The sequence below is a fragment of the Saccharibacter floricola DSM 15669 genome (assembly GCF_000378165.1).
GTDB lineage: Bacteria > Pseudomonadota > Alphaproteobacteria > Acetobacterales > Acetobacteraceae > Saccharibacter > Saccharibacter floricola.
Genome location: NZ_KB899340.1, coordinates 4,335 through 112,913, shown reverse-complemented (window position 1 = coordinate 112,913; position 108,579 = coordinate 4,335). Strand labels below are relative to the sequence as shown.

Sequence of the window (108,579 nt, the reverse complement as noted above, 5' to 3'; positions counted from 1 at the left end):
TTCTGGTTCTGGTTCTGGTTCTGGTTCTGGTTCTGGTTCTGGTTCTGGTTCTGGTTCTGGTTCTGGTTCTGGTTCTGGTTCTGGTTCTGGTTCTGCGTTCCGGTTACGGAACCCGCAGCGCTACTGTCGGTTGAGCGTATATCTTTAACGATGATTTGCGCCTGTTTATCGGTATAGTTCAGCGTTGGGACCAGATAGGGCTGCTCACCTTGGAGGTTTTTAGCGCTTTGGAGGAAGGTTGCTGTGTTTGCGAAAGGAGAGAGAAGCCCACCTTGTGCATTAACGAGTGTAAAGCTGTCGTTTGAGCGCATCGGCAACTTATCAAGCACCGTGACGTGCAGAGAGGCCCCGCTGAGGTTTACCGTGCCCGTTGCGTTCAGCAGGTCGGATTGGCGATTTTGAGCGAGCACATCAAAGGTAGATCCTTTCTGCATGGTAACATTCCCATTGACATTTAACGTGCCAATAGGCTGTCCGCCTGCCAGGCCGATCGCTGGATTAGCGCCGTTACGGCCGGGCGCTAAGGTTCCCGAGACGGTCAGGTTCCCCACAGTGCCTGTGCCAGACAGCATGGCGCCGGATTGTACGGTGGTAGAAGCGTTGCCGAAGTTGCTATTCACACCGAGATTGCCAGCACGGACATTGATAGAACCCGTAAATTGATGGCCGTCTCCGGTAAGATAGACAGAGCCGGTATCGTCTTTTGCCAATGTTCCGGTGCCGGAAATGGTGTTGGGAACCTCTGTTTCATAAAGGTCTTCGTTAGGAGGATTTGTAATGGAATTGACATTGCCATCATTGATGACCCCATCAGAGACCGTTCCTATATTGGTTAAGCTGAGGGTGCTCTTGGGGGCAATGCTCACAGCACTGGCACCTAAGCTGCCTGGAAGAGCGGCTAGGGTGCCGGCTTCGATGATGGTGTTCCCTTCATAGGCGCTGTCGTCATCTCCGGTGAGGGTGACGGTGCCTGTCCCGCGCTTAATCAGGGTTCCGGTTCCATTAATGTATGCATCAATAGAACCATTATCATCTTGATCAATGATGAGTGTACCGTGTGTCTTTAGAAGAGCCGGGTTGAGAGGAGCGGTGAAGGTGGCATCACCGACATAAGAGAGAGCAATATAATCTAAATTTGTAACATTTTGTGCTGTTGCGACCACATTTCCCTGAATAAGGTTATTTACACTCTGCCCATGTTGAGAAATGGATTGAGAGCCGAGGAAATGCTGTGTTCCATTGCTGTCAATACTTGATGGCTTGCTGAGATAGAGAGTTCCTTCACCTATTTTATTAATTCCATCCACGGCAGTGCCCAAGAACATTACGTTATGGCCATTTGTATCTATGAAACCCGAATCACGGTTTGTAGGAGAGAGGTTATCATTCTCCATAAGGATGGAAGTATTGGAAATGGTGAGGTCGCCACCAATGACACGGAGCCTCCCTCCTGGCTCAATATAAATAGAGGCTGAATTGCCCATGGCTTGGTTGCTAGTATTGACTTGCTTGCTAGTATCAACAATACCAGATTGAGATGAGTTTAAGCCAGAACCATAGACATTTAATGTTCCATCAATGGTGAGAGAGCCTGCTGGGTAGGCGGGCTGTGTTGTGGTGGGGCTATCAATTTTTGGCCCTAAAATGACTTTATAAGCGTTAAGTGTCTGCCCTGAGTCAACCTCAACAGAATGATAGCGATTGACCCAAAAGCTATCGGGTGTGCTTGAGGGGCGGAAGCCATCTGTTGCGCTACTATCGGGCGTTAAACCAACCGTCAGAGAGGAAGGGCCCCCCGTGATGGTGGAGATATCGTCGGCGTGAGCAGGAAGCGCCATGACGATACAAGAAAGAGAAACGCCACAGAGAGCAGTGAAACGCATGATGTGAGGCCTAGTTATTTCATAATGGTTGTGCAAACTTTACGATTTAGAAATCACCTATTCTTAGAGAGGTATAAAGAGCAATAGAATTTAAGAGTGCTTCTATAAAAATTTAACTATTGATCGAGGGTTGTTGCGAATACGCTATAATAGAACTCATGAGGTTCTATTTAAATCGTAAAAATAAATTTACTTAACTGTAGCTGCATTCCATAAAAAAAGCCGAGAGGGGGTACCCTCCCGGCCTTCTTCCGCGATCGCATCGACGGATCAGAAAGGCTTATTTGCCTTTACCCTGATTAGCCACAGCGGCTGCGCGTGCTGCGATTTCTTCAGCATTGCCCAGATAGTAGTGCTTCACCGGTTTGAAGTTCTCGTCGAATTCATAAACCAGCGGCGCACCCGTTGGGATGTTCAGGCCGATGATGTCATCATCGCTGATGCCGTCAATATGCTTCACCAAAGCGCGTAGGGAGTTCCCGTGAGCGGCGATGATGACCTTCTCGCCTTTTTTGAGGCGTGGCAGAATGGTCTCTTCCCAGTAAGGGACGACGCGCTTAATGGTCAGAGCCAAGCTTTCTGTTGTAGGAAGCTGCTCAGCTGTCAGGTTCGCATAACGTGGGTCATGCCCTGGGAAGCGTGGGTCATCACGATCCAATGCAGGAGGGGTGACCTCAAAGCCACGGCGCCATTGCTTAACCTGATCTTCACCGTATTTTGCAGCGGTTTCAGATTTGTTCAGGCCTTGCAGCGCCCCATAATGACGCTCATTCAGACGCCATGATTTCTCAACGGGCAGCCATGGACGATCAACTTGATCAAGAATGTTCCAAAGCGTATGGATCGCCCGTTTCAGGACTGATGTGTAAGCGAAGTCGAAGGTGTAGCCCTCTTTCTTCAGCAACTCACCGGCAGCTTTCGCTTCACCGCGGCCTTTTTCAGACAGCTCGGCATCATACCAACCGGTAAAGCGGTTTTCGTTGTTCCATTCACTTTCGCCGTGGCGAACTAGAACCAGCTTAGTGACAGCCATGGGCTACCTCCTTACTACCGTTATAGGCCCCATCGCGTGATAGGTACCTGCGTGCGCCCTTCAACGGATGAAGCAGCGCGTTGACGCTGGCCATCGTAATCCAAAAATCGACAATGTGTAAGACATGTCTGTTATGCGCTAAATCGTAACAATAAGAAGAGATTTCTTTGCTCGTTGGGAGTTTTCTCCCATTGATGGGTCTCTCCTTTTATACAGGATAAAGGAGGTCTTTTTTAAAAATTATACCGGATATTCCCCCCGATCCACCGTGGGGTCTGGATATATTGCACGCGGCTATTATCGTTCCCGGTGTAAGAGTAGCTATTGCCGTGGCGGTTGAGGAGGTTATCAACATATACCGCGGCCACCCATTTCCCACTTTTGGGGCCGACTTCCATCCGAAGACCCATGGAGCTGATCTTGCTGCTTTTCCCGTTCGGGTCGCCAAGTTCTAGCAGCATATTATCTTTCCAGCTGTAGCTGGCCTGTAAGGTCATCCGATAATCGCTGGGGAGGTTGATGGCGTAGCGCGCAACAGCGCTCCAAGAAAAGCGCGGGGCGAAGGGCAGGGCAGAATTCCGGCCAACATTACTCAGAAGAGGTAGGCCGTTAATACTGCTTGTTCCTCGAGTGGCTTTAGCGTCCAAATACGCAAAGGAGCTGTTGAGGTCGAGATTAGGGATCAGGTTATGGAACGTGCCCGAGAGTTCCCCACCACGGGTGCGGGCACGCGGCAGAGAGCCGAGCGTGAGAGACGTGGTCTTGGGCATTTCAGCGACAAAAAGCGTTTGCCGATTATGGTATTCATAATCAAACAAGGAGCCTTCTAGCTGGAGCTTGTTGTTCAGCAGGCTTGTTTTCGCACCGATTTCATACGCCACCATATTTTCAGGGCGCACATAGCTTTGGGCTGAAGCCGCAGAGACCGCCCCTGCAAAGTAAGAGCCCGCCTTATAGCCGTTGGAGATGGTGCCATAGATGAGGGTGCCGGGGGCAATGGTATAGCGGAGCCCAACACGCCCGGTCAGGCGGCTATAGCGATGATGGTCGTCGAGGGAGGAAATCGCTCCACCTGCATGGGTGAAAGCGCCCCCTTGGTCAATCGTGCCGCCATGATAGCCGCGATCATCGTAGGAATAGCGACCAGAAGCGATGAAATCGAGCCCACGGACAATCTTCGTAACGGTGTTAAGATACACACCCGTGGAGATGTTTTGTTGCACAAAATGGTTGGTTAGATTCCCGTTAGGGATCCCCAGAAGGTCTGAGCGCAGACCGGTATAGGCGCCATTGATTTTGTCGTAAGATTCATACACCCCAACGCTTAAACGCACGCGCTTGGCAAAGGTCGTGCGGAAATGCATGTCGTGGGACTGTGCAAGTGAGGTATCATTCCAGTGATAATCCCCAATGCTGAGTGATTCACCATCGTAATTATCGTAATCATTGCGGCGGAACGCATCAAAACCTGTTGTGGAGGTGAACGTCCCAACATCAAAACGATGCGTATAGTTGATGGACACACCCCCGCCATTTTCATCACGGCTGGCACGGTCTCCACCCACATTCACGTCATGATACCGGGCGTTAGACCCCACACTGATCGTGCGGTTAGGACGATTATTGAGCGCGTCACCGTCTGTATCTTGAGGAGATTGCGGTGTGCCACGGTCACGCGTGTAATGGATGTTCAGCAGGAGGGATGAGCGATCATCAATGAGGAATTGTGTGAGGTTCCGCAAACCGAGCTGGTCTTGAGAGCCATAATGGCGACCAGTGTGAATATCACGCTGCCACCCACCACCATTGATGTAGCTAAAGGCGGTGCGGTTAAAGATCGTCTTGCTAATGGGCACATCAACAGCAGCGCGGGCGGTATTGGTGCCGTAGCTGCTATAGCCCCAATCAAGATACCCACCGAAATGATGGCCCGGGCGTGTGGATTCAACGCTGATATTGCCCCCCGTGCTGCTGCGGCCATAATCAAAGCCTTGGGGGCCTTTTTCCACACTGACGGTTTGGGTATCGAACATTTGGCCTGTGTAAAAAACAGGATAGGGCGCAAAGACACCATCTTGGTAAATGCCAATACCGCCCATATTGTTCCCGGTAAAATCATCCAGCCCAATCCCACGAATGGAGAAGAGCGGTGTGCTGCCAGATGTAGCGTTTACAGCGGTGAGGCCGGGGGTATAGGCGGCAATATCTTTGGGGCTGGTGATGTTGAGCTCACGCAGCTTCTTGGCGCTCATGACATTGACGGTGCCTGCGGTGGCACGAAGGCGTTGTAGGTGAGACCCACCGACACGAATTGTTTCAGGCTTCGCAGTGATGACGGGGCGATGATGATGGGCGGGGTGATGCGTCCCGGTGCGGTGCTGTGGAGGTGACGCGAGGGCTGTGGAGGTGAAGAGATAGGTTGCTCCAGAAATGGTCATAGCCCATTTTGTTGCAGAACACCGACCTGTGATCACACCATCTCTCATAGTGAGCGCTTTCTCCCTCGTTAAGGCTGTCTATCGGACAGACCGCTATCGTTAATGAGCCCAATGAAGAGGAAGGAAGTGGCTGATTACTGACGTAAAATAAATATGTTTCTTTTTAGGAAAGGCCTGAGCTGTGCTGCAGAGGTCATTTCGGAAAGGCACTGTGGTGGAAAAAGCACAGTCTCTCAATAGTGGTTGATAAAATAGGAAATTTACAAATTAACTAATTTACATTGTAAATTGAACAATTTAACAATTTATTTTGTCATATTGGCGTTAAAGGAGGCTGCGTGGCAGGAAAGCACCGTTACCCCACCCTGCGTCAGCTAGGATTGATGGTGCTTCTTGGTCTGGGGAGCTTCCATAATGCGTCTGCTGATGCTCCTCATGCCCCACCAGCGGTTGAAACATATCCGCTGGCGGGTGTGATCGGCCAGCCACGTCGGGTTGGGGCGCCTCATGGCAAGGAGACACGGCGCCATCAAGGGGATTGGGGGCGTTTTAATTACGGCAATGGTGAATTCGCAGGGTTTGGCCCTGTTGGAATGTATGGTGTTGCGCCTTGGGCTGAAGATTGGAGTGCGTTGCGGAACCCGGCGCGGCGACGTGACTTTTTGGATCCTCTTAAATTTATCGCCCTCAATGAGGCGCGCACGATCTGGCTTTCTTTGTCGGGTGAATCACGCGCGCGCTATTGGTATGAGGCTCAACCACGGCTTGGTACGGTCGGTCATCAAGGGGCGAGCCGTTTCACAACGCGGAATTTTTTGGGCGCTGACCTGCATCTGGGCCAGCATGTGCGTGTTTTTGGTCAACTCAATAACGGTACAGCAGCGGGCTCACGGTACTATGGCTATAGCGCGACATGGCGCCGTCGGTTGGGGGTGCAGCAGCTTTTTGCTGAGGTGAAAGGGACGGTCATCGGGGCGCATATGGGGTTGATGGTTGGGCGGCAACAGTTTTTGGATGCTCCCTCATGGCTGCTCTATCAAGGGGAAACGCCTAACGTGCCTCTCACATGGAATGGGGTGCGGGGCTATGCGCTCTGGAAGTCTATTCGTGTGGATGCGTACGATTTTGTGCAAACACAAGTCACGCATGACACGATTATGGGCGGTGGGTTTGATCGTTCCACCCGTTTGTATGGGGTGGATGTTACATCTGCTTTGCCACTTTTTAACATTGGTCATCAGCAGGTGCATTCTTTTCTGGATCTGTTTTGGATGGGGTTTCGTTTTCAAGGCGCACAGGCCCGTCTGATGCAGCGCACGGGGGATGCGTCTGGCACGCAAACACGGCAAAATATCGGTTTCCGTTGGTATGGGTCTGCACCCGCTTTTGAGTATAACCTGAGTGCGGTGTATCAGACAGGTCGTTTTTATGCGGCAAAAGCGGGGGGGAACCGGCCTATTAGCGCGTATGCAGGGCGTGCGGTGGTGGGGTGGCGTCATTCCTCTTCTTTTTTTCATCCCTTTATTGGGATGCAGGCGGAAATTTACTCCGGCGGTCGTGCTTTGCAGCAACATGGTGAAGTAACGGGGTTTGTTGCGCCTTTTTCCCCGCGTAATGGCACGTTTGATACGTCTCGCACGTTGGTGCGGGCGAACCTCATGAGCATTGGGCCGTTGTTGAGCGCGACGCCGCTGCCACGGTTAAACTTCCAGTTCAAACTTCCCTTTATGTGGCGGCAACGTCTGGGCGATGGGCTCTATGGCAATGGCAGTCGTTATACGTTCTTCAACAGTTCATCTCTCCACAAAGCAGGGCGCTATGTTGGTTTTATTCCGCAACTGAGTATGCGGTACCAAATCACTCAGCATCTAACCTATCAGGTTAATGGCGGAGCTGTGGTGATGAGTAAGGGCGTGCGTCGTGCAGGGGCGAAGAACGGTACGTTTATGATTTCAGACCTTGTGTTCCGTTTTTAACGCAGCGGCCAGCTCCTAATCACTTTCTTTCCCGGTGAGAGAGCCATCATCATGGCGAACGAAACGGAAACTCTCTGTCATGGGGTCATCATGGATCAGGGCGTGGACGGTGCAGTCATAGACCGCTTTAAAGCCCTGCACAGGAGAGCAGGACACGCTGTCAACATGAAGGCTTTTATTGACCTCATCGGTAATGTCTTGGCGCTTTTTATCAATCGCATTTTTATCGCCAAAAATGTCGGTTAGGAGGCCTTGGACTTTCAAGGAATTATGGGAGGTGCGCTCTTTCAGGAATTGCTCAACCTCATGTTTGTTGGGTGCATTATCCCCACAGGATACAAGGAGGAAGCAGGCCGATAAAAAAGCAGGGAAAGCGTAACGTACGGTCATGAGAGAGGTTCCATCACAAAAAGGTCACGGCATGTGGTGTTATTGGGCATGATAGAGGAAAAAGATTAATTTAATAAGCGCACTTAGAATAGTGAAAGCCATGCACCAATATCTTTTCACATAATAGATGAGAGTATGGGATGAGGAAGATATCGTTTGTGCGTGTTCGGAGGCGAGGAATTGAAGCCGTTTTAGACGGCTAAAGTGCATTAGGAATGAGGTGAGCTTGACCATCTGCCCAATAAGAAACCAGAGAGTTGGTGGTGCCTAGGTCAATACTAATGATCATAGAGAGGCTCTCATTCAGAAATAAATTAATGCATGATGAGCGTTCATAGCATGATTTAGACAATCCCATATCGGAAAAGAAATAAAATCAGCGCTTCCAATTTGTTATATTATAACATAATGTTCCGTCTGTATCTTATGAGGACGTCGTGGCGTGAGCCTGACAAAGACAGGGCAGATAAGGGTATGAAAGTCGGGAGAATAGGGCATTGGTCGCTTATCGGGGTGTGTCTTTTAGGAGGGGTTAGCAGCGCCTGGGCCGATGATGTTGAAAATATCCGCGTGACCGCGAAACGGTTGGATCAAGCACGAGAAGCGCTTCAGCCTTTTATTGGTGCGACACAAACGCATTTTAGCCGCCAAGCGATTGAGGCGAACCCGGGTGGTGACAATGCGGGGATGAATAGCCTTCTTCTCCAAGCACCCGGTGTGGCACAAGATAGCTATGGGCAGCTCCATATCCGCGGTGATCATGATAATGTGCAATATCGCCTTGATGGGGTCGCGTTGCCGGAAGGTATGAGCGTTTTTTCCCAAGTTCTGTTGAACCGTTTTGCTCATGACCTCAGTCTCACCACAGGCGTGCTCCCTGCCCAATATGGATTTCGTCAAGCGGGGGTGATCGACATCACCACCAAGAATGGCTTTACCGATAAAGGTGGGATCTTATCGGTCTATGGTGGGTCTCGCGATTATGGGCAGCCTTCCGTGCAATATGGCGGCCATTGGGGGAAATGGGACGGCTTTATAACCGCCGATGCTGTGCATAATCGGGTGGGGATTGAAAACCCCACACCGAGCTATAATGCGTTGCATGATTTGAGCACACAATATCATATGATGGCGCATCTGCGTTATACGGTTAGGCCGCAAACACGTCTTAGTCTTACAGCAGGTGTGGCTAATGGGTGGTATCAATTACCGAACAATCCCGGCCAACAACGCCAATTCGCGACACCGCTTTTTAAAAACCAAGGGCCCTCGGCTCAGGCCGCGAACGTGGATAGTAGTCGCCTTGATGAGCGGCAGCAGGAATTGACGGATTTTGCCATGCTGTCTTGGCAGGAAAATCATGACAATTTCAGCATGCAAACCTCGGCGATTTTACGGTACAGCTCATTGCGTTATTCGCCTGATGAGGTGGGAGACCTTGTCTATAATGGCATTGCGCAGCGCGCCGCGCGGTCGGTTTTTTCATCGGGTATGCAAAATGACACGACGTGGAAAATTGCCAAGAACCACACGTTACGTGCTGGCTTTCAGGCCTATGGGGAACGCGTTATTAACAAAACGGATTCCCTTGTTTATCCCGTTACAGAGGGGCAGGTTGGCTCTACGCCCGAGCGTATCCATGATGGGTCAGGCAAAAGTGGAGCACTTTATGGGGCCTATCTTCAGGATGAATGGCGGATAACCCCCAGCCTGACGCTCAATGGCGGGCTTCGCTTTGATGGGGTGGAGCAATACACCCATGCGCACCAGCTTAGCCCACGGATCACGTTAGTGTGGACACCGTGGAAGGGTGGACGCTTCCATATCGGGTATGCACGTTATCTCACACCCCCTCCTTTTGAAAATTTAGGGAGTTCGTCGCTGTATAAATTTGCCAATACATCAGCCGCACCGGCTAATTTTGGCAATAGTGCCGTGAAGGCTGAGCGAGATAATTATTACGATGTAGGCTTTATGCAAAAGCTCTTGCCCGGTTGGCATGTTGGTGTTGATGCCTATTTAAAGCGGGCGAAGAATTTACTTGATGAAGGGCAGTTTGGGGCCCCGGTGATGTTGGCTTCCTATAATTACCGGAAAGGGAAGGTGCATGGCTATGAGTTCACCACCGATTATACAAATGGCCCGCTAACACTTTACGGGAATTTCGCCTGGTCACGCGCTATGGGTAAAGACGTCAATTCCGCGCAATGGAACTTTGACCCTGACGACCTCGCAACGATGCGGAAACAATGGGTGCATCTGGATCATGACCAGCGCTGGACGGCTTCGGCAGGGGCGGCCTATCGTTTCTTCCATCGCACAACGCATCCGCTCCAGCTTTCAGGGAGTATGGTTTATGGCAGCGGTTTGCGTAAGGACAGCGCCACAACGCCTAATGGGGCGACGGTTCCGCAATATGTCACCTTTAACCTCAGCGCGGTACAGTCGGTTAAAACGCCGCTTTGGATGGGCGGTGGGGTGATGCGTTTTCGCCTTGATGTGGTCAATCTTTTTGACCGCCATTACGAGTTGCGTGATGGCACGGGCATTGGCGTAGGGGCGCCCCAATATGGGTTGCGTCGTACAGTGATGGGAGGGGTCTCTTATCAATTCTGATATGCACGTCTTTATGATTGACCGGGGTGCAAAAAAGATGTCTTAAGTACGGCCGAAAATTGAGGGGGAGATCCATCCTCCTCATAAGACAATAAAGACATGATGCCTCTCCCTCAAACTTCTCCAACCCTCCCACGCAGACATCGGCTTATGCGCGCGCTTCATTCCGGTATTGTGCTGGCATTAGCAGGTTATGCGTTCTTCTCTATCAGTGATGCATGCTCTAAAGGCCTCGCCGGGCGGGTAGACCCGTTTGAGGTGGCTTTTTTTGGCGGTGTTTTTGGTATTTTGATTTTGCCCTTTATCCGCCAAAAAGGTGAATCCTATAGTGTGATGTTTCGCACGTCTCATCCGTGGATGTGGCTTTTGCGGGCTGTGTCGGTTTTTGCAGCTACGGCGTCCTCTGTCATGGCCTTTATGCTCTTGCCGATGCCAGAAGCGCTTTCACTGATGTTCTTGATGCCTTTCTTTGTAACGATCATCTCTGTCGTTGCTCTTAAAGAGGCTGTGAGTGTGATCACATGGGTATCAGTCGGTTTGGGGTTCTTGGGGGTGCTTATTGTGCTGCGTCCTGGGGCTCATGCGCTGCATCTGGGGCATTTATGTGCTGTTATTTCAGCTTTGACGAGTGCCATTAGCGTCATTGCCTATCGTTTTGCGGGTACACAGACATCGCGTTTGGCATTGTTTGCGCCAAGTTTGATTGGCCCTCTAGTCGGCGATAGTATTTTGATGGCCGTGCATGCCCATTTCCCTCATGGGTGGGCGGTATGGTCGCTGCTTTTTGGGTATGGCTTTCTGGCTGCTTTGGGCCAGCTTTTCATGATGTTGGCAACGGCAGTGACACCAGCAAACCGCGTGGCTTTGCCTCAATATAGCCAGATGATCTGGGTAGTGGCTTTTAGTTATCTCATCTTCCATCAACCGTTAGATGGATGGGATATTGTCGGTATTATTGTTGTAACATCCTCTGGGCTAGTGAACTGGGTCTGTCAAAAGATCCGTTATGAACATATGCTGTTGAGAGAATGGTGGCGACGTTACCGGTTTGGTCCGCCCCCACCGATGAAAAATCCTTAATGGATGCCTCCCCCTTCATAAGTATATCTTATGGAGGGTTTTGTTATTATGACATATAGTATACTCTATTATTTTGATGTATCAATGTAATGAGGGGATGTGTTTAATGAAGCAGAAAATTTACTTACTAGAGCTCCAAAGTATTATTCACTCTGTATCAGAAAACGACAGAGAGCGATATGTGAACCTTCTTGTCGAACGTATCAGAAACCCTGTTGTAACGTTTGGTTTAAGCGCCTTTTTAGGGTCTTGGGGAGTTGATCGTTTTTATATGGGGGATGTGGGCCTCGGTATTGTTAAGCTCCTGACTCTTGGCGGTTTTGGTATTTGGACATTGATTGATCTCTTCTTTGTTGCTGGCACAACGAGAGAAAAGAATATTCAGCTCGCACGGGAGCTTAAAGCATCCCTCATGTGATGTTGTGGTGTCGTTTTGTTGAAAGTGATGCGTGACGTGTAAAAAACCCTCCATGAACAGGGCTCATGGAGGGGTTTTCATAGGCGTATCAATGGAGCTTCTTTTTTAGAAGGACGTTGACACTGTTCCCGTAACGGTAAAGCGTGGCACAGCGTAGAAGAGTGCGCCAGAGCCAGCAGCAGGGCCTGCATGACCGTTTGTGAGGGCGACTGCATGGCGGTTGAGCTGAATACCATTGGCACCGCTACGCACTTTAGCCCCTGTTAAGTTGGTAAAGTTCAACTTGAAGGTAGGGCTTTTGGCAAAGAGGAAAGCCGGGAAATGGTACCCAATGGAGAGGTTGTTGGTGATGTACCCTGGCATCCGTTGGTCGCCAACCAGCGTAACGGACTGTGGGCCTGCATAATGGAGGCCAAAATTACCGAAGAAATGGCTATCATCATAGGTGAGGCCAACATTAGCCATCACATGAGGGGCCAGCGGTGCCTGTTTCCCTTTCGTGGGGAGGTAGCCTGCGGACTGGTACGCCACGTTTGTGTCAATTGTGGAGTGTAGATACTCAACTGACGCATAGGGGCTGAAATGATGGTAGGACTTACCGGCAATGAGGAAGTCAAACCCGCGTGAAGTTTGGTTCCCTGCATTGATGGTATTGCTTACCCCACCCCCGAGATAGGTGGTCACTAAGCGGTTGGTGATGTTGTAGTTGAAGAACGACGCATCAATCATGAAGTAGCGGTTATTGTAGCGGTAACCGAGCTCTTCTTTGATGGAATATTGGTTTTTGGGCAGTTGTGGGCCACTAGCAACGAGGTCAGACGGGGTAGGCTGGCGGAAGTCTCCCTCGGCATTCACATAGATCTGATTATGCTCGTCAATTTTGTACCCGATGGAGAGTTGAGGCATCGGTGACGTGTCATTTTTGCCTAAATGATGCGCTGTTCCCGGGGCCGTGGTATTATACCAATAATTGGTCATAATAAATTTCAGACCCGTGATGACCGTTAGGCGATTATGCAGATAATGGGAGCTATTCTGCACAAACAACCCATGAATCTCATACCCTGCATCTACCGTGCTGGTATTGCGGAGCAGTTGGCCGTTTTGCTTCACAAAGGTTTGGTTGTCCCCACGGTTGGGGCTGACGGCACCGCCGGAGCTGTCCGTCGTACTGGTGGGGAAGCCAACTTCAGAAATGTTGTTTTCATACCAATAACCTGCGGTGAAGCGGTTATGGCGGTCCCAATCCACATTGAACTTGGCAATGGCCCCGGCTACGCGGTTCTGATTTTGCTGAAAATAGCTGGTCAGCTGCTGCCCTTCTGCCACTTGGGTGCCATTGCTATAATACACCGCTTGATCGCCCGTTCCAGCCAGAGAGCTGCTGGGGCCATTGGCTGTCCATCCTTGGCCGAAGCTGAGATAAGGGGTGAGGTCAAAGGAGATTTTCGGTGTGATAACGGCATGAAGGGGGGCGGTAACAAAAAGCTGGTTCCATGAGTTAGTGCTGGCCCGCCAGTAATTGTTGCTTCCACCAAGGTTGGTGTAGCGATCCGAATGGTTCCAGCCGATGCCCGTATGTTTGTTGAGCTTGAACTGCTCTTCTGTTGGATAATTATCAATGGGCATCACTTCATTGTTCCACGAGGTGTGGATGCTGAAGGTTGAACCATTATTCCAGTCTTTGCGCAGGCCGAAATCAATATGTTTACGGTCGCTTGTGCCGGCGCCCATCCAGCTCCGTGCATGAGCGTGCGAGAAGGACGCGAAGGTACGAATGCCGGAATGACCAATCTCACCGCTATCAAAACGAATAAATTCGCGTGAGAGATTGTTTGTTCCGTAGGAGAAATCGACCATCCCACCGCGTTTTTTAGACGGGTCACGCTGGGTAACATTCATCACCCCAGCGGCTGCGGAGGAGGTGGGAATATCAAGCGCAGAGCTGCCAGGGGTGACGGAGACATTCTCAATATTTTCGGGGTCTGTTTCCTCATTGAGGTAATTAACGTTGGTCGTTGGGGCCCCGTTGAGCATCAGGCCCATATCCGCATCGGTAAGGCCGCGAATAGCAATCGCCCCGCCTTTCATTCCCGAGGTATCAGAGGGTGTGACATTCATGCTGGGGAGCATCTGCACAAGGTCGAGCGGCGTGGAGGTCGGGCTCCGTGTGGCGATATATTCTTTTGTCACTGTTTGGACAGAGTGCGGGGCTGTCTCTTGGCGGATCATTCCACCGCCACCATTACGGGAACGACGCGAAAATTGTACCGTAATATGTTCGGCAGAATGGCTCACCATGGCATGTGGTTTTTTATGCGGATGGTGGACGGCACTGCTATGGGGGCTGCTATTCCCGTGAGCGTGAGAAGGGGCAGCTGAGGCGTGCGACACCATCATACCACCCAGTAGGCTTATTCCGAGCTGTGACAAGCGCGTCGTTTCTGAACCCATTGGCTCGTGTGTTCCCCTTATTTTGCATATCAGATGCGCGGCCTGCCTATAGCGGCTCTGTTGTAAAAGGGGAACATTTCATTGAACGATCAGGATGCTGCTGTTGCCATAAAGTCACCATAGTGTGTGGAGGTGGAGCGTGTGAGAAGGGGCGCTCATAGGGAGCACATGATAGGGTATTGCACGAAAAATAGCCCAATGGAGCGGTGAGCATGTGTGCTGCGAGAGGTACGCGCGTGAGGCGTAAAGGGGTTTGGCGTTGTCAACGCATTTTCTAATGATTGGGGCGATCTGATGCTGCTGAACATAGAGCACGCCCCGATTCTCTTGCTGCTGTCAGTGTGTGAGCAGATATGGCTGGCGAGGTCGTTTTTCTGGGGTGATCGTTATGACATCCTAAGAATATGTGAGCGCGTGATGTCGTCTGTTGTGGCCGTGATGCTCCAAGCTCGACTGGCGAGAGGGAATATGGGTCATATCGTGGTGTGACGGTTTTCTCTCTTATTGGAGAGGTGCTGTTGGTACGCCCATGTGGGGTCTCAGGGATTGGATACTTGATCGTAGATTATGTAGCGCAGGATAGGGTGGTACTTGTTGAATGACGGGTAGGGTTGAAAGAGTCATTGAGGGGCCCTGACGGGGGCAGGGGAAACGATACGGCGTGATGGTGATCGTCTGAGGTGCCCGCTGCCATGTTCGGTGTTTGATTATATATGCCGTTAGGGGGAAAGGGGCTCTCTCCAGAGGTAAAGAGGGCCCGACCATGAGTGATGGCCGGGCTGTCTGCTGTTATTCGTGATCGAGGTCGAGGTTCCCAAAGCGTGTGAATTCGCCTTCAAAGTAAAGCGGGATGGTGCCGGTTGGGCCGTGACGTTGTTTTTCCAAAATGAGTTCTGCCTGATTATGAACGAGCGCCATTTTACGGTGCCAGTCTTCAAGAGCAGCCTGATATTTATCCGTGGATTCAAAGGCGCTGTCTTTTGGTTGGCGTTGCTGAAGGTAATATTCATCACGATAGACAAACATGACCGCATCAGCGTCCTGCTCAATAGAGCCAGATTCACGCAAGTCAGACAGCATGGGGCGTTTATCATCCCGGGATTCTACTTGGCGAGAGAGCTGAGACAGCGCGATGACAGGTACAGCAAGCTCTTTGGCGATCGCCTTGAGCCCTTGGGTAATCATGGAAATTTCCAACACACGACTATCCGGGCGGGTGCCGATAGCGGGGCGCATGAGCTGGAGATAGTCCACCACAACCAAGCTTAGTCCTTTGGTGCGGGCAAGGCGGCGGCAGCGTGTGCGCATGGCTGATAGTGAGATCGCTGGTGTATCGTCAATATGGAGCGGCATACGCTGCAATTCACGTGAGACACGGACGAAACGGTCAAAGTCTTTTTGGTTAATGTCCCCACGACGGATGCGCTCCCCCGGGACTTCAGATTGCTCGGACAGAATACGCGTAGCAAGCTGCTCAGACGACATTTCCAGTGAGAAAATCGCGACACTGCCGCGGGGCTTTTCGCCTTTATCCTCGGCTTCACGCAAGAGCGCCTGCGCTGCGGAAAAAGCGATTTTGGTCGCCAGTGCTGTTTTCCCCATCGCTGGACGACCAGCAAGAATGAGCAAGTCAGAAGGGTGAAGGCCACCCGTTTTCTTATCAAAATCACGCAAGCCCGAGGTGAGGCCGACAATATCACCGGTGCGGTTAAAGGCTTGGGCGGCGGTATTGAGCGCTTCAGCCATGGCGTGTTCAAACGTGACAAAGCCGCCATCTTGGCCTTTATCGGTCGCTAAACGGAAGAGCGCTTCCTCCGAGGCGGAAATCTGATCCGCCCCATCAAGGTCAACGCGGGCGCCATAGGCATTATTAACGACCTCGCTGCCAATATCGATTAATTGGCGGCGAATCCAGCAATCATGAATAACGCGGCCATAATCACCCGCATTCACAATGCCGACCATCGCGTTCATGAGTTTGGCAAGATATATTGGCCCACCTGCTTCATCCAGCACGCCCGTATGCTCAAACTCGGCCCGCATGGTGACGGGGTCGGCAAGCTGGCCACGTTCAATCCGGCGGGAAATCGCTTCGTAAATCCGCCCATTAATCTGGTCTGAAAAATGCGATGGCTGAAGGAAGTCGGAGACCCGCTCATAGGCTTTATTATTGGTGAGAATAGCCCCCAATAAGGCTTGTTCAGCGGCCACATTGGCCGGAGGGGTGCGCTGTAGGAGGGACTCTAACGTATGAGGCGTATCCGTATTATCGGTCGGAGAGGCAATATTCATGAGATGGTTCAGTGTATCAGGAGGATCAGACAATTAAGGCCGTCTGTAAGTCTAGCGTAGAGAGGTGCCATCCTGGGCTAACACACAGCCTGCCAGATAGAGGCTTCCACAAATGAGCACACGGGCAGGGCCAGCGTCGGGCTGGGCATTGCGGGCTAAGTGGGAAAGGGCGTCACGCACTGTTGGGCCTCTTTGAGCGCTAACCCCTAGAGACTGTGCTGCCTCTATGATGGTGTCCACCGGCATGGCGAGATGTTGCTCGGGCTCGGCGACGGCGTGAACAGTATGGGCTAGTGGCAGAAGAGGGCGGAGGAACCCGCTGACATCCTTACTATCTTTAAGGCCGATAATAAGGTGCAGTGGTCGGTCATTTTGGGTTTTCAGAAAAGCCGCAAGTGCTTGTCCCGCTCCCGGATTATGGCCGCCATCGAGGGTGAGTGTCCAATGGGCGGGCAGAAGGGCCGCGAGTGTGCCATGCAAAGGCTGAAGGCGCGCCGGCCAATGCGCTTGGGCAATGCCCTCATAGGCGCTATCGGGCAGTGAAAGGCCAGAACGGCGTAGGGCAGCAATGGCTAAACCAGCATTCTCCGCCTGATGCGGGCCGGTAAGAGCCGGTGCTGGAAGGGAGAGTGCCCCTTGCTCATCACGATAAGCGAGCCCGTTTTTGCTGAGCTGAACTGTGATGTCATCACCCAAAAGAGAGAGTGGTGCATCGTTGTTCTGAGCGCAGAGTGAGATCGCTTCCAGCGCATCTGGCTCTTGAGGGGCGACAATGACGGGAACCTCTGGCTTGATAATTCCCGCTTTTTCAAGGGCAATCTGGGCGATGTCATCTCCAAGAAATGCCTGATGGTCAAGGCTTACGGAGGTGATGATGCAGGCTCGTGCTGTTGGAATGACATTGGTGGCATCATAGCGCCCACCGAGCCCAACTTCTAAAATGGTGAGGTCAGCAGGATGGCGTGAGAAGAGCAGAAAGCCAGCGGCTGTGAGCACCTCAAAGACCGTGATAGGCGCGCCGTCATTGATGCGCTCAATCTCTTCAAGCGTTTCAATGAGAGCGTCTTCACTTACCAGCGTTCCGGCAATACGGAAACGCTCTGTGACATCCAGCAAATGCGGGCTGGTCATGACATGCACGCGCAAGCCGGCATGTTCGGCAATGGCGCGGAGATTAGCGCAGGTGCTGCCTTTGCCATTTGTCCCTGCGACATGGATCACCGGTGGCAGCTTGCGTTCTGGATGGCCCAGACGTGCCAAAAGCTGCTCCAACCGGCCTAAAGAGAGGTCGATCAGCTTAGGGTGCAGCTCCTGTAGGCGGAGCAGCACGGTGCGAGCGCGACCACGAAATTCGCTTTGGGGTGTGCCGTCATGCCGGGATGTCATGATAAGGATCCGCTTCGTGAATGATTAGCTCTTTTTAGCTGACGCTGCTTGGAGCGTCTGAGCGGCGGCTTCTGCTGTAGCATCAGGCTCACCCTCTTGCGGCTCTGGTGCAAGCATCGTGATGAGACGACCGAGCAACGCAGGAAGCTCTTGGCGTGTGGAGATGGTATCGACCATTCCATGATCACGCAGATATTCTGAGCGTTGGAAGCCTTCGGGGAGTTCTTCACGCACAGTATCACGGATGACACGCGGCCCCGCAAAGGCGATCAGCGCGTTGGGTTCGGCAACATGAACATCCCCCAACATCGCGAACGAGGCGGAAACACCGCCTGTGGTGGGGTTGGTGAAGACCACGATATACGGCAAGCCTGCTTCACGCAGCATCTGCACCCCGATGGTTGTACGGGGCATCTGCATGAGGCTGATCGCTCCTTCTTGCATCCGTGCTCCACCAGAGGCGGTGAAGATGATCAGCGGTGCTTTCTGCAAGATTGCAAGGCGGCAAGCGGCTAGAAAAGCGGAGCCCATGGCGCCACCCATCGTGCCGGCCATAAATTCAAACGCCATCACAGCCACAACAGCGTCACGCCCACCAATTTTCCCATGAGCCACTTGTAAGGTGTCGTCCAAGCCTGATTTGTGACGGCTGGCCTTGAGACGGTCTGTGTAGCGTTTGGAATCACGAAATCCGAGCGGGTCGGTTGGCATATCGGGAAGGTCGATGGTGGTGTAAAGCCCATCATCAAACGTCCATTTAAGCCGCTCATGAGCTAAGGCGCGCGTATGATGGCCGCAATGAGGGCACACTTTCTTATTACGCTCTAGCTCTTTGACCAGAAGCATGCGGGTGCAAGAATCGCAATTAGTCCAGAGATTGTCTGGCACATCCCGTTGCAGCAGACTCCGCAGTTTGGGACGAACGTGATCGGTCAGCCAGCTCATAGGTCTCGTTTACTCTCCGGATGCAATAGATCAGATAGCCCTGACGACCATATGGGTGCTTTATGTAAGGCACACAAGCACAGCCAACAGCCGAAGGGGCGTTACGGTGGAGGCGGACTTTATCCGCACTATGGTAAAGATACCAGACCCCATAGAGTGCCGCCACCTTTTCTCGTGCGCAGCGTGGCGGCTGTACAACCGCTATGAGCGAGGAAATTTTAGCGGCAATGCGCTGTTTTCCTTCACTTGCTTGAGGCCGATATACGATTTCACATGGGAAACTGTCTGAAGGGCGAGCAGTTTGCTGGTGACGAAATCAGACAGCGTTTCCAGTGTTCGGGCGACAATTTTGAGCATATAATCAGCATCCCCACTGACAGCATAGGCTTCTTGGATCATCGGATCAGCGCTAACAAGAGTGCGAAAAGCCCCAAAGGACTCGGTGCTATGGTCTTTAATGCTCACTTGCACAAAGGCGAGGACAGGCAAACCGACAGAAGGGGCATCAATGCGTGCGGCATACCCACGGATGATCTTGTTTTCTTCCAGTAAAAGGCGGCGGCGTGAGCATTGAGAGGGGGAAAGATTAACGAGCTCACTAAGCTCACGGTTGGTTAGGCGGCCATTCTGTTGCAAAGCTGAGAGAATACGCCAATCGAAATGATCCATCATATCCGTAATTATGCACAGATTGTGCATAATACGCTATATTTTGTTTATTTATGCACACAATGTGCGTCTCTTTTCAGATAATGTGCAGAGAAGAGGGAAAAGACTATGGGACGTCGCATGGTCTGATCTACCCTAGGATATTTCTTTAGGATGTCTTGTTTATGCATATGATGATTGGTGATTTTCTCGCTCGCCGTCTGACAGAGATGGGGCTGCGCCATATTTTTGGTGTTCCAGGTGACTTTAATCTTTCCTTTTTAGAACAAATTAACGCGCGGGATGATCTCGCTTTTATTGGCAACACCAATGAGCTGAACGCCTCGTATGCGGCTGATGGGTATGCCCGCACGTCTGGACTTTCTGGGGTGATTACGACCTGGGGTGTGGGGGATATGAGCGCCATTGGCGGGCTGGCAGGGTCTTATGCTGAACGCTTGCCAATTGTGCATATTACAGGCCTCCCACCGCTCTATGCGGTTGAAAGCCGTGCCCTCCTTCATCACACCTTAGCAGATGGTGGGTATGGTAATATTGGCCGGTGCATGGCGGAATTTACCGTGGCTCAAACACGGCTAACCCCCGAAAATGCCGTGACTGAAATTGACCGCGTCCTTCAGGCTTGCTGGCGGGAGCGCCGCCCCGTGCATATTCAGGTGCCCTCTGACATCACGCATTTAGAGATTGAGGTGCCCCAGACACCGCTTACATTGGCCGAGCCTACGGGCGATTCACGTCAGGTGGCGCGTGCCGTGGAGCAGATCGTCATTAAGCTTAATGCGGCAAAAGCACCCGTGCTGCTGATTGATGCCGATGCAGACCGGTATGGGGTGGCCGCTGATTTAGCAGCGTTGTCGGAAAAATGCGGCATCCCGTATGCGTCACTTTTGCCCGGAAAGGCGATTTTGGATGAGACGGGGGCTTTTTACTTAGGCGGTTATGCAGGGGCGGCTAGTCGCCCTGATGTGCGTGAGGCTGTGGAAGGGTCTGATTGTCTGATCGGTATCGGGGCACGCTTTACCGATACAAGCTCGGGCTTCTTTACGCATCAGATCTCAACGGAATCCTATATCGACCTGCGCGCGCATGATGTGAGCATTGGGCGTGAGCCGATTGCAGCGGCCCCGATCAAGGCGGTTGTGCAAGGCGTTCTGTCGCAAGTGCAGGCTGCGTCTCGTCCAGCACCGCAAAAGCCTGCTCAAGCAGCCGTTCCGACAGCGAAGAGTGAGGATGGCCTAACCCATAAGACGTTATGGCCACGTATTGGGCAGTTTTTCCGTCCTGATGATGTGATTATTGGTGAAGCGGGCAGCAGTCATACGGCTCTTTCCGGCATGACGTTGCCAAAGGGAAGCACCTATATTGCTCAACCCGTCTGGGGAGCGATTGGTTATACGTTACCAGCGCTTTTTGGGTCGCAACTTGGGCAGCTCTCACGTCGTCATCTCCTCTTCATTGGGGATGGCTCTATTCAGCTCACGGTTCAGGAGCTTTCCTCCATTCTTCGTCATAAGCTGAAACCGATCATCTTCCTGATTAATAACCAAGGTTATACGGTTGAGCGCATGATTTTGGGGGAGCACTCACCCTATAATGACATTGCTCAATGGCGTTATACGGAGCTTCCGGCGGTCTTTAATGCAGAAGCCCCGGTGATGACGCGTGTGGTAGAGACTGTCGGTCAGCTTGAAGAGACGTTAAGCACGCTGCACAATAACGAGCATGCAGCGTTGATAGAGCTGAAGCTGCCTATGTTGGATGCGCCTGAAGCGTTGAAAAAATTTGGTGCTGTTGTGGCTGATTACGATTATGGCCCTTGGGGCCCGCGCAACGCCTCTCAACGGTCTTAAAAGTTCTCAATATAAGCGTGAAGAGGCCCTCTTTGCTTTTGGACTGAAGGCGAGGAGGGCTGGCTCTTTTGACCCCTGACATAAAAAAGTTCTGCCTACTGTGTTTCAGAAAATTGACGCCGCTCCTGGTGACCCGATCCTTTCTTTGATGGAAGATTTTAAGGCTGACCCACGGTCTGAGAAGGTTAATCTCAGCATTGGTCTTTATTATAATGGTGAAGGCTTCGTGCCACAGCTCGACTGTGTGAAAGAAGCACGGCAGCTGTTGGATAAAGACACTGCGACGCCGGATCTGTACCTTCCTATGGAAGGGCACGCTGCTTATCGCCAGCAGGTGCAGAGGCTGCTCTTTGGGGCTGATAGTACAGGGGTTAATGATGGACGAATTGCGACTGTTCAGACGGTTGGTGGTTCGGGGGCTTTGAAAATCGGGGCGGATTTTCTCAAACATTTCTACCCTCATGCTGAACTTTGGGTGAGCGACCCCACATGGGAAAATCACCTGTCCATCTTTGAAGGAGCAGGCTTCAGGACGCATCGCTACCCGTATTTTAATGCGGAAACAGGGTTGGTTGATCTGCCTGCGATGCTGGCCTGCTTACGGGGCGTTCCAGCACAGAGCGTCGTGTTGTTGCACCCTTGTTGTCATAACCCCACCGGTGCGGATCTCACGAAGACGCAATGGGATGAGGTGATTGCTCTTCTTAAAGAACGTCATCTCATCCCTTTCCTTGATATGGCCTATCAGGGTCTTGGCGCTGGGCTGGAGGAAGATAGCTACGCTATCCGCGCGATGGAGAGAGCGGGGTTAACGTTCTTGGTGAGTAACTCTTTCTCCAAGATTTTCTCTCTTTATGGCGACCGGATTGGGGCTTTGTCCGTTATGTGCGCTCATCGTGATGACGCAGAGCGCGTTCTTAGCCAACTGAAACGCACCGTGCGGCGTAATTATTCCAGCCCCCCTGTGCGTGGTGCGCAGATTGTTGCAACCATTTTGAGTGATGAGCGGTTGGCCCAGAAATGGCGTAACGAGGTCGAGGCCATGCGGGTACGCATTGTCGCTATGCGTCAGAAACTCGTGGCTCAACTGGGGGAGCGTGTGCCCCATTATGATGCACGTTATCTCACAGCTCAACGCGGCATGTTTAGCTATACGGGTCTGTGTGGGGAGCAGGCTGATCGCTTATGCGAAACCTACGGGATTTATATCCTCCGTAGTGGGCGTGTCTGTATGGCAGGGCTAAATGACCACACACTTCCTCGCGTTGTGGAAGCTATAGCGCAGGTTCTTACCGCTTAATCATTAAGGGAAGCCGCTTCTTTTTCAGGAGAAAAAAGGCGGCTTACGATTATTGATAGTGTTTTTTAAAAAAAGTCAGTGTAGGGTTAAGGGGATTCTTTTACTTCTCCTCTAAGGAAATGGTGGCATGAATGTCTCTTTGACCCTGTATAATGTGACGTATCGTGGCGAGTTAAGAGCAACGAAGCAGGAGACCTTGCTGAATAAGCCCATTCAATCATCTGCAACGCAGAAGCAAGTGCTAGATGATGCTGTGACCTATTCATTAAGTGCACAGTCACCATTTGATAAAGTGAAGTCTGTGGACGCAAATAAGGTTAAGTAAACGCGTTCTGCGTTGTTATTATGGCGTATCTAAGAATATACTCGTCCTTGTAGAGTGACGACTCTCTCCTACATGATGTCTAAGCTGTCGCTATCTGCTTCCATATAGGCTTGGAAGTCAGGTATGAGCATGTTTGGATGAAGAGCGCACCGGTAACATTTTTTCTCGTGGGCATTAATGATGGCGTCCCTAAAGGGAATGTATCTCCAAGAGCAGGATTGCCAACGCCCAAAGGCGATGCCTACACGACAAAGAACGTTTTTAGCGTCTTTTGTGGTAGGCTCAGAAAGTCGGAAAAACAGCTTGCCTTCAAATAGCCGACAGGGCGCTTTCTTTCTGTTGGCCTTATATCCTCCCCCAAGTCTATAAGAGCCGTCTGTAGGTTTTCACATTATAGGGCCATATCACGTCTTTAAACGAGCTCTCTAACGCGTACGAGTATGCTGACGTCATAGAGGGGGCAAGGTGGCCAGAATACCCCTATGTCGTGGCAGAAAATAGCAGCTCCGACGGCGGTTCCCTCATCGTCTGGTGCAGAAGTGGGCCCTATGGCTCAGCGAGCACGCCCTGTATCGTCTCTTGATGCGGATACATTGTATGAGCGGCTCCGTAAATTGGCAGAGCTTCGTGATAAAGGCATTTTGACAGAAGAAGAATTTGTCCAACAAAAGACGCGTTTGCTCAATCAATAAAGCGTTTATGAGTGCGGCGGCGTTTGGACATGGTCTAATGCTGAGAGAATAGGGCAGTCTGCTTGCTCTTCACTGGCGCAGTCATCGACGAGTGCTTGCAAGGTTGTCAGCATGCTCTCCAGAGCTGTCATTTGGTCACGTAATTGCGCAATATGCGCGTTAGCAACATGACGCACATGCGCGTTATCACGCCCCTTCCTCTGCCATAGTTCGAGGAGGGAGCGGATATGCGGCACTGAAAAGCCGAGTGCCCGGGCACGGCGGATAAAGCGTAACTGTTGTAGGTCTGTCTCACGGTAAGAGCGGTAGCCGGACTCTGTGCGGTGTGTTGGTGCGATCAAACCAATCTCTTCATAATAACGGATCATCTTGACCGATAATCCTGTTTCACGTGAAGCAGCTCCGATATGCATGGTTATACGCGTCCTTACCGACGTGGAATGGTGAGTGCAGAGCTTGGGGGACGCCTATTTTGAAGGAAAGGAGTCCCTGTGCAGCTTTTATGTGCCGTTTTTACCTGCTGCGAAAGGTGGGGTAAAACGGCGCAGGCGGAGCGTGTTAGTCAGCACACACACGCTGGAGAGGGCCATCGCACCGGCAGCAAACATGGGGGAGAGTAACAGTCCCCAGAATGGATAGAGAACCCCTGCTGCAATGGGGACGAGGACGATGTTATAGGCAAAGGCCCAGAAGAGATTTTCGGTAATAATACGCAGCGTGGCGCGTGAGAGGGCGATGGCCTGCACAATAGTGGTGAGCTGCCCATTGACCAAGACGACATCAGCAGCATCCATTGCGATATCCGTGCCATGCCCGACGGCAACCCCGACATCAGCTTGAGCAAGGGCAGGGGCATCGTTAATCCCATCACCGGCAAAGGTAACGGATTGTCCTTTCTGCTGGAATGTCTTGATGGCGTCCACTTTCCCTCGTGGCAAGACATTGGCGACGATGTCCGTAATCCCGAGCTGCTGACCAATGGCTTCTGCGGTCGTGCGTTGGTCTCCGGTAATCATCACGACCGTGAGACCATGAGCTTGGAGGGCCGCAACCGTCTCTTTGCTGGTACTTTTCAAGGGATCAGACACGGCCAATAGAGCAGCGAATGTGCCATCAAGGGCAACATAAAGGGGTGTTTTCCCTTGTTGGGCGAGGGTTGTGGCGGCCTCATGGATAGGGGCGATATCCACAGAGAGTGTGTCCATAAAATGGGCGGAACCGATCTGTACGCGCGTACCGTCACAGATGCCGTGCACGCCCATACCGGTGATGGCCTCAAACGCGGTCACATCTGGAAGGGTGTGTGTGTCGTCCGGTGAGGCCGCCTTCGTTAAGGCTTTGGCGAGCGGATGTTCGGAGCGTGATTCAACGGCAGCCACGGTACGTAAAACTGTAGAACGGTCAATTCCCGGTGCGAGATGGATGTCCGTCAGTGTCGGCTTGCCTTCCGTTAAGGTGCCGGTTTTATCAAAAGCGACAACATCGCTGTCTCGTAAGCGTTGAAGCGCGTCACCTTTGCGGAAGAGGATGCCAAGTTCAGCCCCTTTGCCCGTGCCGACCATAATGGCGGTTGGTGTGGCCAAGCCCATTGCACATGGGCACGCGGCAATCAGCACGGCAACAGCATTCACCAAAGCGAAGGACAGGGCAGGGGCGGGGCCAAAGGCAAGCCAGCTCAGAAAGGTCAGTGCCGAGAGCACCATAATGGCGGGCACAAACCAACGCGTTATGGCATTGACGCGGGATTGAATGGGAAGTTTGCTGCCCTGAGCATTCTCTACCATTGTGATGATATGTGAGAGCATCGTATCACCACCCGTAGCGGTGGTGCGGAAGCGGAAAGCACCGTTTTGGTTGACCGTCCCCCCGATCACGACATCCCCTGTTTTCTTTGCCACAGCCATAGGTTCGCCGGTGATCATGGCTTCATCAATCCAGCTCTCTCCTTCTGTAATGATTCCATCCACCGGCAAACGCTCACCGGGACGGATGTCGATCACATCGCCAAGGGTAATGCGATCAATGGGGTCATCATGAAGGGTTCCCTCGCGCAGTACACGCGCTGTGCGTGGCTGAAGGGAGGTGAGAGCACGGAGAGCCGCTGACGTTCGTCCCTTAGCGCGTGCTTCAAGAAAGCGACCAAGCAAGACAAGGGTGATGATTCCCGCTGCGGCCTCATAATAAAGTTGAGCCGTCCCCTGTGGGAGGAGGAACGGTGTGAACGTGGCACAGACAGAATAGAGATAAGCAGCCCCGCTCCCAACAGCGACAAGGGAGTTCATCTCAGGAGCACGACGCCATAGGGCGGGGAGACCATGGAGGAAAAAGCGGCGCCCGGGCCCGATAAGAAGAGCCGTCGTCAGGAGAGCTTGCAACACGGCATCAGGGAAGGAGCCGAGCGTTGAGCGCGCCCAGGGAAGCATTTCCAGCAGGGCAATCGCCACCCAGAGGAGAGCCGCGCTGTAAACATCACGCAGTAAGCGGCGGCGTTCTTGGGCCTGCTGGGCGTCACGATCTTCTGGTGATGTCGTAGCCTTACGGAGCGCGTGGGCGGTAAAGCCTGTGGCTGTGATGGCTTTAATGAGGGTTTCTTGTGTGGCAATACCGGTGATGGTCGCACGCTCGGTTGCGAGATTAACGGTGGCTTCCAACACGTCTGGGCGTTTTTGTAAAACGCGTTCAATGCGTGCGCTGCATGACGCACAGCTCATCCCACCGATGGCGAGCTCAATCGTCTGAGAGGGCACGTCAAACCCTGCTTTTTTTACGGCGTCAATGAGAAGTGGGAGGCTGAGTGGTTGGATGCTGTCGAGATAGGCGTTTTCGGTCGTAAGATTGACGGTAACGGCGGTGACGTCTGGTTGTTTGTGCAAGACACGCTCAAGGCGAGCGGCACAAGAGGCGCAGCTCATGCCGGATATGGGAAGCTGAGTATGGATCACAGAGGCCGCCATCACATGTCTCCTAGATGAAGAAAAGAGAGAATGCCCTCTGAGATAAGGCCTCCCATCATGGGAGGGTCAAGGTTTCGGCATTAAGGCATGTTTGTATGTGTGGGCTTTTGTTTGCGTTTAGGGGTGTAATGCGTGCGGAAAAGCGCATCTAACCAAGGCATGGTGATGGAGTAATTATGCTCTTCTGCCATATAGTGATGGAGCAGATGATGCCGCTTCCACCATGACCATGGCGCGCTCTTCATGGGGAAGTTATGCGTGGCAAAATGGAGCGTATCATAGAGAGTATAGCCCAAAAAGAACCCTGCGAAGAAGGCGCTCCCAAGCCCAATGTCTGTACACCAGACAGACACTCCCCAGATGGCCGCTCCAATTGGTAGAGTGACGATGAGGGGCATGAGTGTTCGGTAAGGGTGGCTGGGTTGAATATGGTGGTTGCCATGGAAGATATATACGAGGTGCTGAATCGCTTTAATATTACTGGAAAAATGAAAAACATAGCGGTGTAGCAGATACTCTGTGAGCACCCAGGCCGGAACCCCAATAGCGATACGCCAGAGGATCGCCCATGTGGAAGGAGCGTAGACGATCGCTGTGGTGAGGGCGAGCATTTCGACAATAAGACATGAGATTAAAAAGGTACGGAATGAAATGAACGTAAAAGATTCCATCCAATCATGTTGGAAAATCCGTACGGGTTCAGCCTCGCCCGATACTTTACAATGGGGTGCGTTGGGTTGATTGGGATCGGAGATCCTGATCAGACGGGAGAGGTTTTTTTTCATGCGTGCAAGCTGTTTCTGATCACAAGGTAGCAAGGGGCAGTAAACAAGCGTGACTGTAAAATAGTTTTGAGGACAAGGGAAGCGTTGGAGAGGAAGCGATATTGCATCTGAGCGGTAAGGCGGTATGTAGGGTTTACTTTTTTTCGCGAAACTATGGTCATGTTTCGTTCCTTCAAAGTCCTTTTATAGAGAGGAAAAGACCCTCATGATGCTGACAAATGGGCAAGAAATTGCGCTCATGATTCTAGGGTCTGCTCTATTGGGCGAAGGTCTTGATGCTGCTGTTCAACCGCGTCGTATAGGGCGTGAGTGGCGGGCTTTTCCATTGCGGTTTTTGCCAGTTTTGGTGGCGAGTTCTGTTTTTCTGATGATGAGCGGATCAGTGTTGATCGCTCTTTTAATGAGTGGACTGTGCCTTGGCGTTTTGGCTATCGGGTCAAATCTTAAGCTACGTTTGTTGAATGAGCCGCTCGTATTTACTGACCTAGCCTTACTGTCAGCTTTTGTGAAGCATCCACGTTTTTACCTGCAAGCTGTTCCAGTGCCTTTGCGTTTTGTCGTTGTGGCCGGTTTGCTTCTGCTTCTCGTGGTTCTGGTTTTGTTATCGTCGTTGCGTGGTTACATACGGCTGGAAGCAGCGGTTATTGGGAGTATCGCTGCTCTTTTACTATGGAGAATGTTGGAATGCCAAAGTCGGGTGGGAGGGCCTGCTCCGGCTTTATGGGACGATACACAGCGTTTGGGGCTTCTGCCTGTCTTACTGCTGTATACATGTCGCTGGGCACGATTACCCCCTCTAGAAGAGCAGGCCCTTGTGTCACTGTCTCAGCATGCTCCCGATGGCGTCATTATCATACAATGTGAGTCGTTTGCTGATCCAGCCAAGCTTAATCCGCAGTGGGCACCATTACCAGCGCTTAGGCGTTGTCAACAAGAAGCGCTTCAATGGGGTGAGCTAACGCCAAGTGGGTTGGGGGCTTATACGATGCGCAGCGAGTATAGTGTGCTCTGTGGGGACAGTGATGAAACTTTATCTTATCGGCAGTTTGACCCATTTTTGACAGCACATCGGGCGCCTTCTCATGGCCTTGCTCGTAAGTTGAGGGATGTCTATCCAGAGGCATTATTCCTCCACCCTTATGATATGCGCTTTTATGGCCGGCAAAGCTTAATGCCGCAGCTTGGTTTTACAAAACTTGTGGGGAAAGAGTTTTTCACGAAGGCTGATCAAGAGGGGCCTTATGTGAGTGATGCTGCGCTTGCTGGTTTTCTTGAATCTATTATACGAAATCAATCACGTTTTTTGACCTATTGTGTGACGATTGAAAATCATGGCCCGTGGAAAAAAGGCCGATTAGGTCAAAAAAGTGGTGCGGAGGCATGGCATGTCCATGCCCAACATAGCGATGCAATGCTCGGCAATGTGTATGACGACATAAAAGACAGCGGCAAAGATGTGTTGTTGGTCTTTTTTGGTGACCACCGACCTGCTTTAGAGGCACTTCCCCCCTGTAAAGGGCTCAAGCGAGGCACGCCTTACGTTATAATGCGCCCGAATGCTCCTGCAATGATAACCCGCCAGTGTGAGCCAGTACCATTGACGATGGCTGAGCTACATCAGGCCATTGTGGAGGCTGTCTCAGCTTCTCCTCATACATGAACGGCTACAAAGGGAGATATAGCATCCCTTTGTAGCCGTTTTAATGTTAACGCACAGCGTAAAGGCCTGCGGTCATACCTTCCCCAAGAAGAGTGCCAATCAGCATATTGATCTTAAAGAAGCGCGTTGTTGCGGCATCCGTGATGAGGATTGCGTCATGATCTTTCACAGGAATTCTCTGTGCGAGGAAATATTGTGTCGGATTCATCATATCAATTTCATACACAACGGGTGCGGTATGATGGCCCGGTTTGACAGGAACCCCGAGACGCTTGCAAACAGTCTCATCTTCATAACGAATGAGATAAACACCATTAGGATCGGCGCGGCTATCAGCCGGCCCACCGATACGTGCCAAAGCCCCAGCCAATGTTAGAGTTGCCGTGCCAAACTGCACTTCGTTGCGTTGTTGATTTTGCCCAATTGCGCCGAAGGCTGTGAAGGTACGTGGCTGATAAGTAACACGCAGACGGTCACCCGGATTAGCCCGGATATCCTCTTCAGGATGATTTTCAAGTGTGGCGAGGTCTGTCATCCCGATGTGATGACGACGGACCAGCTCGATTTGCGTATCTTGAGGGGCATGTTTAGCACCGCCTGCAATGGCTACGACATCAGAGAGATGCTCATCAGCTAGCGAGAGCACAACACGACCGGGGCGGGTGACTTCTCCCGAGACAATAACTGTGTTGCTAATGTCCGTTTGAATGCGAACCATCACTTGTGGATCTTGTGATTTCCCCTTCAAGCCATTTTGAACCATGGCGGCCACTTGGCTGGGCGTTTTGTCCATCACATTCATACGCCCCACATAGGGAACCATGATGGTCCCATCACCCTCCACCTGTGTGGGAGGAAGATTCTGTGCCGCAATATGGGGAGCAGTGCTCATAGAGCCCCCACCCTCCACGTTAGAGCTACTCACGCTTCTGTCAGGCATGGAAAAAAGACCATTCCCAAGCTCGAAAATGGAGATATTTAGAACATCACCAGCGCCAATATGGTCATTGAGAGAGCGGCGAGGGTCATGTTTATCAAGTGTTGAAATAAGCGGCTGCGTTTCTGATGACAAAATATCAGCGATATCAGGCGTCATCGCAAATAACTTATAGTCTAGGGCTGCTTTATTAGCCGGAGATTTCGTATAGTTCCGCACTTGCTTCTGTGTAGGGCTAGAGCGTGGCACCCAGCTACAACTCGCTAACAGGAGGGCCAGTACACCCGCCGTGCTTCTGTAGAGAAACGATGTAGTTTTTTTATTGCGGAGGCGAGTTTCCTGATAGGAAGAGACGGGCATTAGGCATTCCCATTTTGGATTACAAAACGATGCGACACTGTGATAATATCTTTCCGATAGAGGGTGTTGTCATTGTAGTCAATGGGGCTCTACTTAAGAGAGAGGAAGCAGCTGTGCATTCTGTCGTAGGAAGGCATAAGATTGACTTGTAGGGGAGCTAATTGATAGGAGTGTTTTCATCATGTATGTTGCCTTTAATAAAGATAAGGATGTTCCCTAAATAAAGGCGCTGTACGGGAAAGAACGTTAGGTTAGAAGCGCTTTTTCAATAATGCGGAGAGGAAACCGGAGTGAGCGAGCATTCTTCTGAAAATATGGAAATGGAAGAGGTGGCCGTGTCCGTGCAGCGCGAGGATACACAACAACATTATTCTGTTGTAGAAGGTGCGTTCCACAATAGCGTTATTCGAGTCCCCGTTATGAAAGCGGCTAATGCAGGACGTCGCCATTGGGTGTTTTTATTGGTTGTTGTTTTGCCGACTTTTCTCATGGCTATTTATCTATGGGCTATTGCGGCACCTCAATATATTTCTGAAACGCATTTCTTGGTGAGAGGAAAGTCTCAAGGGCTTTCTGGTATGGGGGGGCTTGCAAGTTTATTGGAATCGACCCATGGGGGAACGCAGGATACCTATGCTGTCCAAGATTATATAATATCGCGTGATGCGATGCAGATGTTGGTTCATAAAGAAGGGTTGTTGAATGTTTTTAACCCTCCTCATGCGGACTTTTGGGCACGTTTTCCATCGCTTTTTACAAGGAAGGACTCAGAGAGTTTTTACCAATATTATCGTAATCATATTAAAGCGCAAATTGATGCAGAAACGGGTATTTCTCATTTAACGGTAAGAGCCTTCTCACCGGAAGACGCTCAGAGAATAGCGCAACGCTTGCTTGTTGCAGGTGAGCAGCTTGTTAATGAGATGAATGAGCGCCAACGTCATAATATGCTTGCTACGGCGCAACAAGAGTTGAATGAGACATTTAGAGAGCTTCACAACGCCGAGCTGCAATTGGCGTCTTACCGTTATACAAATGAGATTATTGATCCGGTTAGGCAGGCTACGCCTATGGTTGGAGCCGCTATCTCTCTAGAGACAACTCTTTCAATGATTGAGGCTGAGAAGGCCCAGCTTGATCGAACTGCTCCTGGTAGCCCTTTGCGCCAAGTTTATGAACAACGTATTAAATCTATCAAATCTCAGCTTGGTCGTGCACAGTCCCATATTACTGGGCATCAGGGCTTGTCTTTAGTACCTAAGCTCTTGGGATATGAAGAGTTAGAGGTACAAAAAAAGTTATTGGAAAAAAGGATAGCAATTGAGACTAGCGCTGTTGAAATTGCTAAAGGCGAGGTCGATCGTCAGATGATGTATATTACTGTTGTCGCGCAGCCGAGTTTGCCAGATTATCCGGAGTATCCACGAAATACGATATTCTTGCTCATTACGTTTTTTACAGCTTTAGGTGTTTATGTGACGGGAGCATTGCTTGTATCTGGAGCACGTGAACATAATCTCCAATAAGAGTGTGAGAGTATTTATCGTGGGTTGATAGGGCTCATGGTGATATTGATGATTTGTTATTTTTGGAGGTGATTGTTAATCACCTATTGTATATATGCACAGAAAGAGAGTTACCATCTACATAATGGCAATTCTCTTTCTGTGCATATAAAATATATCTCTTTAAGAAAGCTTATTTAAAAAACAACAGTATTTTGTGTATTTGAATTTATAATAGTTTTTCTTTCCTTCTTTCTTAATAATTGTTATTTCTCTATCATTGATATTATCGATTGAAACAATATTTTTTGTAATATCAGAAACATCATAGGGATCTACGAGAAGAGCAGCATCTCCTGCAATCTCTTCTGTAACACCTCCTCGGCTGGTGATTACCGGAACATTGAGGGCCATAGCTTCGATAATAGGCAAACCAAATCCTTCAGCAAGACTTGGGAAGAGTAAGGCTTTTGCTTCGCTTAATGTGCGTAGGAGCGAAAGGCGATCACTCCAAGGTAGGCGGATGACTTGGCTAGTGGGACCGCGTGGAGTGCAATCGGGGTGGTCGTCACCGTCTGGGCCGATGATGACGAGTGGTGTTTTAGTCTGACTGCGGGCATGTGCTTCTAAAATGCGTTCGATATTTTTCCGTTTTTCGACACGTCCGTAGACAAGGAATGAGTCAGAAGGAGCGATCTGTGGGGCTTTTTTGATGGCCTGTCTGGTAGCGTCATCAAATGATACAGACTGGTATAATGTTGTCACTCGTTCGGGGGATAATGCGAAATGCGAGAGCATTTGCTGACGTACTGTCTCTGAGACAGTTACGAAGTGTACATTCTTTTCGATAAGTGCCTGAAGGAGAGCAATAAAGCGTTGTGTATTAATCCCAGTTAGATGTGGGTGCGTAATAGGGATGAGGTCATGCACGGTAACGATATTGATGCAACCCTCCATAATAACGGGGAGGGGGAAGGTCCAATGCATGATGGTCGGTGGGTGTGGGGGACGTATAGAGAGTAGACGTCGATGATAGCGGTAATGAACATGAGCAATGCGATAGAGGTCGCGCGCTAGATAAGCATCGCCCCATTTGGGGTGATGGAAAGCTCGGATAGCTGGGCGTTGTGCTGTGATTGCTTTTAAAAAGCGCCAAAAGCCTGGGCGTGGTTGTGTTTTGGGGCCGCTTTCCAGAAGCCAAGAAACAGTGAAATCGTCGTTTCCTTGGAGTGTATTATAGAGTTCGACAGCATAACGGTAAACGCCGGTTCCACCTGAGCGGCCTATATGACGGCCATCGAGCCAAATAGTGGGAGAAGGATGAGGCATAATAGTTAATGACGTTTACTGGTAGTGAGATTTTGACACAGTGTAAGAGCGTATTGGATGCTTTTGTCCCATGGGTAAGGTTTCCAAGAGGATAAGGCGTTTTTCTGGTGCTGCCATAGGGGGCCATGGTGGGCGAAATCATCAATCGCTTTTTGCCAGCTTACACTATCGAGAGGGTCAACATAGAGGGCATAATCTTCGCCAACTTCGCGCAGAACGGGGATATCGGCGCATATGCTTGGTACGGATAAATTCATTGCCTCAGCGATGGGGAGGCCGTACCCTTCTGTAAAACTAGGGAATAGAAGGCCGTTAGAGGTTTTGAGAAGCGTTGTGACATCTTCATCGGATAAAGAGTTTTCCTCAATAACAGTTTCCTGTAAAGCGGGACAGCGGTCTAGAAGATCGAGAATATTCTCATTTTCCCAGCCTCTTCTTCCAATTAAAATAAGAATGGGAGTTTTGTCTTTCCCGCGTTTTTCCACCATTTGCCGCCAAAGGTGAAGGAGTAAAAGGTGGTTTTTGCGGGGTTCAATTGTGCTGAGATAAACGAAAAAAGCTCGCCCATCTTTGGGGGTACAACGAGGGAGCTGCGTTTGGTGGCGTGTGACATTATGGGGAAAGACGCCGTGCGAAACTGTCCATATGGGAAGAGAGGTGCGTCCTTGTTGAGCACTATATGTGGAGAGGGTTCTTTGCACGGTGCGTGTTGGGACGATAACACTTTCAGCTAAAGAGATGACCGTATGCATACGGGCGACATGGCGTTTATATTCACGTGGGCGTGCGTATTCTGGATATTCGATGGGAATAAGATCATGCACCATGGGCACGAACAATGCTTTTGTACGGTTAAGAAAACGACGAATAACGTCTAGGCGCATGAGATGGTGGTGAGAGAGAAGAAGATAGAACGTCGGACCGGGAAAAGGGCGTGGTGGACGGCTGACAAGACATATCGCTTTGAGTTGCCGTGCTAAGGTGCGAGCATGGGGTAAACTGTCTTTTTTCCTGTTATTCCAACCATCAAGAAGTGCTGTAATGAAAGCACGAACCATTTTAAAGGGTAGTTTATTAGTAGAGCCTGATAGGGAAAGAGCGACAAAGCAGCTTTGCGTAGGAAGATGGGTGAGTAAATATTCAGCGTAAGCGAGTTCGACACGATCAATGCCTGTGGGTACGGCATGCCCTGCGCGTGCGAGTAGGCGGGAGAGGTCAAGAATGAAGGTGGAGGATGGAGGGAAAGGTGCTTTCATGATTTTCCCGTCGTAAGGGGCGGAGTGTATTGTTCAAGGCGTGCAATTGTGCTGCGTACAAGCCTATTAAGCCCTTCTTCTGAGAAAAAGCCACCGGGGATGAGGCATTTCTCAATGAGTACACGGCGGAAAGCTGCAAAGGTCACAGCATCTGGCGCTTGGAGGTCGTTCCAAAACTGGTCAAGTGTTCCTTGATAGGTGAGGTCTTCCATATCATAGATCGCATGACCTAACGTGATGGTTGGGACACCGCAAGCGAGGGCCAGTGTCCCTGTTGTGCTGTTAACGGTAACGACGCCCTGAGCATGACGGACGATTTCAGCAATATCGCCAAGTTCCATATAATCAACGCGATTACTAATACCATGGGCATTAGCTAAGCGCGTTACGAGGCTTTTCCAATCTTGTACTCCGTTATCAAGTGGATGTTCTTTGATGACAAGGCGCATCTCTAGAGGAGCATTTTTCGCGAAAGAAACAAGAACTTCCGTGATGACTTCTGCAACTCCAGAATAGGAGGAGTGTAAGCGCAGTTGTGCGTCTGCATCCAGTTGTAATGGAAGGAGAATATATGGTTTAGGGCCTGAAGTGAGCCAGCGTGTAAGGTCTTCACTACGGCGTCGCGCTTGAGGTCTGCGGCGGAGGCGGCGGAGCCAGCCAACACCTTCCACAAGAGGTGGCCAAGGGCGATAGTTTTTCCAATAGGGGAAGCGCCATTTTGTTAAGATGGTTGCTGCATTATACGCGACACCTTCAAGAGCGCGACGCTTAAAGGAGGAGGGAACGACTTGGTGAGGGGCCGTTGGGGGGAGCTGTTGTGCTTCTTGGCGGTACTCTTCTGGGTTTTTAGAAAGTGTAGAATTGCCATTCACACCGCCCAGTTCCAGAGTAACCCAATCTGGACGGATATAGCCCTCCTCAAACACATGAACAGCAATGCCTGTTTCTCGGCAGATCAGGACAGCCTGCCGATGGAGTTCTCGGCAATCGCCAAAAAGAAGGACATCAGTGATCTGATGTTGATGTAAGATACGACCAAAGAAAGCCGGCCAAGCGCCATCGTTACCACGGAAGGCAATGCCCCCAGGAAGGCGCCAAAATGCTTCGTCTCCACCGTTAAAATTAATCTTCCATACGTTATGACCGCGTGCACGAAGGGCTTGCCCGATCCTTTGGAAAAAAGGGCCCATCAATCCTTGTAGCAACAGAAAGCGCCGTTGAGGGCGAGGGGTTTCTGCGTCGTCAGTCCTAAGGAGCTGCGTTTCGTTAAGATGCGGATCTTCAAAAAAAGAAAGTGGATCTTGCGGATGACGGTGGGGTGGGGGAACGGGGGTCGGCATGAAGGGTCCAATATTACGCAAAAAAGCGGGAAAGAGTGCGGCGAATTTGTCCTTGTTTTTCTCTCAGGCGCATGATGATGGTGGGTTTCCAGAGTGTGCGATTATTAAAACAAGATAAGAGTTCTTCTATTTCGCATCGCCGCTCTGTCGCTGGATTGACGTAGAGTGGGTAAAGAATCAGGGTAATAGCGGCAAGTTCTAGCCGGTCTAGCAGGCGTTGGCGCCGTGGTAAGTTGGGGCCGAGATGCGTTGTGAGCCCCCATCCTGCGTAGAAGGGAGCGCCATAGGTTGTGACATTTTTCCCTCGTAAAAGAGCTTCAAACCCAGTGAGAGACGTGAGGGTGTGCACTTCATCAATTTCTTCCAGAAGCTGGCTCATCGTGCCGCCGCGATGTATTTCATTGGCATAGCGTTGTATGACAGCCTCAGAGAGCGCACCGGGCCTGTGTCCTGCTTCAACATCAGGATGAGGGCGGTAAAGAATCCAAGCATCAGGATTGCGACGGCGCACATCTTGGAGAAGGTCTAGGTTGTTTGTAATGGTGCCGCCACCTCGTACGACAGAGAGGTCTCCTGCCACTTGTCCGGGAACGAGCAGGATCGGATGATGGCGACGTTGGGAGGGGCGGCTGCTATGAGGTGTTGGTGACGTCCCTGCGGCATATTTAGAGATATGTAAGCGCCGGAGAGTGGCGACCAGCTTTTGGGTTCGATCACGCAGCTCAGGGGGGACGTGTGCGTGATTAAGGAGTTTTTCTAGGTCAGACGGTTGGGAGGGATCAACATAAGCACCCTGTGTGTCAGCAATAATTGAGCACGGGGGTAGGAAACCACTTCCAAGACCTAGAGAGCGAATAAAACCATCTTCGATATGAAGGAGAGGGATACCCTTTTGTTGGGCTTTTTGTTGAAGGAGTGGAGTGACGCGTGTTGCCCAGACTGCTAAAGCGCCTTTATGGGCTTGTGCATAAGCTAATGCCCGAGAAGCGCGCCAAAAGAAACGGGGCTTGGGCCGATGCGGTTGTTGGAAGAAAACCCGAATGCGTTGACGTTTCCACCAAGCCATTCCCAAACATGCGACGATAGGGGGGCGTGGCATATGCCCCATCTGGTCTGAAGGTATGTATGGATCAGGCGTAGGAGCAGACACCGAGAGCTATCAACTTCAAAAATGTAATACAGAACAGAAGATGAAAAAGTCATCTCACTATTTCTTCTGTATGCCAGAGTTAGGAAGAAAGCGTAAAGGGCTTCTTTTCTTAAAAAAGTATGAAGAGAGAGCGAAAGTGATGCCATTAAAAAGAAGAGACTGAATAATGGCATCGGTCTAGAAGATGTTCTTATATAAACGTGCGGGTAGCAGGTTGTTATGCGTTGCGCACCGCCTTGGATAAGCGGGAAATATGCCCCAAAGCTGTCGGTACACTCGCGTCGGTAGCTTGTCCGTCATCAAAGGTTGCGGCCATGGCTTTAATGATGGCTGAAGCCACAACGGCGCCGTCGGTGATGCGGGAGGCTGTGCGTGCTTGTTCGGGGGTGCGGATCCCAAAACCGGCAACAACGGGAATGTCCGTTGCACGGCGCAGGCGGGTCATGGCTTGGGTGAGTTGGTCTTCTGTTGCCGTATTTGTGCCGGTAATTCCCGTGATACTGACGTAATACACAAAACCAGAGGCGTCAGCGAGGATCGCCTTGAGGCGTTCATCAGGCGTGGTCGGAGCGGTGAGTGTGATGAGATCCAGCGCGTTTGCTTTGGTATGAGGGCGGATAATGCCGGCCTCTTCAGGGGGGAGATCAACGACGATCAGCCCATCGACACCTGAGCGGGCAGCCTCTTGGCAGAAGCGCTCTACACCATAATGATCAATCGGGTTGAGATACCCCATGAGCACAATAGGTGTATGGTCATTTGTGCGACGGAATTGTGCGACCATATCCAGCACACCAGCGAGGGTTGCCCCCGCTTTGAGGCCCCGTTGGGCGGCGAGCTGAATGGTGGGGCCATCGGCTGATGGGTCAGAGAACGGTACGCCGACTTCGATAATATCAGCGCCGGCCTCTGGCATGGCATTTAGAAGCTTTTGGGATGTGTCGCGATCCGGATCAAATGCTTCAAGATACGGGATCAGTGCGCCACGCCCTTCCGCTTTGAGGGCGTCAAAACAGGCTTTGATACGACTCATGGGACGGGCTCCTTACAGCTGTACGCCAAGATGGGCGGCGACGGTGGGGACATCTTTATCGCCACGGCCAGAGAGATTCACGACGAGATTTTTATCAGTGCCCATCGTCGGGGCCAGTGTGCGGGCATAAGCGACCGCGTGGGCACTTTCGAGTGCTGGAATAATGCCCTCAAGGCGCGTTAGCTCTTGGAAAGCCTGCAAAGCCTCTTGATCTGTTGCACTCACATAATTGACGCGGCCAATATCGTTAAGCCATGAATGTTCTGGCCCAATACCGGGATAATCCAGCCCCGCACTGATGGAATGGGCTTCGGTAATTTGGCCGTGCGTGTCTTGAAGCAGGTAGGTACGGTTGCCGTGTAGCACACCGGGCGAACCACGTGCGATGGAGGCGGCTGTTTCCCCGCTATCAAGGCCCAAACCGCCCGCTTCCACGCCGTAGAGGGGAACATCGACATCATCAAGGAAGGGGTGGAAGATCCCCATGGCGTTTGATCCCCCACCAATGGCGGCGATGATGCCATCGGGCAGACGGCCTGTTTGTTCTTGGATCTGCATGCGTGCTTCGTCGCCAATAACGGATTGGAAATCACGCACCATTGCTGGGTAGGGGTGCGGCCCAGCGACGGTGCCGACGAGGAAGTAGGTGCTGTCCACATTGGCGACCCAGTCACGCATGGCTTCATTCATCGCGTCTTTGAGCGTGCCGGCCCCAGCGGTAACGGGGGTAACTTTCGCTCCGAGTAAATGCATGCGGAAAACATTAGGCTTTTGACGTTCAACGTCTTTGGCGCCCATATAAATCACGCATTCAAGCCCAAAAAGTGCGCAGACCGTAGCAGTGGCAACGCCGTGCTGCCCAGCGCCGGTTTCCGCAACAATGCGTTTTTTCCCCATACGACGAGCAAGCAAAATTTGGCCCATCACGTTATTAAGCTTGTGGGAGCCGGTATGGTTGAGTTCTTCACGTTTAAGGTAAATCTGGGCTCCGCCGAGTGCGTTACTCAGGCGTTTAGCGTGCCATAAAGGGCTTGGGCGGCCGACATAATCACGAAGATAGTAAGAAAGTTCTTCATGAAAAGCCGGGTCTGCTTTGGCTTTTTTGTAGGCCTCATCCAGTTCCAGCATGAGCGGCATGAGGGTTTCAGCCACAAAGCGCCCACCAAAAGGGCCGAAATGGCCGGAGAGATCGGGCCCGGAGCGGAGAGAGTTAGGCTTCTGATGGGGTATCGTCATATGGAAGAACTTTCTGCCAAAACCTGATGATAGAATACGTTATGGGCTAGCAGCTTAACCCATGATGGAGGTCTGTTCCAGTAGGGTTTATGGCGCGAAAATGTTTCTTTATAATGGGTTTAAATAATTGATATTCTTTTGCTCGTTGATACAGAAGGCGGTCTAGGCCCTGTTAGGTCTTGAGGTAATCTGCTGTAGCAGCGATGAGGATCACGGAGAGAAAGGACAGAGCGGTCTTTTCATATCGTGTTGCGATGTCGGACGTTCTCAATAAGCGGCTCTTAGAGGGACTAACTCTGACCAGAAAAAACGCTCTCACTCATACTCATGACAGACAGAAAGGAAGTCTATACCGCCTTTCAAGACATAGCAGAGCCTAGGCGGTAATAAGGATTGGAATGGTGTTGGCTCATAGTGGCGTATTAACCCTGTTTGCACTGTAGTGAAAACAAGATCACCCGATATTGCTACACAAGTTGGTGCTTTGGTCAGGCCCCCCTAACAACCTTTTCGTTAATCATTCATAAATTTTTTATTTATCATCAAATGTTGAAAATGTAATGCGATGCGTATCGTTTAAAGTCCAAATCTTTGCATCTCCCTTGAGAACAAGAGGAGAATGAGGGGTCACACTCATATCAAGAAAATGAGCTTCTTGATTCTTTGTTAAATCAAGATCAAGCATATCAAATGATTCGGAAGAAACATCCTTTCCATTTTCTGTATACTTTATAAACTTAACAATTCTTTTTTGGATAAATGTATCATCTGTTTTAGTTTTCCAAGTTTTCATAATATATTCACAGTTTTTCTGTAGTTTATCGCCATGGATGACCATTTTTTTATCCTTAAAATCAAAGTTATGTTGACGCTGAGACAACAAAAAAGAATTACTTTCGTATTGTCTATCGCATAGTGGCCGGGCCTGTATCTAGCAATGCTACCTTCTAATAGCTACGCGCTTACTAGCTTAAAAAGCTACCGTAATTCGGTAGTATATGTTTCCTTTCTTCCGCCGTAAATCTCTTTTTCCTTTTCTTACTCAAGTCCGTGAGATTTGAGATTAAGACCAGCTTACTTTTTTTAGGGGGGTGACACAGACCTGCCGTGAGAGGAGGGCTGTGCTTTCAGAGAGGAGCAGCAGCGCCTCAAGAAGGCGGCGTGCGCTCGGGGATTTCATCCCCCGTTAGGGCAGCGGCAACGAGGGCTTCTTGTTGCTCTTTATGCATGCTGGCGTTTCCTGTCGCTGGTGAGGCGCTGGCATCGCGTCCGACATAGCGGAGGCGCGAGACAGAATGATTGAGATCACGCAAGGTATATTCAATCCGTCGGTCAATAAAGCGCCATGCCCCGCTATTGCGTGGTTCTTCTTGGCACCAGATCACATCGCTTGCGTTGGGATGTTGGGCGAGCACATCCGCGAGCGGTTGGTGTGGGTAGGGGTAGAGCTGCTCTAGTCGGATGAGCGCGATCCCTTCCAGTTTTTGTTCTTCACGCGCGGCGAGCAAGTCGTAATAGACCTTACCTGAGCAGATCACGATACGGCGGGCATTCTTAGGGGTGGCGGGGTCTCCCAATACCGGTTGGAAGCGCGTGTGGGGCCCCATCTCTTCCAAGGTTGAGACGGCCTTTTTGTGGCGTAGAAGGGATTTCGGCGTAAAGACGACCAACGGCTTGCGGCAACGGCGGGCAATTTGGCGGCGTAAGGTGTGGAAGAAGCTCGCAGGCGTTGAAGGCATGCACACACGTAGGTTATTTTCTGCACAAAGCTGCAAGAAACGCTCTGGTCGTGCGGAGGAATGTTCGGGCCCAGCCCCTTCATACCCATGCGGGAGAAGAAGCGTGAGCCCCGACGTGCGCAGCCATTTCGTCTCACCAGCGGCGAGGAACTGGTCGATCATAATCTGTGCGCCATTGGCAAAATCACCAAATTGCGCTTCCCACAATACGAGGGCTTCGGGGTTGCCTTGTGAATAGCCATATTCAAAGCCCAAGACCCCATATTCAGAGAGAGGGGAGTCCCAAATCTCAACGGGGGCTTGGCGGCGTGCAATATGGGCGAGCGGTGTATAATGCGCGCCTGTTTTTTGGTCGCTCAGTACCGCATGGCGCTGGCTGAAGGTGCCGCGTCCGCTATCTTGGCCAGAGAGACGCACCGGATGGCCATCAAGGGCCAACGTACCAAAAGCGAGCGATTCCGCCGTAGCCCAATCAATGGGGCCATGAGCGGTCAGGGCGTCGTTCCGTGTTTTCAGCTGGCGAGCTAAGCGTGGGTGAACGTGAAAGTCGCGTGGTGTCGCGGTGAGGCCTTCACCTACCGTGAGCAGCCGTGGGAGTGGCACGCCGGTCATGGGTTGGATACGTTGGGGCGTATCTTGCAAGCGTGTGGGGTCTTGCGGACTATAATCAAGCCACTCGGTGGGGTCTGGCTGGTAACGATCCGCTTCTTTAAAGGCCCGTTCGAGTGTGGCTTGCACATCATCCCACAAACGTTGGGCGTGATCGTCCTTAATAGCGCCTTTTTCTTGGAGTTTCTGCGCATAGAGACGGCGTAAGGTGGGATGATTTTTGATCGTTTCCACCATGGCGGGTTGAGTAAAACCGGGATCGTCCGTTTCATTATGGCCATGGCGACGATAGGCGATAATATCGACCACAATATCGGTGCCGAATGTTTGTCGCCATTCATGGGCCAGCATCGCACAGCGTGCAACGGCTTCGGGGTCATCGCCATTGACGTGAAGGATCGGCGCTTGCACGGTTTTGGCGACATCACTGTTCCAAATGCCGGAATGGGCGGCCTCTTGGCCTGTGGTAAAGCCGATCTGGTTATTGACGATCAGATGAACCGTGCCGCCCGTGCGATACCCTTCTAAGCGAGAGAGTTGCAGGGTTTCATACACAACACCTTGTCCTGCAAAAGCGGCATCACCGTGGACGAGAACGCCCAGATGTTTTTGGCGTTGTGCATCATGATGGCGGTCTTGGTCAGCGCGGACACGGCCCAAGACGACGGGGTCCACCGCTTCTAGATGTGACGGATTGGGCAGGAGGGCCAAGCGGAGCTGGTGGCGGCCTTGATGGAGCGTGGTTGCCGTGCCGAGATGATATTTAACGTCGCCTGAAACGGGAATGCCTTCAGGGTGGAAAGATTGCCCTGCAAACTCGCTGAAAATAGCGGCATAAGGTTTGCGCAAAATGTTCGCCATGGCGTTTAGGCGCCCGCGATGAGGCATGCCTAAAGAGATGGACGCGCTATTGCTCTGCATCGCGCAGTTAATGAGCGTTTGGAGCGCGACATTGAGGCTTTCACTCCCTTCTAGGCCAAAGCGCCGCATACCGGTGAAGCGTTGCTGACAAAATGTCTCAAACCCTTCAGAGCGTGTGAGAAGGGTGAGGATATGGTCGGGTGAGAGAGGGAGAGGTGCTTGATGGGGTGTTTCAAAGCGTTCAATCCACCATTGGCGCTGTGCATCATCAAGAAGATGCATAAATTCTACACCGATCGTGCCGCAATAAGCCCGTTTTAGGCGCGTGAGGAGGGAGGGGTCTGCATCTGTAGGGGAAAGAGCGTCTTGTTGACGTGGCGGGTGGAGGGCCAGCGGGTCAAGCTGGGCGCTGAGATGGCCAGAGACTCGGAAAGCATGGCGGAGCTGTTCGTCACGCAGGCTGGCAGAAGCCCCCCCTTCAGCGGAGGAAGGCCTTTGAGGCGCGCTGTCATCAAGTGTTTCAAAAAGGGCAGCTGTTTGGGGATTAACAGACTTAGGATCGGCTAACCACTGTGCATGCAGGCTGTCCAAATACGCACTATTGTCGCTTGTGATGGCGTAGCGGAGGTCAGGCGAGTTGGTGGTGGTCATGACTATTCTTTCCCCTAGAGACTAAAGCAGGTTTTAGCTCAATCTGCCCAGTAGAGGAACCATTTCTGACGCATAGAGGATGTGCTGTAAGAAGACGCTTGCTGAGGACGGTTAAAGAGAGGTAGCGTGAGGCCGTTATGACGATGGGTTTATCTTTAAATTACGAGGCTGTGCGGCGTGCTGAAGTTGCGACGCATCCGTGCCCTCACCTTGTAGTGACGGACTTTCTCAGTGCTGAGACGCTGAAGAAAGTTGTCTCGCTTCTGCCAGAGCTTAAGTCTGGGGGGTCTTACCCGCCTAGTGCTTTGTCTCTTCCTCCGGCTTTGGCGGGCCTGTTGGAGGAATTTCAGGGCTCTTGGCTCAAAGAGATTGTCTCTGAAAAATTCAATATTGATGTGCGCACAGCACCGAGCATGATGACCATGCGTGGCCGCACGAGGGAAAAGGATGGTCGCATCCATCGTGATAGCAGCGCCAAGCGTGTGACCATCTTGCTTTACCTTAATGACGGAGAGCGTGATTGGAGTGCCCATGATGGGTGTTTGCGTTTCCTCAACGGGCCGGATGACATTGAGGATTACGCGGTAGAGATTCCACCGGCTGGGGGTACGTTGGTGATCTTCCCTAACGGCCCTAATACATGGCATGGGCACCGAACATATGTGGGGCCGCGCTTTACGGTGCAGCTTAATTACATGGCTGGTGATGAAAAAGCCCAGCACGAAATCAGGCGCCACGGTCTTTCCGCATTGTGGAAGCGTTTGGTGCGTTCAGCGTAAGATGATGGCGTAAAAGGCACGAGTAGGGAGCAATTGGGTGAGCCTGTATGTCATGCCGCTATTGGCGTTCTTTGTCACATTTATGATTATCCTCATCACCCCGGGTTTGGATATGGCTATGATGATCCGAACAACGGTGAATGAGGGACGCCGGGCAGGTTTGGGCGCAGCCTGTGGGATCTGCTTAGGGCTGGGCGTTTGGGGGCTTGCGACTGTGCTGGGGTTGAGCACAGTGTTAGCGGCTTCTGCTGTGCTTTTTACGGCATTAAAATGGGCAGGGGCCTGCTATCTCGTTTGGCAAGGGATTAAGCTGATCTTGTGGCCGCGTGCACAGGCTGTTGACCTTGATGGTGGCGCGGCTGAGGGGCAGAGCTCTTCCTTTGGGAAAGGGGTGAGGCTGGGGTTCTTGTGCAATATTCTTAACCCCAAAGTCGGGATTATTTTCATCAGCTTGCTTCCCCAATTTATTCCCACCGGTGTTAATACGTCACTTTACACACTCTTCCTGACAGGCTTTCAGATCGTGATTGCCTCTCTCTGGTATGTCAGTTTCGTCTTGCTCATTGTGCCGATTAAGTCTCTCATCACAAAGGGGCGTTTCGTAACGGTGATGGATCGCGTGACAGGATGTGTGTTCGTCGGGTTGGGCCTGAAATTGGTGCTGACCAAAGCCCCCACACATTGACCCACCCCCTGGGTTTAAAGATGCAGGGTGCCCGTTAGGGTGCTGTGGGTATGGCCGCCCACCCAGATCGTGCCATCATCATGCTTGTCGATTGAAATCAGACCATCACGCCCCAATGCTGCTCCTTGTGAAACGGTATAATGGGCAGGGGCTCTGTTTTGTCCAATCAGCCATTGGGCCATGCTGGCATTGAGGCTTCCGCAGACGGGGTCTTCATTCGCGCCATGATTCATAGCAAAAGCGCGGAGCTCAAAGTCAGCGCCCGGGCCATCTGTTTCACGATCCCACGGGCCGATGACACCAAAGCAGAGATCCTCCATTGTCGCAAAAGCGGGCTTGAGGGCGAGCACTTCTTGGCGAGAGCGGAGGAGAAGGCCCATCCAACCGGGGCCATTATCCACCCATGACGAGGCCACAATTCCACTGACGGAAAGATTGAGCCCATGGGCAATGCGTTTAAGAAGGTCAGGCGCAATAGGGCCAGAGCGAATAAGGGGAGGGGCTGCAAAGGCGAGCTGGTCATCGGTGCGTTTAACGGGAATAAGGCCCGCTTTGCACTCTTGTATGATGGTGTCACCTCGTGGCGTCCCACCAGCTTCCAGCCAAGCATGACAGGTGCCGAGCGTGGGATGGCCGGCAAAGGGAAGCTCACCAGCGGGCGTAAAGATTCTAACCCGGTAATCAGCCTTGTCTGTCGTGGGAGGGAGGATGAATGTCGTTTCACTCAGGTTCGTCCAACGCGCAAATTGTTGCATTGCGTCATCACTGAGACTTTCTGCTTGGGTAACGACAGCCACAGGGTTCCCCTTGAGCGGGTATGTGGAAAAGACATTAACTTGCGTGAACGGGAGTGTCATAGCGCAGTGCTTTTGTGATCAACGAGGGACGATGACGCGATGTTGAACGAATGCGACAGAGATTGGCAAGAGAAGAGGTTAAAAACAGTTAAGAAAGTACGTGTCTTTTAGGGCTTGTCGCTTGCGTCTGCATTAAGAGCATGTTCCTATCCCACGGGAATAATGTTGGTTATGTTTGGGTGACGGCCCAAAGGAGATGATTATGGGGTATAAAGTTGCGGTTGTCGGGGCCACAGGTGCTGTTGGGCGGGAGATTCTGCGCATTCTGGCAGAGCGCAACTTCCCTATCGACGAGATTGTTGCCCTTGCGTCAGCGCGCTCTGTTGGGCGTGAGGTGTCCTTTGGGGACAAAAAAGTGCTCAAGGTGCAAAATCTTGAGACGTTTGATTTCGGCGGATGGGATCTAGCCCTCTTTTCCCCTGGTGGGGCGGTATCGGCTAAATATGCGCCGCGTGCGGCCGCTAAAGGCTGTATCGTGGTGGATAATACGTCCCATTTCCGGATGGAACCGGGCGTGCCGTTGGTGGTGCCAGAGGTTAATGCCTCTGCCCTGAAAAAAGCCCGTCGCGGGATTATCGCGAACCCGAATTGTTCCACAGCCCAGATGATGGTGGCGTTGAAGCCTCTTCATGACCTGTTTGATATTCAACGTGTGGTGGTGTCCACCTATCAAGCCGTGTCTGGTGCGGGTAAATCGGGGATGGATGAGCTCTATCATCAAACCAAAGGCAGCTTTGTGCATGATGCCCCTGAGGTGTCGCAGTTCACTAAGCAGATTGCCTTTAACGTGATCCCCCATATTGATCGTTTTATGGATGATGGCGCCACGAAGGAAGAGTGGAAGATGACCGTCGAGACACGCAAGATTCTCGACCCGGACATTAAAGTGCTCGCCACCTGTGTACGCGTTCCTGTCTTTATTGGTCATTCTGAAGCGATCAGCATTGAATGTGCAAAGCCGATTGACCTAGACGCGGCATATAAAGCACTGCGTGCAGCGCCGGGCGTTATTGTGCGTGATGAGCGTGAAGATGGCGGCTATGTCACACCGTTGGAATGTGTGGGTGATGATGACACCTACATCTCTCGTTTGCGCATTGATCCAACGGTTGAGAATGGTCTGGCTTTCTGGTGTGTGGCCGACAACCTCCGCAAAGGGGCGGCCCTCAACGCGGTGCAAATTGCGGAAAGTTTGGACAAGCAAAAGCTGCTAGGCCCGGATACGCCACTTGGCAAACCTGTTGAGCGTCCTGAAGAGCCTCCTGAAGACTAAGAGTTTCTCTTTTAATTAACGAGGGGAGTTCTATATTTAGTACATGTCTTACTTCACCTATACCTCCCCTCGTCATCCTGTCCCGCCAGAAGGGCGGGCCGGGGTGTTGCTGATCAATCTTGGGACGCCTGACGATACGGGGTATTTCTCCGTAAGGCGTTATCTGCAAGAATTCCTCTCTGATCGTCGTGTGATTGAGGCGCCTCCTGCCATTTGGCAGCCCATCTTGCATGCTGCTGTGCTCTCACGCCGTCCTTTCCAAAGTGGGGAAAATTACGCTCGTATTTGGGATAGGGTTGAAAACGCGTCGCCTTTATTCGTTTATACAAAGCGACAGGCCGAGCAGCTGGCAGAGCGGCTGGAACCAGAAGGTATCCCGGTGGCGTATGGCATGCGTTATGGCAAGCCATCCATTAAAGCAGCGGTGGAGAACCTGATGGATCGCGGGTGCGACCGCATCGTGAGTATTCCGCTTTATCCGCAATATTCCGCTACCACGACCGCCACAGCGAACGACCAGCTTTTCCGTCGTCTCATGCGGTTGCGGCGCCAGCCTTTTATCACGACGGTGCCGTCTTTCCCTGACCATCCAGCCTTTATTAAAGCCTTAGAGACGTCCGTACGGGAGCGATTTGCTGAGCTTTCCTTTAAGCCACAGCGTCTTATTGCGTCTTATCATGGTTTACCCAAAACCTGTGTGGAGCAGGGCGACCCGTATCAGGAAGAATGCGCTCGTACCACCAAAGCCCTTGCTAAAGCGTTAGATCTACGTGATGAGCAACTCCCCATGACCTTCCAGTCCCGCTTTGGGCCGATGGAATGGCTGCAGCCTTATACGGCACCGTTTGTTGCGTCTTTACCAGCGCAGGGCATTACAAAAATTGCCGTTATTATGCCGGGCTTTATGGCTGATTGTATCGAAACGCTCGATGAAATTGGTCATGAACTTCGCGATGAATTTATGGAAGCCGGTGGTGAGGAATTTGCACTTGTGCCATGCCTCAATGATTCGTCTGGTGCGATTGATCTTCTCGAAGAACTTGCGCGCCCTTATGTAACGAGTTTCCGCTCTTCTTAAAGAAGAGAGGAGATTAGATATAAAAAACCCCGGTGGCTGAGAAGCACACCGGGGTTTCTGTTAAGCAATGTGAATTTCTTTATTGAGCAGCAGCAGGTGTTGCGCTTGCTTGGCCTGAAGCTGGTTTAGCAGGGGTTTGTTCAGCATCATACCACTGACCTTTTTGAGCGAGCGTCGCTTTCTTATTGGCTTGTGGGTCATTTGCATGTTCTTTGTCCCATGCAGCGGCTTTTTGACGCAGGTTTTTGCGGTATTTATGGCGCTGATACATGCCAACAGCGCAGCCCCCAACGGCTCCAAGTACACCGTGGCGTTTAGCAACATGGCCAGCAACGGCTCCTGCAGCTCCATATTTCAGGCAACCACCCGGTTCCGCAAAAGCTAGCGGCGTGGAGGAGCCTACCAAGAAAGTAGCAGCGAGAAGGGAGCAAAATGTACGATTCATGGTCTATCCTTAAACCCAAACGTTACGTGTAACGTAAAATCCCTAACATGAAGAAACGTCAGGATCTCTTTCGTAGGGTTTATTGATAGTAAAGCAAAAGAAGGGCAACGTCTATAAGAGAGTGACGGCCCTACGACCAAGATGGTCGGAGTGAGAGGATTCGAACCTCCGGCCCCTGCGTCCCGAACACAGTGCTCTACCAAGCTGAGCTACACTCCGTTTTCGTGCTTTTCTTCCTACTCTTGGCAGGGGGGAAGTGCAAGGGGGGAGGCTCGGTTTTTGTGTTTTCTAGAGGGGAAGAGGGCATAAAAAACCCCCCTCCAATGGCACTTTATTGGAGGGGGGAAAATGCTGTGCCGTGATAGGCTTAAAGCGCTTTAGCCAGTTCTGGCATGACCTCGAACAAATCGCCCACTAAACCATAATCGGCCACTTTGAAGATGGGGGCATCAGGGTCGATATTAATCGCCACAATGGTGCGGCTATCTTTCATCCCTGCGAGATGTTGCAGAGCGCCTGATAGACCAACAGCAATGTAAAGCTCGGGGGCAACGATCTTACCTGTTTGGCCGACCTGCATCTCATTAGGCGCGAATCCTGCATCCACAGCAGCGCGTGACGCACCAATAGCAGCGTCCAGCTTATCAGCCACCGGAGCGAGGAGCGTCTCAAAATTACGCGCGTCTTTAACGCCCTTACCACCGGAGATAATGACGCGTGCGACCTCAAGCTCTGGTCGGTCAGAGTTCGAGAGTTCAACACGCACAAAGCGGCTTTTCTCGTCTTCAGCCGGAAGATCCAGAACTTCAACAGCAGCAGACCCGCCTGTTGCGTCAACAGGGTCAAAGTTAGAACTACGGATCGTTAGCACTTTGATACGGTCAGCAGATTGAACGGTAACGAGGGCATTACCAGCGTAGATGGGGCGCACGAACGTATCATCGCCCTTGATCTCGATCACATCTGTCAGAGGCTGTACGTCTAGCAACCCTGCAACGCGAGGGAGGACGTTCTTCCCAGTCGCAGAAGCGGGGCTGAGGATATGGCTATAAGCCTCAGCATGCTGGGCGATGAAGGCAGCCGTAGGTTCAGCCAACAAATGCGGCGCTGCTGGTACATGCAGCACTTTACGCACACCAGACAGGGCAGACGCTGCGTCGACACCTTCGCCAAAAAGCAGAACATCAACATCACCAAAGTGTGATGCGGCAGCAATGGCTGAACGTGATGCCTGGCGTACCTGTCCCTGTTCGATTTCGATCAGAACCAGAGCTGTCATGGGAGTACCTTTGCTTCTGTCTTGAGCTTATTGACAAGCTCTTCCACGCTCTTAACGATCACACCGGCTTCGCGTGCAGGTGGCTCAGACACGGAAACAACCTTCAGACGCGGAGCTATATCGACATCAAGCGAGTCGGCCTCAATCGTTTCCAGCGGCTTTTTACGCGCCTTCATGATGTTCGGCAGGGACGCATAGCGTGGCTCATTAAGGCGCAGATCAGCTGTAATGACAGCCGGCAGGGTAAGGGAGACGACCTCCACACCACCATCAATCTCGCGTGAGACGATCGCACTGCCATTATCGACGATGACTTCGCTGGCAAAGGTGCCTTGTGGCCATCCCAGCTTGGCGGCCAAAATTTGGCCCGTTGCGTTCATGTCATCATCAATCGCTTGCTTACCCATGCTGACAAGGCCGGGCTGCTCGCGTTCAACGACCGCCTGTAAAAGCTTGGCAACGGCCAGTGGCTCAAGCTCAGCATCCGTACGGATGAGAATGGCGCGGTCTGCGCCCATGGCCATGGCGGTGCGCAATGTATCTTGGGCCGCTTGTGGACCAATGGAGACCGCAACCACCTCTTGGGCATGGCCTTTCTCACGGAGGCGAAGAGCCTCCTCAAGAGCGATTTCGTCGAAAGGATTCATGGACATTTTCACGCCCTGAGTTTCGACACCGCTACCATCAGCCGCGACACGCGGCTTGATGTTGTAATCAACAACCCGTTTGACGGGGACAAGAACTTTCATGGGCATCTTTCGTTACTGTCGCCGCTGATAATATTCCGCGCAGACTAACCTGTCTGCGCGAAAAAGTCACATCATGGTCTTGTATAGCTGCTTTGCTCTACATACCGGAAGGGTAATTTGGCCCGCTTCCGCCCTCAGGGGGGCACCAGCGGATATTTTGCGTGGGGTCTTTAATATCGCAGCTCTTACAATGAACGCAGTTTTGAGCGTTAATTTGGAGGTATTTTTCCCCATTGTCCCGTGTGTTGGCTTCATACACGCCAGCGGGGCAATAGCGACTTTCTGGAGAGGAAAAGCGTGCTTCGTTAACCTCATTCCACAGAGCTGGATCACGCAATTTGAGATGCACAGGCTGGTTGTCATCGTGGCTCAGATTGCTGAGATAGACAGAACTCGTACGGTCAAATGTGAGGGTTCCATCCGGTTTAGGATAGTCAATCTTCGGCGCTTCTTTTGCGGGAATAAGGGTCTGATTGTCTGCATGAGGGTGGCGCAGCGTCCAAGGGGCTTTCCCACGGAAGACCATGCTATCAATCCCGCTATACAGCGCGCCGAGCTGCATGCCCCATTTAGAGAAGGATGGGCGGATATTACGGGCTTCGTACAGTTCAGACCATAGCCACGAATTTTGCAGTCGTTCTTGGTAGGTTTGCGCTTCAGGATTCGTTGAGCGAAGAGCTTCTGAGACTGCATCAGCGGCAATCATGCCGGACTTGAGGGCGGTATGTGTGCCCTTAATTTTGGGCATGTTAAGGAAGCCAGCACAATCGCCTGTCAGCACCCCGCCGGGGAAGGTGAGTTTTGGGAGGGATTGAAAGCCCCCTTCTGAAAGGGCGCGGGCACCGTAGATAATCCGGCGCCCACCTTCAAAATGCGGGCGGAAGGCCGGGTGCTGTTTGGTGCGCTGCATTTCCTCAAAAGGTGAGAGCCACGGATTGCTGTAATCAAGGGCGGTGACAAAGCCATAGGAGACGAGATTTTCTCCAAAATGGTACAGGAACGCCCCACCATAGGTGTGATTATCAAGCGGCCAGCCAAAACTATGTTGCACAAAACCGGGGCGATGATTTTCTTTGGGAATCTCCCATACTTCCTTAATCCCGAGCCCATAAGTTTGTGGGTCAGCATTTTCGCGAAGTTTGTAATGGTTGATCGCGTCATGGCTGAGAGAACCACGCGCCCCTTCGGCTAAAATGACCTGACGGGCTCTTAAAATCATGCCGGGCATAAATTCCGACTTATGGTTGCCGTCTCGGTCAACACCCATATCGCCTGTGACAACACCGCAGACGCAGCCATCTTCGATATGGAGCTGAGCACCGGTAAAGCCGGGGTAGATCTCAACACCAAAAAGCTCTGCCTGTTGGCCAAGCCAGCGGCAGAGATCACCGAGGGAAACAACATAATTCCCGCGATTATCCATTTGCGGCATCAACAGGTGAAGAGCCGGGACGGGGATAGAGCCTTGCTTGGTGAGATAGAGAAGCTTTTCTTCAGAAACAGGCGTGTTAAGAGGAGCGCCGCGCTCTTTCCAGTCAGGAAGAAGTTCCGTGAGAGCCTTCGGTTCAATCACCGCGCCGGAGACGATATGCGCCCCAATTTCACTGCCTTTTTCAAGGACGCAGACCCCCAATGTTGGGTTTTTCTGCCGAAGTCGGATCGCGGCGGCCAGTCCAGCCGGCCCTCCGCCGACGATGACAACATCGAAGGCCATTTCCTCACGTTCAACAGCGTTTTGTGCGTCGTTTGGTGACTGTGTCATTGGGCGATCTCCTTCCTTTCAAAAGCGGCAAACAGGCTCTCTACATAGCGGGATGTCACCCGCGGCGGGTGAACGTCCAGTAAAAAGGCTGTCGTCCTTCACGAAAAGCTTTGGCCTCATAGCGTGTTGGAGACCAATTATCAGGGCGTTCAAGAAGTGGTGGCGCTGTGTCAAACAGGTCTTGTTGGCTCATCACCTCTTCCACCCATTCCTGATAAACGGGGTGGTCACTGGCAACACGCCACACGGCACCGGGTTTGAGCAAGCGGGCCATCTGGGCGATATTTGCCGGATGGATAAAGCGTCGCTTGGCGTGGCGTGCTTTAGGCCACGGATCAGGGAACATTAGGTACGCACGATCAAGGCACTGATCAGGCAATTTCCGCAGAAGGTCACGCGCATCCTCTGCCCAGAGACGGAGGGTCTCAGGTGGGGTAGAGGTCGCTTCTTCTCCCTCAGGCACGAGGCGAGAGAGCAAAGAGCAAACGCCATTATCAAAGACTTCTGACGCGATATAGCCGACATCAGGATGGCGTTGTGCTTGGTCGTACGCATGTTCGCCATTGCCGAAACCCACTTCCAGGAACAGCTTTTTCACAGGCTTGGAAAATCCCTCTAAGGGAGCATCAAAAGCCTTAAAGCTGAGCCGTGGGAGGGCTTCATCCAACAGGCGCTGTTGGCGTTGGCGCAAAGGATGGCCGCGTTGGCGTCCGTACAAGCGTTCAGGTTGGGGTTTCAGATCGTCAAGCAACGGTGTTGGTCACATGTGTTGAGAGATGGAAAAAGCCCCTGACCAACAGGCAGATGCCCATCAGTCAGGGGAGAGAAAGAGGAGAGAGCTGGCTCCCTCCCATCATCAGGCCAATCAGCGGTTAAGAGCGCTCTTCAGCTTTGCGGCGAGGTCTGTATTCTCCCACGTGAAATTATCCAGCGCTGGGTCAGGAATACGACCAAAATGCCCGTAGGCCGCGGTCTTGCTATAGATCGGACGATTTAAGCGCAGATGCTGACGGATACCGCGTGGGGAGAGATCCATAATCTCATTAAGAAGCGCACCCAAACGTGCTTCGTCCACATCTTTACCTGTGCCGTCCAGATCCACATAGACAGACAGCGGACGGGAAACACCAATCGCGTAGCTGAGCTGAATAGTGCAGCGGTCAGCAAGGTCAGCTGCAACAACATTCTTTGCCAAATAACGCGCGGCATACGCAGCGGAACGATCCACCTTGGTGGGGTCTTTCCCGGAGAAGGCACCGCCACCGTGAGGGGCTGCGCCACCATAGGTATCAACAATGATTTTACGGCCTGTCACGCCCGCATCCCCATCGGGACCACCGATGACAAAGTTCCCTGTTGGGTTCACGTAGAACTCATGGTCAGGGCACATCCAGCCTTCTGGCAACACGTCACGAGCCGTCTGCTTCACCATTTCGCGGATCGTGTCTTGGCTCATATTCGCTTCATGCTGGGTGGACACCACGATGGAGTTCACACCAACAGGCTTACCATTGACATAACGCAGTGTGACTTGGCTTTTCGCGTCTGGCAGAAGGCCAGCGCCGCGTGGGTCACCTTGTTTGCGGTAGTCGCGGATACGCTCAAGAAGGGTTTGTGCATAAAAGAGCGGGGCTGGCATTAGCTCTGGCGTTTCGCGTGTTGCAAAACCGAACATAATGCCCTGATCGCCAGCGCCTTCATCTTTTTCGCCCGCACTATCGACGCCAACAGCAATGTCGGCAGACTGAGCATGAAGATGAGAGACAATATCAGCCTTTTTCCAAGAAAAACCTTCTTGGTCATAGCCGATATCTTTGATGGCCTCGCGGGCACGGTCGATCAGGGTCTTTTCAACCGCGGCCGGCCCACGTACTTCCCCAGCGAGCACAACGCGGTTTGTGGTCACCAGTGTTTCACAGGCTACGCGTGCTTCCGGGTCGGCCTCCAGATAAGCGTCCAGAACAGTATCAGAGATACGGTCTGCAACTTTATCAGGATGGCCCTCAGAGACAGATTCAGAGGTGAAAAGGAAATCGCCGTAATTGCGCACTCAGGGACCTCGCAGGGAATGAGTGGTGAAAAAAAAGGCTGCGATCATGCCCTTATGGTAAGGGAAAAACCGCAGCATGAGGGACTCATCGCTTGGCGTAAATAACGCCACGGGTCAAGGGGAAAGGCGATTTTAAGAGAGAGAAGCGCTCATTTCCTTTTATTTTACAACGAGTTAGTCTGTATGCTTTCTAAGCGCATCTTCCATGCCATACAGGCCTGCATCACGATGGTGCGCCAGCCAGTGCGCTGCTTTGAGCGCGCCACGGGCGAAGACACGCCGGTCAAGTGCGCGATGAGAGAGGGTAATATCTTCATCTGCAGCGTAGAAATGGAGGTCATGCTCACCGACGACTTGCCCACCGCGCAATGAAGCAAAACCGATAGCACCATCGGGACGTTTGCCGTTTTGATCCATACGGGCGACTTGGTCGAAAGGGACGTTACGCCCGGCTGCCACAGCGCGACCGATGGCGAGTGCCGTGCCAGAGGGGGCGTCGACCTTTTGGCGATGGTGGGTCTCAGCAATTTCAGCGTCATAGTCCGGTAAAGCGGCGCCGAGTTCGCGTGCTAAGGCGAGCAGCATGGTTAAAGCGGGGGAGAAATTAGCCGCTTGCAACACAGCAATGGTTTTAGAAGCATCATTGACGGCAGCTTGAGCTGTCTTATCCAAACCGGTTGTGCCGAGCACCCAAGCGCAACCAGCCTCAGCAAAAGCGCGCGCATGATGGGGCACGAGGCTTGCATGGCTGACATCAATAATGACGTCACATGATTGGGCGAGTGTGCTGGCATCTGTCACAATATTGCGGGCAGGGTCTGCGTGGCGCGACAGGCCACCGGCGAGAAGCGGGCCAGCTTCTTGTGCGCAGAGGGAACCAAGCCGGCCGGTGATGCCAGCAATACCGATACGGGGAGAAGAAGAATGTGTCATGGTGCGATCATGCCCGCTCATGCGCAGAAGGCAAGGGGGTGCTGAAACGGAAATTGTTGAACATGTATGAGGTGATAAGGGCTTATGTCGTCTATTAATTGTAAAGTATAGTCTTATCAGAAAAGAGGCGACTGTGGGTACGCACGACGCTCCCCCTCTAGAAGTAGCGCGCTGTGGAGGGGGAGTGTGAAAGATCACTCTTCTAAGAGAGTGGCGCCAACATAACGGCCTGGTGCAATCCCGGGGCAAGCAAAGAGGGCGCTGCCGATATGGGTCGTAAACTGATTCATCATATCGAATTTTGCCATCTTCTCGAACAGTTTCGTGAAGGCGGTGCGTGGGTCTTTTTGGTAGGCTAAGAAGAGGAGACCGACATCAAATTCATTCCCTTGGCGCCAGGGTGGCCAGCGCTCAGCAATATAGCTTAAGCCGTTATTATAGGAATAGGCGCGTCTGAGCATTTGCGCTCCGCCGTTTTCTTCTGGAGCGGCGAGGCGTGCATGGGCGGTTTCAGCGGTCAGCAGGTTTCCGTCTTTGTCTGTTTCTTTAAGGGTAAGAGGTTGGTGTTCGCGTGTGCCGCCAATGGGGGCGCCGGAATATTTTTGCCGACCCATGGTTTGTTCTTGAAACGGGACGTTCATGTTGTCCCAATGTTCTAGGGCAATGCGGATCTGACGGGCGACAAGGTAGCTGCCGCCTGCCATCCATGGGCATGCGGTCGGATCTGCCCAGACAATATCACGCATTTCTTGCGGAGAGTGATTATTGGGATTTATTGTGCCATCTTTGAAGCCCATAAGATTACGCGGTGTGTGCGTTTTGGAGTAATGGGGGAGAAAGCCATGCTGGCTCCAGCGCGGTTCAACGCGACCATAAGCGAGGTGTATTAAGACACGCACAGCGTAGAAGGCGGCTTCAGGATCATCGGCACAGCTTTGGATGCAGAGATCTCCTCCAGAACGGGCGGCTATGAGTTGATCGCCATTAAAATGTGGAAGGTCAGCTAAAGCGGCTGGACGACGAGAAAGAAGCCCGTAGCGGTCTTTCCCATCATGGAGGAAAATACTCGGCCCAAACCCAAAGGTCAGGGTAAGGTGTGCTCCTTTGAGGGAGGCGACCTCGTGAGGAGAGGGGAAGTCTGGGCGTGCTTGCCCGGCCATGAGCGCCGTAGCTGCCTCACTCCATTGCTTCATCAACGCGATGAGATCTGCCTTTTGATCAGACGGGAGGTCAAGGGTGAGGAAGTAGATATAGGGCTGCTGGGGTGTGACAATACCCGGTTGATGCTGGGTTGCCTCGGCCTGAGCATGGGCGGAGTGAGACAAAGCGTTGAAGGCGGCAGCGCTCAGAGCGCCACCCATAAAATGCCGTCGCGACAAAGAAAAGTGAGATGTCATAATCTTACCTTACGGGGCACTGAGATTGAGTGTATTCATATCGTCCTCGACATAATAGAAACCCGTGTTGTCAGGTGTCATTGCGAGTCCGAAAAGGTCTCCATTGCCGGGTGGCTGCTGGGCTTGGTCGTTATCAACCCATTGAGCGTAGATTTGCTTCTTTGCCGCTGGATCAATTTCCACGACTTGACCGTTACGACCATTAGCGATCAAGAGATGATGGCCTGGTACCCACATCATAGCGAGTGGCCAGTTTAACAGACCACCTTTGGTAATGACCCGCCCGACAGCATCATCTTTCCGTAAGATGGGATTGGTACGGTGAAGGGCATCATCAATAGCGGTCACTTCATTATCGTAACCATCGGTAACATATAGAGTGCCATCGTCATCAAGGGCTAAGCCTGTGGGGCCAAAGAGATAATTATCGCGGTCAGCACGAGCGGAAAAGCCACGTGCAATGACGGTTTGATGAGCAATAGCAGGGGGCTGACCTTTAGGAATAGTGAGGTCAAAGCGCATAACGGTCGCTTTTTGTAAAATAGGGGGATAATGCGTCGTAGGGTCTAAAACATTCGGCCCTGGGAGATCAAACCCTGACATAGAGACGAAGAGCGAGGCGGTATCGCCATTATCTTTAAGGGCAATGTCTCCCCAAGGGGCGCTAATATCGGGGCCCTTCCAAGTGGTGACCAGTTTTCCGTTCGCATCCAGAACGATCATACAGCCTTCACCGCGTGTGCGCGTGGAGCCATCTTTACTGGGGGCACTGCCTACAATAACCCAGCCAGATTTGAGAACAGTGAGTGCTGTTGTGAGGCCAATGCCGCCCGGGCATGAAGGGAGATTAGGGGGGAGGTCAGCAAAGACAGAGATATTCTTGGTTTGTGGAGAATAGGCGACAATAGTCGTGCCCGTCCCTTGTAAGTTATTAATATTATTGAAGTTTGTGATGAGTACATCATCTTTATGCAATATGCCCATATCATGTGGAACAGGAACGATGGCATAGGGGTTTAAGTCTCCATTGCCGGGGCTGGTAGAGGCAAGTGTTTTATGGCGGTGGATCGTTTCCAGAAACCCTCGCCTTTCAGCATGGGCATTGGAAAAGAGGATGGATGTCATACAGCCAAGAAGGCCGAAAAGACGGACAGAACGGGAAAACATAAGGGATCCTTACAGAGCGATATTGGTACGGAAGCCTAGGATAAGCTCGTCTTTAATGCGGCGGTCAGGGTGAACAGGGTTGGGAATCCCCCCGCTGGGGTTAAAGATATATTGAAGGTCGGGTTGCCACTGCATCCATCCACAAAACTGGTACTGGTAGGTCATTTCTACGAAGGTCTCGCCACCTTGGGCGGGAGAGTAATTGCCTGTGTAGCGGTGAATGGCTTTATCATTGCGGGCAAGGGCGCTACTGACATGCGTATATCCCATACCGATGCCGAATGTATCATCAGTTCGATAAGGTAACGGGTCTTTGAAGGTAAGACCGAAATTCATACTAAAATCGACAGGAACACGCTCTGATTGAGGCGTGCCCATCACACGACCGAAGATGTTGATCGTACGGTTAGGGTCTGTTCCATGGCTACGCCAGATCATTTGATCCATAACGGCATAGAGGCTGAAAGCACCGCGATGATTGCGTGGCACCCCTGTACTATCGGGAGAGGCAAGCGGTGTGTGGGTGTTGTCGTAATATTGATCTCCAAAGGGTTCGGAATCATACCATCCACCCAAACGATATGTATAAGAGAGGGGTTGATTGCCATCAGGAGAGACCATAGCCCCTAGTGCAGGGTACACATATTGCAGCTCTGCAATAGCCATGACGCCACGATTGAGCGGAAAGCTTGTGCCGGTGCTATTACTCTTTTGTGGGTCGTCAGACCAAGAGCGTGAAGGGCTCCCGCTATACACGCCACCAATGAGGTAAAGAGGTGTTGCAAGCCAGTAGCGGGCGCGTGCTCCTAAGGTTGAAAGAGGATAGGCAGGCCCCCCGCCGGGGAGGTCGGCTGAGGGCACCATAGGCCAGCCGAACATTGTGTTGACGAATGTTAGGGCATTACTGCTGATCATATATTCTTGGTCGAGACTTTGCTGACCTATTTTGATGTCTAATTGTTGTTGGTCAAAAAACTTCTGATCAAACCAGAGTTCCCACAAACGTGAAGAACGATCGGCTTCAATCCCACTGGCCGTTTGAAGCACTCCTAAATTATCGGCACTGAGGCTGCGGCCGTGAATTTGTTCCATACTGACATTGAATGTGCCGCCATACCAACCAAAAGCACGTTGTGTATTAACCTGCAAAACAGCTTGAGTGAGGCCATTATAAGCGGCACCACGGTGAATGCCGCCCGTTGGATTGCCCATGACTTCGGAGGTTTCTTGGATGGCTAAAGTGGCTCCATATTTTCCAAGTTCGGAGCGGAGTCCCCACATATTTCCTAGAAGATTGGCTGTTCTACGCCAGTTTGAGAGGAAACCAAAAACACCTGAAGAGGATTCGTCTTCCGCGTTCATGGCATTGCTTAAGTTGACACGTGGGGGAACGGCGGTAGCTGTATTGGTTAAAAAACCAAACCCGGCGATACCTAAAAAAATCCCACAAAGGGAAGAGGATGATCGTCTGCATTTCGAAACAAAGAGAGGCAGGGTGTGAGGCATGAACATCTATCTCCAGTTGAGATTGATTCTCACTATAGTTCGCATGTAGCTTTTACAAGAAGTTTTTATAATTAAAATAAGTTTAACCTATTTATAGACGGGGTGATGCAATTTTAACTCTTGAGAAACAAGGGGTTAGGGTTTTGAGCTATGAGATAGGGTTATGACAGATGAGTAATTTTGTTAAATCTATAGCTGACATTCAGAATAGAAAGCATAGTCAATGACCAATTCATCTGTCTGATTATCGTCTTGCGCTTAAAGAGCAAATGACCAGCAGAAATTCATTCTTATAATGAACGGATTGTTTTGAGATGGCGATAATAGAGAAGGAGATCACTTACTTAGATAAAAGAGGCAGATATCGACATATGTATGATGGAAGGCTTCTTAGCGGGCGGCTACTGTCTGGAGTCTTCAAGATGGCTTACACGTGCCTAACCTGAAGCCTCTCCATTCTCCCGAATATTTCAAGCAGTTTGAGGAATAAAAAACCCCGGAAGATTGCTCTTCCGGGGGAAAAGAATCCTTAGTTTTCAAAGAATTCTTTAACGCGGGCAAAAAATCCGCTGCTTTCTGGACTGGCTTTGTGACTATCGCCAGAGGCGTCTTCAAATTCCTCCAATAATTCACGCTGCCGTTTCGTGAGGTTCTTTGGTGTTTCAACAGAAACCTGAAGATACATATCCCCACGTGCACTGGAGTGCAGAACGGAGAAGCCTTTACCACGGAGGCGGAATGTTTCTCCTGCTTGTGTTCCAGCAGGGATTTTCACCTTCGTGCGGCTACCGTCAATAACGGGCACTTCGATTTCGGTGCCCAAGGCGGCCTGTGTTAGGCGCAGGGGAACGCGGCAATAAATATTGGCGCCATCACGTTGGAAGAGGTCATGTCCTTCCACAGTGACGAGCACATACAGATCCCCAGGGACAATGCCTTCACCACCAGACTCGCCCTTACCAGCAACGCGGATGCGGGTGCCATCTTCAATCCCGGCTGGGATGTCGATTTTGACACTTTCCTTAGCAGCTTCCGTGCCGCTGCCTTGGCAGCTCTTGCAAGGATTCGCGACTGTTTGGCCAGAGCCATGGCAGGTTGGGCAGGGGCGCTCTACAAGGAAGAAGCCTTGTTGTGCACGGACAACCCCGCGGCCATGACAGGTCGCACAGGTTGAACGCTTCGCGTTAGGGTCAGCAGAGCCGGAGCCGTTGCAGCTTGAGCAGTTCGTGCGTGTCTTGACCTCAACATTTTTGCTAACGCCACTAAAGGCTTCAGCAAGACTGATCTCAACTTGCACCTGCACGTCTGCGGCGCTCTGTTGGCGCGGGCCACCACGACGACCGCCCATGCCGAACATCTGTTCAAAGATGTCGCCAAGACCGCCAGCATCGAAGCCGCCAAAGCCACCACCACCGCCGAAGCCGCCGCCTCCGCCGCCCATGCCGCTTTCAAAAGCTTCATGGCCGTACTGGTCATAGGCTGCGCGCTTTTGTTCATCTTTGAGAACATCATAAGCGGCGCTGATGTCTTTGAACTTTTGTTCTGCTTCTTTATCGCCGGGGTTACGGTCTGGGTGGTAGCGCATGGCTTGCTTGCGATAAGCGCGCTTAATTTCGTCACCACTTGCGGTGCGAGAAACACTCAGAAGTTCGTAATAATCTATACTTGTGGCCATGTCGGTCCTCATTTCTCGAGGGTGATCGGCAGATGGGGCCCCATGAAGAAAGGGCGCCTCCCCTTGAACGGGAAGAGGCGCCCTCAGGGGTGGATTAAACTAAGGGCTTCCTCAGTTTAATACGCACTCCGCCTGATTAGTCTTTCTTCTTCTTATCATCGACATCTTCGAATTCAGCATCGACGACGTCTTCATCTTTCTTACCAGACTCTTGAGCCCCTTCAGCACCTTGCTGGCCTTCAGCACCCTGATGGACAGCCTGACCAACCTTCATGGCGGCCTGTGTCAGACGATCGCTTGCGCTCTTGATCGCTTCAGCATTGTCACCTTCAAGAGCTTCGCGAGCAGCCTTGATGGCTTCTTCTGCTTCGGTCTTATCAGCAGCAGGAACCTTATCCCCACCTTCAGAGATGGATTTCTCTGTCTGATGGATCAGGCCTTCTGTAGCGTTGCGCTGTTCAATGAGCTCACGACGGGCTTTGTCAGCATCAGCGTTTGCTTCAGCTTCCTTCACCATACGGTCGATGTCGTCATCGGACAGACCACCAGAGGCTTGGATCTGGATCTTCTGTTCCTTACCCGTTGCCTTATCCTTAGCGGAGACGTTGACGATACCGTTCGCATCAATATCGAAGGTCACTTCAATCTGTGGCACACCGCGTGGAGCTGGTGCGATCCCCTGCAGGTCAAAGTTGCCGAGCAGTTTGTTGTCAGCAGCCATCTCGCGCTCACCCTGGAAGACCTTAATGGTCACAGCAGGCTGATTATCTTCGGCAGTTGAGAAGGTCTGGCTCTTTTTGGTCGGAATGGTCGTGTTACGATCAATCAGACGGGTGAAGACACCACCGAGTGTTTCAATACCGAGGGACAGTGGGGTCACGTCCAGCAGCAGAACGTCCTTAACGTCACCCTGCAGCACGGCGCCCTGAATACCAGCACCAATAGCGACGACTTCGTCTGGGTTCACATTGCGGGCTGGTTCTTTCCCGAAGAATTCCTGAACGCTCTCAACAACCTTCGGCATACGGGTCATACCACCGACCAAGATCACGTCATTGATCTCGCTTGTGGACAGGCCAGCATCCTTCAGAGCTTGCTTGCATGGTTCCAAGGAGCGCTTGATGAGGTCTTCAACCAAGCTTTCCAGCTTCGCACGGCTGACGCGAACCACCAAATGCTTAGGGCCAGAAGCGTCTGCGGTAATGAAGGGCAGGTTGACTTCTGTTTCCTTCGCGGAAGACAGCTCAATCTTTGCTTTTTCAGCGGCTTCTTTTAAGCGCTGCAGAGCCATCTTATCGCCGCGAATGTCAACGCCTTGATCACGCTTGAATTCGTCAGCAAGGAATTCGATGATCTTGTTATCGAAGTCTTCACCACCGAGGAAGGTATCACCGTTGGTGGATTTCACTTCAATCACGCCATCGGAGATTTCCAAGATGGAGATATCGAATGTCCCACCACCCAAGTCATACACAGCCACATGGCCAGAATCGCTCTTTTCCAGACCATAAGCCAGAGCAGCAGATGTTGGCTCGTTAATGATGCGCTTGACATCCAGACCTGCAATACGACCGGCATCACGTGTTGCTTGACGCTGTGCATCGTTAAAGTAAGCAGGGACGGTGATGACTGCTTCAGTCACTTTCTCGCCAAGATAAGCTTCAGCGGTTTCCTTCATCTTACCGAGGATGAAAGCAGAAATCTGTGCAGGGGCGTATTTCTCGCCACGTGCGCTCACCCATGCATCGCCATTGTCGCCACGGACGATCTCGTACGGAACCATCTCTTTATCTTTAGCGACGGTTGGGTCGTCATAACGACGGCCAATAAGGCGCTTAACAGCATAGAGTGTGTTTGTTGGGTTGGTAACAGCCTGACGTTTTGCAGCCTGACCAACAAGGCGCTCACCTTTATCTGTAAAAGCAACCACGGATGGGGTTGTGCGTGCGCCTTCGCTGTTTTCAATAACCTTAGTTTCATTCCCGTCGCGCACAGCAACGCAGGAGTTGGTTGTACCAAGGTCAATACCAATTACTTTACCCATAGGTCTTTGTCCTTTTCAGCGGTCGCGCCCGACCCTTTTGCGGCATCAGGAGGCGACCCTATTGTGACGTAACAAAATGCGGTCAATCTACCAGAGGTATCTTAGACCTCACTTATAATGACAAGCTAAGAAGATTATGGATCATTTTCAAGAGTAAAGAACATGTTAGGGCGAGAGTTTTTGTCGTACATGGTGCGATTATCTTGGTAAGATGGCTTCCATTCTGGGGCGGCTTGCGCCACAATCAAGGGAGCTATGACAGTCGTCGGAGTGTGCCCTCCTGTTCCAATGTTTTTTCTTTTCGTCGTGGTATCGTTATGATGCCGTGTTTCTAAGGCGCATCATAACGCTGGTTATGGGGTTGGGGATGTTTTGTGGGTTTCAAGGCTGTGTCAGCTTAGGCCCTCGGCAAATGCAGCATGACCAGTTGGCGTATTCGCGCGCTTTGGGGGAAACGCAGAAGCGTGAAATGCTGCTGAACATTGTGCGTTTGCGTTATGCAGACCCGCCAACGTTTCTGGATACAACGCAGGTTATTGCCGGGTATAACTACACGCGCAGCATGAGCGGTGGGTATTATGGTTATCCAGCGTCCGCGGTGAGCAATTATTTCTTCGGGCAAGGGTCGCTCTCTATGGCAGAGAATCCGACCGTGACGTATCAGCCGTTGACTGGGCAACAATACGCAGAAAATATCATCCGCCCTATTTCCCCAACGGTGATTATGCCGTTGAGCTTGGGGGGTATGCCTATTGATACGCTGTTGCGTTTAACGGCGCAGTCCATTGACGGGCTTTCAAATGTACGCGGGTTGGGAACGGGGCCTTTTGGTGGGGGGTCTGTTCGGTTTTACTTGCTTTTGCATGACCTCAAGCAGCTTCAGGCGGCGGGGGCGATGACGGTGCGTATCACGACCGATGAGCCTGATGAATCGTCTGGTAAAAAGAAATCCTCATCCAGTGGTAGCAGTAATGGCACTCCAAGCACAGATGGCCCTGAGCACGCATATCTCGTCTTAACGGCAACCTCGGATAGCAATCTTCAAGCGATTCAAGCGGAAGTGAAGCGGTTGTTGCATCTTGACCCTAATGCGCAAGAGGCGGAGATCGTTTATGGGCCGTATCCAAAACATGCAGGCCAAATCGCCATTCTAACGCGCTCAATGCTGGCAATGCTTACGCAGCTTTCCTACGAAATGCAGGTGCCTGAGAAGGATGTGCATCTGGGGCGTACGCCGCCGACAATCGGGCAAGTCGGGATTGAAAACCGCTCGGAGGTGGTCATTCATTGTGATCGCGATGTGCCTGATCATAGCTATGCCAGCGTCGAGTATAAGGGCCGCTGGTATTGGATTGATGATAATGATTTTCGCAGTAAGGAAGCTTTTACTATGGTGCAGGTGCTCAGTGCCCTTGCCGCAACAAGCCATGGAACAGGCGCTGTTGTGACGATCCCTGCTGGATGACGAAAGAAACATCATGACATCATCACCCGTTGTGCTGCAGCTCCTGCCAAGTCTTGGTATTGGCGGGGTAGAGCAGGGCGCTGTGGACATGGCTGAAGCCGTTGCGAAAGCCGGCGGGCGGGCGCTTGTGGCCAGTGAAAGTGGCTCTCTTCTGCCACATTTGCGCTATGTAGGGGGGGAGTTCCGAGAGCTTCCCTTGCCCAAAAAATGGTCGCCCTTTGTGTTTCGGCGTAAGGTAAAAGAGCTTCAGGCGCTGATACGACGTGACAAGGTGCAGCTTGTACATGCGCGGTCACGCTACCCGGCATGGGTAGCAGCGCAGGCCTGCAAGCGCGAGAATATCCCTCTCGTGACGACCTGGCATGGCGTGCATAAAGCGCGTTCCTTTATCAAGCGTTCTTATAATGCGGGCCTTCTTAAAGGGGATCGGGTGATTGCGGTGTCCTCTCATATCGCGCAGCGTTTGCAGGCAGAATATAGGGTGAGTGCCGAGCGTTTGGTGACGATTGCCCGTGGGAGTGACCCGCAGCGTTTTTCTGTGGGGACGGTGAGTGGAACGCGTGTTCAGGCGTTGGTGGATCGTTGGCATATTCCTGAAGATCAACCGGTGATTGTGCTCCCCGGTCGGGTGACATCGTGGAAAGGCCACGGACTGTTAGTCGAGGCTTTAGGGCAGCTTGCAACAGAATATCCAGCAGTGCCGTGGGTGTGTGTGTTTGTCGGGCCGGAGACAGACCCAGCTTTTGCACGCCGTGTGCATCGTCGTGCGTGCGATTTAGGGATCGCGGATCGCTTGCGTTTTGTAGGGCCGTGTGAGGATATGCCCGCAGTCTATACGCTGGCGCATATGGCGGTGGTGCCGTCGTGCCGTCCGGAACCTTTTGGGCGTGTAGCGGTTGAAGCACAAATGATGGGCTGCCCAGTGATCGGTTCAGCACAAGGTGGGTTGGCGGAAACGATTATTCCGCATGAGACAGGTCTGCTTGTGCCCCCTCAGGATAGTGTGGCGTTAGAGAAAGCGATTGTGACGTTCTTGATGATGGATCCGTACGATCGTGCAGAAATGGGGGAGTGTGCTGTTGCCCATGTTCTGAAGCGCTATACAAAGCAGCAGATGCAGCGGGAGACACTTGGGGTGTATGACGCGCTACTGGGCACATCTTTGCAGGGGCATTTCGATCAACAACAAGGTGAGGGGTTCTCATGACAGACGCTAAGAAAACAACAGAAAAAACAAAAGGCGAGCAGGCGCGAGAAGAACGTTTAGCGCGGGAGGCAAAAGCGCTTCGAGCCAATTTGCTGCGTCGCAAACAGCAACAGCGTGGCCGCCCGGCTGAGAAAGAGTAAAGCCTCCTCTCAAGAGGCCTTACTCGTCGCCCCAGAGACGGGTAGATCGGTCATTTCTGCGCAAAGAGCGCGACATGGCTTCCCAAAAACCGGGCGCCGTCCTTTTCGATGTCGCTTGGTGTGCGGGAGCCGTCACCTCCAGCGATGGTACTGGCGCCATAAGGGGTGCCTCCTGCGACGGTCTCGAGTTGGAGCTGTCCTTGGAAGCTATAGGGTAGTCCAGTCACCACCATCCCGTGATGGAGGAGGTTGGACATGAGGGAATAGAGGGTCATTTCTTGCCCGCCATGCTGCGTTGCCGTGGAGGTAAAGACAGCGCCAATCTTCCCAATGAGAGCGCCTTTGAGCCAAAGCGTGCCGGTTCTATCCCAGAAATTGGCCATTTGTGCGGGCTGCCGTCCAAAGCGGGTCGGGGCGCCGATAATAATCGCATCATAGTCTGCAAGTTCGTCAGGTTGCGCGATGGGAGCGCTTTGATCGGTCTTAAAGTGGTTCTCGCGGGCTGTCTCTTCAGGCACGAGCTCTGGCACTTGTTTGATCGCGACGTGAGCCCCGGTGGAGCGAGCGCCTTCAGCAATGGCATGGGCTATGGTTTCTGTATGGCCATAAGAGGAATAATAGAGAACAAGAACACGTATTTGCTTAGGTGGCGCGTGTGTTGATGTGCTGGCCGCCTCTTTGGGGGAGCTAAAGAACTGCCGAAGTGATGAGAGGAATGACATGGTTCTCTTCCTTACGAAACATGTGAAAAGAGGTCATCTTTGATGATGAGAGATCGTACGCTTCTCTTCTGTATGGCAGCTCTGAAGGGTGAGAACGACGATCAGTTTAGAAAGCCTATGGTGCATAATTGTTCGTTTCGATTTTTATCATGCATAGTAGGGAGGCCCAAACGGTGGGTGTTGGGGCTAAAAAGCGCTCTGTGAACAGAATTCTGCCGTGAAGCGGTGTTTTATACGCTTCTTACGTTGCGTCTGGGCGCATGCCTCGTTACAGCGAGAGAGAGCTTTGACAATCAAGGAGTACTACCATGCCGGTCATGCCTGACCACTGGATTCGCCGTATGGCTCTGGAAAACGGTATGATCGAGCCGTTTGTAGAAGCCCAAAAACGTGAGGGGGTTATCTCTTACGGCCTGTCATCTTATGGCTATGACGCGCGGGTAGCGGACGAGTTCCATATTTTTACCGATGTGGATAGCGCTGTGGTGGACCCCAAGAAGTTTGAGCCCAATAGTTTTGTGACACGGCGTGGGGATATTACAATCCCTCCCAATAGTTTCGCGCTGGCTCATACGATTGAGCATTTTAAAATTCCGCGTGATACGCTTGTCGTTTGCTTGGGTAAATCAACCTATGCTCGTTGTGGCATTATCGTAAATGTCACACCACTTGAGCCTGAATGGGAAGGACAAGTGACGATCGAGATCAGCAATACGACGCCTCTTCCAGCCCGTATTTATGCCAATGAAGGCATTTGCCAGTTCCTGTTCTTTAAAGGGGACAGCCCGTGCGAGGTGAGCTATGGCGACCGTGCGGGTAAATATATGAACCAAACAGGCGTGACGCCACCTCGGCTTTAAGAGAGCATTATGGATCAATTCCTTATCCAAGGCGGACAACGCCTTCATGGTGATATTGCCCTCGGCGGGGCGAAGAATTCTGGCCTAAAATTGATGGTGGCGGCCTTGTTGTCTGACGGGCCATTAATTCTGTCTAATGTGCCCAATATTGCCGATATCCGCACGATGCGCAGCCTGCTGACGGGCCTTGGCCTCAGTGTGGAAGAGGTGGACGGCCCGCATTGTTTGAGTGTGAGCGGCCGGGCAAGCTCTGTTGAAGCGCCGTATGATATTGTCGCGAAGATGCGTGCGTCCATTTTGGTGTTGGGCCCTCTCCTCGCGCGCGAAGGGGAGGCGCGGGTGTCTCTCCCGGGGGGCTGTGCGATTGGCACACGTCCTGTGGATTTGCACCTTAAAGGCTTTGAAGCCCTAGGCGCGACGATCACGCTTGAGGGGGGATATATCAATGCGCAAGCGCCCGGCGGTGGCCTTAAAGGGGCGCGTATTGTTCTGCCTTTTCCAAGTGTAGGGGCAACGGAAAATATCCTCATGGCAGCCACTTTAGCGAAAGGGACGACAGAGATCGTCAATGCCGCGCGTGAGCCTGAGATTGCCGATCTGGCCAATTGCCTAAACGCGATGGGAGCTCGTATTACGCGTGAGGCATCCGATACCCTCGTGATTGAAGGGGTCGAGCGTCTTCATGGTGCTCGTTACAGCGTCATGCCGGACCGTATCGAGTGTGGCACCTATGCCTGTGCTGTTGGTATTGCCGGTGGAGATGTTCTTTTAGAAGGCGGCCGCGTTGGTGATCAGGAAGCGGTCTTGCAGGCTCTTCGTCACGCGGGTGTGCGTGTGGATGAAGATGCGCGCGGTATCCGTGTGCGTAGCGAAGGGAAACTCACGGGGATTGATTTAACAACGGAGCCTTACCCCGGCTTTCCGACCGATATGCAGGCGCAATTTATGGCGATGCTATCTGTCGCAGAGGGGGCGTCGTTGATGACTGAAACGATTTTTGAAAATCGTTTCATGCATGTTCCAGAGCTGAACCGAATGGGTGCGAATATTAATATCCAAGGGCGCTCGGCTATTATTCGTGGCGTGCCGTCTCTGTCAGGGGCGCCTGTTATGGCGACGGATCTGCGGGCTTCTTTCTCTCTCATCGTCGCAGCCCTTGTGGCGCAGGGCGAGACGCGGTTGAGTCGGATTTATCATCTCGATAGAGGGTATGAAGGGGTTGATCGTAAGTTATCAGCCTGTGGCGCGGTGATTAAACGCGTCAAAGACACCGAGTAGCACGGTGACGGGTAGAGGGCGGTGTTCTTCTGACAGAGAGAAGCACCGCCCTTACGCGCAAAAAATGCGCCGTATTACGCTTTTTTGAGCAGCTCAATAGCTGCGGGAACGCTTTCTACCACAGAATAAAATTGTTGAGCGTGATCTTCTGCAAACCCTTGCGTGATAGAGGCTTGCAGAGTGGCGAGAAGCGGGTTCGCCCATTCTTCTACATTGAGGATAATGATTGGCTTGTTATGCAGGCCAAGCTGTTTGTTCACCAGCACTTCAGCAAATTCATCTAACGTACCAAATCCGCCAGGTAGGATGATATACGCGTCAGCAAGGTCAAAAAGCTTGGCTTTGCGGCTAGGCATATCTTCTGTCACGTCTAGGTCTGTCACCCCTGCGTGAAGCACTTCACGGGCTTCAAGGAAAGAGGGGATAATGCCTTTGACAGGCCCGCCTGCTCTGAGGGTAGCATCTGCAACACTGCCCATAAGCCCGGCTTGTCCACCACCATAGACTAAGGTCAAACCGTTATGGGCTAATGCTTCGCCTAAAGTGCGCGCTACTTCTGTATAACGTGGAGAATGACCACTGCGGGAGCCGCAGAAGACCGAGCAGGTTTTAAGAGACATAGCGGAAAAGACTCCTCCATAAAAAACGCTGGAGGAAGATCCCCCAGCGTTTGATCGCTCATGCCTAAGGCAAGAGTGAGAGTTTACGTGGTTTTTTGAATACCACATCCAGGAATGCGTGACAGAATAGAACTGAAGAATATCCCGCTTGCGCAGAGGATACCAACAATAGCAAACATGGTTGACCAGCCGAGACTACCTTGAATCGCTCCCATAAGTGGGCCGACAATGGCAATGGTGAGGTCAGTAAAGACAGAATATGCTGCGATAAGGATCCCGCCAAATTCTGGCCCATCTGTTTGCACGGCCATCGTACCCATTGCTGGGAAAAGGAGGGAGAACCCGGCACCTGTCAATGCTGCACCGATGAGGCCGCCAGTAGACGAATGGATCAAGCAAAAACAAGCCATAGCGACGGCTTCTGTCACCAGAGACACATAGGCAACGGGAACACCACCTCGTTTGTCGATCTGTGAAGAAAACAGAATTCGCACAAGGACAAAAACGATAGCGAAGGTGGAGAAAGCGACACCAACATTGCCCCAGTTATTGGCACTGTAATAGATGGATAAATACCCATTAACCGTGCCGAAGCCGAAGGACCCAGCGGCTAAGGCAGCGCCGTAAGGCAATACTTTACGCAGGGCCTTAAAGAAGGACATCGGTTCACCTTTGGCAGGCAATGGTTTCACCCCTGTATAGAAGCACAGGAGGGCAGAGCCGAAGATGCCCATAGCGGTTGCGGCAAATCCTACAGGCATTAGGCTAATTGCGGGCATAAAGCTGCCAAGAAATTTCCCTATAATAACGCCCAGTGCGATGCCGCCATAAGACGTTACACCATTCCAAGAAATAGCCACGGAGGTATGTTTGGGCCCAACGCGACGGATATTCCATGTGGTAACGGATGTTGCCGTCCAGCTTTCAGCCCAGCCGATGAAAAGGCGGCTTAACAAAGCGACCCCTAGGGCGACATAGCGGGTTGCGCTGTTCATGCCCATCAAGCCAGGGATGGCTGCGGCAAGGCACATGAGAAGGCCAGAAATAGTACAAGCGATCAGGCCGTAACGAAGGATCTTTTTAGGGCCTTGATGGTCAACAAGTTGACCAGCAACGAGGCGGGTCAGAAATGTTCCGAGATATTGGAGGGTAATCGTCATACCTGCGACGGCTGTTGGGAACCCCAGTGTCTGATGAACAAACTGAGCCCCAATGACAGCATTAGGCAGACCGATAACAACGTAAACGAGAAGGTTGAAAAAGACGACGGGCATCACCCGGAGGGTCGGCGAGCCTGTAAGGGTTTCTTCTTCCGACATTAATATTCCCCTTTGCAGCATTCTGCTCCGCCTCCATATAAAAGGTTAGGGGGCGGTATTGGTTGAGTCACCATAGGAGAGAAGAAGCGGTTCGTCACGGGTGGAACGCTAACCCTTTTTTTAGACAGTGTCATGGCAGCCATGCAACAGGTGGGTTGAACCTGTTTTTATTTTTCTTATATGTGGCTGTTCGCCTAGGGGAAACAGCCCGTAATTGGCATGTTACTTAAGCAGAAGGAGTGCTTTCCTGATGACAGATGACACAATCCGGAAAGCCCAAAAAGAGGCTGGTTATCAGCTCCTTTCTACCGAAGAGGTCTATCGAAACCCTTGGACAGCGATGCGTGAGGATAAAATTATCCATCCAAGTGGGAAAGAGGGACTGTATGGGATCGTAGAGCGAGGCATGTTTGCCGTTATTTTGCCACAGCATAAAAATGGCGACGTGTCTCTTGTGCAGCAATTTCGGTACCCTGTTGGCAAGCGTTTGTGGGAATTCCCAATGGGTATGTGGGAGACTCGCGATGATGCGACTCCTGAAGAGGTCGCCTTGGGAGAGCTGCGCGAGGAAACTGGCCTACGTGCTGGAGAGCTTATCCATGCAGGCACGCTTTATCAGGGGGCCGGTTATTCCACACAGAAGGGTCATGTCTTTTTAGCCCGTAATCTTGAGCGTGGTGCATCGGAGCGTGAAGCGACCGAAGCGGATATGACGGTGCATGATTTTCCGTTGGCAGAGTTTGAATCCATGATTGCCCGAGGGGATATCACGTGCATGGTGACTATAGCGGCCTTTGCGCAGATTCGGGCACGGGGGTTGATCTGACTGAGGAAGGCTCCGCAGTGGGGCTCCCCAGCGGAGAGGTGCCTTGAGAGAGTTTGCTCGTCCGTTTGTTCTTGTTATCGCGTTGATCGTTGTGCCGTTGGTGGTGTGGCGCATCCCTCTGGCACAGCACATCGTGCAGAGCAGTCAATCATGGTGCCGTGGCCCTTGGGCAGGCTGGTGGTTTTTGGTCTTTGCGGTGCCTTATTGCGCAGCGGGCCTGCCAAGGCAGGCGCTTTGCCTCATGGCTGGAGCCGGGTTTGGCGTGCTGGAGGGCTTTGTGCTGTGCAGTGTGGCGTATGAAGCAGGCGCTCTCGTGAGCTATAGCGGCGGTCGTCTCTTTGGTGTGGGCCGTTCCTTGAGGCTTATAAAACCGATGGTCGCTTTTATGCGTCGTGCACCATTTAAGGCCGTGCTGAGTGTGCGTTTACTGCCGGTAGGGTCGTCGTTGCTGGTTTCGACTTTATCAGGGGGGCTTCGCATCCCGGTGCTTGCCTTTGCAGGGGCGACAGCTTTGGGGGGCGTGCCTCAAAATCTTATTTTCGTGCTTGTGGGCAGTGGCTTGCCGGTTGGCCATCAAACCGAAATGATCTTGAGTGCTGTGTTGTTTGTGCTGTCAACAGTTCTTGGCGTCGTCATGATCAGGCGATATCGCTCCTATGGAGCACAGCCCATGGCTCTATCAGAGGGGAGGGAGTAGTATGTCAGTTTCAAAGCGTTTTTCGTTTGAACGGCCCTTTTTTGACCGTACTCTCACCCCTGGTCAACCGCTTCCTTTTTGGGTGCCTCTTCTGCTGGGCTGCTTAACGGCCGTTGGGCCTGTCTCGACGGACATTTACCTGCCTGCATTGCCAGAAATGGAACACCAGCTGGGTGCAGCCGCTGGTTCTGGTAGTTTGACGATGGCCGCTTGGGTGGCGGGTCTCGCCATTGGACAGATGAGTGTTGGCCCGCTTACCGATCGTTTTGGGCGCCGGATGCCGCTGCTGGTGGGGACATTATGTTACGCCATTGCGGCGGCGGGCTGTGCCTTGGCACCAACGATGACCTTGATGTGCGTCTTTCGCTTTATCGCTGCCTTGATGGGGGCGGCGAGTTTGGTCGTGCCGAATGCCTGTGTGCGTGATCTCACCTACGGGGACGCCTCTGCGAAGATGATGTCACGCCTGATTATCGTGCAAGGGGTGGTGCCGATTTTGGCGCCGGCTTTGGGTGGGTTCGCGCTGCAATTTATTGGCTGGCGCGATATTTTCTGGGCAACGTCTTTATATGGCCTACTGGGTTTCGTCCTTGTAGCGCTCTTCTTGCCTGAAACGCTGCTGCCTATTCGACGGCAACCCGTGCAGATGAAAGCGGTGCTGGTGCGGTATGGTAAGACCTTCTGTGAACCGCATTTTTGCCTGAATGGGCTTATTTGGATGGTTCAAGGGTTTGTGACCTTTACCTACCTGACAGCGGCTCCCTTTTTGTTTGAGAGCGTGTTTCATCTCTCTCCGTTTCATTATGGGATGCTCTTTGGGTTGTTTGCGGTGTTTATGATCGGCACGTCACAGCTCAATGCGCTGCTTGTTGACCGTTTTTCAAGTGAGGGCATTTTGAGGACAGCCCTTATTTGGAGCACGGTTGCCGCGCTCGCTTTCGTTGTTTTGGCAGTTTGGTCTGCGATAGAGAGTGCCCCTTTAGGGCATTTGAACGGCATGTATCTCTGGCCAATGATTGTCATCATGCTGTTAGTCCTAGGGCCAGGTGGTGCGATTGGGCCGAATGCGATGGCTGGAGCGCTACGCTATCAGGCGCATAATGCTGGGTCTGCGGCCGCTTTGGCTGGTACAGGGCAATATGTGATGGGCATGGTAGCCAGTGTGCTGTTCTCGCTCCTTCCTGTGGGAACGGCGATCCCGATGGCTGTTATGCTGCTGATCGCGTTTCTTGTTATGTTGGTTTTGGCCTATTATCCCCGGAGAGGGTAGGTTGACCGCTCTCTATGGTGCGTTTGAATGCCTGTGAGCAGGTCTTTAATCTGCTCGTTCGATAAAAGAGGGAGTGCCTTGTTATGACTGAATCTGTTGGTGTGACGGCCATTGTGACGTTTCCTGAAAGCCGTCATGATGAGGGGCTTGCTCTGTTTCAGCGCCATTTGCCGATGTTGCGTGCGTATGACGGGTGTCAGCGCTTTGTTGTCTCTCATGATATTCGAGCACGCGGCGTCTTCACCATTCATGAAGAATGGGTGAGTGAGACGCATTTAGACGTGCATCTTAAAGACAAGGCGATAACCACCATTTTTGCTGAGATTGACGCTTTAGGCGGGCAGATCACCAATATCTTTACCAAAGAGGTACGCGCTTCCTAACGATGGAGGCTTGAGCCGGGGCACAGGCTCCCTTACAGAGGGGCCTTACTGTATTGATGTTGACTATGCTCTTTAAAGAAGGCTCGCCCTCATGTCGTACCAAGACCCTGCACCGCTTGATCTGAAGCGTTACATCCGTGAAGTGCCCGATTTCCCTAAAGCTGGGATTCTTTTCTACGATATTTCTACCCTCATTCGGAATGCGGATGCTTGGCAGATCGCGACCGCGCGTTTAGCCGAGAGTGTGTTGAAATTTCAGCCTGATATGCTGGCTGGCATTGAAAGCCGCGGCTTTCTTACGGCAGCCCCGTTGGCGATGCGTCTTGGGTGCGGCTTCACGATGTTGCGCAAGCCGGGCAAGCTGCCGGGTGAAACGATCTCTCATGCCTATGGGCTCGAATATGGTCATGATGAGCTGCACCTACAGGTGGATGCTGTGCGCCCCGGCCAGCGTGTGGTGGTGTTGGATGATCTTCTTGCAACAGGGGGCACGCTAGCGGCATCGGTTGATTTGCTGCGTAAAGCAGGGGCCCATGTCGTGGGGGCCTCTGTCCTCATTGAGCTGGCTGCGCTGAAAGGGCGTGAGAAGCTGGATGTGCCGGTGACATCTCTGCTGACGTATGAGGACTGAGAATTTTATGACGCAAACTGATCTTTCAAAGAAGACGACCGAGCTTTGGGCGCAGCGTTATCGGCATGATGCGCCGGTGAACCTCCCGGACAATCCCGTTCTTCGCCAGCTTTTTGCGCATCGGAGTGTGCGGCATTATAAGAGCGACCCGCTGCCAGCAGGGGCTCTTGAGGCCGGGATCGCGGCGGCATCGTCGGGGGCGACCTCATCTAATTTACAAAACTGGTCTGTCATCGCGGTGGAAGATCAAGCGACGCGTTCGCGCCTTGCGGAGCTCTCAGGTGGGCAGTCTTATGTTGCTCAAGCGCCGCTCTTCCTTGCTTGGGTTGTGGATTTATCACGCCTTGAGCGCATCACACAGCGTGAAGGAGCGAGCGAGGCTGAGGCCTTAGCCTATGAAGAAAGCTTCCTAATGGCGACGCTCGATACGGGCATTGCTGCTCAGAATGCTGTGCTGGCCTTTGAGTCGCTTGGTCTAGGCACTGTGTATATTGGTGGATTGCGCAATGACCCGGAAGCTGTTGCTTCTGTGCTGGGTCTGCCATCGCGCACGGTCGCTGTGGTGGGGATGTGTGTTGGTCATCCAGCAGAGGACGCAGCAGGTGGCATTAAACCGCGCCTTGGTCAGGATGTGGTGCTGCATCGTGAGCGTTATGACCATGAGAGTGAAGAAGAACCGATTGATACGTATAATCAGCGCGCTGATGCGTATCAGCAGGAGCAAGGTCTGCCGTCACGTCGCTGGACACAGACGGTTGCCTCTCGCATTGCGCAGACGCGTGGTCTGGGCGGGCGGCATGTGATGCGCGACGTGCTTAATCGCCTTGGTTTCCCACTGCGTTAAGGGACGGTGTGAATGCTGCCCTCCCTCCCTGTCGCAGAAATCTTACCGCGTCTTCATGATGTGCTGGAGCACGGAGCGAATGCCGTGCTCGTTGCGCCTCCGGGGGCAGGGAAGACCACAACAGTGCCGCTGGCGCTTCTTGAACATCAAGCGGCATGGTTGGGGGGCGGGCGGATTATCGTCGTAGAGCCGCGCCGTGTGGCCGTGCGGGCGGCTGCGGCGCGTATGGCGGCGTTGTTGGGGCAAAAACCGGGCGAGACGGTGGGCTATCGCACACGCACAGACCGCGCTGTATCGGCCCAAACGCGTATTGAGGTGGTCACAGAAGGGCTGCTGGTGCGCCGTTTGCTGAGTGATCCGCTCCTTGACGGGGTGAGTGCGATCCTCTTTGACGAGGTGCATGAGCGGTCACTGGATGGCGATACCGCTCTCGCTTTTGCGCTGGATGTGCAGCGGAGTTTCCGCCCAGAGCTGCGTCTTGTGGCGATGTCCGCGACGTTGGAGGGGAAGATCTTCACCCAGCGTCTCAATGCGCCATTGATTGAAAGTGCAGGGCGGCAATACCCTGTTGAGCTACGTTATCGTCGTGATCTTACCCATCAGCGTGAGCTTCCAGAGCGTTGTGCTGAGGCGATCCGCTCCATCTGGAGTGAGGAAGATGGGTCGATCTTGGCGTTTCTTCCCGGTGTCGGGGAGATACGGCGCACAGAAGCGGCTTTGGGGGAGCGTTACCCTGTATTCCCTCTTTATGGGGAACAATCGGTTGAAGATCAGCAGCGGGCGTTAGACCCGACCTCGGGACGGCGGATTGTGCTGGCCACGTCCATTGCCGAAACGTCGGTGACGGTACCGGGTGTGAGGGTTGTGGTGGATGGCGGCTGGCGGCGCTTGCCCCAGCGTGATCCCAGCACGGGTCTTCCGAAACTTCAGAGCCGGCGCATCTCACGCGCGACGGCTGAGCAACGCGCCGGGCGTGCGGGGCGTGAGGCGCCGGGCATTGCCGTGCGTTTATGGTCGGAGATGATGCAGCGCGGGCTGATGGTTCAGGAAATCCCGGCTATTCGGGAGGCGGATCTGTGTGACTTCGCTCTTATAACGGCCGCTTGGCAGGAGGCGATGGGCACCGCGCCGCTTGAACTTCCCCTCATAGAGAGCCCTGCTGAGGGGGCTTTGGCCGGGGCACAAGAGCTGCTGCGTTCCTTGGGGGCATTAGACGGTGCTGATAAGCTGACCTCCCTTGGCCGGGCGATGGCGCGCTTGGGCACACATCCGCGTTTAGCAGCGATGCTCTGTGCCGCTCAGACGGAGCGTGAGCAGGTGACAGCCTCTTGCTTGGCGGCTTTGTTAGAGGAGAGAGACCCGTTCCGCCGTCCGATGAGCAAGGCGTCTCCTACGGTGGATATTGGCCAGCGTTTGGCGTTGTTTGCGCGTGAGGATAGCCGGGTACCCCGGTCGGTCACGCGTCTTTTGCGTCAGTCTGCCCAACGTTTCTTACGGCGCGTGGGGGTAAAAGAGACGCGCACGCTTGAGCCTGACCCACATTATGCGGGGCGGTTGATCGCGGCGGGCTTTCCCGATCGTTTAGCGCAACGCACGTCTTCAGATGGGCGTTATCGTTTGGCAGGTGGCGGGAGTGCGCGCGTACCCGTTTCAGATGATCTGTCGCGTGAGAAGCTTCTGGCGGCCGCGATGTTTCACGTAAAACGGGGCACAGAGATCACGCTGGCAGCCCCGGTCACTGTGGAGGATTTCCCCCCTTCTGTGCGTGCTCAACTGACGGAACAGCGTGAAGGGAGCTTTGACGGCACGTCAGGCCGTGTGATTATGCGGGAGCGCTTGCGCCTTGGTGCGCTCATTTTGCGTGATCGTAACGCTCCAGCTACTCCTGCAGAAGCACAACCGGCCTTGATGGAAAAAGTCTGCGCCGACCTCCCTCGTTACGTGAACTGGACGACGAGCGCTCGGCAGTTTCAAGCACGAATTGCGTTAGCGCGGACGCATTATGCGCCAGATTTGCCGGATCTGTCCGATGATGGACTGGCCGCATCACCAGAGTGGCTGGAGCCATGGCTGGGCGGGATTGATCGGCTGTCTCAGCTTCAAGAGCTGGATGTAGTGGCGATGTTGCAGGCGTGCTTGAGTTATCCGCAGCGCCAAGAGTTGGATCGTCAGCTTCCCGCGACTGTTGCGCTCAAGGGAGGGCGGCACGCGATTGATTATACTGGCACAATTCCCGCTCTTAGCACGCGCGCTCAGGCGTTTTATGGCACCACGCGTCTGCCAGAGCTTGTGGGAGGGAAGGTGCCTTTGCATGCTGTGTTGTTATCTCCTGCTGGGCGACCTCAAGCGGTGACGGCGGATTTAGCGCGTTTTTGGCAAGAAGGCTGGTTGGATATGCGCCGTGATATGCGCGGGCGCTATCCACGGCATGATTGGCCAGAGAATCCTGCTCAAGCGGAGCCGTCTTCGCCTAAAAGACGATCACGCTAAAGCGGATATGAAGCGTGTGCGATGCTGCTCTTCCTTGCCAAGAGATATTGTGTTTCATTAGGCTGACAGAGCATAAGTAAGGCGGAGCCGTCGCCTTAATGCAGTGTGACAGCAAGGAAGGGCGATCTTATGGGTGCGTCATCACAACGTTTTGCAGGACAAAATGCCCTGATTACCGGCGCAGCGGGAAATATCGGTTTGGCCGTGGCGAAGCGTCTCGCCAGTGAAGGCGCCAACCTGATTTTGTTCGATCTTAACGCTGAAAAGCTGGAAGAGGCGCGCTCTCAATTGGTCTCTCTTGGCGTGGATGTGCATAATGCTATCTGCGATGTGACAGATTATGCCAGTGTAGAAAAAGCAGTCGATGAGGCCGAAAAAGCACTTGGCCCCATTGGGTTGCTCTTTAATAACGCAGGCTATCAAGGGGCTTTTGCGCCTATTCATGAATATCCGCCTGAGGACTTCGCCCGTGTTGTGCAGATCGACCTTATTGGGGCGTTCCACCTGATTCGTGTGGTTTCAGAGCGTATGGTGAAGCGGAAATTTGGCCGTATCGTGAATACAGCCAGCATGGCAGGGCTTCAGGGGCCACCCAATATGGGGGGCTATGGCTCGTCTAAGTTCGGGGTTGTTGGGCTTACGGAAGTATCGGCAAAAGACCTCGCACCCTATAATATCCGCGTTAATGGGATCGCACCGGGGCTGATGGGGCCGGGCTTTATGTGGGATCGGCAGGTGGAGTTGCAGGCCAAGACAGGGTCGCAATATTTCTCGGCTAATCCTGAGGAAGTGAAGAAGCAGATGGTTGGAAGTGTGCCAATGCGGCGGCTGGGCACTGTGGAAGAAATTCCCGGTGTGGTTGCGTTCTTGCTCAGTGATGATGCAAGCTATATTACTGGAGTGACGATGCCGATCTCAGGTGGCGTATAAGATAAGTCTCCTTTTGTAAGCTAAGAGATCATCACGCGAGGAAAGGGTATGTGTTTTCTGATCACATGCCCTTTTTTTGAGAGAGATGATGGGAGATAATCTGTTACCGATGAGGTGAGGTAAGAACTCTTTTAAGAAAGGCTGTTCCGGCAAGGGCGGAGAAGACATGAAACCTGTCACGAAGCAACTGGTTTGGTCCGTCTTTGTTCCCGCAAGTGTGGGGATCGTTGCTGCGGTGCTGACCTGTACGGCTGTTATGGCGTTTTTGCCGTTCTCTTCATCATCGAAAGAGGAAGCGAAGCCTCATTTTGTTCTTCCGCTAAAGCCTCATACGCCGCCTGTTCCGGTGTCACCGCCGTTGGTGCGTCCCCAAACCGTGCAGACAGCTCCGCCGCCTCATCTTCCCCCCGTTCAAGCCTCGCCAGAAGCTGTAAACTCTATGGTGGCGGCGTTGCCAAGTTTTGCACCGCTTGTGCGGCAGGTTATCCCGGCTGTGGTGAACATTTCAATCTCGCATGATCCGCAAGACCGGGATAATAGCGCAGAGCAGGAGCAGGACGCCGCGTCCAGCACAGCGGAGCACGCCCCAGCGGCGCCTAAGAAGCATCATCATACGGGGGCAGCTCATAAGAAGCATCGTCCCTTAAACCACCATCATATGGCCCGTCATCATGTTGTACGCCCTGCTGATGATGATATGACTGGGGCAGGCTCTGGCTTTGTGGTTGATGCATCGGGGATTATCGTCACAAACCGGCATGTGGTGGGGGATGCAACGCGCGTGACCGTCTCTTTGTCTGATGGGCGTACCTTGCCAGCGCGTATCTTGGGTGATGACCCGATGACCGATATTGCGGTGATTAAGGTGGAAAGTGCCACGCGCCTGCCATGCGTGACATGGGGTGATAGTCGTCAGGTCGAAATTGGTGACTGGGTGATGGTGGCCGGTAATCCGTTCGGGTTTGGTTCATCGGTGACAGCGGGGATTGTTTCTGCCGTGGGGCGGGACTTAGGCATCGGTGCATTGGATGATTTCATGCAGCTTGATGCACCGATTAACCCCGGCAATTCAGGGGGGCCATCCTTTAACCTTCGTGGGCAGGTTGTGGCCGTGAATGCGGCGATTGCCTCACCTAGTGATGGGTCAGTGGGGATTGGTTTTGGAATCCCTGCTGAGATCGTCGCCCCTGTGGTTGAGGAAATCGAAAAGACCGGTCATGTCGAGCATGGCTGGCTGGGTGTCACGTTGAATGATGCGTCCTCTCCGATGTGGGTAGAGGATGTAGATAGTGACGGAGCGGCTTGGAAGGGCGGCTTGCGGCGTAAGGATGAGATTTTAGCGATGGGAAGCAGTGCCGTGCATGATGCCCGCACGGTATTGCGTAGTGTGGCGGCTGCCCATCCGGGAACGGTCTTTGTCTTTACGATCCGCCGTCATGGACAGGTCAAGACGCTGTCCATCACGTTGGGACAGCGTCCATCATCCGATATGTAACCGTTTTGAGATTAGTCTGCAGACGGTGTGTGTGGTGGCAGAGGCGGTGCATTCTTTGGTGCTAGGCGAACTTGGGCTGACGCAGAGACGCTGATCGTCTGTTCTTCAGGTGTGCTCTGGGGAGCTGGGCCTGCCGAGCGAGCGGCCATGAGCATCGGAGCAGGAGCGCCGAGCCCAAAGCGGGGTTCTGGCAGTGGGCCAGCCCCTACCTGCACGCGTTCAATCCCAACCACACGCAAGCCGAGTGCGCTTGCATCACTGTCAGCTTGTTGACGAATTTTCTTTAAGGCTGCGGTGCGGGCTTGTGTTTCCAATGTCTGTTGTGTCTGTGGGTCAAGTGACCAGTCCATATCATCAAGGGCTAAACCTTGAGATTGGAGTGTTTCTGCCAGAGTAAGCAGATGCCCGCTATCATTGCCTTTTAACGTGAGTGTTTGTGTTGCATTCCAGCGATGAGGGGGATGTTCGCTATACTCTTGAGAGAGCGAGTAATTGCCAGCATGAAGGGTCGCCCCTCCATCATTTTTGAGACTGTTGACGGCTGTGCTGACGATTTGGTTCAGGCGCTTTTGAGCGGTCGCCGGTGAGGTGCTCTGTGCACGCGCGGTGAAATGAATGGTCAGAAGGTTGGGCACCGTCTTTGCTTCACCATGCGTTGTAAAGGTGAGCACTGTTTCATGGAGCGACATAACAGGGGCGGACGGCATAATATCACTTTCAGCGGCAACGGCGTGGGACGCTAATGCTGTGCTCATCAAACAAACCAGAGAGAGCGTGGCAGCACGCTTATAGAAAGGTAGGCGAGAGCGGGTCATGAATGGGGTCCTTCATGTTTGTTAAGCAGGAGCAGGGCACGGCGGAGCCGCTCAATCCCAGCGCGAACGTGATGGTGACGGCATAAGGTTGTCCCCCGTTCTTGTAGGAGACGGGCATCCTCCATCACACCGACGGGGATACTATGCGGGTAACGTATTTTTTCTGATAATGTCTGGTTAAGCTGTTGGCAGTAGGCATGGCTATCACTGGTAATGACCAGATCCTTCGATGCGACCGGCGCTATAAGCTGATGGCTATTGGCCCGGCCCGTGTTGGGGAGCTCAATAAGCAACATCACAACAGTAAGAAAAAAGACAGTGCGCATGAGGGCATTATGCACGATCACACCTGCCCTGAAGATGAGGATGGCATGAAGAATTTGTTAGGTGGATTGCTCATACAGGGTCAACAATCTGTGTTTTATGAGAAGAGGGGGCCGTATTGAGCGGCAACGTCAGGGTCGCTGTCAGGCCGGGATGGGCATGGCTGAGGGTGAGTTGGCCATGATGGAGCCCAGCAATGGCCTGAACGAGTGAGAGCCCAAGGCCAGAACCCGGCGTGCTGCGTGCCGCTTCAGCACGGAAGAAGCGTTCATGAGCGCGCTCCATATCACTCGCACTCATACCGGGCCCTTGGTCACTGACACTGATAGTGACCCCTGTGGGTTTTGTACTCTCCTCGTTGGGTAAACGCTCTGCTCGTAATGTGAGCTGACTGCCAGAAGGGGAAAATTTGATCGCGTTATCAAGGAGATTAGCCAAGGCTTGTTGCACCATATGGCGGTCGCCAATAATGGCGGGAAGGGTGGAAATTTGTGTGTGTAATGTCAGCCCGGCTTCTTCTGCAGAAGCTTCATAAAGTTCTGCCATATCGTGGAGCAGGGCGGTGAGGTCAACAGAGGCGAAGGCAGAACGACGAGAGCCCGCTTCAATCTGTGCAATGCGTAACAAAGCTTCAAAAATACCGGTGATACGGTCTAAATCCTGCACGGCAAGGTCGATGGCATCGCGAAGTTCGTCGTCAGATTGGGCATGAAGAGCGGCGTCTTCAAGTTGGGTGCGGGCCCGTGCGATGGGGGTGCGTAGGTCATGAGCGATGGCGTTAGAGACTTGGCGAACGCCTTCCATTAACCGATTAATACGGTCAAGCATGGTGTTGACTGTTTCGGCCACGAGGTCTGTTTCGCTCCCATTAAGAGCGATACGGTGGTTGAGGTCTCCACTGGCCACCGCTGCTGTGGTGCGGGCGATGGAATGGACAATACGTAAGAATAATTTACGGATAACAAAGGCTCCCCCCAGCGCAAGGAGAGAGACCATAATGGCGCACCAAATAAGGGTTTCGGCCATGACATGGCGTAGGAGATGCCGCCCACGGACATCATGACCAACAATGAGGCGAAAACCACCGGGGAGAGCGTAAGCCTTGAGCTTTGCTTGAGTGCTAAATGTGTAACGCCGGATAGAGAGCTCATAAAAATGGTCAAGCCGTGTCATCACAACGGGCCAGCCCGGCAGGTTTCCCGCAAAGCGCTGGCCATTGCGATCAACGAGCAGATAAAGCGCGTCATCATCGACATTTTGCTCAATCCGCTCCTCAATCGCATCGCTGAGCGTGCCAGCCCCGCCAAAGACCCAGCGCCGCGTAAGGTCTTGGGCGTCGCTTTCAATCCCAGCCTGTACGTGGCGGTCTAACAGGTTGGTAGTGCTCCACCAGGTAAAGGAGAGGAACACCCCAGCAGACAGTAAAAAGACCACCCCATAGGCTAAGGCAAAATTCCCTCCTGCTGAGCGAATAGGCCAGCGTTTTAGATGACGGAGGCGGGTCAACAGGCGGGCAATCATTGGCACTTAGGCGTCTGCATTCGGGTCGCGGAGGATATAGCCTGCATTGCGCACTGTATGAATCAGCGCGTTTTCAAAGGGCTTATCGACTTTTTGACGAAGGCGGGACACGTGCACGTCAATGACGTTGGTCTGAGGGTCAAAATGATAGTCCCATACTTTTTCAAGAAGCATGGTACGGGTGACGACTTGTCCAGCATGACGCACGAGGAACTCAAGCAAGCGGAACTCACGAGGCTGTAGGTCAATCTTCTGTCCCGCGCGGCGGACATCGCGTGAGAGGAGGTCAAGTGTCAGATCACCAACGGAGAGGCTGGTTTTTGTTGTCGTATCAGCATGGCCACGACGGCCAAGTGCTTCCACACGCGCCAAAAGCTCAGAGAAGGCGAAGGGCTTGGTGACGTAATCATCCCCACCGGCTTTAAGTCCGGTTACGCGCTCATCAACGTCTGATAGCGCAGAGAGCAGCAGCACAGGGGTGGCGTTATTTTGACCACGCAAGGTTTCCAGAATGCGCAAACCGTCAATACCGCCGGGCAGCATACGGTCTAAAATAACGACGTCATAAGCTTCACTGACAGCCAAAAAGAGGCCGTCTTTTCCGTTATCAGCTTCATCAACGACATGCCCGCTCTCTTTGAGGCCTTTAACCACAAAAGAGCGAACAGTGGGGTCATCCTCAACGAGCAGGATACGCATGATGGGGCATTTCTCCTGTTTTTAAGAGCCACAATTGGGCCATGATCTGCACGATAACCTGATGACGCCGTTGTGGAAAGCGTTGGAGGCGTCATTGGGTTGTCTGTGTTGGGGAGCGTGCTAGGCTGATCGTCTGTTTTTCAAGACATATGATCAGGATGATGCATCATGGAATATCGTAAACTTGGCCGCACTGGCCTGTCGGTAAGCGAAATCTGCCTAGGAACGATGACGTTTGGTCAGCAAAACTCTGAGGCAGAGGGCCATGCTCAGCTTGATATGGCGTTTGACCATGGCGTCAATTTTATTGATACGGCTGAGCTCTATTCCATCCCCCCAAAGGCGGAAACCTATGGCGCGACGGAGACGATTGTTGGTAATTGGCTCGCCGGGCATGGTCAGCGTGATAAAGTGGTGCTGGCCAGTAAGATTGTTGGGCGGAGTGTGAATGACTGGTACCGTCCCGATGGCAAAGGGGCCCGTCTGACACCAGAACAGATTCGTTATGCGGTGGAGGGGTCGTTACGCCGTTTGAAAACGGACTATCTGGATCTCTACCAGGTGCATTGGCCTGACCGTAAAATGAATCTTTTTGGGGCTGGCGGCACGACGTTCCGTGATGTCATTAAGGCCGATGAAGTGCCGATTGAGGAAACGCTTGGTGGCCTTGATGAGCTTGTTAAGGAAGGCAAAATTCGTCATGTGGGCGTGTCTAACGAAACGCCATGGGGGGTGTCTCAATATCTGAGCGCATCGCGTGAGAAAGGCCTGACACGGATTGCTTCCATCCAGAACGCCTATAACTTGCTCAATCGCACCTATGAGATGGGCCTTGCCGAGATGGGCCTGCGTGAGGATGTCGGTTTGCTGGCCTATTCTCCACTGGCACAGGGGTATCTCACGGGGAAATATCTTGACGGTGCTCGTCCAGCAGGGGCTCGTACGACGTTATTTAACCGTGGTCAGCGCTATGAAAAACCGGGTGTCGATCAAGCGATTCGAGGCTATATGAAGATCGCCCGTGACGCAGGGATTGATCCGGCACAATTTGCGCTAGAGTTTGTGACCTCACGTCCTTTTGTGGCGTCTAATATCATTGGGGCGACGAGCCTTGAGCAGCTCAAAACGATTCTGGATTCGGTTCATGTCGAGATCACGCCAGAGCTGGAAGAGAAAATTGATGCTGTCCATCAAGTGAATGCGAACCCAGCGCCATAAAAAAGAGATCCGTAGAGAGGAAGAGAGGGGTGGCTGATATGTGCAGGCCACCCCTCGTTGTTTTTGTGCAGGATCGGGTTGTTGTGGCTTAATGGCCTCAAGAAGGGCCAATATGGCGGAAAACGTCTTATTTATTCCGATCTTGTAAAAAAAGGGGGTTGCCGTTTCAGGCGCTTTCTGGTGTGTGGCGGGGCAATTTTGCCTTCCGTCCCGAACAGGAGACCGATCATGGGAAAGAGTGTTGCGAGTTTTTTCGTCGAGGCCCTGAAGGCAGAAGGCGTAGAGTACGTTTTCGGCCTGCCTGGTGAAGAGAATATTCATTTTGTTGATGCGCTGGAGGGGTCAGGCATTCGCTTTATCCTAACACGGCATGAGCAAGGGGCAGCGTTCATGGCTGATATTTACGGCCGTGTGACAGGTAAAGCTGGTGTGTGTATGGCAACGGTTGGCCCCGGTGCCATTAACCTGCTGCTTGGGGTTGCTGATGCGCAAACCAATAGCTCCCCTTTGGTGGCGATGAGTGCGCAGGTTGGGCTGAACCGTATTTATAAAGAAAGCCATCAGGTTATTGACCTGCAAACGATGTTTGGCCCCGCGACAAAATGGGCGGAAACGGTGATGACCCCGGCCTCTGTGCCGGAAATGATCCGTAAAGCGTTTGCCTTGTCGCAAGATGAACGTCCGGGGGCGACATACTTGGCTATTCCACAGGATGTGGAAGCCATGGGCTTGCCAGATGATATTAAACCGTTGCGTGCTGGAACGATGGGGCAAGGGCGCCCTGACCCAGCTCATATTGAAGCGGCGGTTGAAGCGCTAAAGAGTGCGAAACATCCTATCATTATGGCCGGTCATGGTGTGGCCCGTACAGGGGCTTCGAAAGCCCTCGTTGAGCTGGCCGAGGCGCTGAATATTCCTGTCGCGACGACCTTTATGGGCAAAGGCGTGATTGATGACCGTCACCCCCTCGCGCTGGGCGTGATTGGCTTTATGCGTCGCGATTATGAAAATTTCGCTTTTGATGAATCTGATCTTATCCTGTCCATCGGGTATGAGCTGCAAGAGTTCGCTCCAGCACGGATTAACCCGGCAGGGGATAAGAAGGTGATCCATATGCACACCATCCCGGCGGAAACAGATGCCTGTTACACCGTGGAGGTGGGTGTGATTGGCGATATTGCCCTTGGGATGGAAGCTCTGCATGAAGCCGCTCATGGTCTGTCATTTCAATCGCAGCCAACGCCGAAGATTCAGGAGCTTCTTGCTGCTGAACGTCAAATGGGGGCGGATGATGTCGGGGCACCGATTAAGCCGCAGCGCATTGTGATGGGGATCCGTGAGGTCATGGGCGATGATGACATCGTCTTGGCCGATACAGGAGCGGTGAAGATGTGGATGGCGCGTCTGTATCCAACCTACAAGCCGCTGACCTGCCTGATGTCGAACGGTCTATCCACGATGGCGTTTGCCCTACCGGGAGCGATTGGTGCGCATTTAGCCTATCCAGAGCGTCGCATTCTGGCGGTTATGGGTGATGGGTCTTACCTGATGAACGCTCAGGAGCTTGAAACAGCGGTGCGTGAGAATATTCCGCTCAAAGTGCTGATCTGGGTTGATGACTCATACGGGTTGATTAAATGGAAGATGGAGATGGATCTAGGCCGCCATTCTGGTGTGGACTTCAAAAATCCGGACTTCGTGGCTCATGCAAAAAGCTATGGTGCGAACGGCCATTACGTCAACTCAGCTGAAGAATTCGTGCCAACGCTCGAAAAGGCTTTTGCTGAAGAGGGCGTATCGGTCATCGCGTGCCCGGTTGATTATCGCGAAAATAAGCGTCTGACTGACCGTCTTGGTCAACTGACGATGAGCTTCTAACGCTCTAGCGTTTCAATCATGGATCAAACGCGGCCCCTTAACGCATAGAAAGAGCGGTGCGGTAAGGGGCCGTTTTGTTAAAGCGGGCGTTGCATACGGATAAAGGGCACGCCGTTTTTGTCGAAAACATCGCCAACCGTTTGGCACCCGCGCTTTTGGTAGAAGTCCGTTGCGCTGGTGCGGGCATCGAAGACAAGGCGTGTGGCGTTGTGAGCCCGTGCTGTGCTGATGAGGGCATTAAAAAGACGCGAGCCCAGCCCTTGGCCTTGATGCTCTGGCAAGACAGCAAATTTCCGTAATCGTATTTCTTGGTCATTGAGGGTAAAAAGCGAGCCACAACCGACGAGCTCTCCTTCAACATAGAGACCAAGATGCGTGCCATGGTCATCATCGGGCACGCGGCATTGTTCTTGTGTGTGCTTGGGCCACAGCACGCGTTGGCGGATTGGCAGGCACGCATCAACACAAAGAGAACGAACGGTAATGAAGGCACTCATGGCGTGGCTTTCTTGGGCTGAGAGGCTGCGGGGTGTTGGGAAAGCCAGCGGTTCAGATGGAAAAAGCGAAGAATTTTACGACCAAAGGCGCGTTCGTCAAAATAGCGAGCCCCTTCAAAATCGGGTGCTTCGCAACGTGTCTTATAGGGGCCGATAGACGCTGAAAAGGGGCCATAAGCGCCCTCATCAATATAGCGCTTATACAATTCATGAGCGTTATCCGTATCTCCAGAATGAAGGCTCCATTGAATGCCTTGGCACAGTACCATCGCAAAGGCTTGTGAACGCGGCGGCAGAAGGGTGCTTGTTTTCTGGATGAAGTCATAAGTATCGTCATGAGAAGCAGGGCTGCTATCAAGGGGGTGAGGGCTTGAAGCTGCGTAGCGTGCCGTTTCAATCGGTGCGGTATAGGTGGGATAGAGTTTGTCATCATACGCTGACCTTGGGGCCATAGGTGCCTGAGCAACGGAAGTTGGGCCACTGCCTTCACTGTAGAGGCCGCCGAAAGAGCTGACATAATCGGGCGATTGTTCATACCCCATGATGAGCAAACCATGGTCATGGGCGATGGTAGTAGCCTCAAACCAGCCTTGTGCGGCAGAAATGGGGTCGATACTATCGTGAGCTTTCTTGAGGGCCTGAATATAGGCCCGTGTTATGTCGTATGGGTAAAGCGCAATATTATAAGACGGATCGTCTGGTGACGTATCGGGATGAGCCTGTCCGATCGTGTAGAGATAAGGGAGCGCTTCTTCAGGTCGCCCTTCACGCACAAGACGCCGTGCGAGGAGGCTGTAAAGCATTCCGGTAGCTGAGGAAATATCGGCATGTTGAGCTACGACACTCTTTTGGGGAAGACGTCGGTCTATGATGGTCTTGAGTTCATCAACGGTCAGGATACGTTCAGCTAAATAAGAGAGGTCTGATCCAAGTTGCTTTTGAGAGTCGTATGAGTTTGCCATATGGACTTGGTCCAAACCAGGGGTCAGAGAGATAGCACTCGCAGCAGCGGTAGCGTCTTCTGTCACAGCTTGCCCTTCTTCAAACATGACAGCGTTAAAGAAAATATTGAACGCTTGGAGAATATCGCCCTGCGCTAGCTGAATTGTGCCGTGTTCTCCTTTGAGGAGCATGATATTGTCATCGCTAAGCCGATGGGGGTTGGCCTTTAGGGCTTGGATGGCGTGGTCGTAAAAGGTGGCAGCGTCTTTTGTGTGTCCATCATGAATGGCAATTTTAGCCTGTATCCACTCGGCAAGGGGGCTATGGCTGTGCGATGCGAAGGTAGAAGCCTCGCGATAGGATCCTTCATGATAGGCGAGTGTCGCGAGTTGGTCGGCATTCTCAACAGCGAGAGTGGGGTTGTTTTTGAAAGCATTCAGAAGATTCTGATGGGCGCTGGCTGTGCTCTCAGAATAATCACTGAGGGCAAAAGCGACCAATATGCGGCGCGTGAGGGGTTCTCTAATGAGAGAGGAGAGCTCAGAGGATGAGTTTAAGGCCCATCCGGCGATCACGGCGAGAGAGTCGAGGGATGAATCGTTGCCTGTCAGGTTATCATGAGGGATCCAGCCGTCCGCTTGCTGCTGGGTGTACAGGGCAATGGCATGATGAAGGTCAGAAAGCTCCACATTATCAGCGCATGGCTTGGAAGAAAAGAAATCTGTCCAGACACAGCGTTTCTCGCCATTATTAAGGAAGAGAGCGGCTTCTTCTCCATAGCTTTGATGAGCGAGAGCAAGCGGATCAGGGGCTCCGGCTTCGACGACCTGGCGGGTCTGTTGGAAGGCGCGCGCTGCGCTATCGGTTTCGGTAGAGAATGCGTAGCCGTGTAGAAATTGCCGATGGGCGTGGACTTCCCCCATCATGTAAAACGCCCAAGCGAGGCGAGGCTGGCTGACTGTAGCAGGCAGACGCGTAATGGCGGTGAGGCGTTCCAAAATGGCAGCAGAACGATCATGGTGCGGATGAGCACGCCAGAGGTGATAGTCACGTGCGGCGGCCACGTAGAGGCGGAACGCTTCAGGCAAAGCTGCGCCGTGAGCATAGGCGTCATCGCCGGAATGAGCTGTGGTGAGAAGATGGTTATAAAGGGTTTGTTGCGCGGGAGGCAGCGCTTTGAGCGTTGTATCAATCAGTTGATCGTCCGTTTCTGAACGCTCAAGCTCTGGTTCTTTATGGGGAATAGACGGGAGAATCTGCGAAAGCTCGTACACAAAGCCATTGTTAGGCGTTTTCGCGAAGGTCTCTGTACGATCGGATAAAAGCCCCTCTGGAAAGAATGGCCCGCAGGCCCACACGCTGGCTGTGCCTGTGAGGAGGAAAAGAGAGAGCGTGAGGGTGCGTGTTTTGAGAGCCATGAGGGGAGCTGACCATAAAGGGTGAACAGACAAAGGACTATGACGGAGTGCCTATCACCATATGGGGCGTATCATTCTGGCACCGAACCCAACCGATCGTGCGGGAATGGCCCGGAGAAAGCAACCCGTTCGTGCGGCGTTCAAGGCGCGGGACGGAGGGTGAGAGATTCAGCACGTAGCCATTGCTGCCATCCATCGTATAAGGGCAGCTGGTTTGCACGGTCAGGGTTGGGGGCAGAAGAGCGTCGGTTGTCCCGTCATTGTTCAGGCTAAGTTCATACAGGGCGGGATCGGTTTGCGTGACATGGATGGTGATCGCGCTGCGTAATGGCTGATGGGAGAGGACAGCATGCCATGTGGGGAGGCTCCAGGCGCGTTGGTCTTCTGCACTGGGGAGACGAAACCACACCCAGCTTTGCAGACCGTCCAGCGTGGTGCTTTCTTCATCGTGAATAAAAGAGGCGATCACGGTGGGGTTCGCAAGCAGTTCGGTATGAATGTTGGTCTCCGTTAAGGTGGTGGCTTCGCTCCTCACACTGGTAATCCGCCCTCGCTCATCCCAGCTCACGCGGGAGCCATAGGCAGGGAGTGCAACAGACCAAGGGCCGTGGCGGCGCGTGGCGAATTGAGTGAGCCAGCGCTGAGAAATTTTTGCGTCAAAAAGACCGAGATGAGGGTTACGCACGGCGTGAATTTGGAGCACGACATGGTCAGCTTGTTGGAGCGCCTCGTCGAGGTGAAAAGACGCCATCCATGACGGCAGGGCGGTGATCCACAGCGTGTGTGATGGCGGAAGGGTCTGGTGTAGCTGGTGGAGAAAAGCAGCATAATCGCTAAGTCGATCTGCTGCGGCGTCATAGTCAATTTCAATCCCGCTTGGGGACAGATCGTGCTGTTTCCATTGCGTCAGAAGAGCGGTGATATGATCAATCACGGCGCGATGATCCCAATGGGCAAGCCGTCCATTGAGGCGGAAAACAGCGATGATAGGGCGGTGTGTGTGCTGTAAGGCACTGAGGTCGGGATGGGCATCGCTCCAATGGCCCGTGCGTTCTAATTCTGCGCTTAAAACATGCCAGCGGCTTATGAGTGGGGTGCTACGGGTGAGGGCCTCGTGGAGAGGCGCTGTCCAATGGCGCTGCCAAATATAGGCCTCATGAGGGAGCTGCGACGTTTTATGAGGACGTTTACAGCTTGAGAGCAAAACGGGCGCTATAAGAGCGAAGGACAGGAGGCTATAAGGCATGCGCCTCACTGAAGCCGCCTCCAAGAGCGTGCTAGAGCGGCGATGCTTGCTGTCACCATCACAGCACAGGGGAGGCAGAGCAAGACTGCCCCGCCTGTGTAAAGCCACGCCGTGTCGCAATCATAATGCTTGCTGACATCCAGCATGAGCGCGATGACGGATGAAGGCAGCCAGAGATCATAAAGCCGCATGAAAAAGAGTGTGAGAGCGAGCACGCAGGGTGTGACGATGATGAGCCGTGTCATTTGATCTCAACCATGCCGTAGCTGTGTAAGGTGGTCTGTGGCACTGGGTCGGTTGCGCCATGGATGAGCAAGAAAGCACGAATGCGCTGGAAGTCATGGCGGGATTGCAGGGTTAAACAGCCTTCAGAGAGGCGAAAATACCCGCTGGGATGGAGGCGAAAGCTGCTGCGTGGATGGCCGTTGACCGTTGTGAGGTCATCAATCGTGCCATCATCACGGTAGAGGCTGAACCATGTTTGGCGGTCTTCACCAAGGACGAGATGGGCGAGGTCAATCAGGTATCGTCCAACGCTGGGACGGTCTTGTCGATCCACAATATAATAGCGGCCTGGTGGCAGCGGCCCATTATGTGCAGAGGTCACAGAGGCTGGGTCATTAATCGCACGTTTATTGCCAGAATAGGCAGGGAACGCGCCAAGGCCGGGCACGGTCAATGTGCTCATGCTCTGGTTGTTGAGAGAGAAGGTAAGGAGGAGGGGCGCCAGCAGCATGGGACATTGTTCCCTTTACGTGCGATGGCGGATTTCACGCACGAGTAAGCCCTCTTCTGTGCTTTCAGCTCGTAAATTAGGAATATGGCGGATCAATCGGCGCAAGGCCGTAAGGGGCCGATAGCGTCCGCGAATAGACGCTGTCTGATGATCTCTCATCGCATCAGGGCTGATTTGCACGAAGCAGCCGGAACGATGGGCAAAATCTTGCAGTGTTTCATCCATCCGTTGCGCGGGGTAATGATACGGCAAGGTTTGGTTGAGGGAACACACAGCATGCGCCGCGGAGGGAGCCATCATACTCATGCCAAGTAAGACGATCATGGGGATGAAACGAAGGGACATGAACACGACTCCATAACGAACGGACATCATGAGCCTATATCATAAAAAAACCGCCCAAAAGGACGGTCTTCTTACATGCTTACACAACAGAGTTGTTTAAGCAGCTTGCAGGTTCACAGCGGCTTCGCGGCCATTGCGTCCAGCTTCGATGTCAAAAGAAATCTTTTGCCCTTCATTAAGACCTTGAAGGCCTGAGCTTTGAAGCGCAGAAATGTGGACAAAGACATCATCAGAGCCAACATCAGGCGTGATGAAACCGAAGCCTTTTGTTGCGTTGAACCATTTAACGGTGCCTGTTTTCATAACGAGGCTCCTTTGCAATAACCAAGCGGCCGCGAATAAGAACGTTCTTCGCGATCAAAACAACTACAGAGATACTAGAAGGCAACGTGCCGTCAGCCTCATCATAGAAGCACCCACTTTCGAGTCATCCTGCCTGTTAAAAGGCAAAGAGACAAGCTTTTTTAGTCACTTCCATGCATTTTTATTTTTCGTGCAGAGCGCGGGGGCTTCTAAGGGGGCTATCCTTAGTGTGGTTTGCGCTGCCAAATGAGGCGTTTAAACCAGAGGATGAGCCCAAGCATGATCAGCAAATAGGCTATCACACAGCTGCCAATTAACGTGCGGCTGGCTTTGTGGGCATCATCACTCCAGACCAGAAAAGCGGTGACGTCATGGGCCATCTGGGCGGTTGTTGCTTCAGTGCCATCGGGATAGCTCAGCATGTGGTCTTGCAGGGGTGGGCGCATTTTAAAGCGATGATGATGGGTGAGTGCGACGGGATTATAGTACGTATGGGGCGCTAGAACGACACCCGGTGGTGGGGCCGTGTAGCTGTGCAGCATCGTTTCGATATAGCTGGGGCCTCCCTTAATCGTGCGCGCAATATGTGACAGATCTGGTGGGAAGTCCCCTCCATTCGCTGCTTTCCCAACGGCCTCATTAGGATAGGGCGAGGCGATCGGACTGTTAAGGTCAGCATGGCGCTGTTTGCTCCATTCCTCCAAGGCGGGGAGAGAGGGGTTCAGAGCGGCCATATCGCCATAATGGGCTTGGCTCATTCCGTGGCAGCTGCTGCACACATGCTGGAAGACGAACAAACCGCGTTGCTCAGCCGTATCTGCATGCGCCGATGTGACGTCGCTCAAACCTGTTATGAGCAGAGCGGAGAGGAGGGCAAGGCGTTTCATGACTGTGAGCCCTCCTGAGGGCTGCGCGCAAGGCGGCGTTCGCGTTGGGCGGTGAGGGGAAGAAGAATGAGGAAAACGCCAAACCAGACGATCAGCCCCACGCGGCTGAGCCAGAGCCAAAGCGTAGTGGGGCTGTGCACTCCAGCAGCTCCGAGGGTGATAAAGGCGATAAAAACCAGTGTCATGCCGAGGCGAATTGTGGGGCGATAGGTGGCGTTATGGCGAGGGGAACGATCCAGCCAAGGCAGGGCAAACAGCACGAGCACACTAAAGGCGGCCACGATCAGTCCACCCAAGCGTGAAGGAACTGCGCGCAACATGGCGTAGAAGGGGGCGAGATACCATTCCGGTGTAATATCGCTGGGCGTTTTAAGCGGATTAGCAGGAATGATGTTGCTGGTCTTCTCGATCCAATCCGGCAGAAAGAAGAGCAGCCCCGCGTATATAAGGAGGAAGACACAGACGAGCACGCCGTCTTTGCTGATATAATAGGGGCTGAAAGGGCGGGTCTGTGTGACCGGCTGTGGGCTATCGGCCGTTGGGTTGCTGGACCCGACACCGTGGAGGAAAACCACGTGCAGCCCGACAATGGCGAGCACGATAAAGCCTAGCGCAAAATGCAGCACGAAGAAGCGATGCAGTGCGATGGTACCAAGTCCTTCGCCACCAAGAAGAACATTGATGAGCGGCTTGCCGATAGCGGGAATGGCTTCCACAGCATGGGTAATGACGGTAGCGCCCCAATAGGACATCTGCCCCCAAGGCAGGACATAACCCGCAAAAGCAGTGATCATGAAAAGCAGGAGAAGCACAAGCCCGCTGAGCCAGACAAGCTCGCGTGGGGCCTTATAAGAGCCATACCAGAGGCCGCGCCCGACATGGAGGTAGAGAGCGGCGAACAGCATCGTAGCGCCTGTAGTGTGGATGGAACGAATAAGCCAGCCAGAGGGAACGCGTCGTTGGATTTCTTCAATCGCACTGAATGCTTGCTGACTATCAGGTGTGTAATTGAGGGCCAAAAAGAGTCCGCTGAGACCCATCAAGCACAAGGCGACGATGAGGCAGGCGCCAAGCCCCCACCAGCCATTGACAGGCGGCATGGGAAACTGGGTCATATGGCGATGAAGAGGGGCCAGAAACGGAAGGCGCCGTGTAAGCCAACCAGTAGCGTTCGTGTTGGATGAAGAAGGCTGTGTCATGTCAAATCTGCTGAATGGAGGCGATGTTAAAATGAGGGTCAGCCTTGCTCTCACCGAGGCGGATTACCGTGGGGCTGAGATAATGCATGGGCGGCACAGGGAGGTTATAGGGGGCCGGCATATCACGCAGTACCCGCCCCGCTCCGTCAAACTGTGACCCGTGGCAGGGGCAGAAAAACCCACCGGAAGCGGGTAGGTTGGGCAGGTCGCGAAGGTTGGGGATGCAGCCAAGATGGGTGCAGATGGTAATAAACACCCCATAGTCTGCATTGAGGGAACGATGCGCATTGACGGCATCATGGGGCTGTTGAAGAACGGAGGAGTTGGGGTCACGCAGTTGCGCGATAAGCTCTGGGGCGGACAGAGCAGCGATCATGGCCGGTGTGCGCCGTTGGATAGACACGGGGAAGCTCTGCCAAAGAACGGTCTTTTGCCCGCCCGGAGCGAGGTCGCTGACATCAACATCCACCACAGCATTCTGGACAGCATCGCCACTCGTAGCGGCGTGAGGGCCGCGCAAACTGTCAAGAAACGGCACGCTCAGGGCACAGACACCGGCCCCGCCAAGGGCGGCCGTGCTCAGGCCAATAACATCGCGTCGCGTCGGGCCGTCATCAGGTCGATCCGCCGGGTGTGGCTGCTGTGGTCTGTCGCTCATAATGTCCCCTCCATTCGTTGCGTATTTTATGAGGGAAGGTCGGGCGGTGCAATTTCTTTGTGGGGTTGTCATGATCCATATGAAAATGAGTGGTCTATGGACGTCACTTTACCAATGCCAATTTTTCGAGAGGCTTCACTAATGAGGAAATAGTCTCCTTCAAAGATAGATTCTTTAATAGTGTCCCAACAGACAAGCTCTATGATGCAAGGTAACCTGTCTCCTGCACGATAGAACCTATTGGGGTCATCATAATAATGTATTCCCGACCAAAGTTTACCGGGAAGACGTTTAAATTGATGGCAGGGCCTATACCCAGAGAGCACGCCATTATACCGAGGGCTCTTACATGTTTCAGAAAAGAATATCTCTGCCTCAAACATGAGTGTTCCCCCCCCCTTAATATTTAGACAGAATGCCTAATGATTGTATCAAATAATAGTCAATATAGTCGGGGTTGGTAAGGAAAATGTCGTTTAATATAAATTTAGGATAATTTCATTTTACATATTCCGATACCGTTATAAATATCCTATGCTCCTCTCCCGCAAAGGAGAGTCGTATTGTGAGTATAGGCACGCAGAACCCATCATCTTCCACACACTCTAAAGCGGATAAGCAAGGCCGTGCGGAGGATGATTACCCCCTTCGTTACGCACCGAGCCGTTATCGCCGTTGGGCACCGGTGACGGTGGCGATCACCGCGCTGGGCGGCATTGCTTACTTAGCGGACTTTTCGATCGGTGCGTCTATTGCGCTGTCCTATGGGACATGGAACGCGATTTTGGGCATTCTCCTCGCTGCGGCGATCATTTTCATCAGCGGCTTTCCCCTCGCATGGTATGCCGCGCGGTATAATATCGACCTTGACCTGATCTCGCGTGGCGCTGGGTTTGGCTATGGCGGGTCTGTGCTGACGTCGCTGGTTTTTGCCAGCTTTACCTGCATTCTCTTCGCTCTAGAAGGCTCGATCATGGCCCAAGGGTTGGCTCTTGGGGTGGGGCTGCCTTTATGGGCGGGGTATCTGCTCTCAACCTTGGTGGTGTTTCCGTTCGTGCTGTATGGCATGAAGGCTCTGGCCAAAATGCAGGTGTGGACAACGCCTGTCTGGTTACTGCTCATGCTAGGGCCTGTCAGTTACTTGCTCTATAAACAACCTGCCTTAATGCCGCACTTTTTAGGCTTTGCAGGGCTGTCTGGTCATGAGGGCGTGAATTTTTCAGCGATAACGCTTTCCGCAGGTGTTGCGTTGGCGTTAATGGCTCAGATTGGTGAACAAATTGATTATCTGCGCTTTATGCCAACGAAAACGCCGCAAAACAGTACGTCATGGTGGGTGAGTGTGATCGCTGCTGGGCCGGGCTGGGTTATTCTTGGAGCGTTGAAGCAGATTATCGGGGCGTTTCTCGGCGTCTTTATTCTCAAAACTGTTGGGGAACATGTTGCGACAGAGCCCGTGCATCAGTTTTTAGCAGCCTTTCAGGCGGTTGTGCCGGCGTCGTGGGCGATGGTGCTGGCTGTCGTGCTGGTGGTCATTAGCCAGATCAAGATTAACGTGACAAACGCTTATTCTGGCTCTCTTGCATGGACGAGCGCTTATACGCGTCTTACGGGGCATTTCCCGGGGCGTTTGGTGTTTTTGGTCATCAATCTTCTCATCGCGCTTGCCTTGATGGAAGGCAATATGTTTACCGTCTTACAGGCGATCCTCAGCCTGTATGCAGATTGCGCGATTGCGTGGATTATGACGGTCGCGGCCGATATTGTGTTCAATAAATATGTGCTGGGTTTGTCCCCTAAAGAGCCGGAATTTCGTCGCACGATGCTGCCAACGATCAACCCTGTTGGGACGCTTTCTTTCATTGTTGCAACATTGGCGTCTGTTCTTGCCTATGAAGGCGTTTTGGGAGCAGGGCTACAGCCTTACTCGGCGTTGGTCGCGTTTGTCGTGGCGATTGTGATGACGCCCTTTTTAGCGATTGTGACGAAGGGCAAGACGTATCTCCGTCGTCACGATGATGGGATAGAAGAGCCACGCTTCCAACCGGATGGAACGGCGAGCACGACACTTTATCGTTGCACCTGCTGCGGGCATGAGTATGAGCGGCCCGATATGTTGCGTGAGAAAGAAGAGGGCGCGATTATCTGCTCCCTCTGTATTGGCGTAAAGTCGTAAAGAAAGGGTGGGGCGGGTTACAACCCGCCTTGGTCGATAATAAAGCGCGCGACGTCATCGACGCCTTCACCAGATCGTATATTGGTAAAGCTAAAGGGGCGTGTGCCGCGCATCATGCGGCTATCGCGTTCCATCACGCCGAGATCAGCGCCCACATGCGGGGCGAGGTCTGTTTTGTTGATCACCAACAAGTCGCTGCGTGTAATTCCGGGGCCGCCTTTACGGGGGATTTTATCCCCAGCGGATACATCAATGACATAGAGGGTGAGATCAGCTAGCTCTGGGCTGAAGGTCGCGGCGAGGTTGTCTCCACCACTTTCGATTAGAACAATATCAAGGTCGGGAAAGCGTTCGGTGAGTGTGTCAACGCCTGCTAAATTGATGCTGGCATCTTCCCGAATAGCGGTATGTGGGCAGCCACCGGTTTCAATGCCCAAAATCCGTTCTGGGGGGAGAGACCCTGCTTTGGTGAGGAACTCGGCATCTTCGCGCGTATAAATATCGTTGGTGATGGCCGCTATGCTGTAGGATTGGCGGAGCTGGCGGCAGAGCGCGTCCATCAGAGCGGTTTTCCCTGTGCCGACTGGGCCGCCGATACCGACCCGCAAGGGTCCATGAGAGCCGATGTCTAATGCAGGATGTTGGGCATGCTGTGTGGGGGAAGAGCGGTCTGTCATGTTCTAAAGAGCCTTGTTCTCTGTGTTTCATGCTGCATAGCGGCGAGGTCGGCAGCAAAGCAGAGACTGCTGACATCGTCTAACGTGCTATGGGCGGCGCGTTGGGCGGCTTGGGGGAGGATGGCTTCCATATGCTGGAGGGCTCTTAGCCCGTCTGTTTGGCCTAGCGGCACTAGCTTCACAACAGCAGCGACCAAAGCGGCCACAGCGCCATAACCCCCCGCTTGGAGAGCGGCGAGGCGTTCGACCTTTCCACGACGGAAGACAAGCCCTTGTGCAACGGGAAGTGGACAGGCGAAGGCTTTTCGTAGGGCTGTGCAGTCTGGCTGCCAGACAGAAGCGGCGCGGAGGAAGGCTTCGCCTTGCCATAGGCTTTCTTCATAGCGTTCTCGGGACGAGGCACAGGCCAGTGCATAGGCCGCAAGGTCGGCTAACGCCTCGTCCTCATAGGCGCATTCCCACGCTGTGTTGAGGAAGATGAGATCGTTCTTGAGAGAACCATGCTCGATGAGGGCTTCCAGCCAACGGCATAGGCTGGCAACATCGTGGATATGGCCTTGCTCAACGGCCCATTCCAGCCCGTGGCTATAGGCGTAATTTCCTGTAGGGAAAGCTGGGGAGACCCATGAGAGGAGCGGTAGAAAACCGTGCCCTCCTATGGCCGTGTGCATGCTGGTGTTGTCCTCAGTCATGTTGCCCGTCAATGAGAAGAATGGTCTTCATGGCTGTGGCTGTGGCTGTGGCTGTGGCTGTGGCTGTGCTCGCCACGTCCTGCGTAGGCGCCGCTTTCTGGGGAGAAGGGCGCTTCATGGGGGTGGATATGCCCCCCAAGGCCTGCGATCATATCGGCAATAACAGGGTCTTGCCGGACGAGAATGCGGTGTTCTTCAATCATTGCGGGAAGATGCCGATTGCCTAGATGCCAAGCGAGCTGAAGGAGGTGAAGCGGCGTATGCGCTGTGACGGCCATCAGAGGTTCTGGCAGCGCGACAACCTTGATGATCCGGTCATCATCTAGCACAAGCCCGTCACCATGGGCGAGGAGCCGTGCTTGCTTGAGGTCGAGCAGCACGCGTTCTCCGCTCTCTAAAGTCAGCACGATGCGGCGGCGATGGCGCCCTTCATAATCAGCGATAAACTGATCGGCAGCGTCGCTTTCAGCCCAGCTTCCTGCGGGGAGGATGTTGATAATCTGTTTCATCAGAACAAGAAATACCTTTGTGCCATAGGGAGGACGGGCGCAGGCTCACAGGTGAGCAGCTCGCCATCGGCTCGAACTTCATAGGTTTCGGGGTCAACATCAATCTTTGGCATGCTGTTATTATGGATCATATCCGCTTTGCCGATCCCGCCGCGCACATTGCGCACCGCCGAAAGCCGGCGCTTTAAGCCAAGCTTGTGGCCAATATCATCATCCAAAGCGGCTTGAGAGACAAAGGTGAGGCAGCTGGCCGGCAACGCGTTGCCATAGGCGCCGAACATGAAGCGCCCATGCACAGGCTGCGGGGTGGGGATAGACGCGTTCGGGTCGCCCATCATGGCGTACATGATGGTGCCGCCTTTCACGACAAGATCGGGCTTCACAGCGAAAAAGGCGGGGTCCCATAGGGTGAGGTCTGCTAATTTCCCGACTTCAAGCGAGCCAACGTCGTGAGACAGACCATGAGCGATAGCGGGGTTGATGGTATATTTGGCGAGATAGCGCTTAATGCGGTTATTGTCTGCGTCTCCATCACCGGGGAGAGAGCCGCGCTGCTGCTTCATTTTATGGGCCGTTTGCCACGTGCGCAGCGGGACTTCGCCCACCCGTCCCATCGCCTGACTGTCTGAGGACATCATGGAAAGCACGCCCATATCGTGGAAAATATCTTCCGCAGCGATGGTCTCTTTACGGATACGGCTTTCAGCAAAGGCAATATCTTCGGGCACGCGGGGGTTGAGATGATGACAGACCATCAGCATGTCGAGATGCTCATCGAGCGTGTTGACCGTATAGGGACGGGTCGGGTTGGTTGATGAAGGCAGCACATTGGGCAATCCCGCCACACGGATAATGTCGGGTGCATGGCCACCGCCAGCACCTTCTGTATGGAAGGCGTGAATGGTGCGGTCTTTAAAGGCGGCGATAGTATCTTCCACAAAGCCGCTTTCATTGAGCGTATCGGTATGGATCATGACCTGCACATCCATACGATCAGCGACAGAGAGGCAGCAATCAATGGCTGCGGGGGTAGAGCCCCAGTCCTCGTGTAGTTTGAGGCAGCTTGCTCCGGCGCGCACCATTTCTTCCAACGCAGCGGGGTGGGAGGCGTTTCCTTTGCCCGCAAAAGCGAGATTGACGGGCAAACCTTCGGCTGCTTGCAACATACGGGCGAGATGCCACGGCCCCGGTGTGCAGGTCGTGGCCGCGGTGCCGGTCGCTGGGCCTGTGCCGCCACCGAGGAGGGTGGTGATCCCGGCGGCAAGCGCTTCTTCGACCTGTTGAGGGCAGATATAATGGATATGGGCATCAATCCCGCCGGGGGTCACGATGCGCCCTTCAGCTGCGATGATTTCAGTGCCCGGGCCGATAATAATATCCACCCTAGGTTGAATATCGGGATTGCCTGCTTTGCCAATGGCAGCAATCCGTCCATCTTTAAGGCCAATATCGGCTTTGACGATCCCCCAATGGTCGAGAATGACGGCATTGGTGATGACTGTATCCATCGCGCCTTCAGCGCGGCTATGCTGAGATTGGCCCATGCCATCACGGATCGTTTTACCCCCGCCAAAGCAGACTTCTTCACCATAAGTCGTGAAATCTTTTTCAATTTCGGCAATCAAGGACGTATCGGCGAGACGAAGCCTATCACCCGTTGTTGGGCCATATTGATGGGCGTAATCATGGCGTGATAAGCGGCTCATTTCTCGTGCCCTTCTCCGTGGAAGCCTCGGATACGCTGCTTGCCGCGATAGGCGATGAGCGTGACCTCTCGCTCTTGCCCCGGTTCAAAGCGCACGGCTCCACCTGAGGGGATATTGAGCCGTTTACCCCAAGCTTGCGCACGGTCGAGGTCTAACGCGGGGTTGACCTCGGCAAAATGGTAATGACTACCGACCTGCACGGGGCGGTCGCCACGATTGATGACCATAAGGCGGACAGTAGCCTGACCGTCATTGAGGATAATCTCCCCTTGAGCGGGAAGAATTTCACCCGGGATCGCACCTTCTGGCAGACAGTCCGGTGGGGTATTAACGGATTGGGTCATGAACGGTCACCAATTTTGTTCCATCAGGGAAAGTGGCTTCGACCTGCACATCAGCGATCATTTCAGCAACGCCGGGCATAACCTGATCGCGGGTGAGCACCTCGCCACCACTGGCCATAAGCTCGGCCACACTGCGCCCATCACGCGCGCCTTCAACAACATGGTCGGTAATCAGAGCGACAGCTTCGGGGTAATTGAGGCGGACGCCACGTTCTAATCGTTTGCGGGCAACGATGGCGGCCATAGCAACCAGGAGTTTATCTTTTTCGCGTGGGGTTAGCTTCATCCTCTTACCTGCTCCTTACCGGTCTGCCTTTGGGGGCAGCATAACGCGTCTTTTCACAGGCGCCAGCCCGTTGGCATGGGGCGCTCTTCCCGTAAAATGGGGAGGAGACGGCTCATGAGCTGCTCAACGTCCCAATTGCTCTGGGCCAAACCACGGATAATGAGCGTATCATTCCAGCAAGAGGCTGCAAAGGACGTGCCTTCGCCAAGCTCGGCTAAAAGCGGGCGTATCTTTGGCAGAAAACGCGTGACCTCTGGGGCAACCATGATAAGTGTGGCATCAAGGCGGGCGTTATGGCCCATCGCTGGATGCTGCAAAAGTGATTGAATAAGTGCGCCTTCTAGTGCCGTGCATTCTTCTACAAGCGGGCGACCGTCCCGGCGGATACTGAGCCGGTCGCGTAGCGAGAGCGATTGCAGGCGTTCAGACGAGGCGTACCGGCCATAAATCCGGCTTTCATAGAAGAGAAAGCGAGAGGACGAAGCCATATCAACACTCATATGCCGGTTAAAACGTGCGCCATCGAATAGAATGGTTCCGTGGGGGAGCCACTCTAGGCGTGCATGTGGGGCGAGCGTGCAGGTTGTCTCAACGCAAGCGGGGGCATCGTTGGAGCGGGCACGATAGACACGTTCATGGGCTTGAGCACTCATGAGGAGGTCAGCCTCTTCATGGCAGGTAAGACGGCCTAACAGCTGGTCGCCCGCGGCTAACCCCCCTGAAATATTGACCATGACGGCTTCAAGCTGTGGGCTATCACGCCGTGGGAATAACAGTCGGCTACAGCCCCCTTGCTTCATAGAGCCACGTCGTGTGTGCGTGTCACGCCGGCGGGCTTCTAGCTCAAAAAGCCCTTCTGCGCGTTGCAGATACGTGCTGTCTTCCTTGCCTGTCATGCGTCTCCTCTCGGTTTTATGAGGCATTGTAGCGTTGGAGGCGACGGCGTGAGAAGAGGCGGAGGAGGCGTGCTTTCAGCCCTTCCATAAAGAGATAGACGATGGGGGTGGTGTAAAAGGTGAGGAGCTGACTGATGAGCATCCCGCCTAAAATAGAGACCCCGAGAGGGAGACGAAGCTCACAGCCATAGCCATCACCCGTCATGAGAGGAATAGCCCCCAGAGCAGCGGCAAGGGTGGTCATCAAAATAGGGCGAAAGCGGGTGATAGAGGCCTGATAAATCGCGTCACGCGGGGAGAGGTTCTGTTCTTTTTGCGCATGGAGGGCGAAGTCGATCACCAAAATGGCGTTTTTCTTCACAATACCGGTGAGCAAAATAATACCAATAATGGCAATCAGGCTAAAGGATTGGCTGCAGACCCATAAACCAAGCACAGCCCCCACCCCAGCAGAGGGAAGAGTAGAGAGGATGGTGATCGGATGGATAAGGCTTTCATACAGCATGCCCAAGGTAATGTACATGATGGCCAAAGCAGCCAGAAAGGCGAGGAGGGCGTTAACCATGAGCGTATTGGTCTCTCCTGCCGTGCCGGTAAAGTCGCCCCGGATCGTGTCGGACGCATGCAAAGCGGTGAGGGTTTGGTGAATGCTCTCAACGGCGTCGTTATAGGAAACCCCTTGGGCGAGGTCGAAGGAGATGGTGGTTGCGTAACTGCCATTATGATGGCTGATGCTGAGTGGAAGAGGGGTGGGGATAATTTTGGCGACATTATCAAGCGGAATCATCGTTTCACGAGCAGATGAGACAGCAGCCCCGTTTGATGATGTGCCAGAAAGCTGATTAGCCAGTGAATTCGTAATAGAGGCGGTAGCGAGGCTGTTTTGTGCGCTGATGGTGCCTTCCCCACGCACTCGGATGAGGTTAGAGGCAATCCCCCCAGCAGCCGTTCCTGCAGACGTGGAGAGCCAGAGATGGTGCAAAAGCCGGGGGTTTTGACGAAATTGATCGGCTACGACCATCACAACACGATGGTTGGTGAGTGGAAGATGGATGGTGGAGGTAATCGCCTGCCCATAAGCATCATAGAGCGCATTTTGCACGAGCTGAGGAGTGACACCATACCGGGCCTCAAGGTCACGCTCGACGATAATATTGGCTGAGAAAGCCTGACTTTCCGAATCTGAGGAGAGATTGGTGAGTTTACCGCTCTTGCGCAATGTTGCGATGAGCTGAGGCGTCACCTGATAAAGCGGGCCGCTCTCGTCACTTCGCAAAACATAACGATAGTTCCCGCTGGTATTCGCACTCCCTCCCTGCCGATTGCTGGAGAGGGCCGTAAACATTACTTCAGCCCCGGCGCGAGGGGGGACGTTTTTATGCAGACGTTGCAAAATAACAGGAATGCTTTCCCGCTTATGCTTGTCTTTCAGGACGATAAAAAACCGCCCTGAATGGCTGTTTTCATTAAAGGCGGAGACGGATTCCACGGCGGGATCTTGCCGAACAATGGTTTCGACTTCATGAAGGCGGTGGGTCAATGCGTGGAAGGAGAGGTCAGGTTCCCCCGTGACGACCCCGCGCAGAATGGCCAAGTCTAGGTCGGGCATCGGAGCTTTGGGCATGAGCGCAATGCTGACGACGAGGATCACGAAGCTTCCGGGAAGGGTCAGCCCAATCAGAATAGGGTGGCGTAAGCTCCACCGCACGGAACGCCCATAGAGGGTGGTCATGCCCGTTAGGCTCTTCTCCAATAGCATAACAGCACGTTTGAGGCGGCCGGATGGCTGTGTATTCGAGTGCGCGTTTGGAGGAGACACTTTGAGGAAATGCGCGCAAAGCATGGGGGTGAGTGTAAGAGACAGCACCATAGAGACAACAATCGTGGCAATCGTCGTCATAGAAAATTCGTAGAGAATGGAACCAAGCGTGCCGGGGATGCACAGCAAGGGGATAAAGACAGCGATGAGTGATAGGCTGATGGACAGCACCGTAAAAGTAATTTCGGAAGCACCGCGTATGCTCGCCTCGCGTCGGCTATAGCCTTCCTCCATGAAGCGGGCGATATTTTCCAGCACGACAATGGCGTCATCTACGACAAAGCCAACGGCTACGGTGAGCGCCATAAGGGAGAGAATATCGAGTGAGAAATGAAACCCTTCCATAACGGCGAGCGAGCCAGACAGGGCAATCGGTACGGTGATGGCCGGAATCAGTGTGCTGACCGCATGCCGGAAGAAGAGCGCAATAACCAGCACGACGAGCAGGATAGAGACGACCAGAGTAAGGCGGGCATCCACCAAAGATGCACGAATCGTGCGTGAGAGATCAACACCCACATGGAGGTCTACCGTGCCGGGGAGAGAGGCGCGCAGGGTGGGGAGCCGTTTGTTGATCCCATCGACAATCGCCACCGTGTTGGCATGGGGCTGGGGCATCACCATGATGGTGACGGCGGGAAGATTGTTAAAAGAGCTGGTTTGATACACATCCTGCACATCATCGCGGAGGGTGGCGATGTCACGCAGATAGATCGGGTTAAAATTATTGCGATACCCAACGATCAAGTCACGATATTGAGCGCTATTGATGGCTTGATCATTGGTGCGAAGCTCAACGCGCTTTCCGTGGAACGTAATAAATCCTTTGGGGGTGTAGGCGTTGGCGGAGGCGAGGGCGGAACGAATATCTTCCGGGTTAATCCCCCAGCGGTAAAGCGGATACGGGTTGAGCTCAACACGGACAGAGGGGGTTGAGGCGCCAAAGACTTCCACACGGCCCACGCCGGGTACTTGAGCGAGAAGCGGGCGCACGCGGATCGTCGCTAAGTCATACAAAGCGGCTGTTGAGCTATACTGGGAGGTCAGATGGAGGAGATAGGCCGGGTTCCCTCCATCTAACTTGAAGGCCATTGGGTCAGAGTCCAACGTGCCTTTGGGTAGATCGCTCCGGGCAGCCCGCAGAGCGGCTTGCACATCACGCAATGCTCCGTCGATATTGCGTGAGGGAGCGAATTCAAGCGTGATGGTGGTTTGCCCGTTTTCTGAAACGGATTCGAGTGTTTGTACATCTGCGATAGAGGCAAGATGGCGCTCAAGAGGCGTGGTGACCGAGGTGGCCATCTGCTGTGGGTCAGCTCCTGGTTGGGAGCCGACAACCATAATCGCCGTAGCGGTGATATCGGGCATGGTGGCCACGGGTAGAAGAGGGAGGGCGACCATCCCTGCAAGAAAAATAGCGATAGACAGGAGAGTCGTGGCAACGGGGCGGTCAATAAAGAACCGACAAAAATTCATCCTCCTGTCTCCTCACATGTCGGGCCGCTGTTTATAGGAGACAAGAGAATGACATAGAACGGGTTACGTTCCTATCGCAGACACTTCTATCTTTTTATCAAATGACGAAAAGATTACGGTGTGATTGGTGATGAGACCGGTACATTCCCATAACCGGGCACGTAGGTGACGCGTGGTTCTGTTGTATAACCAGCACCTGGCTGATAATGCGTGTACCCCGGCACAGGGTAAGGATAGCTCGGGATGTCATTTTGTGGGGCTGGTGGGGCCTCGTTAATGATGGTGACATTCGGTGCTTGGGGCGGCCCGTAGGAAGGATAGCTGCCATATCCGCCCCCTCCATAGCCACCACCGTAATAACCACTGTCGTAATATCCGCCTCCGCCAAAAGGAGGGTAGGCTGGCGCGTAGTTGTATGGGCCACCGAAACCACCGCCGCCCCAGCCACCACCGCCGAAAAGGGCATTCACGCCCATTTGAGCGGCGTCATAACCAACGCCTTCGCCCATACCCATAGCAAAGCCACGGCCAAACCCGCCATGATGGTGATGAGCTTGAGCATTGTTTAATGGTGCGCCAAGGAGCATGAGAGCACCAAAGGCCGGAAGAATTGTGCGGGTGAGATGTGTATGAAACATCATGGTTGCCCCCTCAATAAAGATCAATCATCAAATGGCTATCGAGTAGCCTATGGGAATCAATATAGGTTCTTTTGATGAAAGATGTGAGTGAAATTGTCGTCACTTTTTGGAAAGATTAGTGGTTACATAGGTCATGAAAATATTCTCAATAAGTGTATGTGGGTTCTATTTATAAAAAGGCACCACATACATAATGGCCAAAAGACCTTAAAGAGCAATCTCTGCTAGGGTTGCTTGGGTAACATGGATGACGTCTTGAGGGGCTATGCAAGCGAGGAAGCCTTGAGCGCCAGCGTTGATCCAGATTTTTTCATGCGTTAACGCGCTTTGATCTAACACGACCGGGAAGGTTTGACGTGAGCCAAAAGGAGTCGTCCCGCCCGAGACAAACCCAGTGCGATCATGGGCTTCCTCTGGTTGCATCATCTTTGCGTTTCGCCCGCCAAGGGCTGCAGCAAGAGCTTTAAAATCAACACGCTGCGCAACAGGAATAACCGCGAAAACAGGCTGTTTACGATCAATTTTAGCCGCCAGTGTTTTGAAGACAGCGCTACAAGGTGCATTGATCGCTTGTGCAGCTTGTTCACCAATATGTCCCTTTTGAGGGGCATAGTCATAAGAGATAGTGGTGAAGGCAACACCGGCTTGGGTGAGGAACTCTGTTGCAACGGTCTCTAGTGGCATCATGGCCTCCTTATTTTCTTCATACTCTTTCTAGCATGAGAATGTCTTTAATGGGGAATTCCTGCGGGAAAACGAGAAAGTTAATAAATAATAAAAGTAAAAATTAACCCTATATTCATATATTTAATAATATAAATTAGTAAATTTCTTGTATCTACATTCAAAATGCCATTAAAGCTTGTGCCTTTTTGTTTTTATTTAACAAATAAAGGGTAGAGTCATAGATGGTTTCTAATATGCGAAATATTTATAGGTATGAGTGTCATGAGACGTTTTTGGTCGGTGTCGCCTTTGTTAAAAAGTAAGCCGTTCAGCAAGACTCTATACTTGTCTTCCACAGTCCTTTTCATGACACAGTTGCAGCCGGCTCATGCTGACCCTTTGCTTGGCTGCAGTAGCAACAATGGAGCCATCGTTTGTAAGCAGGGTTTCCCCGGAGTTGCGACAGCGCTTAACCCGGTTCTTCTTAATGGTGGGAATATCCTAGGGTGGAATGGCACAGCTAGCTCGATACGTCTAAGCAACAACGCGGCTATTACCGCGACAATGCTGACGTCGGGTGGCACGGTTATTGGTAACGGTTCGGGCTATAATATCAATAATGTGACGATTGATGCGGGCTCCAGTATCGATTCCACTGGCACAGCTATTAGTCTTGGATCCAACGCTACGATTAATATTAACGGGAAAGTCGTTGGTTCGCGCTCTATGACCTACGGTGGCCCCTTAGGAAGCGGGCCTAACATTGTTGAGTTTGTTGGGAATACGACAGTCAACGTAGGAACCACTGGGAAAGTTATCCAGCCATCAGGTTCCGATGCCAATAGTAACGGTGAAGCCTTTAACCCTATGGGTGGTGGGAACCGTATTATTAACCGAGGGCTTATTCAAACAGATACAGCTGCGGATATTTGGTTTGAGGGGAAAGATACAGCAACGAGTTCTCGGCCGAATAGTGTTGAAAACTATGGTACAATCACGGCAGGGAAGAGCGGACAAGGAGAAGTTCTTGGCTCCTCTGGGCAGGGAACTCTTAATTTCACAAACTTTACGGGAGGAGTCGTTAACGGAAATATCGACTTGAATCCCGGCGTAGCCAATCAGGCTACTTTATATAATGGATCTATTATTAATGGGAGCATGACGGGGGGGGGAGACACGGCGTCGCTTACTCTGACAGGTCAAGGGAATGATACTCTTAGTTCAGGGGTTAGTGAGTTTGGGAGTTTAACAAAGGCTGGTTCTGGTACGTGGACAGTCAATTCTCCTTTGTCTGCTCTGAGCAACAACCTGACGACCAACATTAATAACGGCACGTTAATTGTTGCAGGAAGTGCCAATTTGAATGGCGATGCAACGACTATTGGTAGTAGTGGCACGCTTCAACTTGGTAATAATGATAATGGCGGTGCTCTTTCTGGAAGTACGCTTACGAATAACGGTGCTTTTAACATCAATCGTACGGATAATGTGACATTAAACCAGGTTATTTCTGGCACAGGTACGCTGAACCAGAATGGCTCTGGCACAACGACGCTGACGGGAGACAGCATCTACTATAGCGGCCTAACAACGATTAATGGGGGCACGCTTCAGCTTGGGAATGGCGGCACGAGTGGGGCGATTGCCAGCCAGACAATCATTGATAATGGCACGTTTGCGATTAATCGCAGTGATAATGTTACGTTTGGCCTAGCAATTTCCGGGACGGGTGGTTTTGCTCAAAATGGCACAGGAACCATGGCGCTGTTGGGTGCGCAAACCTATACTGGCCCGACGACGATCAATGCCGGCACGCTGCAGTTGGGAGATGGGGGGACAAGTGGCTCCATTGTCAGTCAAGCGGTCATTGATAATGGTACGTTCGCGATTAATCACAGCGATGCTGTGACGTTAAACCAGACAATCTCTGGCACAGGTGGTTTTGCTCAAAACGGTTCTGGCACGACGACCCTGACAGGGAACAGCACCTATAGCGG

93 protein-coding genes and 1 tRNA gene are annotated in these 108,579 nt (G+C 52.7%); 32 read left to right on the top strand and 62 right to left on the bottom strand.

What is annotated here, in order from left to right:
- The 3 genes from F457_RS14110 to F457_RS0108295 all read right to left on the bottom strand — a co-directional run.
- A partial coding sequence (locus F457_RS14110) for an autotransporter-associated beta strand repeat-containing protein (RefSeq protein WP_018980675.1) occupies positions 1 to 1,883 on the bottom strand: 1,883 nt, incomplete at its 3' end.
- A 280-nt stretch (positions 1,884 to 2,163) separates the two neighbouring features.
- Complete coding sequence (gene gpmA, locus F457_RS0108300) at positions 2,164 to 2,916, bottom strand: 2,3-diphosphoglycerate-dependent phosphoglycerate mutase (protein ID WP_018980674.1); 753 nt, start codon at positions 2,914 to 2,916, stop codon at positions 2,164 to 2,166.
- Between the two features lie 233 nt (positions 2,917 to 3,149).
- Complete coding sequence (locus F457_RS0108295; protein WP_018980673.1) at positions 3,150 to 5,402, bottom strand: TonB-dependent receptor; 2,253 nt, start codon at positions 5,400 to 5,402, stop codon at positions 3,150 to 3,152.
- A gap of 290 nt (positions 5,403 to 5,692) precedes the next feature.
- Here F457_RS0108295 and F457_RS0108290 point away from each other — a divergent pair, with 290 nt between their 5' ends.
- Positions 5,693 to 7,330, top strand: a complete 1,638-nt coding sequence (locus F457_RS0108290; protein WP_018980672.1) for an alginate export family protein — start codon at positions 5,693 to 5,695, stop codon at positions 7,328 to 7,330.
- Positions 7,331 to 7,345: 15 nt separating this feature from the next.
- On the opposite strand, the gene F457_RS0108285 is transcribed toward F457_RS0108290, so the two are convergent.
- Positions 7,346 to 7,720 carry a hypothetical protein gene (locus F457_RS0108285; RefSeq protein WP_018980671.1) on the bottom strand — a complete coding sequence of 125 codons (375 nt, stop codon included), beginning with the start codon at positions 7,718 to 7,720 and terminating at the stop codon, positions 7,346 to 7,348.
- Positions 7,721 to 8,194: 474 nt separating this feature from the next.
- Here F457_RS0108285 and F457_RS0108275 point away from each other — a divergent pair, with 474 nt between their 5' ends.
- The 3 genes from F457_RS0108275 to F457_RS12645 all read left to right on the top strand — a co-directional run bounded on the left by F457_RS0108275 (position 8,195) and on the right by F457_RS12645 (position 11,834).
- Entirely contained in the window at positions 8,195 to 10,336 is a 2,142-nt protein-coding gene (locus F457_RS0108275; protein WP_018980669.1) for a TonB-dependent receptor, read from the top strand.
- Between the two features lie 150 nt (positions 10,337 to 10,486).
- The gene (locus F457_RS0108270) at positions 10,487 to 11,416 is read left to right on the top strand and encodes a DMT family transporter (RefSeq protein ID WP_026294299.1); all 930 of its coding nucleotides are present in this window, start codon (positions 10,487 to 10,489) and stop codon (positions 11,414 to 11,416) included.
- Between the two features lie 106 nt (positions 11,417 to 11,522).
- The gene (locus F457_RS12645; protein WP_018980667.1) at positions 11,523 to 11,834 is read left to right on the top strand and encodes a TM2 domain-containing protein; all 312 of its coding nucleotides are present in this window, start codon (positions 11,523 to 11,525) and stop codon (positions 11,832 to 11,834) included.
- A 105-nt stretch (positions 11,835 to 11,939) separates the two neighbouring features.
- Here F457_RS12645 and F457_RS0108260 read toward each other — a convergent pair whose 3' ends face one another.
- The 5 genes from F457_RS0108260 to F457_RS0108235 all read right to left on the bottom strand — a co-directional run bounded on the left by F457_RS0108260 (position 11,940) and on the right by F457_RS0108235 (position 19,583).
- Positions 11,940 to 14,288: a TonB-dependent receptor gene (locus F457_RS0108260; RefSeq protein WP_018980666.1), complete on the bottom strand. Its 2,349-nt coding sequence runs from the start codon at positions 14,286 to 14,288 to the stop codon at positions 11,940 to 11,942.
- Positions 14,289 to 15,077: 789 nt separating this feature from the next.
- Positions 15,078 to 16,580 carry a replicative DNA helicase gene (locus tag F457_RS0108250; protein WP_026294298.1) on the bottom strand — a complete coding sequence of 501 codons (1,503 nt, stop codon included), beginning with the start codon at positions 16,578 to 16,580 and terminating at the stop codon, positions 15,078 to 15,080.
- Between the two features lie 51 nt (positions 16,581 to 16,631).
- Complete coding sequence (locus F457_RS0108245; RefSeq protein WP_018980663.1) at positions 16,632 to 17,966, bottom strand: bifunctional folylpolyglutamate synthase/dihydrofolate synthase; 1,335 nt, start codon at positions 17,964 to 17,966, stop codon at positions 16,632 to 16,634.
- Between the two features lie 24 nt (positions 17,967 to 17,990).
- Positions 17,991 to 18,911: an acetyl-CoA carboxylase, carboxyltransferase subunit beta gene (gene accD, locus F457_RS0108240; RefSeq protein WP_018980662.1), complete on the bottom strand. Its 921-nt coding sequence runs from the start codon at positions 18,909 to 18,911 to the stop codon at positions 17,991 to 17,993.
- Positions 18,912 to 19,112: 201 nt separating this feature from the next.
- Positions 19,113 to 19,583, bottom strand: coding sequence for an Lrp/AsnC family transcriptional regulator (locus F457_RS0108235; protein ID WP_018980661.1), 471 nt, complete (start codon positions 19,581 to 19,583; stop codon positions 19,113 to 19,115).
- A 161-nt stretch (positions 19,584 to 19,744) separates the two neighbouring features.
- Between F457_RS0108235 and F457_RS0108230 the strand changes: the two genes are divergently transcribed.
- From F457_RS0108230 to F457_RS0108215, 4 genes are all read left to right on the top strand, one after another.
- The gene (locus F457_RS0108230) at positions 19,745 to 21,430 is read left to right on the top strand and encodes an alpha-keto acid decarboxylase family protein (RefSeq protein WP_018980660.1); all 1,686 of its coding nucleotides are present in this window, start codon (positions 19,745 to 19,747) and stop codon (positions 21,428 to 21,430) included.
- 100 nt (positions 21,431 to 21,530) lie between these two features.
- Positions 21,531 to 22,730 (top strand): amino acid aminotransferase, encoded by a 1,200-nt coding sequence (locus F457_RS0108225; RefSeq protein ID WP_018980659.1) that lies wholly within the window; start codon positions 21,531 to 21,533, stop codon positions 22,728 to 22,730.
- Positions 22,731 to 22,857: 127 nt separating this feature from the next.
- A complete protein-coding gene (locus tag F457_RS0108220) occupies positions 22,858 to 23,055 on the top strand; it encodes a hypothetical protein (protein WP_018980658.1) in 198 nt (65 codons plus the stop codon).
- A gap of 482 nt (positions 23,056 to 23,537) precedes the next feature.
- Positions 23,538 to 23,747, top strand: coding sequence for an SHOCT domain-containing protein (locus tag F457_RS0108215; protein WP_018980657.1), 210 nt, complete (start codon positions 23,538 to 23,540; stop codon positions 23,745 to 23,747).
- A gap of 5 nt (positions 23,748 to 23,752) precedes the next feature.
- Here the strand turns inward: F457_RS0108215 and F457_RS12640 are convergent, their stop codons facing one another.
- The 3 genes from F457_RS12640 to F457_RS12635 form a co-directional block, all read right to left on the bottom strand.
- Positions 23,753 to 24,160, bottom strand: coding sequence for a MerR family DNA-binding protein (locus tag F457_RS12640; RefSeq protein WP_018980656.1), 408 nt, complete (start codon positions 24,158 to 24,160; stop codon positions 23,753 to 23,755).
- An 87-nt stretch (positions 24,161 to 24,247) separates the two neighbouring features.
- Positions 24,248 to 26,701, bottom strand: coding sequence for a heavy metal translocating P-type ATPase (locus F457_RS0108205; protein WP_018980655.1), 2,454 nt, complete (start codon positions 26,699 to 26,701; stop codon positions 24,248 to 24,250).
- An 80-nt stretch (positions 26,702 to 26,781) separates the two neighbouring features.
- The gene (locus tag F457_RS12635) at positions 26,782 to 27,486 is read right to left on the bottom strand and encodes a sterol desaturase family protein (protein ID WP_083912741.1); all 705 of its coding nucleotides are present in this window, start codon (positions 27,484 to 27,486) and stop codon (positions 26,782 to 26,784) included.
- Positions 27,487 to 27,691: 205 nt separating this feature from the next.
- Here F457_RS12635 and F457_RS0108195 point away from each other — a divergent pair, with 205 nt between their 5' ends.
- The gene (locus F457_RS0108195) at positions 27,692 to 29,146 is read left to right on the top strand and encodes an LTA synthase family protein (protein WP_018980652.1); all 1,455 of its coding nucleotides are present in this window, start codon (positions 27,692 to 27,694) and stop codon (positions 29,144 to 29,146) included.
- 46 nt (positions 29,147 to 29,192) lie between these two features.
- On the opposite strand, the gene F457_RS0108190 is transcribed toward F457_RS0108195, so the two are convergent.
- The gene (locus F457_RS0108190) at positions 29,193 to 30,443 is read right to left on the bottom strand and encodes a polysaccharide biosynthesis/export family protein (RefSeq protein ID WP_018980651.1); all 1,251 of its coding nucleotides are present in this window, start codon (positions 30,441 to 30,443) and stop codon (positions 29,193 to 29,195) included.
- A 290-nt stretch (positions 30,444 to 30,733) separates the two neighbouring features.
- Between F457_RS0108190 and F457_RS0108185 the strand changes: the two genes are divergently transcribed.
- A complete protein-coding gene (locus F457_RS0108185; RefSeq protein ID WP_018980650.1) occupies positions 30,734 to 31,969 on the top strand; it encodes a hypothetical protein in 1,236 nt (411 codons plus the stop codon).
- A 162-nt stretch (positions 31,970 to 32,131) separates the two neighbouring features.
- On the opposite strand, the gene F457_RS0108180 is transcribed toward F457_RS0108185, so the two are convergent.
- The 8 genes from F457_RS0108180 to F457_RS0108140 form a co-directional block, all read right to left on the bottom strand.
- Complete coding sequence (locus F457_RS0108180) at positions 32,132 to 33,277, bottom strand: glycosyltransferase family 4 protein (protein ID WP_018980649.1); 1,146 nt, start codon at positions 33,275 to 33,277, stop codon at positions 32,132 to 32,134.
- A 5-nt stretch (positions 33,278 to 33,282) separates the two neighbouring features.
- The gene (locus F457_RS0108175; RefSeq protein ID WP_018980648.1) at positions 33,283 to 34,533 is read right to left on the bottom strand and encodes a glycosyltransferase family 4 protein; all 1,251 of its coding nucleotides are present in this window, start codon (positions 34,531 to 34,533) and stop codon (positions 33,283 to 33,285) included.
- Entirely contained in the window at positions 34,530 to 35,873 is a 1,344-nt protein-coding gene (locus F457_RS0108170) for a capsule biosynthesis protein (protein WP_083912743.1), read from the bottom strand. Before F457_RS0108170 ends, F457_RS0108175 begins: the two co-directional genes overlap by 4 nt.
- A gap of 13 nt (positions 35,874 to 35,886) precedes the next feature.
- The gene (locus F457_RS12630; RefSeq protein WP_018980646.1) at positions 35,887 to 36,972 is read right to left on the bottom strand and encodes a capsular polysaccharide export protein, LipB/KpsS family; all 1,086 of its coding nucleotides are present in this window, start codon (positions 36,970 to 36,972) and stop codon (positions 35,887 to 35,889) included.
- Between the two features lie 268 nt (positions 36,973 to 37,240).
- On the bottom strand, positions 37,241 to 38,056 hold the full coding sequence (gene trpA, locus F457_RS0108155; protein ID WP_018980644.1) for a tryptophan synthase subunit alpha: 816 nt from the start codon (positions 38,054 to 38,056) through the stop codon (positions 37,241 to 37,243).
- Between the two features lie 12 nt (positions 38,057 to 38,068).
- Positions 38,069 to 39,292, bottom strand: coding sequence for a tryptophan synthase subunit beta (gene trpB / locus F457_RS0108150; protein ID WP_018980643.1), 1,224 nt, complete (start codon positions 39,290 to 39,292; stop codon positions 38,069 to 38,071).
- A gap of 532 nt (positions 39,293 to 39,824) precedes the next feature.
- A complete protein-coding gene (locus F457_RS0108145; RefSeq protein WP_156809407.1) occupies positions 39,825 to 40,175 on the bottom strand; it encodes a hypothetical protein in 351 nt (116 codons plus the stop codon).
- Between the two features lie 265 nt (positions 40,176 to 40,440).
- Positions 40,441 to 43,152, bottom strand: a complete 2,712-nt coding sequence (locus F457_RS0108140) for a 2-oxoglutarate dehydrogenase E1 component (protein ID WP_018980641.1) — start codon at positions 43,150 to 43,152, stop codon at positions 40,441 to 40,443.
- A 137-nt stretch (positions 43,153 to 43,289) separates the two neighbouring features.
- On the opposite strand from F457_RS0108140, the gene F457_RS0108135 reads away from it, so the two are divergent.
- A complete protein-coding gene (locus tag F457_RS0108135) occupies positions 43,290 to 43,931 on the top strand; it encodes a 2OG-Fe(II) oxygenase family protein (RefSeq protein ID WP_018980640.1) in 642 nt (213 codons plus the stop codon).
- Positions 43,932 to 43,968: 37 nt separating this feature from the next.
- Positions 43,969 to 44,616 (top strand): LysE family translocator, encoded by a 648-nt coding sequence (locus tag F457_RS0108130; RefSeq protein WP_018980639.1) that lies wholly within the window; start codon positions 43,969 to 43,971, stop codon positions 44,614 to 44,616.
- A 14-nt stretch (positions 44,617 to 44,630) separates the two neighbouring features.
- Here F457_RS0108130 and F457_RS0108125 read toward each other — a convergent pair whose 3' ends face one another.
- Positions 44,631 to 45,473: a PhzF family phenazine biosynthesis protein gene (locus tag F457_RS0108125; protein ID WP_018980638.1), complete on the bottom strand. Its 843-nt coding sequence runs from the start codon at positions 45,471 to 45,473 to the stop codon at positions 44,631 to 44,633.
- Between the two features lie 202 nt (positions 45,474 to 45,675).
- Between F457_RS0108125 and F457_RS0108120 the strand changes: the two genes are divergently transcribed.
- Positions 45,676 to 46,746: an aspartate-semialdehyde dehydrogenase gene (locus F457_RS0108120; RefSeq protein ID WP_018980637.1), complete on the top strand. Its 1,071-nt coding sequence runs from the start codon at positions 45,676 to 45,678 to the stop codon at positions 46,744 to 46,746.
- 43 nt (positions 46,747 to 46,789) lie between these two features.
- Positions 46,790 to 47,824 (top strand): ferrochelatase, encoded by a 1,035-nt coding sequence (hemH, locus tag F457_RS0108115; protein ID WP_018980636.1) that lies wholly within the window; start codon positions 46,790 to 46,792, stop codon positions 47,822 to 47,824.
- A 79-nt stretch (positions 47,825 to 47,903) separates the two neighbouring features.
- Here the strand turns inward: hemH and F457_RS0108110 are convergent, their stop codons facing one another.
- From F457_RS0108110 to dnaK, 13 genes are all read right to left on the bottom strand, one after another.
- On the bottom strand, positions 47,904 to 48,269 hold the full coding sequence (locus F457_RS0108110) for a hypothetical protein (protein ID WP_018980635.1): 366 nt from the start codon (positions 48,267 to 48,269) through the stop codon (positions 47,904 to 47,906).
- 142 nt (positions 48,270 to 48,411) lie between these two features.
- Positions 48,412 to 48,488, bottom strand: a tRNA-Pro gene (locus tag F457_RS0108105).
- A 148-nt stretch (positions 48,489 to 48,636) separates the two neighbouring features.
- Positions 48,637 to 49,548 (bottom strand): electron transfer flavoprotein subunit alpha/FixB family protein, encoded by a 912-nt coding sequence (locus tag F457_RS0108095; protein ID WP_018980634.1) that lies wholly within the window; start codon positions 49,546 to 49,548, stop codon positions 48,637 to 48,639.
- Positions 49,545 to 50,297: an electron transfer flavoprotein subunit beta/FixA family protein gene (locus F457_RS0108090; protein ID WP_018980633.1), complete on the bottom strand. Its 753-nt coding sequence runs from the start codon at positions 50,295 to 50,297 to the stop codon at positions 49,545 to 49,547. The genes F457_RS0108095 and F457_RS0108090 overlap by 4 nt, the downstream gene beginning before the upstream one ends.
- Positions 50,298 to 50,394: 97 nt before the next feature.
- Entirely contained in the window at positions 50,395 to 52,059 is a 1,665-nt protein-coding gene (locus F457_RS0108085; protein ID WP_018980632.1) for an electron transfer flavoprotein-ubiquinone oxidoreductase, read from the bottom strand.
- Positions 52,060 to 52,114: 55 nt separating this feature from the next.
- Positions 52,115 to 52,810, bottom strand: a complete 696-nt coding sequence (gene trmB, locus F457_RS0108080) for a tRNA (guanine(46)-N(7))-methyltransferase TrmB (protein ID WP_018980631.1) — start codon at positions 52,808 to 52,810, stop codon at positions 52,115 to 52,117.
- Positions 52,811 to 52,924: 114 nt separating this feature from the next.
- Entirely contained in the window at positions 52,925 to 54,109 is a 1,185-nt protein-coding gene (gene metK, locus F457_RS0108075) for a methionine adenosyltransferase (RefSeq protein ID WP_018980630.1), read from the bottom strand.
- A gap of 174 nt (positions 54,110 to 54,283) precedes the next feature.
- A complete protein-coding gene (gene dapB / locus F457_RS0108070) occupies positions 54,284 to 55,042 on the bottom strand; it encodes a 4-hydroxy-tetrahydrodipicolinate reductase (protein WP_026294292.1) in 759 nt (252 codons plus the stop codon).
- 194 nt (positions 55,043 to 55,236) lie between these two features.
- Positions 55,237 to 56,439, bottom strand: coding sequence for a Dyp-type peroxidase (locus F457_RS0108065; RefSeq protein WP_026294291.1), 1,203 nt, complete (start codon positions 56,437 to 56,439; stop codon positions 55,237 to 55,239).
- 9 nt (positions 56,440 to 56,448) lie between these two features.
- Positions 56,449 to 57,606: an NHL repeat-containing protein gene (locus F457_RS0108060; protein WP_018980627.1), complete on the bottom strand. Its 1,158-nt coding sequence runs from the start codon at positions 57,604 to 57,606 to the stop codon at positions 56,449 to 56,451.
- A 9-nt stretch (positions 57,607 to 57,615) separates the two neighbouring features.
- On the bottom strand, positions 57,616 to 59,112 hold the full coding sequence (locus F457_RS0108055; RefSeq protein ID WP_245539131.1) for a carbohydrate porin: 1,497 nt from the start codon (positions 59,110 to 59,112) through the stop codon (positions 57,616 to 57,618).
- Between the two features lie 529 nt (positions 59,113 to 59,641).
- Positions 59,642 to 60,787, bottom strand: a complete 1,146-nt coding sequence (gene dnaJ, locus F457_RS0108050) for a molecular chaperone DnaJ (RefSeq protein ID WP_018980625.1) — start codon at positions 60,785 to 60,787, stop codon at positions 59,642 to 59,644.
- Between the two features lie 136 nt (positions 60,788 to 60,923).
- A complete protein-coding gene (dnaK, locus tag F457_RS0108045) occupies positions 60,924 to 62,831 on the bottom strand; it encodes a molecular chaperone DnaK (protein ID WP_018980624.1) in 1,908 nt (635 codons plus the stop codon).
- Positions 62,832 to 63,198: 367 nt separating this feature from the next.
- On the opposite strand from dnaK, the gene F457_RS0108040 reads away from it, so the two are divergent.
- Genes F457_RS0108040 through F457_RS13945 form a run of 3 tightly spaced genes read left to right on the top strand, consistent with a single transcriptional unit; the run spans position 63,199 to position 65,643 of the window.
- Positions 63,199 to 64,296 carry a hypothetical protein gene (locus F457_RS0108040; protein ID WP_245539130.1) on the top strand — a complete coding sequence of 366 codons (1,098 nt, stop codon included), beginning with the start codon at positions 63,199 to 63,201 and terminating at the stop codon, positions 64,294 to 64,296.
- Positions 64,297 to 64,309: 13 nt separating this feature from the next.
- A complete protein-coding gene (locus tag F457_RS0108035; protein ID WP_018980622.1) occupies positions 64,310 to 65,503 on the top strand; it encodes a glycosyltransferase family 4 protein in 1,194 nt (397 codons plus the stop codon).
- Positions 65,500 to 65,643, top strand: coding sequence for a hypothetical protein (locus F457_RS13945; protein ID WP_018980621.1), 144 nt, complete (start codon positions 65,500 to 65,502; stop codon positions 65,641 to 65,643). Before F457_RS0108035 ends, F457_RS13945 begins: the two co-directional genes overlap by 4 nt.
- A gap of 50 nt (positions 65,644 to 65,693) precedes the next feature.
- On the opposite strand, the gene wrbA is transcribed toward F457_RS13945, so the two are convergent.
- The gene (gene wrbA / locus F457_RS0108025; protein ID WP_018980620.1) at positions 65,694 to 66,365 is read right to left on the bottom strand and encodes an NAD(P)H:quinone oxidoreductase; all 672 of its coding nucleotides are present in this window, start codon (positions 66,363 to 66,365) and stop codon (positions 65,694 to 65,696) included.
- A gap of 308 nt (positions 66,366 to 66,673) precedes the next feature.
- Between wrbA and dcd the strand changes: the two genes are divergently transcribed.
- Together dcd and murA are read left to right on the top strand one after the other, a co-directional pair.
- A complete protein-coding gene (dcd, locus tag F457_RS0108020; protein WP_018980619.1) occupies positions 66,674 to 67,225 on the top strand; it encodes a dCTP deaminase in 552 nt (183 codons plus the stop codon).
- Between the two features lie 9 nt (positions 67,226 to 67,234).
- Positions 67,235 to 68,503, top strand: coding sequence for a UDP-N-acetylglucosamine 1-carboxyvinyltransferase (gene murA / locus F457_RS0108015; protein WP_018980618.1), 1,269 nt, complete (start codon positions 67,235 to 67,237; stop codon positions 68,501 to 68,503).
- Between the two features lie 74 nt (positions 68,504 to 68,577).
- Here the strand turns inward: murA and F457_RS0108010 are convergent, their stop codons facing one another.
- Positions 68,578 to 69,123 carry an LOG family protein gene (locus F457_RS0108010; RefSeq protein WP_018980617.1) on the bottom strand — a complete coding sequence of 182 codons (546 nt, stop codon included), beginning with the start codon at positions 69,121 to 69,123 and terminating at the stop codon, positions 68,578 to 68,580.
- 83 nt (positions 69,124 to 69,206) lie between these two features.
- Positions 69,207 to 70,442, bottom strand: a complete 1,236-nt coding sequence (locus F457_RS0108005) for an MFS transporter (RefSeq protein ID WP_018980616.1) — start codon at positions 70,440 to 70,442, stop codon at positions 69,207 to 69,209.
- Positions 70,443 to 70,692: 250 nt separating this feature from the next.
- Between F457_RS0108005 and F457_RS0108000 the strand changes: the two genes are divergently transcribed.
- From F457_RS0108000 to F457_RS0107960, 9 genes are all read left to right on the top strand, one after another.
- Entirely contained in the window at positions 70,693 to 71,268 is a 576-nt protein-coding gene (locus tag F457_RS0108000) for an NUDIX domain-containing protein (RefSeq protein WP_018980615.1), read from the top strand.
- Between the two features lie 43 nt (positions 71,269 to 71,311).
- Positions 71,312 to 71,965 (top strand): TVP38/TMEM64 family protein, encoded by a 654-nt coding sequence (locus F457_RS12625; RefSeq protein WP_018980614.1) that lies wholly within the window; start codon positions 71,312 to 71,314, stop codon positions 71,963 to 71,965.
- 1 nt (position 71,966) lies between these two features.
- Positions 71,967 to 73,235, top strand: a complete 1,269-nt coding sequence (locus tag F457_RS0107990; RefSeq protein ID WP_018980613.1) for a multidrug effflux MFS transporter — start codon at positions 71,967 to 71,969, stop codon at positions 73,233 to 73,235.
- Positions 73,236 to 73,318: 83 nt separating this feature from the next.
- Complete coding sequence (locus tag F457_RS0107985) at positions 73,319 to 73,618, top strand: putative quinol monooxygenase (RefSeq protein ID WP_018980612.1); 300 nt, start codon at positions 73,319 to 73,321, stop codon at positions 73,616 to 73,618.
- Positions 73,619 to 73,709: 91 nt separating this feature from the next.
- A complete protein-coding gene (locus F457_RS0107980) occupies positions 73,710 to 74,249 on the top strand; it encodes an adenine phosphoribosyltransferase (protein WP_018980611.1) in 540 nt (179 codons plus the stop codon).
- A gap of 7 nt (positions 74,250 to 74,256) precedes the next feature.
- A complete protein-coding gene (locus tag F457_RS0107975; protein ID WP_018980610.1) occupies positions 74,257 to 75,093 on the top strand; it encodes an NADPH-dependent oxidoreductase in 837 nt (278 codons plus the stop codon).
- Positions 75,094 to 75,105: 12 nt separating this feature from the next.
- Positions 75,106 to 77,583 (top strand): ATP-dependent helicase HrpB, encoded by a 2,478-nt coding sequence (gene hrpB / locus F457_RS0107970; RefSeq protein WP_018980609.1) that lies wholly within the window; start codon positions 75,106 to 75,108, stop codon positions 77,581 to 77,583.
- A 129-nt stretch (positions 77,584 to 77,712) separates the two neighbouring features.
- A complete protein-coding gene (locus F457_RS0107965; RefSeq protein WP_018980608.1) occupies positions 77,713 to 78,513 on the top strand; it encodes an SDR family NAD(P)-dependent oxidoreductase in 801 nt (266 codons plus the stop codon).
- A 166-nt stretch (positions 78,514 to 78,679) separates the two neighbouring features.
- Complete coding sequence (locus F457_RS0107960; RefSeq protein WP_018980607.1) at positions 78,680 to 80,008, top strand: S1C family serine protease; 1,329 nt, start codon at positions 78,680 to 78,682, stop codon at positions 80,006 to 80,008.
- An 11-nt stretch (positions 80,009 to 80,019) separates the two neighbouring features.
- Here F457_RS0107960 and F457_RS12620 read toward each other — a convergent pair whose 3' ends face one another.
- The 4 genes from F457_RS12620 to F457_RS0107940 are packed head-to-tail and all read right to left on the bottom strand — an operon-like array spanning position 80,020 to position 83,367.
- On the bottom strand, positions 80,020 to 80,823 hold the full coding sequence (locus F457_RS12620; RefSeq protein ID WP_018980606.1) for an SIMPL domain-containing protein: 804 nt from the start codon (positions 80,821 to 80,823) through the stop codon (positions 80,020 to 80,022).
- Positions 80,820 to 81,164 carry a hypothetical protein gene (locus F457_RS0107950; RefSeq protein WP_169584118.1) on the bottom strand — a complete coding sequence of 115 codons (345 nt, stop codon included), beginning with the start codon at positions 81,162 to 81,164 and terminating at the stop codon, positions 80,820 to 80,822. Before F457_RS0107950 ends, F457_RS12620 begins: the two co-directional genes overlap by 4 nt.
- A gap of 55 nt (positions 81,165 to 81,219) precedes the next feature.
- The gene (locus F457_RS0107945; protein ID WP_245539129.1) at positions 81,220 to 82,653 is read right to left on the bottom strand and encodes a sensor histidine kinase; all 1,434 of its coding nucleotides are present in this window, start codon (positions 82,651 to 82,653) and stop codon (positions 81,220 to 81,222) included.
- Positions 82,654 to 82,674: 21 nt separating this feature from the next.
- Complete coding sequence (locus tag F457_RS0107940; protein WP_018980603.1) at positions 82,675 to 83,367, bottom strand: response regulator transcription factor; 693 nt, start codon at positions 83,365 to 83,367, stop codon at positions 82,675 to 82,677.
- A gap of 168 nt (positions 83,368 to 83,535) precedes the next feature.
- On the opposite strand from F457_RS0107940, the gene F457_RS0107935 reads away from it, so the two are divergent.
- Positions 83,536 to 84,585 carry an aldo/keto reductase gene (locus tag F457_RS0107935; protein ID WP_018980602.1) on the top strand — a complete coding sequence of 350 codons (1,050 nt, stop codon included), beginning with the start codon at positions 83,536 to 83,538 and terminating at the stop codon, positions 84,583 to 84,585.
- A 228-nt stretch (positions 84,586 to 84,813) separates the two neighbouring features.
- The gene (locus F457_RS0107930; RefSeq protein WP_018980601.1) at positions 84,814 to 86,463 is read left to right on the top strand and encodes an acetolactate synthase large subunit; all 1,650 of its coding nucleotides are present in this window, start codon (positions 84,814 to 84,816) and stop codon (positions 86,461 to 86,463) included.
- Positions 86,464 to 86,540: 77 nt separating this feature from the next.
- On the opposite strand, the gene F457_RS0107925 is transcribed toward F457_RS0107930, so the two are convergent.
- From F457_RS0107925 to petA, 10 genes are all read right to left on the bottom strand, one after another.
- On the bottom strand, positions 86,541 to 86,960 hold the full coding sequence (locus F457_RS0107925; RefSeq protein ID WP_018980600.1) for a GNAT family N-acetyltransferase: 420 nt from the start codon (positions 86,958 to 86,960) through the stop codon (positions 86,541 to 86,543).
- A complete protein-coding gene (locus tag F457_RS13345; protein WP_018980599.1) occupies positions 86,957 to 89,320 on the bottom strand; it encodes a hypothetical protein in 2,364 nt (787 codons plus the stop codon). The genes F457_RS0107925 and F457_RS13345 overlap by 4 nt, the downstream gene beginning before the upstream one ends.
- 37 nt (positions 89,321 to 89,357) lie before the next feature.
- Positions 89,358 to 90,566: a DUF3142 domain-containing protein gene (locus F457_RS12610; protein WP_018980598.1), complete on the bottom strand. Its 1,209-nt coding sequence runs from the start codon at positions 90,564 to 90,566 to the stop codon at positions 89,358 to 89,360.
- A gap of 5 nt (positions 90,567 to 90,571) precedes the next feature.
- Positions 90,572 to 90,811, bottom strand: coding sequence for a hypothetical protein (locus tag F457_RS0107900; protein WP_018980597.1), 240 nt, complete (start codon positions 90,809 to 90,811; stop codon positions 90,572 to 90,574).
- Positions 90,808 to 91,302, bottom strand: a complete 495-nt coding sequence (locus F457_RS0107895) for a DUF2778 domain-containing protein (protein ID WP_018980596.1) — start codon at positions 91,300 to 91,302, stop codon at positions 90,808 to 90,810. The genes F457_RS0107900 and F457_RS0107895 overlap by 4 nt, the downstream gene beginning before the upstream one ends.
- A 15-nt stretch (positions 91,303 to 91,317) precedes the next feature.
- Positions 91,318 to 91,647: a hypothetical protein gene (locus F457_RS13340; RefSeq protein ID WP_156809405.1), complete on the bottom strand. Its 330-nt coding sequence runs from the start codon at positions 91,645 to 91,647 to the stop codon at positions 91,318 to 91,320.
- A gap of 96 nt (positions 91,648 to 91,743) precedes the next feature.
- Positions 91,744 to 91,950 carry a cold-shock protein gene (locus tag F457_RS0107885; RefSeq protein ID WP_018980594.1) on the bottom strand — a complete coding sequence of 69 codons (207 nt, stop codon included), beginning with the start codon at positions 91,948 to 91,950 and terminating at the stop codon, positions 91,744 to 91,746.
- Between the two features lie 224 nt (positions 91,951 to 92,174).
- Positions 92,175 to 92,837 (bottom strand): cytochrome c1, encoded by a 663-nt coding sequence (locus F457_RS0107880; RefSeq protein ID WP_018980593.1) that lies wholly within the window; start codon positions 92,835 to 92,837, stop codon positions 92,175 to 92,177.
- Entirely contained in the window at positions 92,834 to 94,036 is a 1,203-nt protein-coding gene (locus tag F457_RS12600) for a cytochrome b (RefSeq protein WP_018980592.1), read from the bottom strand. Before F457_RS12600 ends, F457_RS0107880 begins: the two co-directional genes overlap by 4 nt.
- A 1-nt stretch (position 94,037) precedes the next feature.
- Positions 94,038 to 94,694, bottom strand: a complete 657-nt coding sequence (gene petA / locus F457_RS0107870) for a ubiquinol-cytochrome c reductase iron-sulfur subunit (RefSeq protein ID WP_018980591.1) — start codon at positions 94,692 to 94,694, stop codon at positions 94,038 to 94,040.
- A gap of 565 nt (positions 94,695 to 95,259) precedes the next feature.
- On the opposite strand from petA, the gene F457_RS0107865 reads away from it, so the two are divergent.
- On the top strand, positions 95,260 to 96,870 hold the full coding sequence (locus F457_RS0107865; protein WP_018980590.1) for a purine-cytosine permease family protein: 1,611 nt from the start codon (positions 95,260 to 95,262) through the stop codon (positions 96,868 to 96,870).
- Between the two features lie 17 nt (positions 96,871 to 96,887).
- Here the strand turns inward: F457_RS0107865 and ureG are convergent, their stop codons facing one another.
- From ureG to ybaK, 10 genes are all read right to left on the bottom strand, one after another.
- Positions 96,888 to 97,547, bottom strand: coding sequence for an urease accessory protein UreG (gene ureG / locus F457_RS0107860; RefSeq protein ID WP_018980589.1), 660 nt, complete (start codon positions 97,545 to 97,547; stop codon positions 96,888 to 96,890).
- On the bottom strand, positions 97,544 to 98,239 hold the full coding sequence (locus tag F457_RS0107855) for an urease accessory protein UreF (protein WP_245539128.1): 696 nt from the start codon (positions 98,237 to 98,239) through the stop codon (positions 97,544 to 97,546). The genes ureG and F457_RS0107855 overlap by 4 nt, the downstream gene beginning before the upstream one ends.
- 8 nt (positions 98,240 to 98,247) lie before the next feature.
- Positions 98,248 to 98,748, bottom strand: coding sequence for an urease accessory protein UreE (locus F457_RS0107850; protein ID WP_018980587.1), 501 nt, complete (start codon positions 98,746 to 98,748; stop codon positions 98,248 to 98,250).
- Positions 98,748 to 100,454: an urease subunit alpha gene (ureC, locus tag F457_RS0107845; RefSeq protein WP_018980586.1), complete on the bottom strand. Its 1,707-nt coding sequence runs from the start codon at positions 100,452 to 100,454 to the stop codon at positions 98,748 to 98,750. The genes F457_RS0107850 and ureC overlap by 1 nt, the downstream gene beginning before the upstream one ends.
- A complete protein-coding gene (locus F457_RS0107840) occupies positions 100,451 to 100,798 on the bottom strand; it encodes an urease subunit beta (RefSeq protein ID WP_018980585.1) in 348 nt (115 codons plus the stop codon). The genes ureC and F457_RS0107840 overlap by 4 nt, the downstream gene beginning before the upstream one ends.
- A complete protein-coding gene (locus F457_RS0107835; RefSeq protein ID WP_018980584.1) occupies positions 100,782 to 101,084 on the bottom strand; it encodes an urease subunit gamma in 303 nt (100 codons plus the stop codon). The genes F457_RS0107840 and F457_RS0107835 overlap by 17 nt, the downstream gene beginning before the upstream one ends.
- Positions 101,085 to 101,137: 53 nt before the next feature.
- Entirely contained in the window at positions 101,138 to 101,980 is an 843-nt protein-coding gene (locus F457_RS0107830; RefSeq protein WP_018980583.1) for an urease accessory protein UreD, read from the bottom strand.
- A gap of 16 nt (positions 101,981 to 101,996) precedes the next feature.
- On the bottom strand, positions 101,997 to 105,275 hold the full coding sequence (locus tag F457_RS0107825) for an efflux RND transporter permease subunit (RefSeq protein ID WP_018980582.1): 3,279 nt from the start codon (positions 105,273 to 105,275) through the stop codon (positions 101,997 to 101,999).
- 113 nt (positions 105,276 to 105,388) lie between these two features.
- Entirely contained in the window at positions 105,389 to 105,916 is a 528-nt protein-coding gene (locus tag F457_RS14105; RefSeq protein ID WP_018980581.1) for a hypothetical protein, read from the bottom strand.
- Positions 105,917 to 106,123: 207 nt separating this feature from the next.
- Positions 106,124 to 106,603: a Cys-tRNA(Pro) deacylase gene (gene ybaK / locus F457_RS0107815; RefSeq protein WP_083912739.1), complete on the bottom strand. Its 480-nt coding sequence runs from the start codon at positions 106,601 to 106,603 to the stop codon at positions 106,124 to 106,126.
- 345 nt (positions 106,604 to 106,948) lie between these two features.
- Between ybaK and F457_RS12590 the strand changes: the two genes are divergently transcribed.
- A partial coding sequence (locus F457_RS12590; protein WP_018980578.1) for a beta strand repeat-containing protein occupies positions 106,949 to 108,579 on the top strand: 1,631 nt, incomplete at its 3' end.

Excerpts from the sequence above, each read along its gene's own strand:
- gpmA (WP_018980674.1), bottom strand. The coding sequence starts at position 2,916 with ATGGCTGTCACTAAGCTGGTTCTAGTTCGCCACGGCGAAAGTGAATGG.
- F457_RS0108295 (WP_018980673.1), bottom strand. The coding sequence starts at position 5,402 with ATGAGAGATGGTGTGATCACAGGTCGGTGTTCTGCAACAAAATGGGCT.
- F457_RS0108285 (WP_018980671.1), bottom strand. The coding sequence starts at position 7,720 with ATGACCGTACGTTACGCTTTCCCTGCTTTTTTATCGGCCTGCTTCCTC.
- F457_RS0108275 (WP_018980669.1), top strand. The coding sequence starts at position 8,195 with ATGAAAGTCGGGAGAATAGGGCATTGGTCGCTTATCGGGGTGTGTCTT.
- F457_RS0108270 (WP_026294299.1), top strand. The coding sequence starts at position 10,487 with ATGCGCGCGCTTCATTCCGGTATTGTGCTGGCATTAGCAGGTTATGCG.
- F457_RS12645 (WP_018980667.1), top strand. The coding sequence starts at position 11,523 with ATGAAGCAGAAAATTTACTTACTAGAGCTCCAAAGTATTATTCACTCT.
- F457_RS0108260 (WP_018980666.1), bottom strand. The coding sequence starts at position 14,288 with ATGGGTTCAGAAACGACGCGCTTGTCACAGCTCGGAATAAGCCTACTG.
- F457_RS0108250 (WP_026294298.1), bottom strand. The coding sequence starts at position 16,580 with ATGAATATTGCCTCTCCGACCGATAATACGGATACGCCTCATACGTTA.
- F457_RS0108245 (WP_018980663.1), bottom strand. The coding sequence starts at position 17,966 with ATGACATCCCGGCATGACGGCACACCCCAAAGCGAATTTCGTGGTCGC.
- accD (WP_018980662.1), bottom strand. The coding sequence starts at position 18,911 with ATGAGCTGGCTGACCGATCACGTTCGTCCCAAACTGCGGAGTCTGCTG.
- F457_RS0108235 (WP_018980661.1), bottom strand. The coding sequence starts at position 19,583 with ATGATGGATCATTTCGATTGGCGTATTCTCTCAGCTTTGCAACAGAAT.
- F457_RS0108230 (WP_018980660.1), top strand. The coding sequence starts at position 19,745 with ATGCATATGATGATTGGTGATTTTCTCGCTCGCCGTCTGACAGAGATG.
- F457_RS0108220 (WP_018980658.1), top strand. The coding sequence starts at position 22,858 with ATGAATGTCTCTTTGACCCTGTATAATGTGACGTATCGTGGCGAGTTA.
- F457_RS0108215 (WP_018980657.1), top strand. The coding sequence starts at position 23,538 with ATGTCGTGGCAGAAAATAGCAGCTCCGACGGCGGTTCCCTCATCGTCT.
- F457_RS12640 (WP_018980656.1), bottom strand. The coding sequence starts at position 24,160 with ATGCATATCGGAGCTGCTTCACGTGAAACAGGATTATCGGTCAAGATG.
- F457_RS0108205 (WP_018980655.1), bottom strand. The coding sequence starts at position 26,701 with ATGGCGGCCTCTGTGATCCATACTCAGCTTCCCATATCCGGCATGAGC.
- F457_RS12635 (WP_083912741.1), bottom strand. The coding sequence starts at position 27,486 with ATGAAAAAAAACCTCTCCCGTCTGATCAGGATCTCCGATCCCAATCAA.
- F457_RS0108195 (WP_018980652.1), top strand. The coding sequence starts at position 27,692 with ATGATGCTGACAAATGGGCAAGAAATTGCGCTCATGATTCTAGGGTCT.
- F457_RS0108190 (WP_018980651.1), bottom strand. The coding sequence starts at position 30,443 with ATGCCCGTCTCTTCCTATCAGGAAACTCGCCTCCGCAATAAAAAAACT.
- F457_RS0108180 (WP_018980649.1), bottom strand. The coding sequence starts at position 33,277 with ATGCCTCATCCTTCTCCCACTATTTGGCTCGATGGCCGTCATATAGGC.
- F457_RS0108175 (WP_018980648.1), bottom strand. The coding sequence starts at position 34,533 with ATGAAAGCACCTTTCCCTCCATCCTCCACCTTCATTCTTGACCTCTCC.
- F457_RS0108170 (WP_083912743.1), bottom strand. The coding sequence starts at position 35,873 with ATGCCGACCCCCGTTCCCCCACCCCACCGTCATCCGCAAGATCCACTT.
- F457_RS12630 (WP_018980646.1), bottom strand. The coding sequence starts at position 36,972 with ATGCCACGCCCCCCTATCGTCGCATGTTTGGGAATGGCTTGGTGGAAA.
- trpA (WP_018980644.1), bottom strand. The coding sequence starts at position 38,056 with ATGAGTCGTATCAAAGCCTGTTTTGACGCCCTCAAAGCGGAAGGGCGT.
- trpB (WP_018980643.1), bottom strand. The coding sequence starts at position 39,292 with ATGACGATACCCCATCAGAAGCCTAACTCTCTCCGCTCCGGGCCCGAT.
- F457_RS0108140 (WP_018980641.1), bottom strand. The coding sequence starts at position 43,152 with ATGACCACCACCAACTCGCCTGACCTCCGCTACGCCATCACAAGCGAC.
- F457_RS0108135 (WP_018980640.1), top strand. The coding sequence starts at position 43,290 with ATGACGATGGGTTTATCTTTAAATTACGAGGCTGTGCGGCGTGCTGAA.
- F457_RS0108125 (WP_018980638.1), bottom strand. The coding sequence starts at position 45,473 with ATGACACTCCCGTTCACGCAAGTTAATGTCTTTTCCACATACCCGCTC.
- F457_RS0108120 (WP_018980637.1), top strand. The coding sequence starts at position 45,676 with ATGGGGTATAAAGTTGCGGTTGTCGGGGCCACAGGTGCTGTTGGGCGG.
- hemH (WP_018980636.1), top strand. The coding sequence starts at position 46,790 with ATGTCTTACTTCACCTATACCTCCCCTCGTCATCCTGTCCCGCCAGAA.
- F457_RS0108110 (WP_018980635.1), bottom strand. The coding sequence starts at position 48,269 with ATGAATCGTACATTTTGCTCCCTTCTCGCTGCTACTTTCTTGGTAGGC.
- F457_RS0108095 (WP_018980634.1), bottom strand. The coding sequence starts at position 49,548 with ATGACAGCTCTGGTTCTGATCGAAATCGAACAGGGACAGGTACGCCAG.
- F457_RS0108090 (WP_018980633.1), bottom strand. The coding sequence starts at position 50,297 with ATGAAAGTTCTTGTCCCCGTCAAACGGGTTGTTGATTACAACATCAAG.
- F457_RS0108085 (WP_018980632.1), bottom strand. The coding sequence starts at position 52,059 with ATGACACAGTCACCAAACGACGCACAAAACGCTGTTGAACGTGAGGAA.
- dapB (WP_026294292.1), bottom strand. The coding sequence starts at position 55,042 with ATGACACATTCTTCTTCTCCCCGTATCGGTATTGCTGGCATCACCGGC.
- F457_RS0108065 (WP_026294291.1), bottom strand. The coding sequence starts at position 56,439 with ATGACATCTCACTTTTCTTTGTCGCGACGGCATTTTATGGGTGGCGCT.
- F457_RS0108060 (WP_018980627.1), bottom strand. The coding sequence starts at position 57,606 with ATGTTTTCCCGTTCTGTCCGTCTTTTCGGCCTTCTTGGCTGTATGACA.
- F457_RS0108055 (WP_245539131.1), bottom strand. The coding sequence starts at position 59,112 with ATGCCTCACACCCTGCCTCTCTTTGTTTCGAAATGCAGACGATCATCC.
- dnaJ (WP_018980625.1), bottom strand. The coding sequence starts at position 60,787 with ATGGCCACAAGTATAGATTATTACGAACTTCTGAGTGTTTCTCGCACC.
- dnaK (WP_018980624.1), bottom strand. The coding sequence starts at position 62,831 with ATGGGTAAAGTAATTGGTATTGACCTTGGTACAACCAACTCCTGCGTT.
- F457_RS0108040 (WP_245539130.1), top strand. The coding sequence starts at position 63,199 with ATGTTTTGTGGGTTTCAAGGCTGTGTCAGCTTAGGCCCTCGGCAAATG.
- F457_RS0108035 (WP_018980622.1), top strand. The coding sequence starts at position 64,310 with ATGACATCATCACCCGTTGTGCTGCAGCTCCTGCCAAGTCTTGGTATT.
- F457_RS13945 (WP_018980621.1), top strand. The coding sequence starts at position 65,500 with ATGACAGACGCTAAGAAAACAACAGAAAAAACAAAAGGCGAGCAGGCG.
- wrbA (WP_018980620.1), bottom strand. The coding sequence starts at position 66,365 with ATGTCATTCCTCTCATCACTTCGGCAGTTCTTTAGCTCCCCCAAAGAG.
- dcd (WP_018980619.1), top strand. The coding sequence starts at position 66,674 with ATGCCGGTCATGCCTGACCACTGGATTCGCCGTATGGCTCTGGAAAAC.
- murA (WP_018980618.1), top strand. The coding sequence starts at position 67,235 with ATGGATCAATTCCTTATCCAAGGCGGACAACGCCTTCATGGTGATATT.
- F457_RS0108010 (WP_018980617.1), bottom strand. The coding sequence starts at position 69,123 with ATGTCTCTTAAAACCTGCTCGGTCTTCTGCGGCTCCCGCAGTGGTCAT.
- F457_RS0108005 (WP_018980616.1), bottom strand. The coding sequence starts at position 70,442 with ATGTCGGAAGAAGAAACCCTTACAGGCTCGCCGACCCTCCGGGTGATG.
- F457_RS0108000 (WP_018980615.1), top strand. The coding sequence starts at position 70,693 with ATGACAGATGACACAATCCGGAAAGCCCAAAAAGAGGCTGGTTATCAG.
- F457_RS0107990 (WP_018980613.1), top strand. The coding sequence starts at position 71,967 with ATGTCAGTTTCAAAGCGTTTTTCGTTTGAACGGCCCTTTTTTGACCGT.
- F457_RS0107985 (WP_018980612.1), top strand. The coding sequence starts at position 73,319 with ATGACTGAATCTGTTGGTGTGACGGCCATTGTGACGTTTCCTGAAAGC.
- F457_RS0107980 (WP_018980611.1), top strand. The coding sequence starts at position 73,710 with ATGTCGTACCAAGACCCTGCACCGCTTGATCTGAAGCGTTACATCCGT.
- F457_RS0107975 (WP_018980610.1), top strand. The coding sequence starts at position 74,257 with ATGACGCAAACTGATCTTTCAAAGAAGACGACCGAGCTTTGGGCGCAG.
- hrpB (WP_018980609.1), top strand. The coding sequence starts at position 75,106 with ATGCTGCCCTCCCTCCCTGTCGCAGAAATCTTACCGCGTCTTCATGAT.
- F457_RS0107965 (WP_018980608.1), top strand. The coding sequence starts at position 77,713 with ATGGGTGCGTCATCACAACGTTTTGCAGGACAAAATGCCCTGATTACC.
- F457_RS0107960 (WP_018980607.1), top strand. The coding sequence starts at position 78,680 with ATGAAACCTGTCACGAAGCAACTGGTTTGGTCCGTCTTTGTTCCCGCA.
- F457_RS12620 (WP_018980606.1), bottom strand. The coding sequence starts at position 80,823 with ATGACCCGCTCTCGCCTACCTTTCTATAAGCGTGCTGCCACGCTCTCT.
- F457_RS0107940 (WP_018980603.1), bottom strand. The coding sequence starts at position 83,367 with ATGCGTATCCTGCTCGTTGAGGATGACCCCACTGTTCGCTCTTTTGTG.
- F457_RS0107935 (WP_018980602.1), top strand. The coding sequence starts at position 83,536 with ATGGAATATCGTAAACTTGGCCGCACTGGCCTGTCGGTAAGCGAAATC.
- F457_RS0107930 (WP_018980601.1), top strand. The coding sequence starts at position 84,814 with ATGGGAAAGAGTGTTGCGAGTTTTTTCGTCGAGGCCCTGAAGGCAGAA.
- F457_RS0107925 (WP_018980600.1), bottom strand. The coding sequence starts at position 86,960 with ATGAGTGCCTTCATTACCGTTCGTTCTCTTTGTGTTGATGCGTGCCTG.
- F457_RS13345 (WP_018980599.1), bottom strand. The coding sequence starts at position 89,320 with ATGGCTCTCAAAACACGCACCCTCACGCTCTCTCTTTTCCTCCTCACA.
- F457_RS12610 (WP_018980598.1), bottom strand. The coding sequence starts at position 90,566 with ATGCCTTATAGCCTCCTGTCCTTCGCTCTTATAGCGCCCGTTTTGCTC.
- F457_RS0107900 (WP_018980597.1), bottom strand. The coding sequence starts at position 90,811 with ATGACACGGCTCATCATCGTCACACCCTGCGTGCTCGCTCTCACACTC.
- F457_RS0107895 (WP_018980596.1), bottom strand. The coding sequence starts at position 91,302 with ATGCTGCTGGCGCCCCTCCTCCTTACCTTCTCTCTCAACAACCAGAGC.
- F457_RS13340 (WP_156809405.1), bottom strand. The coding sequence starts at position 91,647 with ATGTCCCTTCGTTTCATCCCCATGATCGTCTTACTTGGCATGAGTATG.
- F457_RS0107885 (WP_018980594.1), bottom strand. The coding sequence starts at position 91,950 with ATGAAAACAGGCACCGTTAAATGGTTCAACGCAACAAAAGGCTTCGGT.
- F457_RS0107880 (WP_018980593.1), bottom strand. The coding sequence starts at position 92,837 with ATGAAACGCCTTGCCCTCCTCTCCGCTCTGCTCATAACAGGTTTGAGC.
- F457_RS12600 (WP_018980592.1), bottom strand. The coding sequence starts at position 94,036 with ATGACACAGCCTTCTTCATCCAACACGAACGCTACTGGTTGGCTTACA.
- petA (WP_018980591.1), bottom strand. The coding sequence starts at position 94,694 with ATGAGCGACAGACCACAGCAGCCACACCCGGCGGATCGACCTGATGAC.
- ureG (WP_018980589.1), bottom strand. The coding sequence starts at position 97,547 with ATGACAGACCGCTCTTCCCCCACACAGCATGCCCAACATCCTGCATTA.
- F457_RS0107855 (WP_245539128.1), bottom strand. The coding sequence starts at position 98,239 with ATGACTGAGGACAACACCAGCATGCACACGGCCATAGGAGGGCACGGT.
- F457_RS0107850 (WP_018980587.1), bottom strand. The coding sequence starts at position 98,748 with ATGAAACAGATTATCAACATCCTCCCCGCAGGAAGCTGGGCTGAAAGC.
- ureC (WP_018980586.1), bottom strand. The coding sequence starts at position 100,454 with ATGAGCCGCTTATCACGCCATGATTACGCCCATCAATATGGCCCAACA.
- F457_RS0107840 (WP_018980585.1), bottom strand. The coding sequence starts at position 100,798 with ATGACCCAATCCGTTAATACCCCACCGGACTGTCTGCCAGAAGGTGCG.
- F457_RS0107835 (WP_018980584.1), bottom strand. The coding sequence starts at position 101,084 with ATGAAGCTAACCCCACGCGAAAAAGATAAACTCCTGGTTGCTATGGCC.
- F457_RS0107830 (WP_018980583.1), bottom strand. The coding sequence starts at position 101,980 with ATGACAGGCAAGGAAGACAGCACGTATCTGCAACGCGCAGAAGGGCTT.
- F457_RS0107825 (WP_018980582.1), bottom strand. The coding sequence starts at position 105,275 with ATGAATTTTTGTCGGTTCTTTATTGACCGCCCCGTTGCCACGACTCTC.
- F457_RS14105 (WP_018980581.1), bottom strand. The coding sequence starts at position 105,916 with ATGATGTTTCATACACATCTCACCCGCACAATTCTTCCGGCCTTTGGT.
- ybaK (WP_083912739.1), bottom strand. The coding sequence starts at position 106,603 with ATGATGCCACTAGAGACCGTTGCAACAGAGTTCCTCACCCAAGCCGGT.